The sequence below is a fragment of the Streptomyces sp. AHA2 genome (assembly GCF_036857595.1).
Lineage (GTDB): Bacteria > Actinomycetota > Actinomycetes > Streptomycetales > Streptomycetaceae > Streptomyces.
This window is the reverse complement of record NZ_JAUQWJ010000015.1, coordinates 57,672-164,876: the sequence shown is the minus strand read 5'-3', so window position 1 is coordinate 164,876 and position 107,205 is coordinate 57,672. Positions and strand designations below refer to the sequence as shown.

Here is a 107,205-nt window from a genome sequence, read left to right as displayed (position 1 = left end):
GTGCCGTCGCCCAGGTCGGTGGTGGTGACGCTGCCGTCGGGGTGTGTGGTGGTGAGCACGCCGGAGTCGGGGTCGAACGAGGTGCTGCTGCCGTCCGGGAAGCCGGTGGTGAGCTTGCCGTCGTCGAGCCGGGTGCTGCCGCCGGTCGGGGTCCGCAGGGAAGCGCCCGGGCCGTTGTTCAGTCCGTCGAGGCCGCCCAGGCTCCGGGTGACCTCGTCATCGGCCGCTGTGCCGTTCCTCCCGGCCGGGCCGCTGTTCAGCCCGCCCAGGTTGCCCAGGGACGCGGTGACGGGGGGAGTGTCGCCCGTCGCGCCCCGGTCGCCGCCGCCCGTACTGCCCAGGTCGCCCGAACTCTCCGTGACCGGGACGTTCTGGTTGAGCAGGTCGTCGAGGTTGCCGAGGTTCTGTTCGTTCAGGGCGCGCGGATCGTTGAGGCCGCCCAGGTTCTCCTCCATGGCCTTGCGCTGTTCCTCGGCCTCGCGCCTGGCCTCGTCCTGCTCGCGCTGCTGCTCCTCGCGGAGCTCGTCGGCGTACTTCTTGTCCTCGTCGCGCTGCTGGTTCTGCTCGTTGCGCAGTTCCTCCTGGTACTTCCTGGCCTCGTCCTGCTCGCGCTGCTGCTCCGCGCGCAGTTCCTCCTGGTACTTCCTGGCCTCGTCCTGCTCCCGCTTCTGTTCCGCCCGCAGTTCGTCCTGGTACTTCTTGTCCTCCTCGCGCTGCTTCTCCTGCTCCTTGCGCAGCTCCTCCTGGTACCGCCGGTCCTCCTCGCGCTGGCGCTCCTGCTCCGCGCGCAGTTCGTCCTGGTACCTGCGGTTCTCCTGGTTCTGCTCGTTGATCTCGTCCTTCTCCTCCTGCAGCTTCCTCTTCTCGTAGTCGTCGGCGGCGGTGGTGGTCGACTTCGGCTCGGGCAGGTTCTCCGAGAAGTCCTTGCCCAGGTCGAGGAAGTGGTTGTTGAGGGAGGACTGCACCTGGGCCGCGGGTTTGCCCAGGTACTCGTCGACGCCCTGGCTCCAGATCCTGACGGCCTTGTCGCCGACCTTCGCCCAGTTGGCGATGTCGGTGAGGTCGCCGTACTCCGGGTGCTCCTGCAGGAAGCCGGCCTGGGGGGAGTGGTAGGTGGAGCTGCCGTAGCGGAAGTGGGTGACCTTGATGTCGGTCTTGGCGACGTTGTTCGCGTCCACCCATTGTGCGAGGTCGTCCAGGACGTACCGCAGCACCTGGTGGGGGTCGTAGTAGGGCGACTTGGCCCAGTCCAGCCACGCCTTCAGCAGGGTGTCGGCCGCGTCCTCCAGGTACTTGCGGCCCAGCGACAGGGCGCGGGAGTAGACCGTGCCGCCGGTGCCGGTCTCGCTGCCCGAGCCGGGGTTCGCGTTGAACGTCTCGACGTAGTTGTCGTAGTTCTCGCGGATCTTCCTCAGCAGGCTGCGGAAGACCTCGGCGGCCTCACCCTTCCAGCTCGCGTCGTCGCGGCCGAAGCGGTCCTCCCACTCCTTGAGCACCACGGCGTGGTCCTTGAAGAACTTGGCGGCGTAGTCGAAGGACTCACCGGTGGTGTCGAACGAGTTGAGGTCCACCACGTCGCCGCCGCCGACGCCCAGGTTGCTGAACCGGGCGTCCTGGGTGCTGCCGCCCAGCAGGGCGAGGAGTGCCGCCCGCGGCCCGTTCATGTACCGGGCCAACGGGATCGTGCTCATCTTGTCCTTGTTGTAGTCCGTGAACTCGTTGCCCTCACGGACCTGGGCGTCGTGCACGTTGTCGGATCCGGGGGCGGCGAAGCTGATCTCGTCGCCGATCTTCACCCGGCCCTCGAAGACGATGCGGGCCTGTTTGATCTGGTTCTTCTTGCCCCGGTCGAAGAACCAGATGTCGTAGTCCTCACCGGTGTTGGTCAGGAAGCCGGAGCCCTTGACGAGGAGGCCGAGGCTGCGGTCCTTGATGTCCATCCGGAAGAGCTTGCCGCCGTGGTCGGAACGCAGGGTGTCGAAGACCGTGCTGCGGTCCGGGACGGGATAGCCGGTGATGTGGGTGACCAGGGTGGCCCAGGTGTCGGACGACGGGTCGCCGGCGTCGTCGAACTTGTCGAGGTTCGCGACGGAGTTGGGATCGTACCGATCGGCCACCGGGCGCCCTTTCTGGTCGGTGCCTGTCCTATGTGCCGGTGCACGGCGTTCTCACGCCGGTGTGCAACCGGGCGTAACCGCCGCCGGGGGGTGTGCCGGCCGGGCCGGGCCGGGCCCGGACGAGCCGCGTGACGTCAGGTGTCGTCGTTGTTCCCGCCGGAGCTTCCGGCGGTGAGGGAGTCGACCTCTTCGAAGGTCATGAGCAGCGTCTGCGCGTCGATCGCGCTGAGGTTCTTGTCCTTCGTCTTGTTCGCCTCGTCGATGGTGTCGCCGAGGGCCTCCTTGAGCTCCTTGAAGAGCTCCATCTGGTCGCCGAGCAGTTTGTCGATCGACTCGGCCGCGGCGCGGACGTCCTCGATCAGCTTCGGACCCGACACCAGCGGTTCGGTCACCATCTTGCCGATGCGCAGGAGCTGTTTGTCCTGGGCGAGGTTGTCCGGGGTGGTGTGCCCGTCGATGAGCTGGCCGAGCGGGCGGATGTGTGACCCGTCGCCCTCCTCGCGGTGCTTCTTGGCGGCGGTGTACACCGGCTGCACCTCGTTGTCCCGGAAGTTCTCCATCTGCTTCAGATCGAAGTGCTTGACGTCGGCCTTCTCACCGGCCATGAGACGTCCTCCTGCGGCTTGGCTTGGTACCGGACGGGGTGTTGAGCGGCACCGGCCGGCCCGCCGGCGCCGCCGCACCGACCGCCGTACGGACGCGCGGCCGACGAGGCGGGGCCGACCGCACCGACGCGCGGCGGGGACGCGGTGCCGACCGCACGGACGCGCCGCTGGGATGCGGGGCCGACCGGACCGGCGCGCGGCTGGGCGCGCGGCGGCCGTACCGATGGCTGGCCGGGGCGCACGACGGCCGTACCGATGCGCGACCCCGACCGATCGGCCGGCGTACCGGTGCGTGACCGGGCCGGTTCTACCGGGCCCGGACGTTGCCCCAGTTGTCGGCGCTGCGGCGCTCGTCGCGGGAGTGGTTGTCGTGGATGCTCTGGATCAGCTGACCGCTGTCGCCGAGCAGCATGGCCATGTTCTTGGTGGCCTGGTCCCACTCCGCCTGGACCTGGACGTACATCTGCTGGTCGGAACCCTCCCAGGAGCTGACGAGCGGCTTCAGCTCGTCCTCCAGGGTGTTGAGGGTGTTGATGATCTGCTGGGTCTGGTCCTTCAGGTCCTCGATGGCCCGCTGGACCACGGGGTACTGCACGTCGATGATGCCGTCGGCCATGACGTCTCCTCTCGGGGGGCCGGGCGCCAGGCCCGGAAGGCTCGCGGGGTCCGGCCGCGCCACTGGGGACGGTTCCGGAAAAGGGGGTGGGAGGTCAGCGCAGCGCTTCGAAGACGCCCTGGGTGGTCTTGCTGTTGAGGACCTCGGTCAGGTCCTGGTTCTCCTGCGCCAGGCGGTTGGCGGAGGTCACGTTCTCCTGGAGCGCGTCGATCATCTTGCTGATCTGCACGACGACCTTCTGGGCCTCGGCGTTCCAGCTGCGGAAGAGCTTGAGGAGGGCCTGGCCCTCGTCGCCGCCGACGCCCGAACGCGCGGCCAGCTCGGCCACGTTGTTCTGGATCTTCTCGACCTGGCTCCGGGCCGACTCCAGGGACGAGACGCCCCCCAGGCCCTTGGCGTAATCCGCTTTCCTCGCGGCACTGTCCGCCATGTCGCGTTCCCTTCGTTCGAGCAAGTCCTGTCGCCTTGTTGCTCGCTGAGGCTAGAGAGAACCCCGCGTTCCGCGCAACGCGTGCAGGAATGGTTTTGAGCTTCGATCCGTTCACCAAGAACCCTACATACGAGCTGAGTTGCCGGGAGGTTTCGGCAGGGTGAAGGAAGCCGTCTCACCGGTCGACCACCACCCGGCGCTCCTTTCGCGCAAGCGGCTCGCGGTCCGGGCACGAAGCGGGCACGGCGGGACGGCAAACGGTCATGCCCCACTGCCCTTTCCCCGAAATGTCCGCGTGAGCCGCGGTCAATTCAGGCAACGTCCGCCCGGAATTCTTGAGCATTGTCTGAGGTTGCATCCCGGCCGGGCGCATTCGTCCGTGCCGGCCTCCGGTGGCCGCGGGGCCGGACACCGGTGATTCCCGGGTCCGGCCCCGGCCGCCGGCCGTGCCGACCGTGCGCCTGTCCGGATTCAATTCGGCTGGAATTCGCCCCTGCTGTCGACCCATTTCGCTTTGTTCGGTGCGTACGGGTTCCTTGTCCGACTCACTGCGCGGTGCCGACTGTGCCGGGCTTGTCCGCCCCGCCGTCCGCGGTGTCCTTCCGCTCCGGTGCGGCGGAGCCGCAGTCGGGGGCCGTCACCCTCACTTTCGCGGCGCCCGACGCGGCGGCCGGGTCCAGGTCCGCTCCCGTGGGGAACGAGGCGAGCAGGGGGGCCGGCACCGAGTCGATGTCCCCGGCCTCGTAGCCGAGTGCGGACAGTGCCTCCTCGTTGGTGAGCCGGTACTTCACTCCGTTGTCCGCCACCAGGTAGGTGGTGCCCGCGTGGGCCGCGCCGCTGGCGTGCAGCGCCCTGACCAGCGCGCCGTGCCCGGGCCGGACGACCGCGGCGTCCGGCGGTGAGCAGGCCGGCTCCAGCGGCTCGCCGGTGCCCTCCGGCACCGCCACGGGGGCCAGCCCCGTCAGGGGGGCCAGCACCGAGCTGATCCGGGCGCCGCCGTCGCCGCCGTCCACCTTCGCGCACAGGGCCGTTCCCCGCGGTGTGGCCTGCGCGGCCGGCGGCGCGTCCGGCAACTGGGCCGAGCCGGCCGGATCCGCGTCCTTCGCCCGGTGCTCGCGCAGGGTGTCGGCGCCCACCGTGCGCACCTCGGGCGACTTCCCCTGGTACGCCTCCTTCTGGGTGGCCGGGTCGCCCAGCACCAGGGCGGCACCCAGCCGCGTCAGCGGCACCAGCCCGTCCTTCCGCAGCAGGTGGTACGTGCTGCCGCCGCCGGGCACGCTCACCTTGAACAACTGCCCGACACGGCTGGCCGCACCGCCCAGCTCAGGACCCTCCTCGCCCCGGCCGGGCACCTCGGGCGGGCTCAGGGTGGGGCCGGGGGCCAGCGCGTCCAGGAAGGCCGCGGAGACCGGCATGGGCCGTTCGGAGCCGTACCCGAGGGCGTTGCGGGCGTCGGACGCACGGTCCAGCGGCAGCCTGCTGCCCCGCCACACCAGGTACTCGGTGCCGTCCGGGCCGCGTACCAGCACCGCGCGGTCACTGTCCACACCCTGGGAATCCACGGGCGCGCCGGCGACCACCGTGGTGGCGCCCGGCTTGTTCACGCCGGTGTCGGCCGTGGCGCCGGAGGTGCTGGGCGATGCCCCCTGCGGACCCGTGACGCACATGTGCCAGGCGCCGCCGTCGAGTTGCCCGGGGTCGGGCACGGTGTCCGGGGCGCCGGGGATGCCGACCGGCACGCCCACCGGGGTGTCCCGCAGCGACGCGGTGCCCACGTCGTCCGTCGGAAGGTCGGAGCCGCCGATCAGCCGCGCCGAGGCGTAGTTGCGCACCGGGTGCAGCACCCCGTCGGTGCCGGTCCACAGGTAGCGGGCGCCGGTGTCACGGTTGACCACCAGGTGCTCGCCGTCGCGCCAGCCGTCGTTGCCGCCGGGGCGCAGCAGACCGTAGACGGTGGCGCCCGCGCCGACCAGGACGGTGACCAGCACGCCGAAGACCACACCCCGCGTGGTGCGTCCCAGCGGGCTCTCCGGGGCGTCCGGGTCGGCCGTCAGCAGGCCCGAACTGAGCCTGCCCATCATGAAGCCGTGGGCCTGTACCTGGTCGCGTTTGGACTGCACAGCCTCTCCTCAACTCGTCCTCGATGTACCGGCGCGCGGACCTCAGCCGAACAGGCCGCGCAGCCAGCCGAACAGGCCCGCCACCCACAGGCCGAGCGGCAGCAACGCCACCGCGAACCCGGTGTGCGCGAGTTCCGCCGCCCGCCCCCAGTACGGCAGGACGCGGCGGCCGGGCACGACCCAGGCGGCCACCACCAGGCCCGCCGCAGCGGCGAGCAGGACCGCGCAGACCACGGTGCGCCCGCCGCTGCCGCTGTCGACCGCCCAGGCACGGGCCAGCAGCAGCAGACCCCACACGCCGGGCACGGCCAGCGTCAGCCGCTGCGCGATGTGCACCAGGCCCCGGCAGTGCAGGAGCAGCAGCAGGCTCAGCGCGAGGGAGGTCAGCACCTCGGGCAGGTTCGGATGCTCGGCGAGCACGGCCAGGGCGGCCGCACAGACGACGCCGGTCGCGGCGAACAGCGCGGTCACCCAGCGTCCGGCCAGTTCCGTGCGCTCGGCCACCTCGCTGCCCGCGTAGGGCTCGATGCCCTCCTGGAGCTGGCTCGCGGACGACGGCAGCGCCGGCATCCGCATCCCGGCCAGCTTGAACGCGAAAGGCGCCACCGCACCGGCTCCCAGCGCGACCACCGTCGCCACCAACGCCGCCGTGGCCGGCACGTCCAGGCCGCTGTAGCCGATCAACGCCCCGGCGATCGCGGCGGCCACCGACACCACCGCCGTGGCCACCAGCGCCGGAGCACCGACCGCGGTGGCGGCCAGCGCCAGCACGGCCCCGCCCGCGCCGGCGGCGCCCGCCGCGAGCAGCCGTGCCCCGACGACCCGCGCGGCGTCCGGGCCGGTCAGGTCGCCGCCGGGCAGCACCCAGCCGGCCAGCGCCAGGCAGGGAGCGACCAGCAGGCCGAGCGCACTGGCCGAGAGCCGGTCCCCGACCGCGCGGCTGGCCGTGCCCGCGCCCGCGAGCAGCAGCAGTCCCGTCACACCCGCGTACGCGGGCCCGGACGAGGAACCGACCCCGGGCCAGAACACCAGCAGCAGGGCGGTCAGGACGGTGGCCACCGCGGTGCCCACCAGCAGGCCGCGCGCCGCCCCCGGGTGCCAGTTGTGCAGCCGCCGGCCCGCCGTGTCGGCTATGCCGTCGACCAGGTCGTCGAGCCGGGCCTCCGGCAGCGCCTCGGTGTGAGGACGCAGGTAGAGCACGTCACCGTCGGTGAGTCCCGAGCCGGCGAGAGTGGTCTCCTCGTCGAGCGGGGCGTCACCGAGCCGCTGGAGCACCCAGCCGGCGTGATCGAGACCGGCCTCCTCGGCCTCCTCGCCGACGTAGCGCAACAGGGTGGGCAGCAGATCGGCGACCGGCACGTCGGCGGGCACGGCCAGATCGACGGAGACGCTCGGCGCGCGTACGGTCAGGCGGCACAGTTCGGCCACCGCACTGTCGGTCATCAGCTGAACTTTCGTCTTCCGTGGGGGATGTGGCAGGGAAACGTGGGAAACGTGCCCCCCGGGAAAGGGGAACGGGTGAAGAGTACGTAAGGTATATGCGGCCACCAACGACAGGCCAGAGCAGTGGAATTGCACCCCGGCGTCCGGTAACCACCCGTCCCGCGTGGACAGGTGGCGTTCGGTGAATGCAGACTACTGCCGACGCCCGCCGGATTGTGCTGCGAGCGTACGCGTCCACCCGGTGGGGCGCTTTCCCGCTGCCACGCGCGGCGGGTATTCGGTGCGGGCCGGAAAGCCCAGCGAACCCGGAGGTTCTGTCCCTTGAGCGTGGTGCTGTTTCGCCGGCCTGCCCGCAGACGCGGACCGGAGATGCCCGAAGGGCAATTGACCCTCCAGGAACCCCCGGTCCTCGCCGAGACCGTTCCGGACACATCGGCGATATGGACCTATCTGCCGATGGCGCTGATGTCGGTGTCGATGATGCTGATGTTCCTGCGCCCCGGCGGCGGCAACGGCGTCTTCATCTACCTGGCGCTGGGCGTCATGGCGCTCTCCGCCGGAGCCATGCTCCTGGGCCAGCTGATGCGCCGCTCCAGCGAACGCAAGCAACGCCTCAGGGGCGAGCGCCGCGACTACCTCCGCTACCTGGCGCAGATCCGCAAGCGCGTCCGCGCCACCATCGTCGAACAGCAGCGGGCCCTGGCCTGGCGCCACCCGGACCCGGCCTCGCTGCGCTCCCTCGCCCGCACCTCCCGCCTGTGGGAACGCCGCCCCGCCGACGAGGACTTCGGCGAGGTGCGGCTCGCGGTCGGCGAACAGCAGCTCGCACTCACCCTGCAGCCGGTCTCCACCCGGCCCGTGGAAGACCTCGAACCCCTCTGCGCGCACGCCCTGCGCCGCTTCATCCGCGCCTACTCCACCGTTCCCGACCAGCCCCTCGGCCTGTACCTGCGCTCCTCCGCCCGGATCCTGCTGCGCCCCGAGGAGACCCGCGGTGACCCGTCCGCCCGGCCGGGCGCGACCGGCGCCCCCGAGGGGGACGCCGCAAGCGACGCCGTCCGTTCCCTGGTACGCGCCGCACTCGGTCAGCTCGCGGTGTTCCACGCCCCCGAGGAACTGTGGCTCGCGGTCTGCGTCAGCGACGAGCGCCGGCCCGACTGGGAGTGGGTCAAGTGGCTGCCCCACGCCCTGCACCCGTACGAGGAGGACGGCGCAGGCCAGGTCCGCCGGATCACCGCCGACCTCACCGAACTGGACGACCTGCTCGGCGCCGAGTTCGCCGAACGCCCCGGCTTCGACCCGGACGCCCGCCCCGGACGCGACGAGCCCTACACCGTCGTCGTCCTGGACGGCGTCACCGTCCCCGAAGGACACCGCTGGGAAGGTCACGGCTACCGCAACGCGGTGGTCCTGGACGTCTCCGGGGCCCTGCGCTGGCGTCCCGGCCGCAACACACTGCGGCTGACCGTCGGACCCGAACAGGTGAACCTGGTGCGCACCGACCGCAGCCGCAAGGAACGCTCCGTGCCGCTCGGCCGCCCCGACCGGCTCGGGCCGCTCGGCGCGGAGTCCCTGGCCCGCCTGCTCACCGCCCGCCGCATCAGCCTCGGCACCGACATCGCACAACCCCTGGACACCGACGTCGAACTGACCACCCTGCTCGGCATCCCCGACCTGCACCGCCACGACCCGCAGACCCTGTTCGCCCGGCACACCGGCTCCGCCCGGCTCCGGGTGCCCGTCGCCGTCGGCGTGGACGGCCGCCCCGTGGAACTCGACATCAAGGAGTCCGCGCAGGGCGGCATGGGCCCGCACGGCATGCTCATCGGCGCCACCGGCTCCGGCAAGAGCGAACTGCTGCGCACCCTCGTCCTCGGCCTGGCCCTGACCAACTCGTCCGAGACGCTCAACTTCGTCCTCGTCGACTTCAAGGGCGGCGCCACCTTCCTCGGCCTGGAGGAACTCCCGCACACCTCCGCCGTCATCACCAACCTCGCCGACGAAGTCGCCCTCGTCGAGCGCATGCAGGACGCCCTGCACGGAGAACTCATGCGCCGCCAGGAGCTGCTGCGCGCCGCCGGCAACTACACCTCCGCCCTGGAGTACGAGCGCGCCCGCGCCGCCGGCGCCGGCCTGACCCCACTGCCCAGCCTGTTCGTCGTGGTCGACGAGTTCAGCGAACTGCTCTCCGCCCACCGCGAGTTCATGGACCTGTTCGTCATGATCGGCCGCCTCGGCCGCTCCCTCGGCGTGCACCTGCTGCTCGCCTCGCAGCGCCTGGACGAGGGCCGCATGCACCAGCTGGAGAGCCATCTCTCCTACCGCATCGGCCTGCGCACCTTCTCCGCCATGGAGAGCCGCGGCGTGCTCGGCGTCCCCGACGCCTACCAACTGCCCGCGCAGCCCGGCAGCGGCTACCTGAAGTCCGGCGTGGAGGCGCTGACCCGCTTCCGCGCCGCCTACTCCTCCGGCACCTACCACCGTCGCACCGGCGCGGTGGTGCAGGCCCGGGTGGCCAGCCAGGTCGTGCCCTGGACCAGCGGCTGGGTCGTGCCGCGCACCCTGGAGCCGGCACCCGAACCGGAGCCCGAGACCGAGGAGACCGGCGACGAGGAGACCCTCCTCGACGTCGCCCTCGACCGGCTGCGCGACTCCGGCCCGGCCGCCCACCAGGTGTGGCTGCCCCCGCTGGACGAGCCGTCCCCGCTGGACGCCCTCCTGCCCGGCATCGCCCCCGACCCCGCACGCGGCCTCACCGCCACCGGCTGGCCCGGCACCGGGAAGCTGCGCGTCCCCGTCGGCCTGGTCGACAAGCCCTTCGAGCAACGACGCGACCCGCTGATCGTCGACCTGTCCGGGGCAGGCGGCCACGTCGCCGTCGCCGGCGGCTCGCAGAGCGGCAAGTCCACCCTCACCCGTACCCTGATCAGCGCCCTCGCCCTCACCCACACGCCCGCCGAGGTCCAGTTCTACTGCCTCGACTTCGGCGGCGGCGGCCTCTCCCAGCTCGCCGGCCTGCCGCACGTCGGCGGTGTCGCGGCGCGGCTCAACCCCGAGCGGGTGCACCGGGCCGTCGCCGAGGTGATGACGCTGCTCGCCCGCCGCGAGCAGTTCTTCGTCGACCACACCCTCGACTCGATGCAGTCCTACCGGCGCCGCCGGGCGGCCGGGGAGTTCCCCGACGAACCCTTCGGCGACGTCTTCATGGTGGTCGACGGCTGGTCCACCGTCCGCCAGGACTACGACGACCTGATCCCGAAGTTCAACGAACTCGCCGCCCGCGGCCTCAACTACGGCATCCACCTGCTGGTCACCACCACCCGCTGGGTGGAACTGTCCGCCCAGGTCCGCGACCAGGCCGCCACCCGCCTCGAACTGCGCATGGGCGACCCGATGGACTCCGAGGTCGACACCCGCAAGGCCCGCTCGGTGCCGCGCAGCGGCGGCCGCGGCATCACGGCCGACACCAAGATGCACTTCCTGGCAGGCCTGCCCCGCCTCGACGGCAGCGGCTCCCTCGACGACCTCGGTGACGGCGTCGCCCACCTGGTGTCCGAGGTGTCGCGGCACTGGCCGGGCCCGTCCGCCCCGCAGGTGCGGATGCTGCCGCACCGGCTCCCGCTCGCGGAACTGCCCGCGCCCGAGGCCACCGAGGGCGGCGGCATGCGCCTCCCGCTCGGCATCGACCAGGACGCCCTGGAGCCGGTCTGGCACGACTTCAGCCGCACTCCGCACCTGATCGTGGTCGGTGACACCGAGAGCGGCAAGACCAACCTGCTGCGCCGCGTCGCCGAGGGCATCACCAGCCGCTACGCGCCCGGCGAGGCGAAGATCATCGTGGTCGACTACCGGCGCACGCTGGTGGACACCGTCCCCGAGGAGTACCGCATCGGTCACGTGATCTCCCTGGACAACCTCAAGGAGACCGTCGAGGGAGCGGCCCGCGCCATGAAGACCCGCGTCCCCGGCGCGGACATCGCCCCGGCCCGCATGCGCCGGTGCGACTGGTGGACCGGTCCGCGTCTGTTCATCCTGGTGGACGACTACGACATGGTCTCCACCAACTCCTTCCAGAGCCCCTTCGAGCCGCTCTTCGAGCACCTCACACTCGGCTTCGAAATGGGTCTGCACCTGGTGGTCGCCCGCAGCGCCATGGGTGCGGGCCGGGGCCTCGGCGACGGCCTGCTGCGCCGCCTGGACGAGGCCAACAACCCCGCCGTCCTCCTCTCCTGCCCGCCCACGGAAGGCCGCCTGTTCGGCAACGCCAAGCCGCGCAACCTCCCCCCGGGCCGCGCGCTGCACATCGCCCGCCGCCGCGAACGGCTGATGCAGACGGCGCTGGTGGAGGTAGGTCAGGGTCAGGACGCCTGACGGGAAACGGAGAAGCGGGGGCCACCTGGGTGGCCCCCGCTCCTGTTCCGCGGCGGGAGGACTGCGGACCCCACGGGGGGCCTGAGCCCCGCGGCTCAGTGTCGCCGGCTCCTGCTGCGTGTTTCCGCCGGGCGCCAGCCCCTGGCGCGGGCCCGCGGATAGGCGAAGGCCGCCCACAGGACGCACAGGACGCCGGCGGTGCCCAGGACGACGAAGAGGGTGGCGCGGTGGGTGACACGGTCCGCCGCCGAGGTGTCGCGCACGGCCACGGGGCCGGAGCCGCCGTCGGCACGTGCCGTCCGCGGGGAGTCCCCGAGGACGGTGGTGACGGCGGCGTAGGGATCCAGCTGCGGGATGTCCGCCGGATAGGCGGTGGCGGTCAGGCGGCGGGTGACGGTGGCGGGGGAGGCGCCGGGGTGGGTGGCGCGGACCACCGCGGCTGCCCCGGCGGCGTAGGCCGTGGCCACCGCGGCACCGCCCCCGAGGTAGTGGCCGTCGCCGCGCGGCCCGCCCGACACCACGCCCGCACCGGGAGCGGCCAGGTCGATGCCGCCGGTGCGCAGGGAACCGTCCGGGCGGGCCCCGCTGGGCAGCATGTCGGCGACGGACAGGACACCCGGCTCACCGGCCGGGTAGTACGTGCGCGGCGGGATCTCGTCGCTGTCGCCGCGGGAGGTCGGGTCGGGGGTGGCGGCCGCGACCACCACCGCACCGGCGCGCCGGGCGTCGGCGACCGCGCGGGTCAGCTCGGGGTCGCGGCGCGGCAGGGCGACCGTGACAGCGATCACGTCGGCCCGGGCCGAGGTCGCCCGGCGCAGCGCCTCCACCACCAGTCCCGCCTCCGGCCGGCCGTACGCGTCGGTGCCCCGCAGGGCGAGGATCCTCGCGTCGGGCGCGACCCCGGCGAGGCTCGGCGTCCTCCCGCCGGTGCCGGCGACGAGCCCGGCGAGGAAGGTGCCGTGTCCCACGCAGTCGTCACCGGCCGCGCCCTGGGCTGTGACCCGTCCGCCGAGCCCTGCCGCGTCGGTGTCGACGCCGGTGTCGATCAAGGCGACGGTCACGCCCGCACCCGTACTGTGCCGGTGCACGCGTGCGAGGTCCAGCCGCTGGCGTGACCAGTCCTGCTTCTTCGCCGTCGCCTCGGAGGCGGGCGTGCAGGCCTCCTGCCCGGCGTCCGGATCGAGCGCGGACGGCATGCCGGGCAGTTGCTGGCCCTTCCCGTCCGCCGCGGCGAGCAGGGGAGGCCGCAGGGCGTGCGCGGTGCCGGCCGGACTCAGCAGCAGGGCGGCGGCGAGACCGGCACCGGACAGCAGGCGGGCGGTCCCGCCGGTGGGCGACTTCATCGGGGTGCCGCCTTCGCGGTCGCGGCGGTGACGTCCTCGGGCAGGAGGATGCGCAGGTCGTCCAGGGTGGGGGCGGCCAGCGAGCTGAGCCGCCCGGCCTGCCGGGTGACCATCGACTCCACCACCTGGCGGGCCAGCCGTGCGTTGCCGAAGGACCGGTCCCGGGGCAGTGCGTCGAAGTACTCCTTGAGCAGCGGACCGGTGCCGGGACCGCACTCGTAGCCCATGCTCGCGGCCTGCGTGCGGACGATGGTGACCAGTTCCTCGGAGGAGTAGTCGGCGAAGGCCACCCGCCGCGGGAAACGTGAGGACAGTCCGGGGTTGGAGGCCAGGAAGCGTTCCATCTCGTCGGTGTATCCCGCGACGATGACGACCACCTCGTCACGGTGGTCCTCCATCAGCTTCAGCAGGGTGTCCACCGCCTCCTGGCCGAAGTCGGCGCTCTCGCCGCGCGGGGTGAGGGTGTAGGCCTCGTCGATGAACAGCACACCGCCGCGGGCCCGTTCGAAGACCTCACGGGTGAGCTGCGCGGTGTGGCCGATGTACCGTCCGACGAGGTCGGCGCGGGCCGCCTCGACCAGCTGGCCCCGCTCGAGGATGCCGAGCTGGGAGAGGATCTCGCCGTAGAGCCGGGCCACCGTGGTCTTGCCGGTGCCGGGCGGACCGGTGAAGACGAGGTGGTGGCTGAGCGAGGGCACCGGCAGCCCGGCGGCCGCGCGGTGGCGGGCGGTCGTGATGAGATTGACCAGGTCCGCGACGCCCCGCTTCACCTCGGCCAGGCCGATCATGTCGCCGAGGCGGGTCAGCGGGTCGTCCTCGGCCGCGGCGGTCCCGGTCGCCTTCGCGGCGGCCGTGGCGGAGACGTCCTCCGGCAGCAGCAGCCGCAGATCGTGCTCACCGACCTGCTGCTGGGAGGCGAGGCGGACCGCCTGGCGGTCCACCATCTCCTCGAACACCCCGCGCGCCGCACGTCCGTTGCCGAAACCGGCGTCCCGCGGCATCGCCTCGAAGTGGGCGGCCAGTGCCTGCGCGGTGCCCTCGCCGAGTTCGTACTGGTGCTGGGCGCACATGTTCTCCATGATCGCGACCAGTTCGGGCACCGAGTAGTTCTCGAACTCGACCGTGCGCGAGAAGCGGGAGGCCAGTCCGGGGTTGAAGGTGAGGAAGGACTCCATCTCACGGGAGTATCCGGCGGCCACGACCACCACGTCGTCGCGGTGGTCCTCCATCAGCTTCAGCAGCGTGTCCACCGCCTCACGGCCGAAGTCGGCACCGCCGTTGCCGCTGTCCGAGGTGAGCGTGTACGCCTCGTCGATGAACAGCACACCGCCCAGCGCCCGCTGGAAGGTCTCGGTGGTCTTGATCGCGGTCCCGCCGACGACCTGGGCGACCAGGTCCGCACGGGACACCTCCACCAGGTGCCCGCTGCGCAGTGACCCCAGTTCGGCCAGGATCGACCCGTAGAGCCGGGCGACGGTCGTCTTGCCGGTGCCGGGCGGCCCGGCGAAGACGAGGTGGCGGCTCATCGGCGGGGCGGGCATGCCCAGCTTCTCCCGGCGCTGCGCGAGTTGCGTCAGGTTGACCAGGGTACGCACCTGCTGCTTGACGTTCTCCAGCCCGATCAGCGCGTTGAGGGCGCCGAGCGGGCCGTCGGCGCGGTCGGGCGGGGGCGCGTCCGCCGCCCCGGACCCCGCCGGATCGGTGTTCTCGGCGCTGCCGGTGCCCCAGGCGTCCCGCTTGCCGTTCCCGGTGCTGTTCAGGCCCTCCACGGCGAGCCGTTCACCGGGGGACGTCTGCACCAGGCCACCCCCCGTGTTCTCCCGGGCGAGGCAGTTGACCAGCGAGACCGGTGCCGTGGACTCCACCCGGAAGCCGTCCTGCGCCCCACCGGTCGCCTCGCAGGCGCTCAGGGAGGCGAGCGCCCCCTCACGGAGCAGGAAGCCGTGCCCCTGAGCGGCGTGCACGACCGTGCGGTTGGCGGTCAGCTCACCGCCGGCGGCCACCACCACGCCGTCCTCGCCGGAGATCTCGATGCGGAAGTCCCGGACGGTGACGTTCCCGCCGTCCTCGACGACCAGACCGCCGGTGGCGGCGTCCGACACGCCACCCCCGGCTAGATACAGCGTGCTGCCCGACGCGGCACGCACGCCCGCGCCCTTCGGCCGGAGTATCTCGCAGTCCTCGGCACGCCCGCGGGCGTCCTTCACGGCCGTCATGCCGTCACCGGACGGCTCCACCAGGCGGGCCCGGCGCAGCAGCGGGTTGGCCCCGCCGCGCACCAGGACCGCCGGTGCGCCGCCGATCACTTCCAGGCGGTCCAGTTCCGGCGCCGAGTCCTCCTCCAGCAGCAGGCCCGTCTCCTCGCAGTCGCGGACGGTGAAGCCGGTGAGGGCAGGAGAGGCGGCTCCGGCGACCCGCAGGGCCGCTGCCCGGGCGCCGTCCACCCAGCAGTCCTCGAAGGTGCCCCGGGCCCGGTCGGTGACCAGCACCCCGTGGCCGCGGGTGCGGGAGACCCGGCAGCGCCGCAGCACCGGGTCGGTGCCCGCGGCCAGCGTGATCCCGTTGCCGGACGCCCCCGTGACGCGTACGTCCTCCAGCGTCGTACGGCCCGCGCTGCTCACGTGGACGCCGGTGCTGGTGTCGTGCACGACGGTGCGGGCCACCGACAGGGAGCAGTTCTGCTCCAGAGCCAGGGAGGGCTTGTCGGTGGAGGAGATGTCGCAGTCCTCGACGGTCCCCCGGGACTCGCCGTTGGCGAGCAGGCCGTTGCCGCGTGCGTCGCGCACGGTGCAGCCCCGCACGCGCGCCTCGCCCTGCTCGGCGAGGACCAGACCGCTGGTCCCCAAGTGCTCGAAGGTGCAGGACTCCACCGTGGTGGGCGTGGTCGAGGTGACCACGATGCCCGCGCCCTGCCCGTTGCTCACCCGGCAGTCCCGCAACGCGAGCGAGCCGGTTCCCCCGGCCAGCAGCGCGGTCCAGGCGGCGCCGACGATCTCACAGCCGTCCAGCGCGGCCTGCCCGCGCCGCACGTCCACGGCCGGTTCCTCCGCGTCGCCGCCGCGCAGGGTCAGCTCGGAGAGCATCACCGCGTCGGCGCGCAATGCGAGCACGCTGCCCGAGCGCGGTCTGATCTCCACGGTGCCCCGCCCCTCGGCAGCGGTGAGGGTGACCCGGGTGTGGATCACGAGGTTCTCCGGGTAGGTCCCGGGCCGGACGCTGATGATCGCGCCGGTCCGGGCCGCCGAGAGTGCCTCACCGATCGTCCGGTAGCGGTCCCCGTCTCCCGGGCCGACCGTCAGTACCTGGCGCGACACGCACCAACCTCCTTGCTGCGGTGTGGTCTTCAGCGTGCGCCCCGCTGGACCGGGGCGCGTGTCGGCGGGCCGACGGATCATCATGTCCTGTCCCGCGCGGACGAGTCACGGCAGCGGTACGCCCGCTCCCGTGGCCGTCCGGTCAGACGCTCCACTTCTGGTTGTCGGTACCGGCGCAGGTCCACAGCTGGAGTCCGGCCCCGTTGCCCCGGTTGTTGTCCTTGATGTCGACGCACTTGCCGACCACGGTGTTGACCAGGTCGTGGCTGCCGTTCAGCGTGAACTGCTGCGCGGCGTTGCCGTTGCACCAGGCGATCTGGATCGGGGTGCCGTCGTCGTAGTCGGCCCCGGCCACGTCCAGGCACTTGCCGCCGATGCGCACGGTGCCGTCCGAGGCGAACCGCCACTTCTGCGCGGGGCCGTCGTTGCAGTCCCACACCCACAGCTGCTTGCCGTCGCTGAAGTCGCCGTCGGGTACGTCGACGCAGCGGCCGGACAGATGACTGTGCAGCGAGACGGGGGAGCCGAGACCGGCACCCGAACCGGTGTCGGCGGGCCGGTCCCCGTCGCCGCCGGACCCGCCTGCGCCGTCCCGCTCGCCCCGTGCCGGTGCCTCGGGCCGGTCCTTCGCCCGGGCAGACACCTTCGGCGCATCCCCGTTCTCGTCCGTGCCGGTGTCCGGCGCGGGGGTGTCACGGGCCGCCGGCTTCTCGGGCTCGCCGGTCGCCTTCCCCGGTTCGGCGGAGGGGCTGGTGGTGGGCGAGGTCGCCACGAAGTCGCCGGGTGCCTCCTGGCCGTCGTCGCCGAGCACGGTTCCGGCACCCGCGGCCTGCTTGCGGCCGCCGCCGTCGTCGTTGCCGCCGAGCACCAGGAAGGGCACCGACACCAGCAGAGCGCCGACGAGGGCCGCTCCGGCCAGCACCGCGGTGCCGGGCCGCCCGACCGGAGCGGCCCGCTGTTGCGGCCGGTCGATCGCGGTCCGGGTGACGGTACGGACGAGTGCGGGCAGCCGGCTCTCGGCCGCTGCGGCGGAACCGGGATCGGCCTCGCCCTCGGTCCGGCCGGCGGGAAGCGTCCCCGTCACGTCGCGGGTGGTGTCGCCCTCGGGCCCGGCCGCGCTGACGGTCGCGGAGGGTCCGGGCCGTGCGGCCTCCTCGGACTCGGAGGTCTCCTCGGCGGTCCCCGAGCCGGTCTCCGTCGTCGCCGCGCCCGGCTCGGTCACCGTCCGCTCCGGGGCGGATCCGGCGGCGGAGGGCGTCCCGCTCCCGGAATCGGCCGCCGCGAGGGCGCCCGGGGCGGTGGAGGGGTGCTGGGCCGATCGCGTCACGGGGTCCTCCCTGTGGTGTGGGGCCGGGGTTCGTGCGGGCCGCCGCTCCGGGAGCGCGCAGCGACCGCGGCATCGGCAGTGGGGGTGCCGTCCGGGAGGGGCGAACCGGCAACGGCGGGCCCGGCGTCCTGCGCGGTGGCGGCTCCGGAGACGGGGACGCGGTCCGCCGGGACCAACAGGGGAGCCGCCGCCCCGGGGTTGACCAGCAGCACGGTGCCGGAACCGCGCAGCGAACGGGCCAGCTCCTCCACGGCCAGGGTGTCGTGGTGAAGTGCCGGGGACATGAACGCGTGCGGCGCCGAGGTGAACAACAGCATCACGGGCGCCCCGTCCCGTCCGGCGGCGGTGAGCGGCCCTCCGCCCGGGCCGCGCACGACCGTGACCTCCGCCTCGGCGAGAGCCGCCAGAGCCTCGTCGACCGAGCCGTAACCGGTGGCGGCCCGCTGCGCCGCGGCGTCCACGGCATCCGTGGGCTCGGGCCAGCCGAGCATCCGCGCCGAGGGGCGGTAGGCGGGATTGGCGCGGTACTCGGCCACGTCCCCGCTGTCGTCCGCCCGCCATTCACCGACCACCGCCCAGTCGGGCGGCGTCCGCTGCTGCGTCCACTCCGGGTCCACCACGCCGACCCAGTGCCCCGGGGCCCGGCGGGCGGCCTCGCGCACGGCGTCGGGTATCTCGGGTACCCCGGGTGTCTCGGATGTGTCGCCGGTGTCCCCGGCCCCCGCGACGGGTGGTCCGGTGGGGGCGGGGCCGGCGGCGTCAGGTGTCACCGGCAGGGCGCCCTGCAGGGCCGCTCGCCGTTCTCGGGGCCGCATCTCCACCTGAACTCTTGGGTCCCTACGCATACTTGGGTGCCGAACGGCATGGATACACGCCGACACTGATCGGCCGGGCCAACAGGATGCCACACCGCCCTGGTCCGTAGGTGTCCGAGCGAGCTCCGTATGGACCCGTGGTGTGCCCGTTTGCTGCCCGGGTGGGGAACGTTCCGGGAGCAGCGAGGCGCCGACGGACAAAGCGGCACCGGCTGTCGGGACGGCAGCGCGGACGTCACACCGCGGACGGGTTAAGTTGGCCTCGTCGTCGGACTCGTCGACGTACAGTGCGGCCCGGCCGTACGGCAGGCCGGAGTCCTGCCGCGTGCCGGGCTGCTCGCAGCGCGTCGGAGCTGCGTCCGGGGGCCACGGTGCCGGGACGCTCGACGACGCGCACGAGCCGAAGGCTCACCCGGGCGTGGCACTGCCCGACGCCCGCCGGACGCACGGGCGTTCACCCTGCCCGCCCCCTGTGCGGGCCCCCTGCCCACCACCGACAGCTCCGCCACCGAGGAGGAGTAACCGCATGTCCCCCCAGCACCGCACCCCCGGCGCGAAAGCGGAGAAGGCCGCCGACCCCGGCGAGGAGGAGAACGGCTCCCCGTCCGGCGCCTCGGCGTCGACGGCTCCGGAACCGGGCCGGGCCACCACGCCCACGGGGGAGCCGGGCACCGCCTCGGCGGGAGGGCCCTCCGCCTCCGCGGCCGCCGCCGAGCGGGAGCCGGGCAGCACCGAGCCGGGCCCCACCCCGGCCGCAAGTCCCGGCACCCCTGAGGCGGGGCCCGGTGGTACGTCGGCCCACGCCCCGGCAGCGGCCCCCGACACCGCCGCCCCCGCACCGGAAGCCGCCACGACGGCACAGGCGGCCGCAGCCCCCGAGCGCCCGGCCGCGCGCATCGGCGTGGCCGCCGCTGCGGCGGTTCCCCCGCCCCCCGGCTCCGGCACGGACGTTCAGACCGGGCGACCCCGCAAACCGGTCCTGGCGGGAGCCGCGGTCCTCGGCGCCGTCCTGGTCGCGGTGCCGCTGCTGCTGACCGGCGGCGGACGCGACGACGACGGCCGCGACGCCTCCCGGACCGTGACGGCGGGTGACGCTGACACCGTCCTGAAACCGGAATCGGCCCCCGCCGCCCTCGACGACTACGTGGCCGAGAAACCCAGTGCGTCGCCCCGGAAGAAGAAGCCGGAGAAGAGCGCGGCGCCGGTGGCCGCCGCGCCGCAGCCCGTCGCGGTCCCGCCGGAGCCCAGCCCGAGCAGCTCGCCCACGAAGAAGCCCAAGCCCAAGCCGAAACCGAAGCCGAAGGCCGCCCCCGAACCGGACTGGGGCACCGCGACCATCTCGGCGACCAGCGTCCTGGAGGTCAACCAGGCCTGGACCACCAACCGCATCCGCATGATCATGCAGACCGACGGCAACCTCGTCGTCTACAACGAGAAGGGCAAGCCGATCTGGGCGTCCATGACCTTCGGCGAGAACCACCGGGCGATCTTCCAGCAGGACGGCAACCTCGTCATCCACAACGGTGCCGACCGGCCCATATGGGCCGCGCGCACCCACGGCCACGACGGTGCGCAACTGGTTCTGCGGGCGGACGCCAAGGTGGTCATCGTGCACAACGGCGGAGTCATCTGGTCGACCTGACATCTGCCGCAGGATGCGACGACGCGGCGGGCTGCGCCCGGGGCACCTTCGCCCCGGGCAGCGCGCACGCCGCCGTCCCTCCCGGCAGCCGCATGCGGTTCTCGGCCACGAGACGATAGACGGCGTGGGCGATCCACCGCACGGGCGGAAGAGTGAGGACGGCTCCCACGACGGCCCACAGCCCACCGGCGCCGAGCAGGATCTTCGCCACCGCCTGGGCGCCGCCGTACACCCGCCCGGTCGGCGTCACCCACAGGGCCTCGTACCGGGCGCGGTCCGCGGTGACGCCGAGGGCGTCGAGATCAGCCTGCTGCCAGGCCACGACCTCGCACCGCGGCCGCACCATGCGCCGGACGACGTCCACCGACGTGGTGCAGAAACCGCAGTCGCCGTCGAAGATCAGTGCTGGTCGGCTTCGCACCCCTCCATCGTCCCTCACCCGCGCAGGGGGCGTCGTCCGGCCCGCGAAACGGACGGCGGCCGGTGACCGGTGACCGGCAGGAGACCGGACGGGGGCCTGGCGGCCGCCGCCACCAGCCCCCCGTCCGCACACTCCGCGGACGCCCGTCAGTGGCGGCACACCGCGGAGGGCTGCGCAGGACGCACTACAGGGGGCGCACCTGGACGTTGCGGAAACGCACCTTGTTGCCGTGATCCTGCAGGCGTATCGCTCCCGCAGCGGACGTCTCGGCCCGGCCGGACGCGGTGGGCCCGTCGAGGACGAGGTCGTCGTGGACCTTCTTGCCGTTCCACACCACCGTCACCCGGGCATCGGCGGTCTTCCTGCCCTGCTCGTCGAAACGGGCCGCACGGAACACGACGTCGTACGTCTGCCATGTCTCCGGTCTCGTCGCCATGTTGGCGTCGGGTGCCTTCTTCCGGTAGATGGCCCCGGCCTCGTCGGTGTCCAGGGAGGTGTCGCCGTAGGAGTCGAGGATCTGCAGCTCGTAGCGGTCCTGGAGGAAGATGCCGCTGTTTCCCCGGTCCTGGCCGGTGACGTCCGGCGGGAGCAACGGCACACGGAACTCCACGTGCAGGGCGAAGTCCTGGTAGGCGTCCTTGGTGCGGATGTCGCCGCAGCACACCTCCATCGACTTCTCCCCGGTCAGCGGCCAGGCCACCGTGCGCCCGTCCGTGTGCTGCCACTGGGACTGCGACCCGGCGGTGCCGTCGAAGAGCGTCACCCGCGCACCGTGCGGACGCACGGTGATCAGGTCGAGATTGACGTGGCCGGTGTCACCGGCCTCGAACCGGTAGGAGAGGGAATTGTGACCGGCGCGCAGTCTCAACCGCTCGGTGCGGGTGGACCAGGAGTCCCAGTCACCGGTGGAGGGCAGCAGGGTCTGCCGGACCTTCTCGCCGTTGGCGTACAGGGAGAGGGACTTGGTGCCGGCGAACGGGTTCGGTCCGTTGGAGTAGCGCAGGTTCACGTCGTACGTGCCGCTCCTGGGGACGGTCACGTCGAAGGTCGTGGCGACCTCGCCCTCGGTGGCGTACCGGTCGACGAAACCGCTGCCGGAGTATCCGGAGTGGTCGGTGTTGATCCCGGCCGCACCGGTCAGCCGGGCTTCCTCCGCCTCGTACAGGGTGGCGGCCGGCGGCTGCTTCCCGGGCAGGGCGTTGAGCGTGTACCAGGCCTCGGTGCTCCACAGCGCCTCGCCGGAGGCCGAGGTGAAGGGACGCGGGGAACGCAGGTGCACCACGTACCCCGGCTTGAGGCCGTCGGTGCGCAGCCGGACGGTCCGGCCGTCGCCGGAGAGCGTCGCCGAGCGCACGGCGAGCTTCTCCTCCCCGATCTTCGGGCCGCCGTAGTCCTTGGTCGGCGTGTAGCGCCACTGCTCGATCCGGTAGCGCGCGGCGAGCTGTGCGGCGGTCTGCTCGGACACCGGCTGGGTGTACGTCAGGTCGAAGCCGCCCGGGACGGCACGCATGGTCTTGATGTCGAAGGTGTTGCCGCCGTTGGGGGTCAACTTCTGCAGACCGAAGCGGAGTTTGCCCTCCTGGCCCCAGTTGCCGTCCGCGCCGAGCCCGCCGGCGTAGACGGCGCCGTCGGGGCCGAGGGTGAGGCGGTTGACGCCGGCCTCCAGGCCCTGGGTGTAACGGAAGACGGCACCCTGGTACTGGCCCTTGACCTTCTCCAGGTAGGCGCGCTGGAGACCGCCGTAGGTGACGTCACCGATGAGCATCTGGCCCGCGAACTGCCCCTTCTTCAAGTACAGCGGAGTCGAGGGCGAGTTGGCGATCTCGTTCTGCGGCAGCCAGAGCACCGGCGAGGTGACGGGGGAGGACTCGAAGGGTCCGGCGGGCTCGGTGTAGTGGTTGAAGAAGCGGCCCTGTTTGATCTGCACCAGCTTCGACGAGGGGAGCCAGCCGCCCTGGTTGTCGGTGGTGAACAGGCCGCCCTCCGGGCCCCATCCGATCCCGTTGGGCGTACGCAGCCCACCGGCGACCGGGCTGATCCGGCCCGTCTTCTTGCTGATCCTGTAGGTGGTTCCGCGGTCGGGAGCAGGCTGCGGGGTGGTGGTCGCGCCGCCGTAGTCGATGGCGACGGACAGGTTCACGTAGAAGTAGCCGTCGCGGTAGAGCAGGCCGAACGCGAACTCGTGGAAGTTGCCCCCGTAGGGCCAGGTGGCCACCGTGCGGTACGTGTCGGTGACGTCGTCACCGTCGTCGTCCACCAGCCGGGTCAGTTCGTGTTTCTGCGAGACGTACAGGGACCCGTCGACGTACTTGATCCCCATCGGCTCGCGCAGCCCCTCGGCCACCTTCTCGACGGTGACCTTGTCGCGGCTGGTCCGGCCGGTGACGTTGCCGAGCAGGTACACCTCGCCGGCAACGTTGTCAGTGCCGCCCCAGGTGCTGATCGCCAGTCGTCCGTCGGGCAGCCAGTCCATGCCGGTGACCTGCGGTTCGAATCCCTCGGGCCGCAGGTCGGTGAGGTCGAGGTCGGGACGTACGGAGGTGAGGGGCAGCCCGTCGCCGGGGGAGTCGCCACCCGCCTCGCACTCCTTGCGGCCCGGCGCCGTCACCCGGACCACGCCGGCGTCGGTGCTCAGTGCCTCGCGCGGCACGACGGTGAACTCGTCCTCGCCCGGCGGTTTCCAGGCCAACTGCACCTGCTGCCCGCCGTCGCGTTCGAAGTGGTCGACGCGCAGGGGGTGCGGTCCGGCGGTGAGGTGGACGGTGGCGTCCTTCGGTTCGGCGCCGTGCAGACCGTCGTGGTCGATCACCGTGGAGCCGTCGAGCGACAGGCGTGAACCGTCGTCGCTGGTGAGGCGGAACACGTACGACCCGTCGCGCGGGGCGATCAGATGGCCGGTCGCCTCGGAGACGAACCGGTCCTCGAACCCGCCGAAGTCGGCCGCCGTGGACCAGTCGACGGTGGGCATGAGCTTGTCGTGATTGGGGGTCTGCCCCGGCTTGAGGGTGCACAGCTTGCTGAGCGGAGTCTGGACGTCGTAGACGCGCAGCGTGATGCCGGGCTCCTGCGGCGGGATGTCGGCGGCAGCGGCCGGAGAGGGCTCGGTGACCGTCGGGGCGGGGTCGGCCGCGACCGCCGGCGTGGCGAGGGCACCGCCGGCCAGGACGGTGGACGTGAGCAGTGCGAGGAAGTGTCTTCGGGCTCGGGGGAAGGGTCGTTGGCGCAAGGGGTCCTCCTGTGCTGGGGACCGGACCGTGCCGGATCGTTCCGGTCGTTCACGGGGTGGAGCGCGGTTGCGCCGCAAAGGTAGGAGACTTTCGCTTGTCATGTCCAGACTTTGTCATCGATGTGTTCAAAGTCGGTCCGCAGGTCCTGACGGACCGTCACGGACCCCGTTCGCCGGCCGCGGTGAGGTGCTCGAGTGTTCAGAATCCCGCGAGGGTGGAACTGATCATGAGAGGGTGCACGTGGGCCCGGGAGGCGTTCCGGGAGTGGGCCCGGGGGAGAGGCGGTGACGGCCGTGACCGAAGAAGGTGGGCGCGACTGGGTGTGCATGACCCCGGACGACTTCGACCGCGAGGCGGCGCCGCGCCCTGAGGTGGACACCCGCATCCCGGCCGAGCTGGACGAGTGCGGTACGGCGCCCCTCTTCGGTGAGGAGCCGGCGCATGCTCCGGCGGGGGCGCGCCGGCCGGCTGAGCGGCCCGCTCGACAAGTCATGCAGGGGCGGCTGTTCTGACGTCCGCTCCCCGGCCCGGCCGCGCGTCCGTCAACCGGGCTCGACGGGCAGCCACAGCTCGCAGGTGGCGGTGGTGAAGTCGTCCGCGTGGTCGAGGATCGAGACGGCCGACGGACCCGGTCGCAGCCGCCAGGGGTTGGAGGGGAACCACTCGGTCGCTGTCGCCGCCCAGGCCGTCTGCAGGGCCTGCGGATGCGGTCCGCTGGTGCGGAAGACCGCCCACCTGCCTGCTGCCACCTCGATGGCGTCGAGCCCGTCCGGGACCTGTGTGTCCCGGTCGACGGCGACTCCGTGCAGGTAGGTCAGTTCGGTACCCTCCCGGCCGTCGGGATCGACATCGTCGCTGACCTGCAACAAGCCGCTCGGTTCGGTGTTGCTGAGGGTCTTCAGCCGCTGATGCTCCTCCACCGGCAGTGCGGCGATGTGCTCCTGGATGCGGGGGTTGACGCCGTGGTGGATGAGCGGCACACGGACGGCGTGCCCGACCAGCCGGAATGCGGGCCGGTCGACGAGGCGGGTCTCCATGGGAGTACTCCCTTCGACGGTCAGGCGGAACCTGAGCTGCGGTTGGGTACGCAGGGGACCTCCGTCGCGGCGCACCTCACCGGGTCCGGCGCCGTGCACCGCCCGGAACGCGCGTCCGAACGCCTCACTCGAGCCGTATCCGTACCGGACGGCGATACCCAGCAGGTCCCCCTCGCCGCGGACCACATCGGCGGCGGCAAGCGTCATGCGCCGCCTGCGCACGTACTCCGACAGCGGCATGCCGGCGAGGGACGAGAACATCCGGCGCAGGTGGTACTCGGTCGTGCCGAGCGATCCGGCCAGCCGGCCGACGTCGAGCTCCTCGGTGAGGTGCTCCTCGACGAGGTCGACGAGCTGGTTGAGTGCCGAGATCATGAGGCCTCCTTTCGGCTCCAACCCTGGCACCGGGCGGGGTCACCGCGCCTGATCGCCGAGGACCGGTTCGATCGGTGGCCCGGACCGAGACGCTCGGGCTCCGCGTCAGGACCGCTCCGGGGCGTGTCGGCTCTCCCGGGCGCGCAGCGGCTCGCCGACGCTCCCGAGATGCCGCAGTGCCATGCGGTACGACTCGACCAGCCCGGCCTGGTGGTAGGGGACGCCCAGTTCGGCGCAGTACCGCTCGGTGATGTTCTGTGCCGTGGCCAGGGCCGGTGTCGGCATGCTGGGGAAGAGGTGATGCTCGATCTGGTGGTTGAGCCCGCCCATGAAGACGTCGATCAGTACGCCGCCCCTGACGTTGCGCGAGGTGAGCACCTGGCGGCGCAGGAAGTCCAGCCGGGTGCCCTCCTCGATCATCGGCATGCCCTTGTGGTTGGGGGCGAACACCGAACCGAGGTAGATGCCGAAAAGAACCTGGTGAACGGCGATGAAGAGGAGAGCCTTGCCGGGGGAGAGGACCGCGAGGATGCCGCCGAGATAGACAGCGAAATGTGCCACGAGAAGGGATCCCTCGAGTACCGGCCTCTTCACCGAAGGGCTCCTGAGGGACCGGAAGCTGTTGAAACTGAGATTGAGCCCTTCGAGGGTCAGCAACGGGAAGAAGAGCGCGGCCTGGTACCTCCCCACGAAGCGCGGCAGGCCTTTCGCCTTGCGTGCCTGCCGGCGCGACCACACCAGGATGTCCGGCGAGACGTCCGGATCCTTCCCTTCGTGGTTCGGGTTCGCGTGGTGGCGGGTGTGCTTGTTCATCCACCAGCCGTAGCTCATGCCCAGCAGGAGGTCGGCCACCAGCAGCCCGCCCGCCTCGCTGGGCCGGCGGCGTGAGAAGACCTGCCGGTGGGCGAGGTCGTGGGCGGCCAGCCCGAGCTGGCCGAAGACGACCGCGAGGGCAACGGCGACGAACAGCTGAGCCCAGCTGTCTCCCAGAGCCACGAACGCTCCGACGCATCCCGCGAGAGCGGCGGCGACCACCCCGAATCGCACCGAGTAGTACAGCGGACGTCGCCGAAGAAGCCCGGCCTCGGTGATCCGCCGCGACAGTTCCGAGAAATCACTCCCGCCCCGGTGCGCGTTTCGGCCGGACGCCGCCGACGGATCGACCGGAAGAACCATGGAATTCGTCATGTGATCAGTGTCGGAGCGATTCCCCGCCGACAGAATGGCGCGCACCCCCTGACGAAGGTGCAGGTAGCACCACCCCGGCCCGGGGGAGGGCCGCAGCCGGCCACCGCAACGCGGGCGCGGGCGTCGGAGATCGTCGATAGGCTGCGGCGGTGCGCACCGTCGAGTTGTTGCCGGATGAGGCTGCGGAGCGAGTCGTCCGGGAGGCCTGGCGACGGCTCGCGGACGCGGGACTGCCCAGTCAGGCACGCCACCGTTCACCGACGAACAGTCCGCACATCACCCTGGCCGCCTGCCCGGAGCTGACCGCGTCGATCCGCTGGGAGCTGACCGAGGCGGCTGCCACGCTGCCGCTGCGCGCGCGGTGCACCGGTGTCGTCCGCTTCGAGCGGCCCACGTCGGTGCTCGCCTGGGCGCTGGAACTCGATCCCGCCCTGGCCGCACTGCAGCGCCGTGTGTGGGAGGCGGTGGCCGCGGACAGTCCCGCCGACGCGCTCAACCCCTTGCACGAGCCCGGGCGATGGGCCCCGCACATCACCCTCGGACGCACGAGGCGCGCCGGTGCCTTCGCCGACCGGCGGATCCCAGGCCTGCTGCCCGCCCCACCCGCGTCGTTCGGACTCACGATCCTGCGCAGTTACGACACCGAGACCGGCACCCTGGAGGTGCTGGAACCCCGCGGGTGAGCCGATCTCCTGTGCACGGGGACGGAGGCGTCAGTGAGCACGGAGCGGACGGGCCTCCGGCCCATGAGCGGGGTGCTGGTATGCATGGGGCGTGGAGAGCGCTGAAGAAGTCCTCGATCTGCCCTTCGACGCCGTCCTGTGCGACCTCGACGGGGTGCTCCGCTTCTACGACACCGCTGAGGTGGCGCGCCTCGAGACGGCTGCGGGGCTGCCGGCGGGCACCACGGAGGCCATCGGCTTCGCCCCCGAGAACGACGTGCCGCTGTTGCTCGGGCGGATCACCAGGGAGCAGTGGGCGCGGTCGATCGCGGAGAACCTCGCGCCCCGGGTGTCAGCGAGCGAGGCCCGTGCGTTGGCCAAGGCCTTCACGGAAGCGGGCTTCTGGGCGGACCAGGCGGTCGTGCGTCTGCTGCGTCGGGTGCGCAGGTTCTGCCCCGTCCTGCTCGTCACGAACGCGACGGTGTGGCTCGACGAGGACCTGGCGCTGCTGGGACTCGCCGACCTCGCAGACGGGGTGATCAACAGCTCGCTCGTCGGTGTCGCCAAGCCGGACCGGCGGATCTACGAGATGGCGGCGGAGAAGGCCCGCGCTCGCCCCGACCGCTGCCTCTTCGTCGACGACCGGGAGGAGAACGTGGAGGCGGCGCGTGAGCTGGGAATGACAGCCGTGCTGTACCGCACGGTGAACGACCTCGAGAAGGCCCTCGCCGGGCTGCTCGGTGGGTAGGCGGTTCCACCTGGTCCGCGCGGCCTCCCGGCGGCACGGGCGGCTGGGTACGACCCCGCGGGGAACGCGCGCCTGGCTGCAGTGCCAACGGTACGTCCGGGACGAGACTCGCGTGCCGGCCGAGCCGGCCCCCGCCGGACCACGAACCCGTTCACCCCAGGACGACCGCCACCGCCAACGCGCCCACCAGCGAGTCGATCCGGTCCAGCAGTCCTCCCGCTCCCGCCAGCCACCGACCCGAGTCCTTGACCCCCGCACCGCGCTTGACGAGGGACTCCACCAAGTCGCCCGCCGGTCCGCCCACGGCCACCGCGACCGCCGCCTGCCAGCTCCACGCCGACAACAGCGCGAGTACGGCGAGACCCGCGGCCGCACCGCACAGCGTGCCACTCCACCGCTTGGCCGGGGACAGCCGCGACAAGCGGGGCCCGCCCAGCCGCTGCCCGGCGAAGTACGCGACCACGTCGGCGATCGACACCGCGGCGAAGAGGGCCAGCCCGAGCGCTCCCAGCGGCGCCAAGGCGGCCAGCACCCCCAGCCAGAGCAGGCCGAGCAGGCCCGTGCCGAGCCGCCGCAGCCCGTCGTCCGCATCGCCACTCACCAGGAGCACGGCGACGAGGGCCAGGGCCCCGGCACCGGCCACCCGGCCCACCTCGTCCGGTGCCCACGCGGCGGTGACGATCAACGCCGTCACCGCCGAGGCCAGCACCGCCCGATCGGGACGGGGGAGTCGGGCCAGCGACCCGAACTCCAGCACCGCCACCAGCGCGACGACGGCGGCGAGCAGCGCGATGCCGGGCCGCCCCCACCAGAACGCGGCGGTCACCACCGGCACCCCCACCGCCCAGGCACACCACCGGGTGACCAACTCCCGTCGCCGCGACGCCCCCACCGCCACACCGCTCACCAGCAGGGCACCACCGAGCCACGGCGCCAGCGCGGCCACCGAGGTCACCGTGCCGCCCCGGCGGTCGCCACCTTGCGTGCGCCCGCGTGCAGGTGCCCGAGTGCCGCCCGGTAGGCGTCCACGATGCGGGCGTTCTCGCCGGTGCCGCGGACCGCGACACGCACCGTGCGGCCCTCGTACGCCGGCGACAGCGGTGACAGGTCGCGCAGGTACACACCGTGCAACCGGACGTCCGCGACCAGGGAGGCGGCACCCGGTCCACCGGGCGGCAGAGTGAGCGTGAGGAAGTTGGCCACCGACTCCTCGACCGTGACGGAGGCGTCCACGGCGGCCAGGTCCCCGGCGAGCCGTGCGCGCAGCTCGTGCGTGCGCTGCAGCCGGCCGGCGTAGTAGCCCGGATCGCGCAGTGCCGCCACCGCCGCGAGCTGGGCGGGCAGGCTCACCGCCCACGGTGGCGTCCACCGGCGCAGCTCCGCCGCCGTGCCCGGCTCGGCCACCAGGTACGCGGCCCGCACCCCGGACAGGGCGTACGTCTTCGACATCGAGGTGCAGACCACCACACGCGGATCCCGCGCGGCGAACGAGGCGAGTGACTCGGCGGGATCGACGTATCCGAGGTAGGCCTCGTCGATCCACCAGCGCGTCCGGGCGGGCGCCGCGGCGATCACCGCGGCCAGCTCGGCGGCCGGCGCGTGGCGGCCGGTCGGGTTGTTGGGGTTCACCACGACCACCAGGTCGTACGAGCCGTCCGCGACGACCGCCGACAGCCGCACCGGATCGATGCGCCAGCCCTCCTCGCGCCGCAGCCGGAACCGGTCCACGCGGCAGCCGATCACCCGCTCCGTGACATGGGCGTACTCGCCGTACCCGGGGTCCATCAGCAGGACCCGGCTCGCCCGCGTCAGCCACCTGCCGAAGGCCCGGAAGATCAGGTCGGAGGACCCGGAGCCGACGGCAAGCGTCTCAGGGGGCAGGTCACGCACTGCCGCGAGCTCCGCGAGCAAGCCCTGCGCGCCGGTCGGGGGAGAGGTGCGGGCGACCCATCCGGCGTCCTCCGTGAGCACGGCGCGCGCCCCCGGGGCCGGGGGGAACCACGCGTCGAGCACATCGGCGGTGATCACCTCCTGACGCCGTTCGAGCGTGCGGAAGTCCGCGCCGATCGCGGTGAACGAGGCACCCCCGTGCTCGCAGCCGTCGGGCCCGGGTGCGAACGCAGCGTCCAGCCGCCAGTCCACGCCTCCCGCCAGGCGCGCGAGGGCAGACGCATGCCGTTCCGCCGCACACCGGGACAGCTCCGTCACCTCCGCGGTCAGCACCTCGAAGTCGACCGCGCCGCTGCGCACGGTACGTCCGGCGGAACGCAGGCCCGCCGCACGATACATGCCGATCAGGTCGGAACGGCCCATGGCCACCACGCGCCGCCCGCCGCGGGAGGCGATCCAGCGCAGCGCCGCGTACATCAGCAAGGCGCCCGCCGCCCCGGACCGGGCGTCCGGCTCGACGGTGAGCAGCCGCACCTCGAAGACGTCGTCCGCGTCCAGGAGCGGAAGTTCCTCCCGGGTCAGGTACTTGTCCAGCCCGTACCGTCCCACCCACGGCGGTGTCACGCTCACGAAACCGACACGGTCCGTGTCCCGGGCCGCGACCAGGTAGACGTTCGCACCGTCCAGCCCGTCGGCCAGCCGCCCCTCACTGTTGAGAGGGTGCTGGCCGAGCTCCTCCGCGTAGACGCGGTGCCGGAGTTCGTGGATCCACGTCAGGTCGTCGACGTCGGCGGAGCGCAGGGTGAGTGGACGGCTCATCGAAACCTCTTCGTACGAGGGAGGAAAGGCGGTCCAGTGTGACGGCGGCCGATCTCCGAGAAGCAGGGGAGAACAGCTCGGACGCTCTGAGTACGCGTACTCAAGCGCTCACGCCCGACGGTGGTGTGCCATGTGGACGGGATGCCGATCCTCCCGAAGAGGCGCACCGGCGTGTGCGGGACGCCCGGGCAGCGCCGCACGGCCTGCCTGTCGCAGGCCCTGGCCGGGCCGAGTCACCCGTCTCCGGGGGCCGGGCACGGCGGCCGGGCGTCCGCCTTCACCGAGCCGATCCACGCTGGGACGCCGTGCCCGGCTCCGCGACCGTGGCCGGCTTGGTGCGCGGTGTGCCGTCCGGTCCGCCGCGCAGACGCTCCGCCCGGTCGATGGCGGCCATGCCACGGCCGTCGACCGGACGCGGCACCCTGCGGCGGGCCAGTCGCGAGAACGACTTCGCCGGATGGGCGGGCTCCGCAAGGACGTCCGCGGCGGCGTCGGCGAGCAGGCTGCTCACCGTTTCGGCGGCACACGCCCGGTTGGCGCCGATGCCGCCCGACGAACCGCGTTTGATCCATCCCACGACGTACGTCCCAGGCAGTCCGGCGACCCGGCCCGCGTCGTGCGGAACGGTTCCGGTGACCTCGTCGAACGGCAGCCCCGGTACCGGCGTACCCCGGTAGCCGATCGCCCGCAGCACGGACCCGGCGGACACCGGGGTGTCCCCGCTGCCGCCGGTGACGCGCACGCCGCGCACGATCGCCTCGTCCCTGCCCACGATCTCCGTCGGCGCGGAACGGAAACGCAGCACGATACGGCGGGCCGCGCCCGGCGCCCGTGACCAGTCCACCTTCTCCCGCCGCACCCGCCTCAGCACCGCGCCGATCTCGTGCGGCTCGGCCGCCTCGATCGCGCTGCCGATGCGTGGATCGTGGTCGTCGACGACCAGGTCCACCCCGGGCAGGTCCGTCAGGGCGAGCAGTTCCGGCCGCGTGCAGGCGGCGTTCTCCGGGCCGCGGCGGCCCAGGACGACCACCTCCCGGACGGAGGCGTTGCGCAGAGCCCGCAGTGCGTGGTCGGCGATGTCGGTGCCGGCGAGCCGCTCGGGGTCGGTGACCAGGATGCGGGCCACGTCGAGGGCGACATTGCCGTTGCCCACCACGACCACGCGCTCGGCGGACAGGTCGACCGCGTCGGGGGCGACGTCAGGACGGGCGTTGTACCAGGCGACGAACGTCGTGGCGGACACACTGCCCGCCAGGTCCTCCCCGGGGATACCGAGCCGACGATCGGCGGACGCACCCACCGCGTACACCACCGCGTCGTGATGGGCGGCGAGTTCCTGCGCCGACACGTGTTCCCCGACGTCCAGCCCCAGCAGCGTCCGCACCCGCGGGTGGGTGTGGAAGCGTGCGAAGGTGTCACCGATCTTCTTGGTGGCGGGGTGGTCGGGGGCGACGCCGAACCGCACCAGACCACCCGCGACCGGCAGCCTGTCGATGAGGGTGACCTCGGCGGCGGTGTGCAGCAGCAGATCCTGGACGGTGTACATCCCGGCGGGGCCCGTGCCGACGACGGCGACGCGCAGCGGCCGGAAGTCGGCCGGGAGGATCCGGTCGAAGGTGGGCCTGTCCCAGACGTGGAAGTTCGGGCTGCCCTCGGGCGGTTCGGGTGCCGGGGCTCCGGCGAAGTAGGCGGCGTTGATGTCCGCGTAGGCCCGCTGGGGGCCGGTCAGCTGATCCACGGGGAAGACGGCGTCCACCGGGCACGCGTCGGCGCACGCGCCGCAGTCGATGCACGCCCTCGGGTCCACGTACAGCATCTCCGTGCTGCCGAACTCCCGTTCCTGGGGTGTGGGGTGGATGCAGTTGACCGGGCAGACGGCGACGCAGGTGGCATCGGCGCAGCAGGTCTGGGTGATGGCGTAGGTCATGGCGTCCTGGGGTCCGCTCTGCTCGGCAGCGCTGCCGGTGGGTCGGTCAGATCAGGTGGGCACGCTGGTAGAACACCAGGGCCGGCTTGGTCAGCAGCCGCGCCGAGGCGAGGAACTCCATGAGGCCGGCGCAACTGGAACGCATCATCGCCTTGTGGTGCTCGTTGCCGCGCGCCTCGGCGAGTGCCCGCTCGGGGTCGAGCCCGGCGTTGGCGTAGACGGACTCGTTCACCATGCTCGTGACGATGACGTAGGCCGCCACGGCGATCACGAACGCGTGGATGTGCCGGCGGACCGGCCCCGCCTTCGCCAGGTGCCGCCGCGTCTCGTCGCGGGCGAACTTCATGTGGCGGGACTCCTCCACCACGTGGATGTTGTTGATGGTCCTGACGAACGGCACGACCCGCTCGTCCCGCATCCAGTCACGCTGCATGACGTCGAGGACCTCCTCGGCGACGAGGATGGCCGCGTAGGCGGCTTCGCCGAACGCCAACGTCTTGAAGGCCCTGCCGAGTTCGACCGCAAGGCGGCGGGGCCGGTAGGCCGGCGCCTCCAGCTTCCCGGCGCCACGGGCGAACATGATCGAGTGCCGGCACTCGTCCGCGATCTCGGTGAGCGCCCACTGGACCGCGTCGTCGGTGGGGTCCTTGGCATAGACGTCCCGGAGGATCAGCTGCTGGAGGATCATCTCGAACCAGATGCCGGTGCTGGCCACGGAGGCGGCTTCCTGCCGGGTGAGCTCCTTGCGCTGTGCCTCGGAGAGCTCCTCCCAGTACGAAGTCCCGTACAGGGTGCTCCACTCCGGGCTGGCGCCGTGGAAGTCCTTGTCGAGCGGCGTCTCCCAGTCCACCTCGGTCACGGGGTCGTAGGAGAGTTTCGCGGCCGAGTCCAGCAGTCGGCCGGCGACTCCACCGGCCTGAGTGCCGCGCTCGACTCGCGGCCGGGCCGTGCTGCTTGCCATGCTCTCAACTCCTCGGTCTCGAGTGACGGGCCGTATCCGTCTGTGGCGCGTGTGATCGGGGGACCTTCCAGGGGCGTCCCGGGTGCCGGAGGCTGCCCACGGGTCTGCGGATCCGCCACCGGTGTGAGGCGGCCATGAGGCGGCGTGCGGTACGGGTGACCGCTCGACCCCCTTGTTAGACGGAATGTATAACAAGGGGCCGGGGCGAGCCTACCCCTCGGTAAGAAGAGGTTCCTCCGGATGGGCCGCCGCCGCTCCCGGGCGTCGCGGCGTGCAACCGTGCCGAAGCTCTGGACTTGCTCAAGAGGCGCTTCGGGTCACCCCGGCGCCGGGCATACTGCGGGCAATCCGGGCGCAGCCCGGCGTAAGGGGGACGTTGTGTTGATCGCATTCCTTTTGGTGGGCGGGTTCGCCCTGGTGCTCGTCACGGTGGTGACCTGGGTGGTGCGCCGGGCATGGCGCCGCGCCTGGGCCGATCTGGGCGCGCGGGCCGCCGCGCACGGCTCGAGCGCCGCGGCAGGGCGTGGGGGGTGGCCGACCGGCAGCCCGTACGGCGCCGCCGGCAGTGCCTCCAGCGCGTCGACGGTGCACGACCACGGCAGCCGCGGCGACGACTCGTCCTGGTGGGCGGCAGGCGGCGGCGACAGCTCCTCCGGCGGCTGTTCCGGCGGCGGTTCCTCGTCCTGTGGCTCCGGCTCGTCCTGCGGGAGCAGCTCCTCGTCCTGCGGGAGCAGCTCGTCCTCGTGCGGCAGCAGCTCCTCGTCCTGCAGCAGCTCCTGCTGAACGGAGTCGTCCCGCACTGGCCGGCTGGGGTGCCCGGCTTCCGCCACCGGCTCCTCGACGCCCAGCCCCGGCCATGGGATTCGCACCCTCGCCGGGAGGAGGCGCACGGTGGTGACGCGCCAGGCCGATCCGGGCCGGCGTCACCGCACCGGCGGGTACCGATGGGTGGCCCAGTACTCGGAGGCGGTGATGCCCATGAGGACGACATCGTGGTAGCCGCCGGCGAAGAACTCGTGCTGGCGAAGCCGTCCCTCCTCGACGAACCCCAGCTCGCGATAGAGGGCGAGGGAGGCATCGTTGAAGGCGTAGATCTCCACCTCGCACTTGTTGCAACGCTGCTCGGCGAACATGTAGGTGAGGACCAGTTCCATGGCCTCGGCCGCATATCCCTTCCGGCGACTGCGGGGGGCGATCTCGACGCCCGTCTTGAAGCGTCCCGCGCGGCGGTCGGTTTCACCGACGGTCACGGATCCCGCGAAGGTGCGCTCGTCCAGCGTCTCGATGACCAACCGGAACGCATCCCCGCCCGGAGGTCGGCCGGCGCGCTCAGCGGTCCAGATACGGAAGCTCTCCTCGGAGCGGGGAGGCTCCACGACGTCGGCGTTGCGTACATCGACCGTGTGCCGGGCGAGATCACGGAAGCCTTCCCAGTCCTCCGGCTCGACGCCCCGAAGGCGTACCTTGTCACCCGTCCACATGTCACTCATGGCGCCCGTCGCTTCCATCGGTTGCGGGCGCCGGCGGCCCTGCACGTCAAGCGCCAGATGTTAGCGCCGACGAGCGAGCGTGCCACCGTTTCTGCCCGCCGTGGGCTTCGGTCGGCCTCCGTCGCTGACGCGATGGTCGCGGGTGCCGGCGGGGTCCGGGCGGTTGCCGGTGATCTCGTGGATCGCACCGGCAACCGACGCGTCCGGTCCGCACCGGGTAGGCGGGAGAGAAGCACTCAATGCTCGCAGAGGGAGAACTCCCGCTCGTAGAGCCGCTCGTTGTGCTCGTCGACGAAGAACTTGCGTTCCTGCATCAGTTCTTCGCGGTACCTCCTGGCCTCGTCGAGTGTCATGGTCGACGTGGCGGACCACGGTTGCTGCGGCGGGACGTCGGACGTCGACACGATCCGGTGCGACGGATCGACCAAGAAGAACGCGAGGATCTTGCGATGACCCGGCCGTGCGGGGTCCTCCAGGCGGAACGAGCCCACGCGGTGCTGCAGGATGTTCGGGAACGCCAGGCAGCGGCCCGCGGGAGTCGATGCCGATCCGAGCACCTGGTTCAGCGCGTCCTCGTCCTCCAGGCCGTAGACCTCACGCAGACCGTTGTCGTCGTTCTGCTCGTAGTCGGGGTCGTCGAGTGCCGTACGGAAACTCAGCCTGCTCTCGGTGATGTTGTCGCTGTCCCAGTAGTAGATACCGGTCGACACGATCCGCTCGTTCAGCATTCCCTCGACATGCCAGGAACCACCGGGATACTCGGGCTTCTCCGGGGTGAGACGAATCGTGGCGAGCTTGACGATGACCTGGAGGCTCCGGCCGCGCAGGTCGACTCGGACGGACGCATCGGGTGTTTCGGGGGCAGTGAAATCAGGGGCGTCCGGGATGACCGGACGGCGGTCCTCCCACCATTCGTCGAAGGATTGCTCCCATGCGCGGCAGGCCTCCGAATAGGCCGCTTCGTCGTTGAAGTCGTCCCTGTTCGGATGCTCCGGCTCCGAGTCGTACCATCCGTGCGGATCGGCCTCGATCCGCAGGGGACGCGGGTGGCGCAGATCGGTGAGCACGTTCTCCCAGAGGGGGCGCATGCGCGCGAACAAGTCCGGCAACACCGAGGCCAGTTGCCCGTGCTTCTCGGGATGGACGTTGTTGACGTACGAGCGGAAGGTGACGTCGCCGTCGCCACTGACGTCGACGTCCGTGGGCAGCCATTGGAAGCGTTCCGAGAACTCGTGCTGGGAGTAGCGGTCCGTCGGATTCCGCCAAGCCTCCTCGGGCGCGCCGCTCACGTTCTTCACCAAGCAGAACAGCGAAGGATGGACGAGATCCAGAACCTGCCCGCCGGATCCCGGATGCCAGTCCAGCTCTTCCTCGGGAACCTGTTCCAGGGTCTTGACCGCGGTCCGCAACCGCGACCTGAGGGCGTCGTCGACGAGTGAGTCCGACTGCCACACTCCGTCGACGGCGGACACTTCGATGCCGGTTCGCTCGTCTCGCAGCGCTGCGTAATGCGCGAGCTCGGCGATGACGAAGCGGGCTTGCGCATCGGTGAGACCCTGGGCGACCGCTTCTCGCGTCCACTTCGCCACGATGTCGGGATCGTTCATCTTGTCGAACCACCCGGGCTTCGCCCGGATGTGTGCGCTGCACTCCATCATGCGAAGTTCCCCCAGTGTCCGCGGCCGTGCGAACGGCAGGGAACGGGCGGCATGAAAAGGCAACGGAAACGCGGACAAGCTGGTCAAAGTTTGTCGATCCTCCGAGACGGTGTGCGGTGGCGGGAAGAATACTTCAGGGCACTGACACCGTCTGCCGATGACGTGCCTCGACGAGGAGACCCCGCCCACCTCCTTGTGGGTGGGGCAGCCTGTTGCCCCTCCCCGGTCCGCCACCCAGTTGAACGCGTTCAAATACTCTGTAAGTATGAGCCCCGCCCGGTGCGCCGCACCTGGCGGGGAGGAACGAGTGCCATGACCAGTTCGCTGCTGACACCGAGGAGACGCGTCCTCTTCGACGCCGCACCGGACGCCACCGGCAGTGCGGCGCCGACGGCCATACTCGACTGGACCGATGACCGTGTGGCGACACTGATCCGCAGCATCGGCAGGGCGACGGTGCGCGAAGATCGCGGAGTCGGCTCGCGAGCCGGTGGACGGCTGGACACGCTGCGGCGAGCCCACACGGCGATCACGGGCGCGGTGCGCCCCGTCTACTCCGTGCAGGACGAGCGACCGGTGTCCGAGGTGCTTCGCCGGGGCCGTGGCTCGTGCAGCCAGCGGCTCGCTGTCCTCGAGGCGGTCGCCAGGGGGAGTGGTACCGCGACCAGGGTGCGGGGCCTGCTGGTGGACGGAGCGTTCTGGTACCCGCGCTTCCCGCGCATGCGGCAGGTCGTACCCGACTGTGTCGTACTGGCCTGGCCGGAGTTCCTCGTCGAGGCGGAGCCCGAGGCGGCTACGGACGGTGGACGCGAGGGCGCGAAGGTGCGTGAGCGCTGGCTGACGGCGTCCGAGATCTTCGGTGACCTGGGCCGGTTGCGTCGGGGGGCGGGCGGCGGCTTCACCAACAGTGGATCGGAGACGCTGTTCGAGGCGCTGTCCCGGACGGCGGTCGACTGGGACGGAGTCATCGTCTGCCCGACCGAGGCGACCGCCGACGGCCCCGCCGGTGCGGGCACCGGTTCGGGAACCGGTGAGGACGCCAACGCGAGGACCTGCGACCTGTCGTCCTACGTCGTCGCGGACCTCGGTCGTTTCGACTCCCGCGACGAGCTCTTCGCGCAGTACGGCCAGACCCTCTGCCCTGTGGCCAGGCTGCTGGCCGAGCCGGTCCTCGGGCGCTGGGCCGCGGGGGCTCGGGGCTGAGCGCCGGGCCTGCCGGCGGCAGTGCGCCGGGCACCTGGGCGGTGGGCGACCGCCCCGCCGGTGCACCGGGGAAGAAGCAGGACCCCCTCTCATCCGCACGGAGCCTGCGGATGAAGTCTCAGGACCCCGTCCACCATCCTGCCCGTGCGTGCCTCTCGGGCGAGTACGGCCAGCCGCTGCAACAGGCTGTGCCCCTCGCACAGAACGGTCTCGTGCCCGCCGTAGGACTGCAGATTGATCACTGCGGCTTCGACGTGGCCGATCTCGCGGACGAGCATCGGCACCCCCTCGGCGCCGGAGGCGAGCGCGGCACCGGCTCGGGCGTAGAGGACGGGGAGTAACTCCGCCCCACTGGCGTTGCGGATCGTCTGCGCGTCCGCGTCGCTCTCCGTCTCCAAGCGCTGCCTGGCGTGCTCGATCACCCGAGTCAGCGTCTGGAAGTCGGCGTGGGCCAGGTCGAATGCCCGCTCGTCCGTCTCTTCTCGTGGTGCGGGTGCAGACTCTCTTCGTCGCCGCCCCCAAGGCATAGCTGGCCCCCATCCGATCGACCAAGGCGGTGCGTTGCGTCCGGCAGCGTGGTGGCGACCACCACCACTGCCCCGTGGAACCTCTCGATCGCAGGCCGCACTCCCCGAGCAGTGCCCCAACCGGTCATTCCGCGAAGGTCTTGCGAAACCTGAGCGACAGGAACGATCGTGAGTAACCACCCACACCCTACTGTGCCTTGAGGGAAATCGCTTGTCGTACGACACCTTTTCCCACGACTGGAGAAAAGTGCGAGCCGGCCCTCGTCAGAGGGCGGAAGCCTCCACGCCGCCTGACCCTGATGCCCGGTCCGGTGTCAGGTCACACAAGCCGCTACGGTCGACCCCATGATGATCGACTTCGGACAGCAGCGCACGCTCGGTGTTCCGGTCGCCGAGGCGCGGTTGCGGTTCGAGACGGAGAAGCGGGAAAACGGCGCCGGCCCGGGACGCCGGCTGCTGATGGTCGACGGTGACCCCGCCTTCGAGCTGAGCGCCTGGTGCGGAACGTGCCCGTTGCTGTTCCGCCGCCTGGAAACCGCACAGCGGACGATGTCGTCGGAGCGCCTGCGCCGGCGGCTCGCCGGGACGGTGACCGATCCGGGCGACAGTGGTGTGATCGAGGCGTTCGCGGCCTTGCTGCCCCAGGGGGAGTACCTCCCGATGTCCCTGCGCACGCAACCCCGTCTCGTCGTCCCCGGACAGGAAGGCGACTACTTCAGCGGCGAGCAGGTGAGCACGTGGGGGGTGGACCGGTTCTGGGGGTTGCCCGAGTATCCGCACACGCCGTACTACCGGACCTTCGAGACGGCAGTCGACGCCTGCGCGCACCTCTACGAGTTCGTCGTACCCATGGTCCCCCCGACCTGGAACGGCAGGGAGCGCGTCGAGGAGTACGTCGGGCTCATGGGGCGAGGGGGAGTACCGACCGCTGTGGCGGTCTCGACACTGGACGTGTGCGAACCCGCCGCCGGCACGCCGGACGACCACTACCGGCACTGGGGACTGACGCACTTCCTCCTCGACGGTCACCACAAACTGGAGGCCGCGGCCAGGACCGGCCGTCCTGTGCAACTCCTCTCGCTGCTGGCTCTGGACGAAAGTCTGGCCGGAGCCGAGGAGCGCGCGTGCCTGCCTGCCCTTCGGGCTCAGGAGCGCTCGGTCAGAACGGCGGTGCCCCATCGACCCGTCGCGGAGGCCGAACCATCGTGACCGTCGAGCGGGCCGGGTGGCCGGGTGACGGGCTCAGGGGTTCTTTCCCGGGTCGCGGGCAGGAACCGGTTCGCACGGTGTTCGGCCATGGATCCACCGCATGCCGACGGCGGAGAGCAGTTCCACACGGCGTGGGTCGTTCCGCCCCGGCCGCCGGTTCGACACCCAGGACGTGTTCACACATCCACTGCTGGACGGTGGTCAGCTCGTCCCAGCCCAGTCGGACCGAGCGGACCCACCGGCCAAGGTCTTCCCCCTGCCGCACGACGGCGCCGGGTTCTGCCGGAGGCTCGCCTCGCGGTGCCGGGTCTGCGACGATGGCGCCGTGGACGAGGACGTCATTCCCATTCTCCGCGTCGAGGACGCCGCGACGGCGGTCGCCTGGTACGAGCGACTGGGGTTCGCCGAGCAGTGGGAACACCGCTTCGAGCCGGAACTCCCCGCGTTCGTCGAGGTGGTGCGGGGCGGGGTGCGGTTGTTCCTCTCGGAGCACCGGGGCGACGCCCGTCCCGACACGCTGGTCTACCTCCGCGTTCGCGATGTCGACGCCGTCGCTCGCGAGTTCGGCGTACCGGTGAACGACGCCCCGTGGGCGCGTGAGATCGAGCTGCGGGACCCCGACGGCAATCGGCTGCGGATCGGCACGCCCGTCGTCTGAGCGCCGCTGCCGGCTGAGGGGCGGGGGCCGAGCGCACTCGACCATGATCAGCCGTCAGGGACGACCCGTAGGGTACGCAGCATGACGCTGCAACTTGTTCAGGTGAACTTCAAGGCCGGGGACGAAGCGGCGCTCGGCCGGTTCTGGGCCGAGGTGCTCGGCTGGGGTCTGTCCAGTGAAGGAGTCGGAGTCGTCGACCTGGAACCTGCCGGCTTCGACTGGCCGGACCCGTCCGCCGTCTGCGTCGACCTCGTCCGCGTGCCGGACCCGGAGACGGTCGGGTACCGCGTGCACCTGGAGCTCGCCACCACCTCCGACGCCCATCGGACCGAGTTGATCGAGCGTCTCGAGAGCCTCGGGGCGACACCCGCCGGCGTGGGTCACGGCGACCCGCCTCGGACGATGATGGCCGACCCGGAAGGCAACGTGTTCGCCGTCCTGGAGCCCCGTGAGCTGTACATGGACACCGGGCCCGTAGCCGCCGTGGTCGTCGACTGCGCCGATCCGCGGGCCATGGTCCGGTTCTGGGGCGAAGCGATCGACTGGACCGTCCACGAGCTGACCGGCGACCGGGCCCTGCTGCGTTCGGTGAAGGGCGTCGGGCCCTTCCTGGAGTTCCGGCGGACACCGGACGACGGGGGCGTACGGAGCCGCATCCACCTCGATGTCATGTCCGACCCCGTCCAGGATCAGCTGAAGGAGGTCGCCCGGCTCGAACGTCTCGGCGCGAGCCGGGCCGACGTGGGTCAGGGCGACGTCTCCTGGATCGTCATGGCCGACCCGGAGGGCAACGAGTTCTGCGTCCTCGGCCGGGGCTGACCAGGAGTTCCGCCCGTGCGGCAGCGCCGGTCCCCGGCGCCTTCGCGAGGTCCGGTCCGTTCCCCTGCGGACGGCCCCGGACGCGCCGAACGGCCCCGTTCGGGGCCGTTCGGCAGGACGGTGCGCCGGGCTCAGGGGTGGTCGGGCTGCTGCGCCGGAGGCACTCCGCCGCCCTCTCCGCCACCCTTGTCGCCCTTGTCCGTGCCGTGCGGGGTGCCGCCTTGGCTGCCGCCCGGCTGGGCCGCCTTCAACTGGCGGCTGTCCTCGGGGGTGGCGGCTCCCTTGTCGTTGCGCCGTAGCTCCGGCTGCTGCGGATTGGGCATGCCACGAACCTCCTCCTGGTGGTGCGAACTCCGGGCTTCCGAGTGCCCAGGGAGCCGAGGGTGACGCACGGCGTCGGTGGATACGTCACGACAGCGGGACGGCCGATGGGTCGCGACGGTGCCGACGGCCGCCGGGCGGCGGCGCCCTCCGCCCGGACGCGGCTGCGTTCGCGCGGGCCGCCGGTCGTCGACCGGCCCCTTCCCGGACCGGACCAGGTGGTCAGTTCTCGCGTGACCGCGCGTGGTGCCGTGACGCCTTGGCGCGGTTGCCGCACACGGCCATCGAGCACCAGCGGCGCGTCCCGTTGCGCGACGTGTCGAAGAAGTGCAGCACGCAGGAGGGGTGCGCGCAGGCGCGGATCCGGTCCGGGGCGCGCAGCAGCCGCAGGTAGGAGTAGGCGGCGGTCCAGGCCGGCCCCCACGCCGGGTCGTCGAACTTGGTGATCTCGCCGGGCCCGTCGGCGGTCAGGGTCGGCCGTACGCAGCCGAACTCGAGGACCGCGTCCACACCGGACGCTGCCTCCGCGTCGCCGGGTCGGTCCACGGCCGACGCGATCGCGGCGCGCGCCGTCAGGACGTGCTCGAGAGCCGCCTCGTCCGCGACGAAGCGCGACTCGAGTCCGTTGCTCGCCAGCCAGACGGCGAGTCCCCGGGTGTCGGTGAGGAGGTCGTGGCCCACTCCGTCCTGCACCCAACGCGTGTTGAGCAGATCCAGGGCGGTCGGTTCGCCGACCAAGGGGCGCGGATCGCTCGCGGTGGACGTGCTCACTGACTCACCTTCTCGCTTCGCCTAACCCCTCAATGCTACTTCAACGGTTGCACGCTCGTCGTCTAACCCCTAAAGTCCATTTGAAGGGTTAGTCACGCCGGGTGGCTGCCGCGACTGAGGGGTGTGCGTCCATGACGGTCGTCGAGCAACTTCGTACAGGTCATGTGGGCATCAACGTGACGGATCTCGATCGGTCCCTGCGCTTCTACCGGGACGTACTGGGTTTCGACGTCGTGAGGGAGAGCACGGAGGCGCACGGCGACAAGCGCTTCGCCTTCCTCGCGCGCGGCGGCCGGCTGGTTCTCACGCTCTGGCAGCAGGCCGGGGACGGCTACGAGCCCGGTCGCGCCGGTCTGCATCACCTGTCGTTCGAGGTCGACCACGTCGACGACGTCCGGTCGCTGGAGTCCGCACTGCGCCGGCAGGGGACCCGCTTCGCCCACGACGGCGTGGTCGCCCATGACGAAGGCGCCTCCTCCGGCGGGATCTTCTTCCACGACCCCGACGGCGTCCGTCTGGAGATCTATGCGCCGACCGGCGTGGACGACACCTCCGCGCCCAGCGCCGAGGCGCCGACCTGCGGCTTCTTCTGACCTTCCGGTCACACGTCCCGGCCACGACCGACACACGGAAGGAGACCCGTGGACACCTACCGCCCGGGCTCGCGTCAGGTGCAGCAACGGCTCGGCCTGACCGAAGTCGCGGACCATGTCGGCCGGTCGATCGGGTCCGGCATCAAACCGGTCGCCGCGGCCTTCCTCGAGTCGCAGCCGATGCTCATCGTCGCAGCGGCCGACGGGACGGGCCGGGTCTGGTCCTCGCTGCTGACCGGCCCGGCCGGGTTCGTCCGTGCCACCGGGCCCGCGTCGGTCTCGGTGCTGGGAGGGCCTCCCGCCGGTGATCCGCTCGCCGAGGTCCTGGCGCGGGAGGGTACCGCCGTCGGGACCCTCGCCCTCGATCCGCGCACGCGCCGCCGCATGCGACTGAACGGAACCGCTCGCCCCACCCCCCGCGGAATCACCGTCGAAGCCCGCCGGGTGTTCGCGAACTGCCCCAAGTACATCCGCCGTCGCGACCTGGTGAACCCGGCCACCTGCCGGGAGGAGGCCCCGTCCGGAGCGCGGCGGAGCGCCACGCTCACGCGGGATCAGCAGACGTTCGTCTCCGCCGCGGACACGTTCTTCGTCGCCACGGTCTCGACGGACGGGGCGGAGGTCAGCCACCGAGGCGGTGACGCCGGCTTCGTGCGCGCGGAATCGCCCCGTGAGATCGTCTGGCCCGACTACGCGGGCAACGCCATGTTCCTGACGCTCGGGAACCTCGTCACCGACTCCCGGGCCGGCCTGCTCTTCCTGGACTGGACGACCGGCAGGACACTCCAGGTCACCGGGACGGCCCGGGTCGACTTCACCGAGGACGGCGCCCGTTCCGTCCGCTTCACCGTCGGCGCCGTGCTGGATTCGCCCCGGGCCACCGGCTTGCGCTGGGAGGAAGCGTGACCGCTTCACGCTCCGGCAGGGCGACCGGTGGCTGCGGGCGCCCGACGGGTCGCCGTCCCTGTCCCTGGACCGAAGGGGTTCAGGGGCGCGTCACCTGAGAAGCTCGGTGCTCCTGTCCGCCGTGATGGCGGGCAGCAGCGGGAGCGCGAGGAGCAGCGCGGCCGCGACGAGCACTCCGCTCGCCCACAGCGGCCCCAGCTCGCCGGCTTCCGTGCGGAGCGCGGCCGCAGCGGCGACGGGCCCGATCGCCGCGCCGACGTTGAGTGCCGCGGTCGCGTAGGAGCCGGCCATGGTGGGAGCAGCCGCGGCCTCGTAGAGGACCCGCGTGATGAGGGTGCTGCCCAGGGCGAACGACAGGGCGCCCAGTACGAACAGGAGGATGAACACCGCGACCGGACGGTGGGCCAGCATCGCCAGTGCCGGCCAGCCGATCAGCAGCAGCGGACCGCCCACCGCGATGACCGGACCTGGTCGCCGGTCGGACAACCGGCCGGCGACGGTGACGCCGACGAAGGAACCGGCGCCGAACAGCACCAGAGCGACGGAGATCCACAACTCGCCCAGCCCGGCGCTGTCGGTCACCACCGGCGCGAGGAAGGTGAGACTTCCGAAGGTCGCCGCGTTCACCAGCGCGCCGAGCAGCATCACCAGGATCAGCGGCGGCCTGGTGAGCTGGGCCAGCTCCACTCGCAACGCCGGCCTGCCCGTCGCCTCGGCCGCGTCACGTCCTGCCGGGACACCCCTCAGGATGCCCAGAGCGGCGGGCAGGCAGGCGACGGCCACGGCCCAGAACGTCGCACGCCAGCCGAGCACGGCGCCGATCACCGAGCCACCGGGGACACCGGCGACCGTGGCCACCGTCGTGCCCGCCAGCAGCACCGCCAGTGCTCGTCCCTTCCTGTCGGCCGGGACGAGCGTGACGGCAGCCGTCAGGGCGACGGCGAGGAACCCGGCGTTCGCGACCGCGGCGACGACACGGGTGACGAACAGGACGGGGAAGTCGGTGGTGACGGCCCCCACGGCGTGGGCCGCCGTGAAGACCAGCAGGAATCCCAGAAGGCTCGCCCGCCTGGGCCAGTCGCGGGCGAGCACGGCCACGAGCGGGGCGCCGACGATCATGCCGATCGCGAAGGCCGACGTCAGGGTGCCCGCTGTCCCCACGGTGACGTCGAGATCCGAGGCGATGTCCGGCAGGAGACCGGCGAGCATGAACTCCGAGGTGCCCATGGCGAAGACCGCCACGGCGAGCAGGTAGAGAGGAAGAGGCATCGAGTGGCTCCGAGGTGAGGAGAAGCACGAGGAAGTCATCTCGTCACCGCGGCCGGCCCCGGACGGCCGCACACCCGTCCCGCCGCGCACAGCGGCTGCGGCAGGACTACGCGCTCAGTGGTTCAGGGGGCCGGCGGCGTGACCGCAAGCCCCCACCCTGTCCGACTCAGGACTCGACATGTCCCGCACGCTACCGGATCGGGGCCCGGCGAAGCATCCCGCTCGGGACGCAGCCGGCACGCGGCAGGAGGTTCAGGCGGTGGCGGGCAGGCGCACCTCGAAACGGCACCCGCCCGGCACGTTGTGCACCGCGGCGTGGCCTCGGTGGGCCTCGACGATGCCGCGCACGATGGCCAGGCCGAGTCCCGCCCCGGCCGGCGGCGTACGGGCGTCGGTTCCCCGCCAGCCGGTGTCGAAGACCCGCGGCAGGTCCTCCGGCGCGATGCCGCCACAGGCATCGGTCACCGCGAGCACGACGTCGCCGGCCTCCCTCCTGGCGGAGACGGCGACCGTGCCGTCGGCGGGGGTGCGGCGGACGGCGTTCACCAGGAGGTTGGTCAGCACCCGGGTCATCTCGCGGCCGTCCACCTCCACGGGAACGGGCTCCACGCCGTCGCCGACCAGCCGCACGCCGTGCTCCTTGGCCAGGGCGTCCACTCCGGCCAGCGCGTCGTCGACGAGGTCGTACACCGACATGCGGGTCGTGCTCAGCGTCAGGACCCCGGCCTGGATGCGGGAGAGCTCGAAGAGGTCGCCGACCATCTCGCTGAGGCGTCCCACCTCCGCGCGCATCCGGGCGTGGTACACGTGCGGCTCCGCGACCATGCCGTCCTCCAGCGCCTCCGTCATCGCCTGGAGACCCGCCAGCGGGGTGCGCAGATCGTGCGAGATCCAGGCGACCAGTTCCCGGCGGGACTCCTCCAGCGCGCGCTCCCGGGCGCGGGAGGCGGCCAGCTTCGCGCTGGTCTCGGCCAGTTCCCGGCCCAGTTCGGCCAGTTCCGCGGTGGGTGCGGCGGCCGGCGGGGTGAAGACGCCCTCCTCGCCGAGCGTGCGGGTGGCCCGGGCCAGCGCCCGGCTTCCGCGTACGACGCTTCTGCCCAGGACGAGGGCGACGGCCAGCGAGACGACCGCGGCGATCGAGCAGACCATCGCCACGACCCGCAGATCGTGGTCGGACAGCAGCATCGCCCAGGCCACGAGCATCGTCCCGGCGAGCATCGCGACGACCGCGACACCGGCTACGACGGCGAGCGACGCCGTCAGGGAACGGTTGCGCAGCAGCCTCAGCACCGCTGTGCCCAGCAGCCCGGCGGCCACCGCGCCGACCGTCGCGTACAGGACGATCAGCACGGTGTCACGCCACATCGTGCCCTCCCTGCGCCGGTCCCGCCTCGAAGCGGTATCCCACGCCCCACACGGTGCTGATCAGCCGCGGCCGTGCCGGATCGTCCTCGATCTTCGCCCGCAGCCGGCGCACATGGACGGTGACCGTGGACAGATCGCCGAACTCCCATCCCCACACCCGGTGCATCAGGTCCTCACGGCTCGTGGCCTGACCGGGATGACGCAGGAAGTACTCCAGCAGGTCGAACTCGCGCAGTGTCAGGGCCAGTTCGCGCCCGTGGTGGAAGGCGCGGCGGGCTGAGGGGTCCAGGACGAGCGAACCGGCCCCCATCCGCCGGGAGGCGCCGTCGTCGCGGCCCGCGGTGTGCGCGGCCGCGGCCCTGCGCAGCACGGACTGCACGCGCAGAACCAGTTCCCGGGGGCTGAAGGGCTTGGTGACGTAGTCGTCCGCCCCGATCTCCAGGCCGAGGATGCGGTCCTCCTCGTCGCCGCGTGCCGTCAGCATGACGACGGGCACCGGGCCCTGCCCGCGGATCCGGCGGCACACCTCGAAGCCGTCCATGCCGGGCAGCATCAGATCGAGCACGACCAGGTCCGGCAGGTCGGCGGTGACGGACGCGACGGCGGCAGGGCCGTCCGCGGCCACCGTGACGGCCAGGCCGGCCTGGGTCAGGTACGAGGCGACGACTTCCACGATGGTCGGGTCGTCGTCGACGACCAGTACGCGTTTCACGCTACGAGTCTGACACCGGGGCGGCCACACGCAGCGAGCACCCGGCGCGGACGTCAGCGAACCGTAAGCAGCAGCGGACGTCGGCGACAGGTTCCGCGTGCGACCGCCGCCCGGCGCATCGGACCGGTCCGGGTCTCACCCCGGCACGGCCCTCGCCGTCCGGGGCGCACCAGCGGAGGGGTGGACGTTCGCCTTGGACAGGTCGCCGGCGTAGTGCCGGTGCAGCCGTGGGTCCATGATGCGCCGCCACAGCGGCGGGCACCATGCCACGACGATCATCGTCGCGTAGCCGGACGGCAGTTGGGGCGCCTCCTCGAAGTGCCGGAGCGTCTGGTACCGCCGCAGGGGATTGGCGTGGTGGTCGGAGTGGCGCTGCAACTGGAACAGGAACAGGTTGCTGACCGTGTTGTTGCTGTTCCAGCTGTGGCGGGGCGAGACCCGCTCGTAGCGGCCGTCCGGGCGGCGCTGCCGCAACAACCCGTAGTGCTCCAGGTAGTTGACCGTCTCCAGCAGGCAGAAGCCCAGGACGGCCTGCAGAAGCAGGTACGGCAGGACGACCCACCCGAAGGACGCGCCCAGCGCGGTGAACAGCACCAGCGTCAGCGCCCAGGAGGTGAGCACGTCGTTGTGGAGGCTGAGGACCCGCCGGTCGCGGCGCCGCAGGCGGCGGCTCTCCAGACTCCAGGCCGAACGCACGCTGCCCACCACCGCCCGGGGCAGGAAGCGCCAGAAGCTCTCGCCCATCCTCGAACTCGCCGGGTCCTCCGGTGTGGCGACCCGGACGTGATGGCCGTGGTTGTGCTCCACGGAGAAGTGGCCGTAACCGCTCTGCGCCAGCGCCATGCGGCTCAGCCGCCGCTCCAGCCGCTCCTTCTTGTGTCCCAGTTCGTGTGCGGTGTTGATCGCCACCCCGCCCACGACGCCGGTCGTCGCGGCCAGCCCGAGGCACCCCGCGACCGACAGCTCACCGCCGGCCCACCGCTCGCAGGCCCAGACGAGGGCACCGAACTGCAGCGGCAGGTAGAGATACGTGCACCAGCGGTAGTACCGGTCCGCCTCCAGTGCCTTCATGACCTCCTCGGGCGGATTGGCGCTGTCCTTGCCCGTGACGTGGTCGATGAGCGGCAGCAGGACGAAGGCGAAGACCGGCCCCCACCACCACAGCGCTCCGGCGTCGGTCAGGGCGACGAGACCGCCCGCCTGGAACGGCAGCGTGGGCACGGCGAGGGCGAGCAGCCACAGATACCGCTTCGGATCACGCCACCGGCGGACCCCTTGTTCCCGATGATGCGGCACGACACCTCCTGGTGAGCTCGATGCGCCCCCGCCGTCCCGCCGGGGCCGGCGGAAGCGCACCTCGAGGGGAGCCCCGAGCGTGCCAAGAGGGCAGAGCGCTGACAAGACGGTTCACCGTGTCAACGTTCTGATGGTGTGTCAGATGGAGGCGTGATCGCCGCGATCTCCGTCGGTCCTGCCAGACTTGGGTCATGGCGGCACCCAGACACGCGACGACGTCCACCGACTCCGAATCGGTCGTCCCCGATCCGCCGCGGCTCGCCTGGCGCAAGCAGATGAGGCAACGGGTGCTGGCCGCCGCACGTGAGCTGACCTGCGCATCGGGCTGGGACCAGGTCAGCCTGTCGGCCGTGGCCGCCGCGGCCGACGTGTCCCGCCCGTCGGTCTACAAGGAGTTCGGCAACCGGGCCGGTCTCGGCCGGGCCCTGGTGGTCAGTGAGACCGAGGTGTTCCTGGGCAGCGTGGCGGAGGTCCTCGATCCGGGGCTCCCGGACACCCGTGCCGCGCTGGAGGAGGCGGTCCACTTCGTCCTCACCGAGGCGCACCGCAACCCCCTGGTACGGGCCGTCGTCCTGGCCGCGCGGGAAGGGTCCGACAGCCTGCTGCCGTACCTCACCGCGCGCGCCGATCCCGTCTTCGACGCGGCGCAGAACCTGCTGCGCACCTGGCTCACGGAGCGCTTCCCCGACCAAGACCAGGTTCTCGTCGACGTGGCGGCGGACGTCGCGGTGCGGATGACCCTCAGCCACCTGGTCCTCCCCGGCGCAGACCCCAGGGCCACCGCGGAGCGCATCTCCCTGGCCGTGCTGAAGGTGCTGCGCTAGACGGACGACGGGGCCCGCCGTCGTGTGCGGGCCCCGCCGGGTGCGGCGTCGTCGGTTCCGGTCAGGCGGGTGCCGGCCGGGACCGGTCGCCCGTGGGCTCGAGGCGGACGACGATGCCCTTCGACGTGGGCTGGTTGCTCACGTCGGCGACGCTGTCGAGCGGCACCAGGACGTTCGTCTCCGGGTAGTAGGCGGCGGCCGAGCCCTTGGCCGCCGGGTAGGGCACGACCTCGAAGTTCTCGGCCCGGCGCTCGGAGCCGTCCTCCCAGACGCTCACCAGGTCCACGCGGTCGCCCTGGGCGAGCCCGAGTTCCGACAGGTCCGCCGGGTTGACGAGGACGACGTGACGGCTGCCGTGGATGCCGCGGTAGCGGTCGTTGTCGGTGTACGGCACGGTGTTCCACTGGTCGTGCGAGCGCAGGGTCTGCAGCAGCAGGTGCCCCTCCGGGGCCCGGGGGACCACCCGCTCGTTGCAGGTGAACCGGGCCTTGTTCGTCTCGGTCCGGAACACGCCCTCGTTGACCGGGTTGGGCAGCTGGAAGCCTCCCGGGCGGGTCACCCGGGCGTTGAAGTCGTGGAACCCCGGCACGATCCGGGAGATGCTGTCGCGGATGGTGTTGTAGTCACCCTCGAACCCGGCCCAGGGGATGTCCCCCTTGCCGCCGAGGGTCAGCCGGGCGAGCCGGCACAGGATGGCGACCTCGCTCAGCAGCATGCGCGAGGCCGGTTCCAGCCGTCCCTGGGAGGTGTGCACCTCGCTCATGGAGTTCTCGACGGTGACGAACTGCTCGCCGTCGGCCTGGACATCACGCTCGGTGCGCCCCAGCGTCGGCAGGATCAGCGCGGTGTCGCCGCAGACGGTGTGCGAGCGGTTGAGCTTGGTGGAGATGTGGGCGGTCAGCCGGCACGAACGCATCGCCTTCTCGGTGACCTCGCTGTCGGGTGCGGCGCGCACGAAGTTACCGGCCAGGGCGAGGAAGACCTTGACGCGGCCCTCCAGCATCGCCTTGATCGAGTTCACCGAGTCCAGGCCGTGCGGGCGCGGCGGGTCGAAGCCGAACTCCTTCTGCAGGGCGTCCAGGAAGGTGTCCGGCATCTGCTCCCAGATGCCCATGGTGCGGTCGCCCTGGACGTTGCTGTGACCGCGCACCGGGCAGGCGCCCGTGCCGGCCCGCCCCACGTTGCCGCGCAGCAGGAGGAAGTTGACGATCTCCCGGATGGTGGGCACACCGTGCTTGTGCTGGGTGATGCCCATCGCCCAGCAGACGATGACGCGGTCGCTCCTCAGGACCTCGTCGCGGACCTTCTCGATCTCCTCGCGGGTCAGTCCCGTCGCCGCCCGCACGTCGTCCCAGTCGACGGCGCGGGCGTGCCGGGCGAACTCCTCGAAGCCGGAGGTGTGGGCGTCGATGAAGTCGTGGTCCAGGACGGTGCCGGGACGGGCGTCCTCCGCCTCCAGCAGCAGCCGGTTGAGTGCCTGGAACAGGGCGAGGTCCCCACCCGGCTTGATGTGCAGGAAGCGGTCGGCGATCTGGGTGCCCCGCCCCACGATCCCGCGCGGCTTCTGCGGGTTCTTGAAGCGTCGCAGCCCCGCCTCCGGCAACGGGTTCACCGCCACGATGCGGCCGCCGTTGCGCTTGGCCTCCTCCAGGGCCGACAACTGCCGCGGGTGATTGCTGCCCGGGTTCTGCCCGACCAGGAAGATCAGGTCGGCGTGGTGGAGGTCGTCGAGACTCACGGTGCCCTTGCCGACGCCCAGCGTCTCGTTCAGGGCGAAGCCGCTGGACTCGTGGCACATGTTGCTGCAGTCGGGCAGGTTGTTGGTGCCGTAGGCGCGGGCGAAGAGCTGGAAGACGAAGGCGGCCTCGTTGCTCGCCCGGCCGGAGGTGTAGAAGACCGCCTCGTCGGGCGTGTCCAGCCCTCGGAGTTCCTGTGCGAGGACGCCCAGGGCGTCGTTCCAGCCGATGGGCTCGTAGTGGTCCGAGCCGGGCCGCTTGATCATCGGCTCGGTGAGCCGGCCCTGCTGGTTCAGCCACATGTCGGAACGGGCGGCCAGATCGGTCACGCTGTGCTCGCGGAAGAACCCGGCGGTGATCCGGCGCGTCGTGGCGTCGTCGTTGATGTGCTTGGCGCCGTTCTCGCAGTACTCGTTGCGATGGCGCCGGCCCGGGGCGGGGTCCGCCCACGCGCAGCCGGGGCAGTCGATCCCGCCCACCTGGTTCATGGTCAGCAGGTCGACCCCGGTCCTGCGCGGGGAGGTCTGCTCCAGGGAGTACTCCAGCGCGTGCACGACGGCGGGGACCCCGGCCGCCCACTTCTTCGGTGGTGTCACGGAGAGGGAGGTCTCCGGCTCCTCACCGGGCGGGTTCTGCATCGCTTCGCCTTTCTCTTGCCGTGTGCGGTACGCGGGTCAGCCGACGGGCCACTGGGCGACACGGCTCCTGGGCGGTTCCGGGGTGTCGTGCTGGACGCGGCCGTTGCGGATGGTGCCGCGCCAGGCACCGCCCTCCTGGCCGAGTCCTTCGATGAAGTGCTTGAAGTTCACCAGTTCCCCGCGCACCAGCCGGGCGGTCAGCCCGGCGACCCCGGACGAACGGGTGAGGATCTTCGCGGCCCCCTGCGGCTCCAGGAGCATCCGGACCGTGATCGCGGTGCCACCGGACTCCGTCGGCCTGAACTCCACCTCGCCCTGGTGGGTGGGGTGCTGCTCCAGGCCGCGCCAGGCCAGGTAGGCGTCGGGGTCCTGTTCCAGGATCTCGACCGCGAAACGGTGGCGCAGGGGGCCGTAGCCGAGGGTCCACGCGGTGACGGTGGGCCTGACCTGCTCGACGTCGCGCACCACCGCGGAGAACCGCGGGAACGTCTTGAACTGCGTCCACTGGTTGTACGCCGTGCGGACGGGCACCGCGACCTCGACCGTCTCCTCGACGTGCTGGTCGCGCAGCGGACGGCGGCGTGTGACGCCGTCGCCGTCGGTGCGCATGCCCGGCGTGTTCGGCACGGCCTGCCCGCCGTCGTCTTCGTGCGCCATCATGGTCCTTCTTCCGGTGAGGGAGCCGGGCGTCCGGGCGCCGGGCCTCCCCTCGTGGGTCAGGGCACCTCTTCCGGTTCCCCGATCGCGCGTTTCGAGTCACCCCACCGCGTCGGCGTCCCGGGCGGGCCCGGGACGCCAGCGGGACGCCCGGCACGGGACCGGGGGAGGGGCGCTGGTCACGGGCCGGTCCGGGAAGTGGCCGGCGGACACGTCCAGCTTCACCCCGTGCACGGTCACCCGCCACTCACCGTGCCCCCGGCAGGGGGCAGCCGACCACGCCCCGGGTTGCCGCCCCCTCCGCGCCGGCGCCGGCCGGCCGGAGGACCGCCGTGCGGGTCCTCGACGGTCTCCGGCCTCCCTGTGGCCGACGGCGTCCATGGCTTCCCGGACGGCGTCCACGGCTTCCCGGACGGGAGGGTCCCATCGGTGCGGGGCCGGCCCCGGGCGATGTGCGAGTCGCCGTTCCAGGTGACGCGCCGACGGTGGACAGAGCGCGGCAAGCGCTGCCCTGCGCGGTCGACAGAGGCGCCCGGGTCGGCCCCGTGCCGCCTGGATCAGGGGAGAAGCGGTCTCGCGGCACTGTCCGTCGCCCGGCCTCAGCGCTGCGACCACGTCCGGAGCAGGTCGGCGAGCGCCTCGGCCGTCTCGTGGGCGTCCGGGCCGTCGTCGCGGGCGTCGGGGGAGAGTTCCACGTGCAGGAAGGGGGCGTGGCGGCGTTCGGCCGAGCGGCCCTGGACGTTCCGCGTGCCCTCCAGCGGGCAGCGCGCCGACCAGCCCCGGCAGACGCGCAGACCCTGCGACTCCAGCCGGTCCGCCAGGGCCGAGGCCTCGTCGGACGCCGTCTGGGCCGCGCCACCGGAGACGATCGCCTCGTACGGGCGGTCGGACGTCTGCGTGAAGCCGTGCAACTGGAGGCCCGGCACCCCGCGCTTCTGCAGCTCCTCGACGACCGTGTGGAAGGCGCTGTCCTCGCTGTGTGCGACATCCGCCTCGCCCGCGTCCCCGGCCCGGCGGTGCGCACCGGCCAGGACCAGCGCGCCGGACGGGTTCTCCTCCAGCAGCCGGACGCCCAGCTCCTCGGTGGCCCGGTCGGAGACCGGGTGCGGCACCTGCACGTTCCAGCGCAGCGCGGAATCGGCGGTCAGGTACAGGCGGCCCCAGTCGACGGCATCGGCGTCGGACCGGGTGGCGGCGATCTCGTCGTAGCGGCGCCCGGAATCGGTGTCGGTGAGGCGGGTGACGCCCAGGCCGAGGGGGGCGAGCAGGCGTTGAGCCGCCGCCGCGTCGCCGTCCAGCAGCCGTCCCACCCCCTGCGCCAGCCGCTCGCGCTCGTCGCCACCGGGTGGTGTGTAGGCGGCATCGGCTTCGAAGCCGGCGGTGTAGTCCAGGATGCGGCTCCGCAGATCGACGAGTTCCCGCGCCCGCGGAGCCGTAGGTTCCGCACCGTCGGGGGACGTGGGGTCGCAGGCGGCCATCGCCAGGATCAAAACCGTTGGGGCGAAAATGCGAGCGAAACGTGATGCTCTCGTGATGGTAGAGATCGATTGAGGTGTGTGTGACGTGTGAGTATGTCGCGGTGACATTCCGTAAGTCTCTCCGTATAGGTCGCTCGGTGGCGATTCTGGGTGCTTTGGCGGGCCTCGTGGCCTCCTGCACCTCCGAGCCGTCCGGGGCCAGGGCGAAGCCGGGCGGCCGCTCGTTCACCGTCGCCGCGGCGGGCGATGTGCTCATCCACCCCGAGCTGGTCGAACAGGCGGCCGAGGACGCCGAGAAGACCGGCAAGGGACAGGCGGGGCTGGACTTCGGACCGCTGATGGCCGGGGTGAAGCCGGTCGTCAGCAAGGCCGATCTGGCCATCTGTCACATGGAGACGCCGGTCGGCACTCCCAAGGGCCCCTTCGAGGGGTACCCCGAGTTCCTCGTTCCGCCGCAGATCCTCACGACCCTCAAGGACGTGGGGTACGACACCTGCTCGACGGCCTCCAATCACACCTACGACCACGGCCTCAAAGCCGTGAAGCGCACTCTGGACGCGATGGACGACGTGGGTCTGGGTCACACCGGGTCGGCGCGCACGCCCGAGGAAGCGAAGCAGATCAACATCCGCGACGTCAACGGCGTCAAGGTCGCCCACCTCGCCTTCTCGTGGGAGTCCTTCCTCAACCCCACGCCGGAGAAGGAACGCTGGGCCTTCAACCGGCTGAGCACCGACGCCATCGAGAAGGCCGAGACCCGGGCCCGCCACAAGGGCGCCGAGGTCGTGATCCTGACCGTGCACTGGGGCCTGGAGCACTACAACGAGCCGAGCGTGCCGCAGCTGGAGCTGGCCGAGCGGATCACCAAGGAGACCGGCGTCGACCTGGTCATCGGCCACCACTCCCACGTGGTGCAGCCCATCCAGAAGGTCAACGGCACCTGGATCGCCTACAGCCTCGGCAACCAGGTGGCCCGGCACTCCTCGCCGACCGGCCTGACCGAAGAGGGCGCGATCGGCTGGTTCGAGTTCGAGGAGACGGCCGACGGCTGGAACGTCCGAGCCCGCTACCGGACCACGCTGGTCGACATCCCGCCGGAGCTGGAGGCGGGGGAGAAGGCGCCCGCGGGCGCGGTCGCCGACCACCGGGTGGTGGACGTGCAGGAGGCGCTGGACGACCCGGGCGACCTGTCCGAGGAGAGGCTCGCCCGCTACCGGCTGGCCGCCGACCGCACCCGCGGTTTCCTCTACAACCGGGGCGCCCCCGGCGGCGACGGCCTCGAGCGGCTCTCCCTGGGGACGTGACGAGCGACACAGGCAGTTGTCGCGCGAGGAGCCCAACCCTCGCGCGTGTCGAAGGTCATTTATAGCGACGGCGTATCGTCCCCGCGTCAGCGGTGGTTCCCGCGAGCGCCCGAGCGATGAAGAGGCGAAGGAAACCACCGGTGAGTTCAACCCAAGGCGCGCCGCGCTCCGGACGGGGCGGCCGGCGGCGCTTGCGCAGGCGCGCGGACATGCCGCTGCTGGGCGGCGTGCGTCCGCCCATCGCGCTGCTGTGCCTGCTGATCGTCGCCCTGGCCGGGCTGACCGCGAAGGTGCTCGGCCCGGCCGGCGAGCCCGCCGTGCCCAAGGCGGTGCTGGGCTCCCAGCAGCACTTCGCGGAGGACGGCGCGATCGCCCTGCGCGCGTCGATCGACGAGCGGGTCACGGACCTGAACCGCACCGCGGCCGTGCTGAACGACGGCGAAGCCGCGGACCCCGAGCGTGTGCTGTCGGACCTGAGCCGCACGTACCAGAAGTGGACCGGCACCACCGTGCTGGACCTGGAGAGCGGCAAGGTCCTGGCCGCCAGAGGCGAAACGATCCCTCTGGGCTGGCTGGACAAGGAGGTCCTCACCGGCGAGCACGCCCTGACCCCGCGCATGGTGCGGCTGGAGACCGGCGACGTACGGCTGATGACCATGGCGCTCCTGGACCGCGAGGACGGCCCGCAGCAGTTGCTGATCGCCTCCAACAGCCTGTCCGTGCCGGCCGTCACCCTCGGCCCGTTCCGCTCGATGGCGGTCGTGGCCCGCGGCGGTGAAGTCCTCGCCACGGAGGGCTTCGAGCAGGCGGAGGCCCTCAACTCGGACGCCGAGCGCAACGAACTGACCTTCCTTCAGAAGCAGATGAGCCGGCTGTCGGAACAGGCGGCAGCCAAGACCGAGCAGCACCCGGTCAGCGCCCGCGAGCCCGGCTCCCGCGGCTACCCGGGCGTCAGCGGCACCCTGCTCGGCGACTCCTACAACGGGCGTGTCGCGACCGCCGGTTACGCCTCCCTCGCCTCCGCCGACCCCGAGCAGCGCCGCAGCGTCGGCGCGGGCCTCGGGCTCACCGTCGTGGCCATGCTGCCCGTCGTGCAGGAACAGGCCGTCGGTCAGGAACGGGAACTGTACGGGCTGGTCGCGGCCGGCGTTCTCGTGGTCGTCGGTCTGCTGGCCGCCGCCCTGCTCTGGCGGGCCGTGCAGCGGCCCCTGCTGGCGCTCTTCCTGGAGTCCCGCCGCCTGGCCCGCGGCGACCTGACCCGGCCCGTCGCCGTGCCCCGCTGGGGCGAGGCCGCCCGGGTCGGCGCTGCCCTGGAACGGCTGCGCGGACAGCTGTCCGGCAGTGGCGCCGAGCCCGCCGCCGGCGGCGAGGGCCGCCGTGGCCGGTTCGGACTGCGGGTGTCGCTGGCCGTGACGGCCGTCCTGCTGCTGCTGTGGTGCGTGCCGGTGGGCCTGCTGCTCAACCGCACGGACGCCTCGGTGAGTGTGCCCACCACCATGGTCAACGACCAGCGCGATCGCACCGACCTCGTCGCCGACCGCGTCCGCCGTGCGCTGAACGAGGCGCAGGCCGACCTCGCCTCCATGACCCGGTTCATCGACCCGGACGACCCCGACGCCACCGCGGACGTGCTCGGCGACGCCCTGCGCAAGCACACGCGCTACGGCTCCCTGTACGTCGTCGACCGGGGCGGCGACGTCGTCGCGCACGCCGGAGCGGAACCGCACGGCGGCTGGGACGAGGACGCCGGGGAGAGGAAGGACGAGGACGCCCCGCTCGTCCGCGTCACGGGCGAGGGCGGCAAGAAGCCCGTCGTCCGGGCCGGAGCACCCGTACCGGAGCACAAGGGCATGACGCTCGTCGGCGAGGTCCGGGTCGAGTTCCTGAACTCGCTGCTCGCCCGACCCGGCCTCGGCGAGGTGCGGGTGGTCGACGGCCAGGCGAGGACCATCGCCGCCAGCGACGGCTTCCTCGCCTTCGAGGACCTGCCGCGCGACTCGCTCACCGACCTCGTGCGGGCCGGGGGCGTCCGGGTCGGTGCCGGTCCCGTGGAGAACGGACTGCTCATCCGCGAGGGACGCTCGGTCACCGTCGCGGCCGCCGCGCCCTTCTCCGGCGGCGGCGTGGCCGCCGACATCGGCTGGACCGTCGTCAGCTGGCAGAACGCCAAGCACTTCGAGATCACCCCGTACGAGCGCGAGGACCGCAGCGTGCTGGCCGGGATGCTCGGGCTCGCCCTGATCGTGGTCTGCCTGGGCTGGATCCACCTCGTCGTCGTCCGTCCCCTGCGCGCCCTGGCCGGCAGCGCCGAGAAACTGGCCGACGGCGACCTCAAGACCGTGCTCTACCCCCGCTATCACGACGAGGTGGGGGCCGTCGTCCGCAGCCTCGAACTGGTCCGCCAGCAGTTGCAGGCCCGCAGGCAGAACCAGGCCCGCCGCAGTGCCGAGCCCCGGCTCGGCGCCCGAGGAAGGTGACCGGCTGTGCTCTACCTCTACTTCGTCCTGCTCATCGGCGGGATCTGCCTGTTCGTCGCGGGCGTCGTCGAGCAGCGCCGGCACTACGCCGCCCTGCACACGATCCCCTCGCGGGTCCTGGTCAACGGCATCCGCGGCAAGTCCTCCATCACCCGGCTGTGCGCCGGCGCCCTGCGCGGCGGTGACCTCGTCACCGTGGCCAAGACGACGGGCACCGCTGCGCGCTTCATCCACCCGGACGCCACGGAGGAGCCGGTCTACCGCAAGTTCGGCATCGCCAACGTCGTCGAGCAGATCGGCATCGTCCGCCGGGCCGCCACCTACCGGCCCGACGCGCTCGTCATCGAGTGCATGGCCGTCATGCCCGCGCTCCAGGAGGTCAACCAGAGCAAGCTGATCCGCTCCACGATCGGCGTGCTGTGCAACGTCCGTGAGGACCACCTCGCCGAGATGGGACCCACCCTGGACGACGTCGCGCGCTCGCTGTGCCGGTCCATGCCGGAGGACGGCATCTGCGTCACGGCGGAGAAGGAGCGCTTCCACATCCTCCAGGAGGAGGCGGACGCCCGGAACTGCCAGTTGATCTACGCCGACCCGGAGACGGTCACCGACGAGGAACTGCGCGGCTTCAGCTGGTTCACCTTCAAGGAGAACGTGGCGATCGCCCTGGTCGTCGCCGACCTGCTGGGCGTCGAGCGCAAGGTCGCGCTCCAGGGCATGTACGACGCCCCGCCGGACCCGGGTGTGCTGTCGGTGGAGCGGTACGTCGCGCCCGACGGCAAGCGGCTCGCCTTCGCCAACGTGTTCGCGGCCAACGACCCCGAGTCGACGCTGATGAACATCAACCAGCTGCTCGACCTCGGCGCGATCCGCCGCCCCCTGAACGTCGTCGTCAACTGCCGCCCCGACCGGGTGGAGCGCAACGGGCAGATGGGCGAGATCATCCCCGACCTCCGGCCGGACAACGTCTTCGTCATCGGCCACCCGGCCAAGAGCGCCATCGACGCCATCCCCGCCGACTGGCGCGACCGCGCGGTCGACCTCGGCGGCGAGCGGCGCTCGGCGGACGAGTTCATGCCGACCCTGCTCGGCCGGATGTCCGACGGGTCCTCCCTGGTCGCCATCGGCAACATCCACGGGCAGGGCGAAGAGCTGCTGGAGTACCTGGCCGAACTCCCCGCGGACGAGAGCGCGGTGGAGGAGACCCCGGACGCGGTCGCCAGCGCCCCCCAGCAGGCGCAGCGCCTGGACCCGTACGCCTCGTACCCCACCGCGTACGAGGAGCGCTACCAGGCGTCGCAGACCCAGGAGATCCCGGTGATCCGCATCCCCGCGCAGCCGACGCCGTCGTACGGCTACCCGGCAGGGGAGTACGCCGGGGCGGCGGGACAGCACGGCGGCTCGGCGCAGGCGTATGCCGGGACGACCGGGCAGCAGGACCACGCGGCGCCCGCGTACGACGCCTCGTCGGGGCAGTACGGCGACGGGCGGGGTGGACCGAGCGGGGCGTACGGCACCACGCGCGGCCACGGCCCGGCGGCGTCGTACGCCCCGGAACAGGACTTCGGCCACGGCCTGCACCCCACCCCGCAGCAGCCTCACGGCGCCGGCGCGTCCCACGGCACGGGCGGAGGTGCCCACCCGGACCAGGGCCGGTCCCACGACCGAGGCGAGTCCCGTGCTCCGGCTCAGTCCTACGGGCGCGGCGCGGACCCCGCCGACGGCGGCCGGGAGCCGGCCCGGGGCGCGCAGGGCCCCGGCTGGTTCCGCGCGCCGGCCCGGCGCGGTCGCGAGGCCGACGGAACCGGCTGGCCGGGCCACGGCCCGCACCAGCCCGGCGGCCCGGCGTACGACCCCGCCGAACAGTCCTACGGCACGGGCCGGGAACCGCACCCCGACGCACACCACCACCGGGCGCCGCGCCCGCAGGACGACGACGGCGGGGGACGCCGGCCGCGCGCCTGACCCGCGGGTACGGCGGCCCCGCACGCCGCCCGCCCGCCCACGACCACCGCACCCCTTCGTCCGGAGACCCCGTTGACCACCGCCGCCCTGACCCCCGAGATGGCCGCCCTGGGCATCGCCATAGGCTTGTTCTTCTCGCTGCTGTGCTACCTCACGACCAACCTGTCGCCCGGCGGCATGATCACTCCCGGCTGGCTGGCGCTCACCCTCATCGAGGACCTCCAGCGCGCGGCGATGGTCGTGGGTGTCACCGCGCTGACCTACGGCGGCACCAAGATCATGCAGCGGCTGGTGATCCTGTACGGCAAGCGGCTGTTCGCCGCAGTGGTGCTGCTGGGCGTGCTGTTGCAGGCCACCGTCATGATCCTGCTCTCGCTGGAGTTCCCGCTGCTGTACGGCAACCAGACGCTCGGCTTCATCGTGCCCGGCCTGATCGCCTACCAGATGGTGCGCCAGCCCAAGGGGGCCACGCTGCTGGCCACCGGCGCCGTGTCCCTCATGGCCTACATCGTCGTCGCCGCCGGCCTGCTGCTCGGCGTCATGCCGACCGTCTGAGAACCGAGGAGCAAACGATGGCAGGGAAGAAGAAGTCGCGGCCCGTCCTCACCGGCGCGGTGCTGCTGGCGCTCGTCGGTACCTCCGGCTACCTCACGCTGGAACTGCGCAAGCAGGACGAGCAGGGCGTGACCGAGGTGCGCAACGTCGGTGTCCTGGAGGGCGGCCGCAGCACCGGCGCCGCCGAGGAGACCGGCAGGGCGACCTGGTCCCGGCTGGAGAATCCGGCGCGGTCGGTGCTGCGCGGCTCCGACGGCCAGATCGAGGCCGTCTTCACCGACGGCGCGCGCACGGCGACGCTGGCCGGCCCGGCCCGCACCTTCCAGGAGCCGGCCTCCACCGCGTCCAAGGTCAGCACGACGGACTGGGTGCGGCTGATGCCGGAGCCCTGGGCCAAGGGCGCCGAGGAGAAGAAGTGGTTCAAGGACTGGTACGCCGAGTACAAGGACAGCAAGGAGGACGACATCTTCGCCTTCGCCTTCCAGTACGTGGCGGGCGCACCGGAGAAGAAGGACGAGCGGGGCACCGTCTACGCCGGTGACGCCAACTTCGGTCCGCTGAACGCCGACGGGGCCGAGGGCGGCGACCTGCGGCTGGAGCAGTCCGACTTCTACGACTACCTCCAGGTGCCCTACCCCTTCCGCGACGGGGTCGTCGGACAGCCGGAGGCCGTGCGGGCCAAGTCCATCGACTGCTCCGGCTTCATCCGCATGGTGCTGGGCTACCGCGCCCGCTACCCCCTGATGTCCTCCGACACCTCAGGCAACGGCCTGCCCCGTACCGCCAACGGGATGGCCCGCTCCGAGCAGGGCGTCGACATCCTGCCGCTCACCGGCATCTCCGCCAAGGACCGGCCCGCCGCGATCGACCAGCTCCAGCCGGGCGACCTGGTCTTCTTCAAGCTGGACACCCGCACCGGCGAGCGCCTGGACCACGTCGGCATGGTCCTCGGCCACGACACCGAAGGCCACCTGATCTTCGTGTCGAGCCGCGAGGAGGTCAACGGGCCCACCATCGGCGACGTCGGCGGGGTGTCCCGGCTCGACGGCAACGGCTACTACGCCAAGACCCTGCGCAGCGCCAAGCGGCTGTGAGCCGGACCGGAGCCCACGCCCCGGACGCGCCCCGCACCGGGGCGGCGGTACCTGCTGCCGGACGGCACCGGGAGCGGCACGAGCAGGGAGGGCGATGCCGCCGAGGTCGCCGGAGCGGGGTCACGAGACCGGCTGCGGACGGGCCGGACTTCTTGCCGTGCTACCGTCGGCTGTTTGCCGCGCCGCCGTCCGGAGTTCCGCTCGGGCCCCCGGCCGGTGACCACCATCCCCGCCGCGCCTTCCCGGGTACGGTCCCCCCGAAGGAAGGTTCCCTGTGCGCGATTCGGCACGCAGCGCCGCCCGGCCGCAGGACGGCGAGTCCCCTCTGCCCGGCGCCGCCGTCACGTCTGCCGCGGTGACGTCGTTCACCGGGCTCGGCCTCCCCGCGACGATCCTGCGGGCGCTCGACGAGCAGGGCGTGACGGTGCCCTACCCCATCCAGGCTGCGGCACTGCCCGATGCGCTCGCGGGACGGGACGTCCTGGGCAGGGGACGCACGGGATCCGGCAAGACGCTCGCCTTCGGTCTCGCCCTGCTGGCCCGCACGGCCGGGCGGCGCGCGCAGCCCAAGGAGCCGCTGGCGCTCGTCCTGGTACCCACCAGGGAACTGGCGCAGCAGGTCGGCCAGGCGCTCACTCCGTACGCCGAGGCGCTGCGGCTGCGGCTCGCCACCGTGGTGGGGGGAGTTTCCATCGGACGGCAGGCCGCCGCGCTGCGGGAGGGCGCCGAGATCGTCGTCGCCACGCCCGGCCGGCTGCACGACCTCGTCGAGCGCAAGGGCTGCCGACTGGGGCGCGTGCGCATCGTGGTCCTGGACGAGGCCGACCAGATGTGCGACCTGGGCTTCCTGCCGCAGGTCGGCGAGATCCTGGACCAGGTGCGCTCCGACGGGCAGACCATGATGTTCTCCGCCACCCTCGACCGGGACGTCGACGAACTGGTGCGGCGCCGTCTGCGCGACCCCGCCGTGCACGCGGTGGACCCCTCGTCCGGCTCGGTGGCCACGATCGAGCACCACCTCTTCGTCGTGCACGGGCCCGACAGGTACGCCGTGGCCACGGAGATCGCCGCCCGGGACGGCCGTGTCCTGCTGTTCCTGGACACCAGGCACGGCGCCGACCAGCTGACGCGGCACCTGCGGGCCAGCGGCGTCGCCGCGGCCGCCCTGCACAGCGGAAAGTCCCAGCCGCAGCGCACCCGGACCCTGGCCCGGTTCAAGGAGGGCCAGGTCACCTCGCTGGTGGCGACGAACGTCGCGGCACGCGGCCTGCACATCGACGACCTCGATCTCGTCGTCAACGTCGACCCGGCCACCGACGCGAAGGACTATCTGCACCGCGCCGGTCGCACGGCGCGAGCCGGCCGCTCCGGCACCGTCGTGACGCTCGTCCTGCCGGGACAGCGCCGGGAGGCCGGTCAGGTCATGACGGACGCGGGCGTGACCCCCGAGGTCACGAAGGTGCGCTCCGGCGAGGCGGAGCTGAGCCGGATCACGGGCGCCAGGACCCCCTCCGGGCGGCCTCTCGACGGCGGGCCGGCCGCACCGCGCGCCAAGAACCACCATGTCCCGTTCCGCGGCCTGGGCAGTGCCAAGGACGCGAAGAGCGGCTCCGGCGGCAGGCCGTCCCGCAAGAGCAGCGAGGCCCGCAAGCTCGCGGAGGCCCGCAAGGCGGCCCGGGTGCGCCGCACCGGCTGAGCCGGGGCGCCGGCACTGCCGCCCGAAGGAGTCCCCCCGCCCTCGACGCCTCCGGTAGGCGGTCAGCGGATCAGGAACTGCAACTCCGGCCGGTCCCAGGGCACCGCGGGAGGGTTCGCGCCGACGGTTCCGGTGCGTTGTGCCCCGCTTCTGAGGTAGAAGCCCTCCGCCGGAGGATGGGACACCACCCGCACGCGGTCCAGCCCAGCCGCACGCGCCTGTGACGTCATGTGCTCCACGAGCAGCCGGCCGATGCCTCGACCCTGTGCCCCGTTGTCGACGAAGAGCAGATCCAGCTCGGGCGGCAGCATGACCAGCGAGTAGAAACCCAGTACCCGGCCGGTCGCGTCATCGGCGTCGACGGCCACGAACACCTGGTGCGTTTCGATGTAGTCGGCCCCCACGCGATAGTCCGCGACCATCGCCGCGTACCGGCCCTCGTAGGCGTGCGAGCCGCGCACGAGCCGGGTGAGCCGCTTGGCGTCGCGGGCGACGGCCCGACGGACGACGGGCGCGCCGTGCCTGGAGGTAAGAGCCGAGTTCACGATGGGCATCTTACGAGGGTTCGGCACCCCCGGGTTCCGGCGCCTGGACGGACGTGCGCGGTGGCCGGGGGCCGCGCCCCCGGCCACCGCACACGGTGCCGTGCGTCACGCAGTGGGCACGGCCCGCGCCGTCAGGGCAGGGTCCACTTCTGGTTGGGGCCGGTGTGGCAGGTCCACAGGTGGACGGGTGTGCCGTCGTTCCAGGTGCCGCCGGATGCGTCGAGGCATTTGCCGGACTGCGGGTTGCGGAGGGTGCCGTCGGTGTGCGGGGTCCACTTCTGGGCGCCGGTGCCGTTGCAGGTCCACAGCTGGATCTTGGTGCCGTCGGCGGTGGCGGCGCCGGAGACGTCCAGGCACTTGCCGAGGGCGCGCAGGGTGCCGTCGGTGGGCAGCGTCCACTTCTGGGCGGTGCTGGCGTTGCAGGTCCACAACTGCACCTTGGTGCCGTCGGCGGTCTGGGCGTTGTCCACGTCCAGGCACTTGCCGCCCACGCCCCGCACCTCGCCCGTGCGGGGGCCGGGCTGGGTGCCGCCGCCCTGCTTGATGCGGATGTTGCGGAACGACGCCGAGTCCCCGTCACCGTGGTTCTGCAGGCCGATGTGACCTTGCTGGAGACTGCGCGCGGGATCGGTGTTGGTGAAGTCGTTGATCTTGCGGCCGTTGAGGAAGATCTCCAGCCGCTCCCCGGTCACCCGCAGTTCGTAGGTGTTCCACTCGCCGGGCGGGTTGAGTGCCGCGTCGCGTGCCGGCAGGTCGGCGGACTTGAATCCGTAGACCGCTCCGGTGGTGCGCGCTGCCTCGTCGGTGGCGTCGATCTGGATCTCGTAGCCGTTGTCCACCGCCGACCACGGGTCGTCCGAGGCGGGGAAGCCGATGAAGACGCCGGAGTTGTCGTCGCCGTCGACGCGCCAGTCGAGTTTCAGCGAGTAGTCCCCGGTGACCTCCTTGGCGGAGTGCCACAGCATGCCGAGCCCGCCGTGCGAGGTGAGGGTGCCGTCGGCGAGCGTGAAGCCGCCGGGTCCCGCCTGCTTCCAGCCCGCGGTGCCCGAACCGTCGAACAAGGGCGTGTAACCGGTCTCGGGACGGCAGTCGGCCTCGGTCATCCCGGCGGCCCATCGGATGCCGCCGAGCAGATGGCGGCGGAACGCGGGCTCGCCGTAGGACTCGTCGGTGTGGCCGCCGCCCGTGTAGAAGGCGCGGCCGCCCTGGTAGTCCTTGCACCAGGCGATCGGGTGGTCGCCCGCCATGGTGCCGCCGGAATAGCTGGACTCGTCGAGCGAGGCGAGCACGTGGGCGGTGGTCCGCGGGTTGGTGCGGTAGTTGTACCACTCGTCGGTGCGTTGCCAGGTGCCGCCGAGGTGGGCGGTGGCGTCGTGCGCCCGGTCCTCGACCTCGACGGTGGCGGACTGGACGGCGGGGTGGGAGTGGAAGAGCGCGCCGGCCAGCCCTTCGTAGAAGGGCCAGTCGTACTCGGTGTCGGCCGCGGCGTGGATGCCGACGTATCCGCCACCGCCCTTGACGTAGCTCTCGAACGCGCTCTGCTGGGTGCCGTTGAGGACGTCGCCCGTGGTCGACAGGAAGGCGACCGCCTTGTACTGGGCGAGGTTGCCGGTGGTGAAGGCCCCGGCGTCCTCGGTGGCGTCGACGGTGAAGTTGTTGGCCGCACCGAGGGCCCGCAGCGCCGCGATGCCGTCGTCGATGGAGGAGTGCCGGAAGCCCGCCGTCTTGGAGAACACCAGGACCTTGTACGCCGGGTCGGCGGCCACCGACCCGGCCGCCGGGCGCGTGGCCGCCGCGGGCCGGGCGGTGACGCCGGGGCCGCCGGCGGGATCCGGCAGGGCGACGGACTGGGACGTCAGGCACAGCGCGGCGCCGGTGAAGAGACCGAGGAGCGGCTTGATGCGAGGGCGCATGGGGGGTCGCCTCCTTTCTACGGAAGGGTCCACTTCTGGTTGGGGCCGGTGTGGCAGGTCCACAGGTGGACGGGTGTGCCGTCGTTCCAGGTGCCGCCGGATGCGTCGAGGCATTTGCCGGACTGCGGGTTGCGGAGGGTGCCGTCGGTGTGCGGGGTCCACTTCTGGGCGCCGGTGCCGTTGCAGGTCCACAGCTGGATCTTGGTGCCGTCGGCGGTGGCGGCGCCGGAGACGTCCAGGCACTTGCCGAGGGCGCGCAGGGTGCCGTCGGTGGGCAGCGTCCACTTCTGGGCGGTGCTGGCGTTGCAGGTCCACAACTGCACCTTGGTGCCGTCGGCGGTCTGGGCGTTGTCCACGTCCAGGCACTTGCCGCCCACGCCCCGCACCTCGCCGGAGCGTTCGGAGCCGGCTGTGGTGAAGGCGAAGTCGTCCACGTCGAACAGCGAACCGCTGCCGCCCTTGAAGACCAGGTGGAGCGTGGTGGATCCGGCGGGCTGGTTGCTCAGTGCCGCCGTCACGTCCTGGAACGTCTCCCATCCGCCGGTCACCGGCACGGTCGCCGTGCCGAGCAGGGTGCCGGCCGGGGACCCCGCGCGGACCTCGATGGTGCCGCCGGAGCCGGCCGAGGAGACACGGGCGGTGAACCGCGTGGCGCCGGCGAGGACGTAGGGCTTGAAGGAGATCCAGTCGCCGTTGTCGATGTGACCGACCGTCCTGCCGCCGTGCGCCGGGGTGTGGCTGACCACCTGGACGCCCGAGGAGTCGCCGTAGTGCTCCGCCTGCCGGTGGCTGGGCTGTGTGACGTGCTGGTCGTGCGTGGTCAGCGCCGGCTGGCCGTTCGCGCCCTTGTCCGTGTACTCGGCGTCGATGACGCCGAAGATGTTGGCGTTGGGATCGTGTTCACCGTCCGCGAGGGTGTGCAGGGTGCCCGAGCAGCCGGTCGCCGAGGTCTGCGGGTGCCCGTGGCTGTCGTGACCGACGATGAACGTCACCTTGACCTTGGTGCAGTCGATCGTGCCGTCCTCGGGATCGGTGACCGTCACCTTGAACGGGATCGCGGCGCCGAAGTCGTGGATGCTTCCGTCGGCGGGAAGGTCCAGCCTCACGGTCGGGGCCGTGTTGCCCACCGTGATCTGCACCGAGGCGGTCGCGGACTTGCCGGTGGTGTCCGTCACTTTCAACGTGGCCGTGTACTGGCCGTTCGCGGCGTACGTGTGGGTGGGGTCGGCCGCGGTGGAGGTGGCGCCGTCACCGAAGGTCCATGCGTGGCTCAGGGCGTCACCGTCGGCGTCGGAACTGCCGGCGGAGGAGAACGACACCGTCAGCGGGGCCTTGCCCGAAGTCACGTCGGCCTTGGCCTGGGCCACCGGGGCGTGTCCGTCCGTGACGTGCTCGATGCGGTAGAGGGCGGAGTTCGCGTCACCGTTGAAGTAGCCGGTGCCGTAATCGAGGACGTACAGGGCGCCGTCCGGTCCGAAGGCCATGTCCATCACCTGGGTGCCGCTCCAGGGGAAGCTGTTGATGGACTGCACGGTGCCGTCGCCGCCGGCCTCGATGCGTTTGATCCAGCGGCGGCCGAACTCGCCGGCGAAGAAGTCGCCGTCGTACTCCTGGGGGAACTTGACCTGGGAGGTGGAGGCGGCGTCGTAGCGGTAGACGGGACCGCCCATGGGCGACTCGGAGCCGTTGCCGAACTCCGGTACGGAGCCGCCGTCGTAGGGGATCCAGGCGGGTTGGGCGGGCGGCAGGTCGGTGAGCCCGGTGTTGCGCGGCGAGGTGTTCTTCGGCGCGGCGCAGTCGAACCTGGCACCCGCGGTGCCGCCCGCGAAGTCGTGGTCGACATAGGCGTCGTTCCTGCCGGTGCAGTACGGCCAGCCGTAGTTGCCCGCCTTGGTGATGCGGTTGAACTCGACCTGTCCGGCCGGGCCGCGGGAGGCACTGGCGGTACCGGAATCGGGCCCGTAGTCACCGAGGTGGACGACGCCGGTGGCCTTGTCGACGCTCATCCGGAAGGGGTTGCGGAATCCCATCGCGTAGATCTCCGGCCGCGTTCTGGCCGTGCCCGGCGGGAAGAGGTTGCCCGACGGGACGGTGTAGGACCCGTCGGCGTTGACCTTGATGCGCAGCACCTTGCCCCGCAGGTCGTTGGTGTTGCCCGACGAACGCTGCGCGTCGTAGGCCGGGTTGCGCGAAGCGCGCTCGTCGATCGGGGTGAAGCCGTCGGAGGCGAAGGGATTGGTGTCGTCGCCCGTCGACAGGTAGAGGTTGCCCTGCGCGTCGAAGTCGATGTCCCCGCCGACATGGCAGCAGATGCCCCGGGACGCGGGGACGTCGAGGATCTTCCTCTCGCTCGCCAGGTCGAGGGTTCCGGCGCTGCCGAGGACGAACCGCGACAGCCGGTTGACGCCGTCGAAGGGGGCGAAGTCCGCCGCCGACCCGTCGGAGGGGGCGTCTCCGCCCGGAGTGCTCAGCTTGGGGGCGTAGTAGAGGTAGACGAACCGGTTCGACGCGAAGCCCGGGTCCACCGCGACGCCCTGCAGGCCCTCCTCGTCGTGGCTGTACACCTCCAGCTTGCCGGCCACCTTGGTGGTGCCGGCCGCGTCCGTGAGCCGGAGGGTCCCGTCCCTGGAGGTGTGCAGGACCGAGCGGTCCGGGAGAACGGCGAGCGTCATCGGCTCACCCGTCTCGGCCACGCCCTTGGCGAGTGTGACCTGCTGGAACTCCTCAGCCGCAGCGCGGGGGGCCGCCTCGGGACCTCCTGGGGCGGCCACCGCCGTCCCGGGGACCAGGCAGCCGACGGCACAGGCCATGGCCGTCACGAGCGAACGGACGAGTCCGGGTCTGACCACTTTCAAGCGCACAGAAGTCTCCCGATGGGGTGGGGTGACGGCAGCCCGGTGTCAGGACTGCCGTGGGAGCACAGGCGCGCGCCGTCGCGCCGTCGAGCCATTGCATGTGCATGACCGGTCGCAAGGAAGTTAGCGGCCCCGCCACGAAGGCGTAACCCCTTTCGCATCCGCTCTCGCCACTTTTTCCATGATCAGGACAAAGTGGATCGAGCCGGCGGGCGGGTCGACGCGGCGGCTTCCCGCGAGTCGAGCGGCGGTCACCAGCGCCGAGGCTGCGGAACAGGGCCGACGGAGGGGATGTGACGGCCGATCGCAAGTCCCGTGCCCGGCTCGCCTGCTGTGCCGACGCGCAGTCGGCCGCGAGTCCGGCTGCCGCCCGGACAGCAGGGGGGACCGAACCGGGGCGCCGGGACCCGGCGCTGCGATGCGTGCGCCGTAAGCGGGTTCGGCTCGGTGGTGGACATCTACGCCCCCGGCTCGGACATCACCTCCGCGTGGAACGACAGCGACGAAGGCGCCAGGACGATCTCGGGCACGTCCATGGCCACCCCGCACGTCGTCGGCGCCGCGGCCGTCCGCCTCGGCGGTCAGCAGGACGCGACGCCGGACCGGGTCGCCAAGGCCCTGACCGACGGCGCCGTTCCCGACAGGATCTCCAACCCCTCGCAGGGGACCGCCAACAAGCTGCTCGAGATCGTCGAGTAGCCATGGCCGGCCGGCGCCCGCCGCACTGCCCCGGCCGGGGCGCGGCGGGCGCCGTCCGTTGCCCGGGACCCGGTGTCCACCGAAGACATTGCAAGCCGAGACGTATCGTCTTGCGGTGTGATCCGGCATGGCGTACCGTCGTGCGCATGGGTTCCCTGTGAGATCGCCGGCGCCGACCGCGTAGAGCACCGCTCCGCGTCGCAGCGCTCCGCCGTGCAGCCATCCACCCCGATCCGGCCCCGGCCGAACGCCGTGCGGCCAGGAGGGACCTCACCGTGCACACCTCACAGCTCACCCTCAGCCACGTCACCAAGCGCTACCCCGGCCGTACCGTCCTCGACCAGGTCTCCTTCACGCTGAAGCCCGGCGAGAAGGCCGGGCTGATCGGGGACAACGGCGCCGGCAAGTCCACACTCCTCCGGCTGATCGCCGGTCAGGAGCACCCGGACAGCGGCGAGGTGACCGTGAACGCCTCCGGTGGCATCGGTCATCTGCCGCAGACCGTTCCGCTGCCCCCCGCCGCCACCGTCCAGGACGCCGTGGACCTGGCCCTGGCCGACCTGCGCGCCCTGGAAGCGCAGGTGCATCAGGCGGAACGGGCCCTCGAGCACGGCGAGGACCCGGAGATCATGGCCGCGTACGCCGCCCTCCTCGCGCGCTTCGAGGCACGGGGCGGCTACGACGCCGACCACCGTGTGGACATCGCACTGCACCACCTCGGCCTGCCCACGCTGTCCCGCGAGCGGCGACTCGGCACGCTCTCCGGCGGCGAACGCTCCCGTCTGGCCCTGGCGGGCGTCCTGGCCGGCCGCCCGGAACTGCTGCTGCTCGACGAACCGACGAACGACCTGGACGATCAGGCCGTGGAGTGGCTGGAGGCGCAGCTGCGGGCGCACCGGGGCACCGTGCTCGCGGTCACCCACGACCGCGTCTTCCTGGAGCGTCTGACGACCACCGTCCTGGAGGCCGAGGCGGGAAAGGTCACCCGCTACGGTGACGGCTACGCCGGCTACCGCACGGCCAAGGCGGCCGAGCGCCGCCGCAGGCTGCAGGAGTACGAGGAGTGGCGCGCGGAGGTGGACCGCAACGAACGGCTGGCCGCCGGTCACGCTGCCCGCCTCGGCGCCATCCCGCGCAAGGCGCCCCTGGCGAACTTCGGGCACGGCGGATTCCGGGCCCGCGGCCGGGCACACGGCGCGATGGCCCGCATCCGCAACGCCCGTGAGCGTCTCGAACGGCTGACCGCGAACCCGGTGCCCCCGCCGCCGGATCCGCTCGCCTTCACGGCGCGTGTCCAGACGGCGGAGCCCGTCGACCGGGACACCGGGACCGCTGCCGCGGAACCGCCCGCAGTCCGGCTGTCGGACGTACGAGTGGGGGACCGCCTGCACCTGGGCGCCGTCACCCTCGGCCGAGGGGACCGGCTCCTGGTCACCGGCCCCAACGGAGCCGGCAAGACGACGCTGCTGAAACTGCTCGCCGGTGAGCTGCGGCCGGACGAGGGCTCGGTGCAGGTGAGGGGCCGGGTGGGTCATCTGCGGCAGGACGAGACGCCGTGGCCGCCGGACCTGACGGTGGCCGGGGCCTTCGGGCTGGGCCGCGTCGGATCGGCCGGCGAGCACGCCGACGCCTTGCTGTCCCTCGGCCTCTTCCGCCCGTCGGAGCTGGGCCTGCGCATGGGAGAGCTGTCGTACGGGCAGCGCCGCCGCGTGGACCTGGCCCGACTCGTCTCGGAGCCCGCCGATCTCCTGCTGCTCGACGAACCGACGAACCACTTGTCGCCGGCCCTGGTCGAGGAACTGGAGGAGGCGCTGGCCGGCTTCGCCGGGGCGATCGTGCTGGTCACCCATGATCGCGCACTGCGGACCCGGTTCCGGGGGGAACGTCTGGAACTGCCGGAGGCCGCCCTGGCGCAGTGATCCCGCCCCGGCCGGGACGTGCGACGACGGACCGGCCGGTCAAGGTCGCCCGAGCGGGGAAGGCCCCTCGGGCGGGGCCGGAGGCTCGGGACGGGAGGAGTGCGCAGTGGCCTGGTAGGCGTCGAAGTCGGCCCGGCCGCCCGCGCCCAGGACGCCGGTCTGCCCGGCGAGCCGACTGGGGGGCTGCCGGCGCAGTTCCTGGCGGGCGAGGCGGGAGACGAGTGCCGGGAAGGCGGGGCGCAACGGCTGGCACCAGCGCAGCCACGGGGGCGCGTAGATGTGCCGTGCCCGCCGCTCGATGCCGGAGGTCAGCCAGCGGGAGACCTCGGCGGTGCTGTGCACCTTGCGTGCGAAGCGCGGCTGGTTGCGGCGCAGGGCCTGCAGGACCGGGTGATCGTCGATGCCCGTGATCATGTCGGTGCCGGTCCAGTGCAGGTAGGCGATGCCGACACGAACCCCGTCCGGCTCCACCTCGCCCCGCAGGGCCAGCGCGAACGACTCCACCCCGGCCTTGGAGGCGCAGTAGGCGCTCATCAGCGGGGAGGAGCCGAAGGCGGCGGTGGAGGCGATCTGCAGGAAGTAGCCGCGGGTGTCGGAGAGGTGAGGCAGGAAGGCGCGGGCGGTGTTGGCCGCGCCGATGAGGTTGACGTCGATGACCCGCTGCCACAGGTCGGCCGGCGTGTGCACGAAGGGCCCGCCGGTGGCGATCCCCGCGTTGGCCACGACGACGCTCGCCGGCCCGAGACGGTCGTTGATCTCACGGGCGGCGTGATCGAGCGCGTCCCGGTCGGTGACGTCGGTCTCGACGCACAGGCTCCGGCCGGGCAGGGCGTCGGCGACCTGGCGGAGGGATGCCTCCTCACGCCCTGTCAGCGCGACCAGCATGCCGGCATCCGACAAACGCCGTGCGAGGGCCGCGCCCACGCCGCGGGCGGCTCCGGTCACGACGGCGACCCGCCCCGCCAAGGGCGAGCCGGTCGCCCCTTCGCACCGTCCCGACCCGGGCACCTCACTCATAGGTCCTCGTTCCCGTCACCGCGCCGCCCCGCCGACGGCGCTCCCACACCCCTTCGGTGATACCCGCCGATACGGATGCGTTCGAGATCTCTGGCCCATTCGGCGCCCCCTGGCGGGACCACGTCCCTCAGCCGGAGGCGACCGAGCAGGTCGTGCCGGCCCCGCCCGCACGCGGGTCGTCACCCGACGCGATCCCCGGCTGCTCCCGTGCACGGTGCTGCCCCGTCGGGGCACCAGCACGGCGTCGGCCCGTCGCATGCGGGAGGTCTCGTGCACAAGCGGGGCCCACACGTACCGCCGGCGCTGGAGACGGACAGTCAGGAGAACCCCATGTCGTACGGCCGGTTCCTGGCCAAGGGGCCGGCGAGGGCACTCCCCCCTTCCGGATCGTCGCTGTCGCCCTGGCCGCCGTCGCCGCAGTGGCGTTCCTCGTCAGTGGGGTCCGCAAGAAGCAGCACCCGTCAGCAGGCCTGTGTCACCTGGTGGTCGGCAGCGGGAGGGCGTCGGTGTAGGCGTTGACCGGGCGGGGGACTTTCCGGACGCTGTGGGCGTCCAGCGCGACCGGGGCGGATCTCGTGCCCAGAGTCCCCCCGGGATGCCACGTGCCCGTGACCGACACCCACGTGTCGGCGGGCAGCTCCGCGGCCCCGTGGATCCGCACCTTGACGGTCTGGGCGTCCGCGGCGCAGCAGTTCAGCACGAGCCGGGTCAGGTACCAGTCACCGCCTCCTCCGGCAGGCGTGACGAACCCGGTCATGAGGACACTGCGTCCCTTGATGCCCAGGTCCCGGTCCTGCTGTACGCGGCTGGTGAACTCGGTGAGGGTGAGGGGGACCGGCGAGGTCGCGGGGAGGGGGTCGAAATCGTTCCGCTCCTTCACCGGCCGCGGGGCTTCACGGGCGGCGGTGTACGCGCCGAGGGCCGGAGGGGCGTAGAGGAGCAGGCTCAGGGCCGGCAGGAGCAGCAGCCAGGCGACGCGGGGCATGCCGGAGTGGTCGTGACCGTCGACGTCCCCGGGTCCGTGGTCCTCGCCGGGCTCGTCATGCCCGCCCGGCCGCCGGTACGACATCGCCTCCGCCACCCCCAGCAGGAGGAGGAGGAAACCGGAGGCGATCAGGAACGGCCGCATCCCCTCCTTGACGTATCTGAGGTAGAGGTCGGAGAGGAGCGAGGCGTGCACCAGGCCGAGGCCGCTCAGGACCAGCAGGGACACCTGGAAGAGTCGTCTCACAGGACCACGGCTCCGATCAGGACGCTGCACAGGATCGCCACCACCGTGGTGGCGGCGCAGAAGCGGACGGCGAAGGCCCGGCCGAAGGTGCCCGCCTGCAGCGCGAAGAGCTTCAGGTCGACCATGGGGCCGACCACCATGAACGTGAGGCGGGCGACGGGTGAGAAGCCGGTGAGCGAGGCCGCGACGAACGCGTCGGCCTCGGAGCACACCGAGAGCAGGACCGCGAGCCCGGCCAGGAAGAGCACCGACAGCCACGCAGAACCGGAGAACGCCTCCAGCACCGAACGCGGAACGGTCACGTTGAAGGTGGCCGCAGCCATGGCCCCGAGGACCAGGAAGCCGCCGGCGTGCAGGAAGTCGTGCTGGAAGCCGCGCCGGAACTCCGTCCAGCGGCTGTGCCCCGGCCGGTGCCCGGTGTGCCGCACGGTGGGGCGCAGCCATTTCTCCCGGCCGAACCGGAGCCACAGCCAGCCCATCACGGCGGCGGTCGCCAGCGAGGCGAGCAGCCGGGCCAGCACCATGGCGGGGTTCCCGGGGAAGGCGATGGCCGTGGCGGTCAGGACCACCGGGTTGACGGCGGGAGCGGACAGCAGGAACGCGAAGGCGGCGGCCGGGGTGACGCCACGGCCGATCAGACTGTTCGCGACCGGCACCGAGGCGCATTCGCACCCGGGCAGGACGACACCGGCGCCCGCGGCCACCGGAACGGCCAGCGCGGGCCGCTTCGGCAGCAGGCGGCTGAACACCCGTGCCGGCACGAACGCGTTGATGGCACCGGACAGGGCCGTGCCCAGCAGCAGGAACGGCATCGCCTGCACGGTGATGGCCAGGGCCACGGTCCGCCACGCCTGCACGGCGGGTGCATCAAGCCGGCCACCGCCCACGAAGAGCACCACGTTGAGCAGGACGATTGCTCCGAGCAGCAGGAGCAGCCCTGACCACAGCCGCTCCTCCAAGGCCCTGACCTCAGCTGCCTCGGTGGCCGTTGTGGCCTCCTGGGTATTTCCCTCTGTTCTGTGCACGCCGGCCCTGGGTTGTCGGATGTCGAAAGTGGGCTCGAATATAGCGGGCACGTGTTCCGGCACGGGAAAGGGTCCCGCACCACGACGTGGTGCGGGACCCCCGATGGTGCGGACGGGCGGGTGCCAGGGATCAGACGCCCGCGACCGACTGGATCCAGGAGCGGTACGCCGTCACGTTGGTGTAGGCCGTGGTCGTCTGGCGGTCGCTGGTGGAGGCCACGCCGACCTGGACGCCGTTCGCCATCATCGGTCCGCCCGAGTCGCCGCCGGCGGTGATGCCGTCACCCCGGCGGGCGCAGATGGCGGAGCCGCCGTAGGCGTCGGAGCATCCGCCGGTGACCGTGACGTTGGCGACCTTCAGGTAGCGCGACTGGCAGGTCGCCTCGGAGCCGCACTGGGACGTGGCACCCCAGCCGTAGACCTGAACGCTCTGGCCCACGCGGACGGTGCCGGGCTGGCCGAGGCGTGCGTAGGTCGCCGACACGGAGCGGTCGAGGCGCACGAGCGCCAGGTCCGAGCTGTGGGTGTAGGTCTGGACACCGTTGGCGAGGGTGCCTCCACTGTGCTGGTCCAGACTGCCGATGCGGAACGACAGTCCGCCGCCGGTCACGCAGTGCTTGGCGGTGAGGATCCACGTCGGGGCGATGATCGTCGCCGAACACGTCTCGCGGCCGTTGGAGAACAGCCGCGCGGCCCAGGGACCGCTGCTGGCGTACGAGCCACCGATGATGGGCTGGGGAGCCTTGGTGACAGGAGGCACGGGAGCCTCCGCCGCGGCGGCGTTGGGGGAGAGGAGTGCGAGGACGCTGACCGCTGCTGCGGCGAGAGCGGGCATGAGCCTTGATATGCGCAAGGTTCCTCGATTCGGGAGACACGCCGGATGGGCGTGTGCGTGTGGGGGTCGCCGGCCCCACCCCGGGGGCCGTTCCATGGTGAACTCGCCCTCATGAGGCGCCGGTTCACCATGAACACGCCCAGAATCAGGGAGGAATGTTGAACAGCGGTAGCAACACTTGGTGATAAGGCGGTGTTATGCCCACGCTCACCTGCGCATCGCGGCTCGGCGGCTCTGCGGGGATGTGCGATGCGTGCGGGACCGCCGCGGCCGGATCTCCGGTGGCCGTCGGGTGGGCACCGCATATGCCGGAGGTCCGGTCCGTCGTGCATCGGTGCGTAGTTCGGCGGTCCGTAGGCGTTACACAGAACCGGCCGACCGGTATATTTCACGATGCTCGTGCGACTGAGCGGGATCGACGTTTCCCTTGTGGGCCGGGGCCCGGGATGGTCGCTTCGCGTGTTCGAGTTCCGTCGACGACAGGGGGAGATCGGAAATGGCGGACTGCATACAGGCGCAGGTGGTGATCGCCGGCGGCGGGCCGGTGGGGATGGTGCTGGCGTGTGAGCTGGCGGGTTACGGGGTGTCCACCGTGGTCGTGGAGGCCGCCGCCGCGGTGTCGGGTCGGCCCAGGGCGACCACGTTGCACGCCCGCACGGTCCAGTGCCTCGTCCGGCGCGGGTACCTGGGCGGGCTGTCGCACGGCGGGGACGGGGCGGCGCAGGCGACCAGTGTGTTCCACTTCGCCGGAATCGCGGGGCTGGGCATCTCGGCACCGGCGGCCGAGCCGGAACCCGTACTGAAACGGACGCAGCAGGAGCTCGAGCACCACTTCGAGGAGCGTGCCCGGGCCGCCGGGGCACTCGTCCTGCGCGGCCACCGGGTGACCGGGCTGCGGCAGGGACCGGACGGGGTGCGCGTGACGGCCGACGGCCCGGACGGCGCGGTGACCTGTACGGCGCAGTACCTGGTGGGGGCGGACGGGGCCCGCAGCATCGTGCGCGAGCAGGCCGGGTTCGCCTGCAGGACGTATCCGGCGACGGTGTCCGCGCTGGCCGGGGACGTCGTGCTGGAGGAGCCCGGGCAGTTGGAGGAGGGGTGGCGGCGTACCCGGCGCGGCTGGATCGTCGCCAAGCACCTCCCCGGTGGCGGTACCCGGCTGCGGACCCTGGATTGCGCGGGTGCCCACGGTGAGCGTCATCTGCCGCCGACGTTGCAGGAGTTGCGTGGCGAGGTGGCCCGGATCGTCGCGCGGGACGTACCGATGCGGGCGCCGAGGTGGCTGAGCAGGTTCAGCGATTTCGCGCGGCTGGCCCGGTCCTACCGCAAAGGGCGGATCCTGCTGGCCGGTGACGCGGCCCACGTGCACTTCCCGATCGGCGGGCAGGGGCTCAGCACGGGTCTGCTGGACGCCGTCGACCTCGGCTGGAAGCTGGCGCTGACGGTGCGCGGCAGGGCGGGGGACGGGCTGCTGGACAGCTACGACCGGGAACGCAGACCCGCTGCGCAGCGCGTCATCGACCACACGCGGGCCCAGCTGGCCTTGATGCGTCCCGCCGCCGAACTCGACCCGCTGCGCGCTCTGTTCGGCGAGCTGCTGGGTGGGCAGGGGGCAGGCGCCCTGGCGTCGATGGTCAGTGCCCAGGACACGGTGCTGCCCGCCCGGGCCGTGGATGCCTCACCGTGGGAAGGAAGGTTTTTGCACAACGTGGGCCTGAGTACCCGGCACGGGCGGACGGACGTGATCGACCTACTGGTGCCGGGCCGGCCGCTGTTGCTGCTCCTGGGCACGGCCGGTGACACCTACGCGGGGCAGGCGCGCGGATGGGCCGGAATGCTGCGTGTGGTCCATGCCGAGCCCGCTCCGGGGCTGCCCTGTGAGGCACTGCTGGTGCGGCCCGACGGCTATATCGCCTGGGCGGCGGGCGGTGGTGCGCTGCGGGCCGCCCTCACCGCGTACTTCGGTCTGGGCAGGGGGGCGGCGGGGCGGGAGGCCGGGGCCGGTGTGCTCGCTCCGGCCTTCGGCTGACGGGCGCCGCCCGGTGCCGGGCGCGGCCCTTTCGCCCGGTCGGCGGGGGACGACGGGCGGATGCGCCGCCGCGAGTCCGACGCCCGCTCCTCGCGGGACGGGATCGAGGTGGTGCGTCGCAGGCCGTCCCGGCCGGCACGTCGGTCCGGCCGGGGAAACGGCCGACTGCGGGGGAGGGGACGGTGGGCCGGCCCCGACCCGCGGGTGACGGGCGCCGGCTCGTGCCCGACGGCTGCATCGCCCGTCCGCCGGTGGCGGACGGTGCTGCGCCGCACGGCGCCCCGGCCGCGTGTGCTCGCGCGGGAGCGGCGGGCCGGGGGCCGGTGCGCGGCCCCCGGCCTTCAGCCGACGGGTGCGGTCTCGGGCCGGGCGGCGCGGGCCAGCAGCTCGGCGTGGACCCGGGCGCCGCGATCCTCGGTGATGTCCACGGAGGCCAGGACGGAGGGGATCACCGCGCTGGGCAGGATGTGCCGCAGCAGGGAGCTGACCCGGCCGGGCAGGTCCTGGTACTCGCACACCGCCTGGGACATGGCCTGTATGCCGGCGAAGGACCCCACCAGGACGTCGGCGGTCTCGGCGGGGGTGACGTGGTCCAGCAGCTCGCCCTGGGCCTGGGCCTTCTCCAGCAGCTCGTTGCCGACCTCGCTCCAGCGCACGAAGGGGCCGCTGCGATCGAGACCCTGGGCCTGCTGGTCGAGGGTGAGACGGACCCCGGCGCGCACCATGGGATCGGTCTGGAGACGGTGCGCGTGCAGCACCACCGTGTCCACGAGCTGCTGGACCTTGAAGGGGCGGTCGGGGACGGGCAGGTTCTGGTCCTGCTCGGTCAGCACCCCTTCGGCCAGGTGCTCCTTGGAGGGGAAGTGGAAGTACAGCGCCCCCTTCGTGACCCCCGCCACGGTGATGATCTCGCTGATCGTCGCCGCCTGGTAACCGCGTTCCTCGAAGACCTTCGCCGCCGCCGACAGGATGGTCTGCCGCGTCCGGATCGCCCGGTCCTGCTTCGCCACTTCGGCCTCCTCCATTCGATGAGCCCGGAGACCCCAAAGAAAAAACCGTCCAGTATGTATATTACAGATGAAGCGGCTTCGCGCAGCCCCCTGGACGACACCAGGCGGAAAGAATCCGGTAAGCGGCCGGCGCGCGCGACGAGGGGGGACTCGCGGTGATCCTGGTGACGGGGGCCACGGGCACGGTGGGGCGGGCGTTGCTGCGCCGCCTGCCGGCCGAGGTGACGGTACGGGTCATGGCAAGGGACCCCGGGCGCGTCGCCGCCGCGGGCCCGCAGGTCGAAACGGTCGCCGGTGATTACACGGACATCCGCTCGCTGGAACGGGCGCTGGCCGGGGTGCGGACGGCTTTCCTGGTCACCACCGCGGTCGGGGGACAGGACGACGAGCGGTTCCTGCGGGCGGCGTGCGGCGCCGGGGTGCAGCGGGTGGTGAAGCTGTCTGCGGCGGCCGTTCTCGACGACCGTGCCCAGGATCTGATCACTCGGTGGCAGCGCGCCAGTGAGCAGGCGCTGCGCGGTTGCGGCCTGGAGTGGACGCTGCTGCGGCCGCGTGCCTTCATGTCCAACTGCCTGTCCTGGGCGGCTTCGGTGCGCGGTGAGGGCGTCGTGCGCGCGCTGAACGGGACGTCCGTCAGCCCGTGCGTGGATCCCCGGGACATCGCCGGCGCCGCGGCGCGCGTCCTGACCGAGGAAGGGCACGAAGGACGCGCCTATACGCTGACCGGCCCCGAGGCCATCGCCCCGGTGGAGCAGACGCGGCAGCTGGGCCGGCTGCTCGGCGTACCGCTCAGGTTCGAGGAGCTGAGCCGGCAGCAGGCCCGGGCCGGGCTGGGCCTGCGCTATCCGCAGCCGGTGGTCGAGGCGTTGCTGGCGAGCGCGGACCGGCAGCGTGCGGGCGCCAAGGCCCGGGTGGACGGGGCGCTGGCCGCGCTGCTCGGGCGCCCCGCGACGACGTTTCGCGAGTGGGCCCGGGACCACCTGGAGGCCTTCGCCCCGATTCGCGCGTGAGCCGGGGTGAAGGCTTGAGGAGGTCGTGGTGCCGGGCTCGCCGGCCCGTTACGCGGTGGTGGGGCGGCCCAGCCGGGGTGCGCGGACGCGGGGGTCAGCCGCCGGCCGGCAGGCGGACCGTGCAGCGGAACACCGGCTCGTCGCCCTGATGGGCGGTCACCAGCACGGACTCCTTGCCTCCCGAGGCGGGCAGGCGCTGCGCCCGGACGAGGCAGGGAGCGTCCAGTTCGACGTAGCGGGTGAACTCGCTGACGATGTCCGAGGGCACGGCCGTGCGGCCGAGGGTGGCGGTGGCCGCCTGGCGGGCCGCCTCCATCAGCACCATCCCGGGCACGTGGTCGACCATGTGGTCGAACAGCACGGGGTGGCGGGTGTCCACGCGAAGCTGCCAGCGGTTCGCTTCCCCGATCGGGGACAGCACGACGTCCGTGGGCGAGGTGCGCCCCACGACCTGGGGGGCCTCGGGTGCGGTGAGCTGGATGACCTGCGGCATGCCGTCCTCGCGCAGGCGGCCCGCGCGCAGCCGCTGGTAGACCCGGGGGGTGATGCAGGTGAGCGAGCCGCCTCCGGTGGCGGCGAGCCGGCCCTCGCGGCGGATCTCCACGGAGATGCGGAAGCCCAGCAGGCTGCCGCCGCGCCTCTTCACCTCCGAGCAGGTGACCTGCAGTTCGAGCGTGGCGGGGGTCCGCTCGACGCGCAGGTGCTCGGGATCGACGTGGACGCTCAGGTCGCTCACCAGGAAGTGATGGCCGAGGGGGACCCCGAACTCGGCGTGCGCCAGAAGGATACCGGCCTGCCGGATGGTTTCGGCGGCGATCAGGGGATCGTGGCAACCGTCCACGTTCATGAAGAAGCTGTGCCCGCGCGGCCACTGGGCGGCCAGGGTGTAGTGCTCGTCGTCGACGCGCGCCCAGTCGGTGAGCATGACCTCGCAGACGCTGGCGCGGTGCACCAGCTCCTTCGGGACGGTGGTGGTCAGGGACGGGAAACGCGGGACGAAGACGCATACCGGCGTCGTGCCGTCGCTCTCGCCGGATCGGACGCCGGATACCGGTTGTGCGACGCGGAACGTGCTCGCAGACATGTCTTCTCCCCGTGGGCCGCATGGATGTGACGGTGATGTGGAGGGCCGCTCAGGCCTGCGAAGATACATACCACCCGGTTTAATTTCTAGCGGTACGAGTCATTCCGGCTGAGGGGACTGCTGAACGGCTCGTTCTGCATGCTCCCTCTCGTCCGTCTCGCCGCTCGGCGAAAGGGCTGTGAACAGCGGTTATCCGACGTACGGCCAGCCGTCGGGACTGCCGGCTCGCTCGGCTGCCGCTCGTTTTCGGCCAGTGCGCGGGTACCGGGCCGGCAAAGGACTACCGGCTCTCGAGCGGATCCGGAGCCGTTGTCGAGCGCCCTCGTCCAGCCTTTCCTCGAAGCCGTGGGAGGGGGCGGTCGAGGGAGCGGGTCCAGGTGCTGCTCCGGGTGGGGCACGCGCACGCGGACGGGCGGGAACTCACCGTTTCCGCTGTGGCGTCGTGCCACGTCGCAGGGGGTGAAGGGGGGTGGAGGGGGTGTCGGCGCCTCGCCCGGCCGCCCGGTGGGCCGGACCGGCCAGTCGCGCGATCCCCCTCGCGGCCGTCACCCGCGCCGCGACCTGCCCGGAGCGCCTGCGGACGAAATGTAAACCGCGCATTCGGTTTGTTATAGTGGGCCGGGCGGGGGCCGTTCGGCCTGTCCCGGGGAGGGACCAGACATGGCGATGACAACTGCCCCCGTGCCGAGCGGGCCGGGGCCGGCCGACGCGCGCGGACGCGTGGCCGAACTGCACGAGATCCGTGCGCAGGCGGTGGCCGGGCCGAGCGAGAAGGCGACCGAGGCGCAGCACGCCAAGGGCAAGCTGACCGCGCGCGAGCGCATCGGACTTCTCCTGGACCCGGACTCCTTCCGCGAGGTCGAGCAGCTGCGCCGGCACCGGGCGACGGGCTTCGGGCTGGACACCAAGAAGCCCTACACCGACGGTGTGATCACCGGCTGGGGCACGGTGGAGGGCCGCACGGTCTTCGTCTACGCCCACGACTTCCGCATCTTCGGCGGTGCGCTGGGCGAGGCCCACGCCACGAAGATCCACAAGATCATGGACATGGCCATCGCGGCCGGGGCCCCGCTGGTGTCGCTGAACGACGGCGCGGGCGCCCGCATCCAGGAGGGCGTCTCGGCCCTGGCCGGCTACGGCGGCATCTTCCAGCGCAACACCAAGGCCTCGGGCGTCATCCCGCAGATCAGCGTGATGCTCGGCCCGTGCGCGGGCGGCGCGGCCTACAGCCCCGCCCTGACCGACTTCGTGTTCATGGTCCGCGACACCTCGCAGATGTTCATCACCGGCCCCGACGTCGTCAAGGCGGTCACCGGCGAGGAGATCACCCAGAACGGCCTGGGCGGCGCCGACGTGCACGCCGAGACCTCCGGCGTCTGCCACTTCGCCTACGACGACGAGGAGACCTGCATCGCCGAGGTCCGCTACCTGCTGTCACTGCTCCCGCAGAACAACCGGACCGCGCCGCCGCAGGCGCCCTGCTCGGATCCCGTAAACCGACGGTGCGAGGCGCTGGCGGAGCTGGTGCCGGCCGACGGTCATCAGCCCTATGACATGGGCCAGGTGATCGAGGAGATCGTCGACGACGGCGAGTACCTGGAGGTCCACGAGCGCTGGGCGCGCAACGTCGTGTGCGCGCTGGCGCGGCTGGACGGGCAGGTGGTCGGCATCGTCGCCGACCAGCCGCAGGTGCTGGCCGGAGTGCTGGACATCGAAGCGTCGCAGAAGGCCGCCCGGTTCGTGCAGTGGTGCGACTCCTTCAACGTCCCGCTGGTGACGCTGGTGGACGTCCCCGGCTTCCTGCCCGGCGTCGACCAGGAGCACGGTGGCATCATCCGTCACGGCGCGAAGCTCCTCTACGCCTACTGCAACGCGACCGTGCCGAGGATCTCCCTGATCCTGCGCAAGGCCTACGGAGGTGCGTACATCGTCATGGACAGCCAGTCCATCGGTGCCGACCTCACCTACGCCTGGCCGACGAACGAGATCGCGGTCATGGGCGCCGAGGGCGCGGCCAACGTCATCTTCCGGCGTCAGATCGCGGAGGCGGAGGACCCCGAGGCCATGCGGGCCCGCATGGTCAAGGAGTACAAGTCCGAGCTGATGCACCCCTACTACGCGGCCGAACGCGGCCTGGTCGACGACGTCATCGACCCCGCGGAGACCCGCGAGGTCCTGGTCGGTGCCCTGGCGATGCTGCGGGCCAAGCACGCCGACCTGCCCTCCCGCAAGCACGGCAACCCGCCGCAGTGAACCGACGAACCATGCGGTGCACGGCCGGCGCTCCGCCCGGGAGCGTCGGCCGTGCACCGGAGGCAGGAGACGATCGATGGTCAAGCAGGAGCGAGCGGCCCGTACCCGCCAGGCTCTGATCCGTGCCGGAGCCGAAGTGTTCGCGCGGGAGGGCTTCGCACGCGCCTCGCTGACGACGATCAGCCGGCAGGCCGGGGTGAGCAACGGCGCGCTGCACTTCCACTTCGCGACCAAACAGGCGCTGACGCAGGCCATCATGGCGCAGGCGCTGGAGGCCGTGCGCCGGATCGTGCAGGACGCCGGAGCGGGGGACGGGGGGCCGCTCCAGGCGCTGGTGGAGGCCACCCACCAGTTGATGAACCGCATCGGGCACGACGTCGTCGTGCGGGCCGGGTTCGGGTTGTCCGACGATCCGCTCGGGGGGCAGGGTCCGGTGCTGCGGCGCGAATGGCAGCACTGGGTCGAGGAGGTGCTGCGGCGGGCGGAGGAGGACGGTCACCTCGGCCGGGAGGTGTCGGCCGAGGACGCCGCCGTCGCCGTCGTGGCCGCCACGGTGGGGCTCGAGGTGCTCGGCGGCACCGACCGGACATGGCTGTCGCCGGAGAAGGTCACGCGGCTGTGGGCCCTGCTGCTGCCCCGCCTGACGGGACAAGGCGACCGCCCTTCCTGAAACCGTCTGAGCGGTCTCTCTTTTCGGATCTCTGTGCGGGGGTGCAGGTCGCCGGCGACTGCGATCCACGCCCGGAGTGTTCACCTCCTGCGTATAACCCCAGGTCAAGGCGGTGCCGAGGTCGATCTTGTGATCCTGGAGGAAAAAAACAGCACGGATGGTTTGGTATTGACAAACCATCCGCCCCGTTTTTTACTGGGAACCCGGTAGCGGGACAGGGGAGACGACATGGACATCGCAGTACTGGGCGCAATCGACGTCAGGGAGAACGGGGTCTCGGTGACCCCGACGGCACCGAAGCCACGCCAGGTGCTGGCGCTGCTCGCCCTGCACGCCGACCAGGTGGTGCCCGTCACCGCGCTGATCGAGGAGCTGTGGGGCGAGCAGCCGCCGCGCAGCGCGCGCACCACGCTGCAGACCTACGTACTGCAGCTGCGGGAACTGATCTCGGCGGCCGTCGCCCGTGATCCGGAAGGCTCCCCGGCGCGCACCGCCAAGGACGTGCTCGTCACCTCGCCGGGGGGCTACCTGCTCCACACGCGCGGCGGCGCCAGCGACGTCCGCGAGTTCGAGCGGCTGGCCGGCACCGGCTACCGGGCCATGGACGCGGGTGACTTCACCGGTGCGGCCCGGCAGTTGCGCGACGCCCTGTCGTTGTGGACGGGCTCCGCGCTCGCCGACGTGCACACCGGCGCGCAACTGGAGATGGAGACCCGGCGGCTTGAGGAGACCCGGCTGTGCGCCCTGGACCAGCGCATCGAGGCCGACCTGCGGCTGGGCCGCCACCGTGAACTCCTGGGCGAACTGACGGTCCTGGTCAGCCGCTACCGCACCCACGAGACGCTGCACGGCCAGTTCATGCTGGCGCTGCACCGCTCCGGCCGCCGGAGCGAGGCGCTCGACGTCTACGCGCGGCTGCGCACCGCCCTGGTGCGGGAGCTCGGCCTGGAGCCCTCCGCCGGGCTGCGCCGGATGCAGCGCTCGATCCTCATGGCCGGGCCCGAGTCGGCCTCCCTCACCCCGGCCGGTGGCGAGCGGCTCAGCCGGGTCGGCTGAACCCGCAGCCGGCCGCAACCAGCTCGACAGTTCAGGAGGGGGCCCGCGATGCAGGCCAGGTCACAACGGACGCGGCGCAGGCTCGTCCGGGCAGGCGCGCAGCTGTTCGACCGCAACGGCTACGCCAGCGCCACATTGGGACAGATCGCGCACGAGGCCGGACTGACCAAGGGGGCGCTGTATTTCCACTTCGCCTCCAAGGAAGGACTGGCCGATGCCGTCCAGGAGCAGGGCCGGGTCCTGCTGCGCGACTTCGTCCAGGGCCGGCACGAGGCCGGCGCGGCGCCGGTGCAGGCACTGATCGACATGACGCATTGGCTGGCCTGGGTGCTCCACGAGGACCCGGTGATCCGCGCCAGCTTCCGCATCACCAGCGAACGCAGCGGGCGGCAACCGCCCGTCACCGACTTCCACCAGGTGTGGATCACCGAGGTGCTGCAGCTCGTCGACCTCGCCCGCCAGGCCGGGCACCTGCACGAGGACCTCTGCCCGGACGGTCCCGAGACGCTGACGTCGGCGGCGGTGTGCGGCATCGGGGTGCTGTCCGGCACCGGCGTCCCGCGGCCGGAACTGCGGCGCAGGGTCGCGGCGTTGTGGGACCCGCTGCTGACGGCCCTGGTGCCGGCCGGGCACACCGACCGCTACGACGTACGGGCCTCGGCGCTGTCCGCCCAGCTCGTTCCGGTCGCCTGAGCGGAGGCCGGCGTCGCTTCTCACGGACCGGGCACGTACGCGCCGTCCACGCCGCGCGGCGACGGTCCGAGGCCCACCCACCCTTTCGCTGCTTCCGTCGTCGGCCGGCCGGGACGGACGGACCTTTGGAGTCAAGCCATGCCCCATCACAGCGCGACATCCCCCGACGAGGTGTCCGCCGACCTGATGAACGACCTCGTGGCCATGCTCGCGACCGTGCTGCGTCTGCAGAGCGAACGGATCGACGTCGCGCAGACCTTCAGGGCGCTGGGCCTGGACTCGCTGCTGACCGTCGAGTTCGTCGCCACCGTCAACGCCCGCTACGGCACGGCGGTCAAACCGGACGCGCTCTTCGACCACCCCACACCGCTGGAACTGGCCCGGCACGTGGCCCGTGAACGGGGCCTGCCCGGCGACGCCCCCTTCGACCGGCCCGTGACCCGCCCCGCCGCACCCGTCCCGGCCCTGGTGTCCCTGCCCGCCGCGGGAACGGTGCTCGACGTGCTGCGCGAGGAACTCGCCCGCATCCTGTGCTGCGACCCCTGGGACATCGACCCCGAAGCCCCCTTCTCGGTACTGGGCGTGGACTCCGTCGCCGGCGCGCAGTTCGTGTCGACGATCAACGACATCTACGGCCTGCACGAGCGCTCCGTCACCCTCTACGACCACCCGGGCCTTGCCGCCATGGCCGCCCACGTCGTCTCGGCCACCTCCGCGGGCACCGCGGCCCCCCGGCCCCACCCGGCGGCCGGGCCCGAAGCGGCCCCGCCCGGCGGGGTGATGGGTCTGGAGGCGCTCCTCGACGCGGTGCGCGAGGACCGGATCTCCGTCGACGACGCGCTCGGCCTGCTGCACCCGCGGCCCTGAACGGACAGAACGACCATGGACGAACGCGAGATACTCACCCGCTTCAAGGCCGGGACACTGGACCGTGCCCAGGCCACCCTGCTGCTGGCCGGCGCGACGGCCCGGACACCCGGGCCTGCCCCGGCACCCCCCGAGCGGCCGCACACCGCCGCGCCGGCGGCCGGCGGTCCGTCCGCCACGGACGGCCGGTACGCCGTCGTCGGCCTCGCCGGGCGCTATCCCCTGGCCGACGACCCGCACGCCCTCTTCGAGAACCTGAGCGCCGGCCGCGACACCGCCCGCTGCGCGCCCGCCGAACGGCCCGGCCCCTCCGTGCTCGCGCCGGGGCAGCGCGGCCACTTCCTGGACGGCATCGCGCAGTTCGACGCCGAGTTCTTCGGACTGACACCCCGTGAAGGCGCTCTGCTCGACCCCCAGGAACGGCTGCTGCTGGAGGCCGCCTGGCTGGCCCTGGAGGACGCCGGCTGCACCGGGGCCCGGCTGGACGCCCTGAACGGCCCCGGCGGTGCGCCGCGATCGGTCGGCTTCTTCATCGGCGTCAGCTCCTCGGACTACGCGCTGCTCGCCGCCGAGGGCCGGGAGCACGGTCTGCGCGACATGCCCCGCAGTTCGCACGGGAGCCTGCCCGGCAGGCTCGTGGCGCTGCTGCGGCTGAGCGGACCCGGGCAGGTCGTCGACACCGGTGTCTGCTCGGCCCTCACCGCCGTCCACCTCGCCGTCGCGTCCCTGGAGCGCGGCGAGTGCGCCGCGGCCGTCGCCGGCGGCGCCGAACTGCTGCTGCACCCCTCGCGAGGCGGTGACGGCGCCGGGGAGGGAGTGGGCGCGGTGGTGCTCAAGCGGCTCGACCGGGCGCTGCGCGACGGGGACCGGGTGCACGCCGTCGTCCGCGACACCTTCAGCGGCTTCGGGCACGCCGCCCCCCGGCACGGCGCGGACGTCGACATCCCGCGCGGGGCCGGTGGGTTCCGGCTGCGCGTCACCCGCGACACGCTCGCCCGGCGGGTCGGTGACGCCGGTGCCGCCCTGGGCATCGCGGGCCTGACCGCCGCGCTGCTCCAGGCGCGGCACGGGGTGCTCGCCCCGGCGGGGCGGGGAGAGGAGCCCGTGCCGTGGCAGCGGGCCCGTGACGAGCACGGGCGGGACCTGCCGCGCGCCGCCGTCGTCGAGGTGGACGACGGGCACGGGCTCACCGCCGGGGCGGTCGTCGAGGAGTTCCTGCCCAGGCCCGCCGTGGCACCGGCCGAGGCGGACGGCACGCACCAGCTCGTCTTGCTGTCCGCGCCCACCCCCGCCCACCTCGTGGCCGGCGCCACCCGGCTGGCCGACTGGCTGGAGGCACACGGGCAGGACGCCGACGCCCCGCTGCTCGCCCGGGTCGCCCGGCATCTGCGGGCCGGGCGGGCCGCCCTGCCCTGCCGGATCGCGGTCCTGGCCGCGGACGTGCCCGAACTGCTCACCGCCCTCCGCCGGTTCGCCGGCACCGGCAGACCCGGCGCGAACCTGCGCCACGCCGACCTGCGCGACGGCGCCGATCCGCTGCACCTGGGCCGGGCCCCCGAGACCCGCGACTACCTGGCGGCGCTGTGGCGCAGCGGGCGGCTCGAACAGCTCACCCGGCTGTGGCTGAGCGGCGTCGAGGCCGACTGGGCCGCGCTGGAGGGCCCGGCCGTGGCCGGGACGGTGGTGCCGCCGCCGTCGGTGTTCCTGCGGCAGACCCTGTGGCTGGACGCGGTGGGGGAGCGGACCGGATGAACGCCGCATCCACGGCGTCGCACCACTCCCCGGATCTCCCGGGTCCGGACGAGACGGTGAAGCTGTGGTTCTGCCCCAACGAGGAGCTGGCCCCGGGCATCGCCGCCACCTTGGCCACGCACTGGCTGGACGCACACGAACAGGACATCGCAGGAAGGTTTCTCTTCGAGCGCGACCGACGCCAGTACCTCGTCGCCCACACCCTCGTACGGCGGGTGCTGGCCCTGGAGAGCGGGGTGCCCGAGCCCGAGGCGGTGATCTGGCGCTCCTCACGCGGCCGGCCGTTCCTGCAGAAGCCGCCGGAGGGACTGCCCCGGGGAGGACGTGAACTGGACTTCAACCTCTCCCACTCCCGCGGCCACAACCTGCTCGGCGTGGTGCGGCGCCACCGCATCGGCGTGGACGTGGAACGGCTCGACCGCGGCGACCAGGGCCTGGACACCATCGTGGAGACCTTCGCCGAGGAAGAACGGCGCTGGGTGGCCCGGGCCGCGCCGGGCCGGCCCCGCGACCGGAGGGCGCTGCGGCTGTGGACCCTGAAGGAGGCCTACAGCAAAGCGCGCGGACTCGGCCTCGGACTGCCCTTCGACTCGTTCTCCTTCACGCTCGCCGAGGACCGCGGCGTGACCGGATTCCGGCCGCCCGACAACGACCACGAACGCTGGTGGCGGTTCGTGGAACTGGAGCCGGTGCCCGACGTGGTGGCCGCCGTCGCCGTCCTGGCCGGCCCCGAGGCACCGCGCGCCCTCCAGCTCCACCACGGCTTCCCCTGGGGCCGCGCCGCGCCACGGCTGGTGCCGCTGCCCGAGCCCGTGGCCGTACTGGTGTGAGAGGCCGCCACCGGGCGCGGAGCCCCGGTTCGAACGGGCCGGCCCCAGGTCGCAGGGCCACCTGTGGAAGGTCGCTCGAACGCGGGTGGAGATTACGGGGGGTGCCCGCCGAACAGGGCTAGCGTGCTACACGGCCGACGGCTTCCAGCCACGAGTGGAACCACCCACTCAACCGGTACGGGGAGGAAACTGTGGAGATACAGGTTCTGGGTCCATTGAGCGCCGACGTCAACGGAATCTCGATCGTTCCGACCGCGGGCAAACCGAGGCAGCTCCTCGCCCTGCTCGCCTTCTACCCGGGCAGAGTCATGACCGTGCCCACGCTCATGGAGGAGATCTGGGGCACCGACATGCCCCAGAGCGCCATGACGACCATGCAGACGTACATCCTGCAGCTGCGCCGCCGCCTCGGCACCGCCATGGGGCCCGACGCCCCCGGCACCGCCAAGGAGGTGCTCGCCACCCGGCACGGCGGGTACCTGCTGCAGGTTCCCCCGGAGAGCGTCGACGTGCACCGCTACGAGCAACTGGCCACGGCCGGGCAGAGCGCGTTCGAGGACGGCGACGACGCGCGGGCGGCCGGGCTGCTCCGGGACGCGCTGGCCATGTGGCAGGGCCCCGCACTGGTGGACGTACGCGTGGGGCCGATCCTGGAGATCGAGGTGCTGAGGCTCGAGGAGAGCCGCCTGGGCACCGTGGAGCGCCGGATCGACGCCGACCTCCGGCTCGGCCGGCACGCCGAACTCATCGCGGAGCTGACGGACCTGGTCGCCCGTCATCCGCAGCACGAGGGCCTGCACTCGCAGGCCATGGTGGCGCTGTACCGCTCGGGCCGGCAGGCGACCGCGCTGGACGTCTACCGCCGGCTGCGCGGCCGGCTGATCGAGGAACTCGGCGTGGAGCCCTCGCCGCAGCTGCAGCGGCTGCACCAGGCGATGCTCACCGTCGACCCGGCACTGGACCAGGTCTGCGGGGCGCGCCGCACCTCCACCTTCAACCTGTTCGCCGTCTGAACCCGCCGGCGGGTCCGGCACCCCGCCGTGGCCGGGAGCGCCGGATCCGCCGGCGGTGGGCGCGGGTCCGGCGCCGGGGCGAGTGGGCCGGCGGCCGTGCGGCTGTCGAACGGATCGTCGTCCGGCCCCGCTGTCCGCAGCACGGATCGAGCACTCTTCGAACCTTCCTCAAGTGCTTCGGCAGAACGTGAGTGGTGCCGAGCGGTGCACGCGCCGCGCCCCCGCCGAGCCCCGGAGGAGAACGAGCCGTGCCCGACTTCACCTGTCCCGCGCTTGCGGTGGACGGCCTGCTGCGCACGGCGGCCGAGCGTCACCCGCACCGGCTCGCCCTGCGCACGGCCGACGAGGCAGTGACCTTCGCCGAACTGGCCGCCCGGGCCGAGCGGATCGCCGCGTTCGTGACGCAGCACACCGGCGGCCGGCCCGGTGCCCGGGTCGCCGTGGCCAACGTCCTCGATCCCGTCTTCGCCGCCGCCTACTACGGCGTCGTCGGAGCGGGGGCCACGGTCGTCCTGGTCAATCCGCTGACGGGCGAGGACGGGCTGCGGCACGTGTGCGCCGCCTCCGGCGCCGAGCTGGCGCTGGTCCCGGCGGCGATCGCCGGTTCGCTGGCCAAGATGCGGCGCCTGCTGCCCTCGCTCGCCACCATCGCGGTGACGGACTCCCCGACGGCGCTGGTGCCGCCCGGCTGCGTGGGACTGCACACCGCCCTGCAGGAGGCGCCCGCCTCCGCCGCCCGCCCGCCCACCGACCTGGACGCCGTCGCCTGCGTGCAGTTCACCACGGGAACCACCGGTCGCCCCAAGGGCGTGCGGCTCACCCACCGCAACGTGGTCGCCAACGCCCGGCAGACCGCGCTCGCCCACCTGCTGGGGAGCGACTCGGTCACCGTCAACCACCTGCCGCTGTACCACGTGATGCACCTCAACTCGGCGGTGTCCGCCGGCGCCTGCCAGGTGTTGTGCACCGACCCCGACCCGCTGGTGTCCCTGGCCGTGGCCGCGGGCACCGGCGCCACCCACTACTACGGGCTCCCCGCGCGACTGCACCGCCTGGCCGCCGACGACCGGTTGCCCCGCACGCCGCCGCAGGCCCGGGGCGGCTCCCGGCTCACCGCCGTACTCTCCGGCGGCTCACGGCTGCGTCCGGACGCCGCCACCACCCTGCGCGACCTGCTGCGCGTGCCGGTGATCCAGGGCTACGGAATGGCCGAGTCGTCCCCGCTCACCCACTGCCAGCGGCCCGGCCTGGACAAGCCCGGCGCGGTCGGCGTCCCGGTGCCCGGTACCCGGTGCCGCCTGGTCGACCTGGCCACCCGCCGCCCGGTCGACGTCTGGTCCACCGGTGAGGTCCAGGTCAAGGGACCGCAGCTGATGGCCGGTTACCTCGATGAGGACACCCCCGTCCCCACCGACGCGGACGGCTGGTTCTCCACCGGGGACGTCGGCTACATCGACGGCGACGGCGCCCTGCGGCTGGTGGACCGGGTCGACGACATCTTCAAGTACGACAACGAGATCGTCTCGCCCAGCCGGATCGAGGAGATCCTCGCCACCGACCCGCGCGTCGCCGACTGCCTGGTCGCCGACTGGCCCGACGACACCCACGGCGGCCTCGTCTGGGCGGGCATCGTGCTGCGCGACACCCCCGGCTGCGACGACGCCCACGACGTGCTCGACGTCCTCGACTCGGTCACCGCCCGTGCCAACGAGCACCTCGCCCACTTCGAACGGATCCGTCTGACCGAGGCCCTCGACGCCGTGCCGCGCACCCCCACCGGCAAGCCCGCACGGCGCCTGGTGCGCCGCAGGCTCGCACAGCAGGCCACCTGCTGACACGGGCCATCGCCCACCCCCCTTCCAGAGGAGCGAACCATGGTGACCTTCGTGAACAAGCTGACCGTGCACGGTGACATCGACGCCTTCCTGGCCGTCAAGGGCCGGCTCACCTCCTACATGTCCGCCCAGCCCGGGTACGTCAGCCACCTCACGCTGCGCCACGCCGGCGAGCCCCACGTCTTCCTCGAACTCGCCGTGTGGAAGGACGCCGGAGCCCACCGCAAGGCCGTGCGCAGCGAGGAGTTCCAGTCCCTGGTCAAGGACCTGGGTCCGCTGGCCACACCCGACCCGGCCCTGTACGAGATCGTCGAGGAGAGCGCCTGATGCCCGGCCTCGACCGGCCGCGGGCCGTCGTGGTGGGCGCGGGCCCCGTCGGCCTGACCGCCGCGCACGAACTCGCCCGCAGGGGCGTGCGGGTGCGGCTGGTCGACGCCGCACCCGGGCCCGCGCCCACCAGCCGGGCCGTGGCCGTGCACCCGCGCACCCTGGAGACCTTCGCGCAGATGGGCGTCGTCGACGGCCTCCTCGCGCGCGGGCGGCGCAACCGCGCCTTCACCATGTACAGCGGCGGCCGCCGCCTGGTGCGGCTGGAGGCCGACTACGCGACGATGCCCACCTCCCACCCCTACACGCTGATCGTCCCCCAGACCGAGACCGAGGCAGTGCTACGCGAGGCGCTCACCCGCCTCGGCGTCGGCATCGAATGGGGCGTGCGGCTGACCGGGTTCGAGCAGGACCAGGACGGGGTGAGCGTTCACCTGACCCGCGCCGACGGCACCTCCGAGACCGCGCGCACCTCGTGGCTGGTCGGCTGCGACGGCGGCCACAGCACCGTGCGCAAACTGCTCGGCCTGGAACTGGCCGGCGAGTCCAGTGAGACGTGGATGCTCGCCGACGCACCCGTGGCGAGCGACCTGCCGCCCGACACCATCTACTGGGCCCACACCGGCGGGCACGCCCTGATGATGGTGCCCTACGCCCGTGACGGGCACTGGCGGCTGCTGGACACCGCGCCCGTGCCGGAGGGCGGCACGGCACGGCTCGCGGAGAAACTGTCCCAGGGCCTCGGCCGCGAGGTCCGGGTCGGCGAGCCCGAGTGGACGTCCGTGTTCACCTTCCAGCAGCGCATGGTCCAGCGGATGCACGACGGCCGTGTCTTCGTCGCGGGCGACGCCGCCCACGTGCACAGCCCCGCGTCCGGGCAGGGCATGAACACCGGCGTGCAGGAGGCGTACAACCTCGCCTGGAAACTCGCCCAGGTCGACCGCGGCCACGCCGGTCGCCGTCTGCTCGACACCTACAGCGAGGAACGGGTGCCCATCGGCCGGGCTCTGCTGGGTTCCACGCGCACCGCGACCTTCCTGGTTCAGCTGAAGAACCTGCTCGCCTCCGCCGCGCTGCCGGCCGTCTTCTGCGTCGTGCGTTCGGTGCCGGCGCTGCGCCGGGCCATCCAGCGCAAGGTCCTCGGCGGCATGTCGGGTCTGCGCATCGCGTACACCGGTTCCCCTCTGACCACCGCCGCACAGCCCCGGCACCCGACGGGCACGGGCAACGCGGCGGCGTCCGCGACCGTCCCCGCCGCCGGGCCCGCACCCGGCCGGCGCCTCACCGACGCCCGGGTCCACGACCCTTCCTCACCGGGCTGCCGCGCCCTGCACGAGGAACTGCGCGATCCGCGCTGGACGTTGCTGCACGCGGAGGGCGCCGGAATCGGCGACGCGACCGCCGTGCGCCTGGCGGCCGCCGTCCGGTACGGCGCATGGCTGTCGGTGCGGACGGTGACCGGCACCCGCACGGACGGGCCCGCCCCGCTGGCCGACCCCGACGCCCGGCTGCGGTCCGCGCTCGGCCTCGCCGACGGCTCCTGGCTGCTGGTGCGCCCGGACGGCTACGTCGCCGCGCGCGGCGAGCACCTCACCCGCGCCGCGCTGGACCGGGCGCTCGCCCCGCTCGGGCTCGGGACCGTGCTCGCCGCGCAGGCCGTACGGGAACCGGGAGCCACTCCGTCTCCCACCCCCGTGCCCGTCCCGACGGAGTACCGACCGTGACCGACGACCAGCCCTGCGCCCCGGTGACGGGCGGGACCAGCGGGATCGGCCCGGCGGTGGTCAGCCACCGGGCCGCGTGCCACCTCGCAGCCCGGCCCGCCGCCGAGCACTCGGAGAACACGAAGAGAAGAGGTACTCAAGGTGTCGGCTGAGCAGATGCACCGCACCTCGCACTCGGCCCCGGTGGACGCCCCGGCCGGTGTCGTCTACGGGCTGATCGCGGACGCGCGGCAGTGGCCGTTGTTCTTCCCCGAGAACGTGCACGTGGAGCGACTGGAGTTCGACGGGGCGGCCGAACGGCTGCGGATGTGGGCGACGGCCGACGGCCGGGTCAGGTCCTGGATCTCCGAGAGGGCCCTGGATCCCGGGACGCGGAGCGTGGAGTTCCGTCAGACCCGTCCCCAGCTCCCGCTGACGGCGATGAGCGGACTGTGGACCGTCGAGGAACGACCGGACCAGTCCAGCCTGGTGACGCTGCGCCACGACTACACCGTGCACACCCCCGGCGACGCGGCCTGGGTGGAGCGGCGCCTCGCCGCCAACGCCGAGGCGCAGATGGCGGGCATCGGTGCGCTCGCCGAGCGGTGGCGGCTCCTGGACGACCTCGTGCTGTCCTTCGAGGACGCCGTGCGCATCGAGGCGCCGGCCGAGCACGTCTACGACTTCCTCCACCGGGTCGACACCTGGCCGGCGCTGATCCCCCACGTGGCACGGCTGGAGGTGACCGAGGACGTCCCCGGGGTGCAGCTGATGGCGATGGACACGCAGACCGCGGACGGGGCCGTGCACACCACCGAGTCGGTGCGCATCTGCTTCCCGCACGCCGGGCGCATCGTCTACAAGCAGACCGTGACGCCCGCACTGATGGCAGCGCACACGGGGGAGTGGAACCTCGTTCCCGACGCGGACGGGGTGACGGCCGTCGCACAGCACAACGTCGTGCTGCGCGAGGAGGCGGTGGAACGGGTCCTGGGGCGGGGCGCGGACCTCGCGCAGGCCCGCCGCCACGTGCGCGAGGCCCTCGGACGCAACTCCACCGCGACCCTGCACCTGGCGAAGGAGCACGCCGAACTCCTGACCCGGCAGGGGTGAAACCGGCCCGGACCGACGCGGAGGCCGCCACGCCATGACCGCCGAACCGACCGACACCGCCATCTACCCCGAGCGGCGGTACGCCGCCCTGTACGCGCAGGCGCAGCACTTCTACACCCGCCACATGCGCATCCTCGACACGCACGACACCGAGCGCTGGGCGGACACGTTCACCGAGGACGCGGTTCTCGAACTGCCCGGCCGGCCCGGCCCGGGACCGGCCCGTGCCCAGCTCCACCGCTACGCCCGAGCCGGGGCGCAACGGCACCGACGCGCCGGCGGCCGCCTGGACCACTTCGTCGGCAGGCTCGACGTGTGGCCGCGACCGGACGGGTCGCTGCACACCCGGTGCTCGGCCCTGGCCTACGTCGCCACGCCGGGTGTGCGCCACGTCCTGGCCGTGTGCGTCATGGAGGACGTCCTGGTGCGCGCCGGCGGCCGCTGGCGCATCGCACACCGCCGGGTGACCAGGGACGACCTGGTCTGAGCCGCACGCACGGGAGCGACCGGGCCCGCGTCGGGACCGTGGCGTCTCCCGCCACCGCACGCACCATCCGCACCCCGGTCCCGAGACCGGGCACGTACGGGACCGAGCACAGCGGACACCGAGGAGGCAGTCATGCCGGACGCCGAAACGCACGCGGCAGCGCACCCGGGCACGGACGAGATCGCCACCCGGGCGAGGGCGGAGGCGCTGGCGATGACCGGACAGGACACCGGCCCCGGCCGTCGCCCGGCGGGCGAACTGGCGGCCGCCGCGCTGGGGGCGCACCGCACGCTGGTGCGCCGGCTCGGACGGGGCGTGCCGCTCACCGCCCTCGGGCCGGACGCCGGCGTACGCGGCCTGACCACGTTCCTGGCGGTGTACGGCGCCGAGTGCCCGGCAAGCGGGGACGGTGCCCCGGCTGATCGGTGAACCCGGCTGGTGCGCCGCTGAGTCGACACGTGTCCTCGGAGCGCGTCCCGGGTCCGAGGAGCGGCGCCCGACGAGGTCGAGCGGAGCCCCGGCGCCGTGGTCACGACACCGGGGCTCCGCTCCACGCCGCAGCCCGCCTCACGCCACCGGAGACGCTTCCTCCAGCGGCTGGCCGCGCCCCAGTTCCCGCTCCGCGCGCCGCAGGACGACCGAGTCGGCGATCTCCCCGCTGCGCACCGCGATGTTCGACAGCAGCGCCGACGACAGGCCGTGGGTGTGCTCGGTCCCGCCCTGCAGATAGACACCGCACGCCAGTGCCGAGGAGGGGACGAGGCGGTAGTCGCGCTCCACCCGGTGCCGGCCGGACGCGTCGCGCAGGAAGTGCCGGTCGAAGTCACCGAGCAGACGGGAGGGGTCCAGGCCGTCGTACCCGCTGGCGAACACCAGCGCGTCCACGGCGAGTTCCTCGGTGCGCTCGTCGAGCACCGAGCGCAGCGTCACCAGCGTCCCGTCCTCCGAACGCTTGACCTCCGAGACACGGGTGAGGTTGCGGAAGTGCAGCCGCCGCACGCCGCGCACCTCCTCGTCGTACACCCGCTGGTACAGGGCCCGGATGACGTCGGCGTCGACCACCGAGTAGTTGGTGTTGCGGTGGTAGCGCCAGAACGCGTCCCGCCCCTGCTCGGCGCCGAAGTAGTACGCGTCCACCGCGCCGGGGTCGAAGACCTGGTTGGCGAAGGGGGTGTCGTCGGCGACGGAGTAGCCGTACGAGGGGATGATCGCGCTGACCTCGGCGTGCGGCAGCGCATCGTGGAGGAACCGGGTGATCTCGGCCGCGCTCTGGCCGGCGCCGACCACGGCCACGCTCCTGAGGTCCTGCGGGTCGTGCTCGCGGAACCTGCCGAGGAACTCCGAGCTGTGCCAGACCCGGTCGTCGGAGGTCACGCCGTGCGGCAGGCGCGGCACCAGGCCCGTCGAGACGACCACGTTGCGCGCGGTGACCGTCCGCATCGCACCCTCGCCGGTGCGCACCTCGATCTCCAGCAGTTCGGGTGTCGCGGACCCGTCGGCGAGGGGCCGGATCGAGGTGACCTCGGCGCCGTAGGTGACCTGGTCGCGAAATGCGGCGGCGGCCCACTCCAGGTACTGATGGAATTCCTGGCGGGTCGGAAAGAAGTCCTGGTTGTTCACGAACTGCACGAGCCGGTTCTGGGTGTGCAGATAGGAGACGAAACTGAACCGGGACATCGGGTTCCGGAAGGTCGCCAGGTCCTTGAGGAACGAAATCTGCATCGTCGTCGACGGCAGGAGCATGTTCCGGTGCCAGCCGAATGACGGCTGGCGTTCGAAGAAATGGAACCCGACGGGTTGTTGCGGAGCGCTCGCCCCATGCTCCTCCAGGGCGATCGCGAGTGACAGGTTGGACGGGCCGAACCCGATCCCGACCAGGTCGTAAATCTCTTGGTCACGGCTACCCGTTATGCCCATAGAAAATTCTCCCGATTGCGTCTGGAAAACCCGGCCGGCGGCCCGAGGCATCGCTGTGCAGTGTGGCCCGGGCGGCAACTCGAAAGCAACCGGAAGACGGCCTGAGTCCCGCTTGAGCCGCGCGTCATTCGGAAGCGTTGTCCTGCCGGCGGGACATGGTTACGGTCGGCCCGGATTCTCGAAACCAGACGGAAGAAGCCTTTACGGAAGGGTGGCTCCGGATGTTCGTTCCCGACTTCTACCGCGAACCGGGCAGTTCATGGATGGTCGACCTGCTCCGCGGGAACCCCCTGGCACTGGCCGTGTCCAACGGCGGCACCGACGACGGCCCGTTCGCCACGCACCTGCCCGTCATCTTCGACCCCGAGACGTCGGCCGAGTGGTCCGGCGACCTGCGGGGCGCGACCCTGCTCGGCCACATGAACCGGGCCAACCCGCACTGGGCGGCGCTGGACGACGGCGGGGTGCTGCTGCTGACGTTCACCGGCCCGCATTCCTACGTCTCGCCGACGATCTACCGGAAGACCCTGGCCGCCCCGACATGGAACTTCACCGCCGTTCACGTCCGCGGCACGGTGAGGAAGATCGAGACGACCGAGGAGACGCTGGGCGTGGTGCAGTCGACCGTGCGCGCCTTCGAGGGGGCGTTCGGCGACGGCTGGGACATGACCGAGTCGCTCGGCTACTTCCGCAAGATCGTGCCCGCCGTGGGAGCCTTCCGGTTCACGGTGACCGGCGCCGAGGGCATGTTCAAGCTCAGCCAGGAGCAGCCGGGCGAGGTGCGTGCCCGGGTGCGGGAGTCGTTCGGGCAGAGCGGGTGCGCCCACAAGCGGCAGACGGCCGAGCTGATGAGCCGGCTGCCGTGACGCGCCGCGGCCGGCACCCGGGGCTCACGCGCCGACGGCCACCGGCCGGTTCCGCCCGGCGCACTCGTCGGCGGAACCGGCCGCGGCCGGCGCGCGCAGGACCTTCATCCCCGTGGGCCCGGGACGCTCCGCGCGCTCCTCGAGGGCGCCGAAATCCTCGAGAGTGCTCGCGGCGGCGCTGTCCAGCGCGGCCGTCACCCACTGCTCGAAGTCGACGCCGAGCTGCTCCGCGGCCGCGTGCCACCGCTGAAGACGGCTGCCGCGCACCTCGAGGCGGCGGATCGGCTCGGCGGACACGCCCGGCTGCTGACCGCCGCGGCGCTCGGCGCGGACCGCGGTGCGCAGCTGCCGGGTGGTCCACTGCTCCTGCTCGGCCCGGTCCAGCCACCGGTCCTGCTCCTCGACGGTCATCGAGGCCAGTTCCGCGTGGTGCTGGAAGCTGAGGGCGGACCGCCGGCGGCCGAGGTCGAAACGCCGGGAGACCCAGGCGTAGTTGCGCAAGGTCTGGTACGACAGGCCGGCGGCGCGGATGCCGCGCTGGTACCGGTCGGTGTAGTGGTCCTTGCCGTAGACGAGCCAGTCGCCCAGCCACCAGGACGACGAGTCGAGGACGTCGGCGAGCTGCCGTCCGGCCCGCTCCCACTCCTCGTAGGGCATCCGGGCCGGCATCTGCAGGCCCACCTTGGTGGTCAGCACCTGGCCCCCGCGCGGCCCGGCCGCCGCGGTACGCGGCTGCCGGGGCGGGGTGGCCGTTGCCGGGCCGCTGTGCGGCTGTGGGGCGGTCTGACCGGCCTGACGCGTCATCATGCCTCCAGGGAAAGGTGCATTCGACTGGCCAGAATTCTCGCCCGACTGGCTGGAGCGGCACTCGAACGGTTGCACATCGAATCTCTTTGTGGCATGGCGGAGGAGCCCCTGCCGCCCGCCCCCGCCGCCCGTACACATCGCTGGTCCGGCCGCGAAACGGCATCCGAGCCGGGCACGACCCCGTCGTGCGGGGTCGTGCCCGGCTCGGATGCCGTTCGGGCTGCCCTCAAGCCACGGTCAGGGACTCCTCGAGGACGTCGGACAGCCCTGCCCGGAAGCCGTCGACGAACTCGTCGACCTCACCGTCGGACACGGTCAGCGGCGGGGCGAGCCGGACGACGTCCGGCGCCACCGCGTTCACCAGCAGCCCCCGGTCCTGCGCCGCTTGCTGCACCCGCGTCGCGACCTCGCCGCCGAGCACGACGCCCAGCAGCAGGCCGGCACCGCGGACCTCGCGCACCAGCGGGTGGCCCGGCACCCGCAGACCACGTCGCAACCGCTCGCCCGCACGGGTCACGGCGTCGAGGAGGCCCGCTTCCTCGATGGTGTCCAGGACCGCCAGGGCCGCCGCGCAGACCACCGGGTTCCCGCTGAAGGTGGAACCGTGCGTGCCGGGCGTCAGCAGCGTCGCCGCCGCGCCGAAGGCGAGCGTCGCGCCGATCGGCAACCCGCCGCCCAGGCCCTTGGCGAGGGTGACGACGTCCGCCTCGACGCCCTCCGCCTCGGCCGCGAACCAGCGCCCGGTACGGCCGACACCGGTCTGGATCTCGTCCAGCACGAGCAGGGCGCCGTTCGCCTCAGTGATCCCGCGGGCGGCGCGCAGATAACCGGGCGGTGGCACGATCACACCGTTCTCGCCCTGGACGGGCTCCAGCACCACCAGCGCGGTGCGCTCGGTGACGGCGGCGCGCAGTGCCCCGGCGTCCCCGTACGGCACGTGGGTGACCTCGCCCGGCAGCGGCCGGAACGGGAGCTGCTTGGCGGGCTGGCCGGTGAGGGCCAGCGCCCCCATCGTGCGGCCGTGGAAGCCTCCGGTGGCCGCGACCATGTGCGGGCGGCCCGTCAGCCGGCCGATCTTGAGGGCCGCCTCGTTGGCCTCGGCCCCCGAGTTGGAGAAGTACACCCGCCCCTCGCGGCCGGCCAGCCGTAGCAGGCGTTCGGCCAGGCGCACGGTCGGCTCGGCGATGAACAGGTTCGAGACGTGTCCGAGCGAGGCGATCTGCTCACCGACGGCCCGGACGACCGCGGGGTGCGCGTGACCGAGTGCGTTGACCGCGATGCCGCCGACGAAGTCCAGGTACGCGACGCCCTCCGCGTCCCACACCCGGGTGCCCCGACCGCGCACCAGCGGCAGCCGGGGGGTGCCGAAGTTGTCCATCAGGGCGCCCTGCCAGCGGCGGGTCAGCCTCGCGTTGTCCCCGGCCGGGCCCGCGCCGCCGCTCATGCCCTCGCCCCCGCGGCACCGGTACGGCTGCCGGTGCCGGCACCGTCGTCGTCGGGGACCACGACCGTGCCGGTTCCCTCGGTGAACAGCTGCGTCAGCAGCGCGTGCTCGACCCGGCCGTCGACGACGCGGGCACTGCGCACCCCGTGGGTCACGGCGTGCAGGCAGCCCTCCATCTTGGGGATCATCCCGGACGCCAGCCCCGGCAGCAGCGCGGCCAGTTCACCGGCGGTCAGCCGGTCGATCACCTCGTCGCTGTGCGGCCAGTCGCGGTACAGGCCCGCGACGTCCGTGAGGATCAGCAGCATCTCGGCGCCGAGGGCGGCGGCGACGGCCGCGGCGGCGGTGTCGGCGTTGACGTTGAACACACCGCCCTCGGCGGCGTCCTTGTCGTCCTCGGGCCGGGCTATGGAGGAGATGACCGGGATACGGCCGTTGTCGATGAGGTCCCGCACGATCCCGGCGTCGACCCGGGCGACCTCGCCCACCCGGCCGATGTCGACGGGGACGCCGTCCCTGTGCGCGTAGCGCTTGACGGCGGTCATCAGGCGGGCGTCCTCGCCCGTGAGGCCCACCGCGTGCGGCCCGTGCACGTTGAGCAGTCCGACGAGTTCGCGCTGGACCTGCCCGGCGAGCACCATGCGCACCACGTCCATGGTCTCCTCGGTGGTGACCCGCAACCCGTTCTCGAACCGGGACTGCAGGCCCAGGCGGCCGAGCTGCGCGCTGATCTGCGGGCCGCCGCCGTGCACGACGACCGGGTGCAGGCCCGCGTGCAGCAGGTACAGCACGTCCATGGCGAAGGCCGTCTTCAGGTCGTCGTCGACCATGGCGTTGCCGCCGAACTTGATGACGACCGTCTTGCCGCGGTGGCGCGCCATGAAAGGCAGCGCCTCCAGGAAGGAGGGGACCGGTTGCGCCGGCGGTGAAGCGCTCATGAGGAGTACTCGCTGTTCTCGTGGACGTAGTCGGCGGTGAGGTCGTTGGTCCGGATCACGGCGCGGTCCGGGCCGGCGGCGAGGTCCACGGTGATGCGGACCGTGCGGCCGCTCATGTCGACCCGTGCGCGGTCCTCGCCGACGGCGCCGTTCTTGCACACCCACACACCGTTGATGGCGACGTTCACCCGATCCGGTTCGAAGGCGGCGGAGGTGGTGCCGACGGCGGACAGCACACGACCCCAGTTGGGATCCTCGCCGTGCACGGCGCACTTGAGGAGGTTGTTGCGGGCCACGGAGCGGCCCACCTCGACGGCGTCGTCCTCACCGGCGGCGCCCACGACCTCGACGCTGATCTCCTTGCTCGCGCCCTCGGCGTCGGCGACGAGCTGGGCGGCCAGATCGGCGCACACGCTGCGCACGGCCTGCGCGAACACCCCGTACGCGGGGGTGACGGCGCAGGCGCCGGAAGCCAGCAGCAGCACGGTGTCGTTGGTGGACATGCAGCCGTCGGAGTCGACCCGGTCGAAGGTGACCCGGGTGGCCTCCCGCAACGCCCGGTCGAGGGTCCCGGACTCCACGTCGGCGTCGGTGGTGAGGACGGCCAGCATGGTGGCCAGGCCCGGGGCGAGCATCCCGGCGCCCTTGGCCATGCCGCCCACCGTCCAGCCGTCCCGGGTGACGGCGGCCGTCTTGGGCACGGTGTCGGTGGTCATGACGGCCTGGGCCGCGTCCTCCCCGCCGGACACCGACAACCGAAGGGCGGCCTCGTCGAGGCCGGGCAGCAGCCGGTCCATGGGCAGCGGCACACCGATCAGGCCGGTGGAGCAGACCGCCACGTCCGAGGCGTCCACACCGAGCCGCCCGGCTGCCCGCTCGGCGGTGGCACACGTGTCCTGGAAGCCCCGCGGCCCCGTGCAGGCGTTGGCGCCGCCGGAGTTGAGGACGACCGCGCGCAACGAGCCGTCGGTGAGGACCTGCCGGGACCACCGGACCGGCGCGGCCTGCACGCGATTGGAGGTGAACACGCCCGCAGCCGCGCGGCGTGGCCCGGTGTTGACGACGAGCGCCACGTCCGGGGCGCCGTCGGATCTGATGCCGGCGGCGACGCCCGCCGCCGTGAAACCTCGTGCTGCGGTGACGCTCACGGTGCGACTCCGATCGTGGACAGTCCCAGGTGCTCGGGCAGGCCCAGGGCGACGTTCATGCTCTGCACGGCCCCGCCCGCGGTTCCCTTGGTGAGGTTGTCGAGGGCACTGATCGCGATGATCCGCCCGAGAGCCGGGTCGAGGGTCACCTGGACCTGCGCGGTGTTCGATCCGTACACGGCCGCGGTGCTCGGCCACCGCCCCTCGGGCAGCAGCCGCACGAACGGCTCGTCGGACAGCGCCTTGTCGTACGCGGCCCGCACGTCCCGGACGCCCACCCCGGGCCGCGCCACGGCGGAGCAGGTGGCGAGGATGCCGCGGGACATGGGCGCCAGGGTCGGGGTGAAGGAGACGGCGACCCGGTGGCCCGCCACCTCGCTGAGGCACTGCGCCATCTCCGGTGTGTGCCGGTGGCCGCCGCCCACGCCGTAGGGCCGCATGGAGCCCATGACCTCGCTGCCCATGAGGTCCGTCTTCGGCGCCTTCCCGGCACCGGACGTGCCGGACGCCGCGACGACCACCGCCTCGGGTTCGGCCAGCCCGGCCGCGAACGCGGGGAACAGCGCCAGCAGCACCGCGGTGGGGTAGCAGCCCGGCACCGCGATGCGCCGGGAGCCGGCCAGCGCGGCGCGGGCACCGGGCAGTTCGGGCAGGCCGTAGGGCCAGGTGCCCGCGTGCGGCGTGCCGTAGAACGTCTCCCAGTCGGCCGCGTCCGCCAGCCGGAAGTCCGCGGCGCAGTCGACGACCACGCTGTCGTCGCCGAGTTGCCGCGCGATCTGCGCCGACTGCCCGTGCGGCAGCGCCAGGAAGACGACGTCGTGCCCGGCGAGGGTCTCGGCGGTGGTGGGCAGCACTTCCCGCCCGGCCAGCGGGGCCAGATGCGGCTGCAGCTCGCCCAGCCGCCGGCCGGCGCCGGACCGGCCGGTCAGCGCACCGATCTCCACGCCGGGATGGGCCAGCAGCAGGCGCACGAGTTCGCCTCCCGCGTACCCGCCGGCTCCTGCCACGGCTGCTCGCACGGTCATGGGCCCTCCTGGGGGACAGGCGTGTCGTTCACACGTGGTGGGGGAGGTGTCACGGCGTCAGCCGGACGTGGTGCCGCAGAACTCGGCGTTCAGGGTGGGCAGGAGCTGGGAGACCTCCCAGTCGCCGTTGTAGTTGAACGTCAACTGGTGGCGCCCGTCCTCGGTGGTGGCGACGAACGTGAGGGAGCCGACCGTGCCGCCGTCGTGGTACCAGAGCGTCTCGCCGCAGCTCATCTCCAGCCGTTCGATGCCGAGTCCGTAGGACGAGATCGGCAGATCGGGGTTGACGACGGTCGTCTTCAGTTCCGCGAGCTGCCGCGGCGCGAGCACCTTGCCCCGCATCAGCGCGCGGAAGAAGCGGTTCAGGTCGGCGGCGCTGGAGATGACGTCCCCGTCGCCCCACACCTGGGAGCCGTGGAACTCGGTGACGTCGTCGATCCGGTCCGGCAGTGTGTCGAAGAACAGCTTGGAATAGCCGCGTCCGCTCGGCCGGGGCAGGCCGGTGCTCGCGCCGGGGTGGGAGGTCGCCTTCAGCCCCAGTGGCTCGATGATGCGCCGGCGCACCTCGTTCTCGTAGGAGGTGCCTGCGACCTTCTCGACGATCAGCGCGGCCAGGAGGTCGTTGGTGTGGGAGAAGGCGTGCCGGGCTCCGGGCGTGAACTGCGGCGGGTGGGCCAGTGCCACCTGCAGGCGCTGCCCGGCCGTCAGGGGCTCGTAGCGGTGCTTCAGGAAACCCTCGCCCAGGACGTACTTCCGGTAGTAGGCCGGCTCGGCCAGGTAGTCGAACAGACCGCTGGTGTGGTTCAGGAGCCGGCGCACGGTGACGGTGCGCCCGTCGTTGCCGTTGCCCGTGACCACGCCCGGCAGATGGCGTTCGACGGTGTCGTCCAGCGACAGCTTCTTCTCCGCCGCCATCTGCAGCAGGACCGTCGCCACGAAGGTGTTGGTGATGCTGCCGACGCGGAACCGGTCGTGGGTGCCGCGCGCCGCGCCCGTGCGCAGGTCGCCCACGCCCACCGCCGTCCGCCAGACCCCGTCGGCGTCCCGGGCCTCGGCCGTGACGCCGGGGACCCCTGCCTCGACGGCCGCCACGATGGCCTGCCGGGTCTCCTCGTGTCCGGCGGCCGGGGCTCTCGTGTCCTGGGCCGCCCGGGCCGTGCCCGTCGTGGCCGTGATCAGGACGGCCGCCAGACCGGCCAGGAGGGCTCTCGGCCTCGTCCGTGTCCTCATGTTTCCCACTCCCCGTCGTGTGCGTGGTGCGTCGTTGACTGACGTCGTACGGGTCCGGTCCGCAGGCGCCACCGCGGGCCGCCCGTACCGGGCTCCGCCGGACGTGGCTCCGGTGGCTCGCCCCGCGCCGCGCGGCTGTCGGGCCGGAGCGGCTCCACCGCCGTGACGGACCGGGGGTGCGTACGGCGCAGCGGTGGGCGGACGGCTCCGTTCCTGCGGGACCGGACCGGCACGGCGGGGCAGGCGGTCGTGCTCCTGGTGCCGGCGCGGCATCCCCGCGCCGGCCGTCCCGTGCACCGTGTGAAGGGCTCACCGGTGCGACGGCGGCGGCCGCGACTCCCGAGGCGGGAACCGCGCACCGCCGCTCGGACCGGGGCGGACCGTGCGCCCGGACCGGCCCGCAGCCGCGTGGTCCTGTCCCCGAGCCCCCCGGCGACCGCGCTTCCTCCGGCCGCAGGCCCGGGCCGCCCGTGCGGGCGACAGGGCGGAATGCTGGCACACGGCCCGGGGCGAAGTACAGGCGATCGGGCGGCGGGGGACCCGGTCGCGGCGGCCGATCGCCGACCGGCCTGTCCGCCCTTGAAGCGCCGTCGGCCGAGTCCCTACGGTGACGTGGCAACGCCGAGGCCGCCCCGATGCCCGGTGTCCCGTCGACCGGACAACGCGTGTCCCGTCGACCGGACACGCCGGCGCGGCCCCACCCGGTGCCGTCCCGCACCGGCCCGGCGACATCCCGACCCCAGTCACACCATGACGATCAAGGACGGTGCCCAGGTGAGCACGAACCCCTTCGACGACGACAACGGACGCTTCCTCGTCGTGGTCAACGACGAGGAGCAGCACTCCCTGTGGCCGGCGTTCGCCGAGGTGCCCGCCGGCTGGCGGGTGGTCTTCGGCGAGGCGGCCAGGTCCGAGTGCCTGGAGTACGTCGAGCAGAACTGGACCGACCTGCGCCCCAAGAGCCTGCGCGAGGCCATGGCGGCCGACTGAGCGCCCCGCCGCCCGCACGTTCCAGGCAAGCACTCTGAGTAGGGAGAACAAGGTGGTGAGGAGCGCTGTGAAACCCGCGAGCGCGGGGCCCGCGGCGGGCCGTGGTGAGTCCGCGCAGCGCGATGTGGTGCTGCCCTTCGTGGGGTCCCAGGCCACGGTGCGCACGACGGGGATGATTCTCCCGGAGAACCTGCCCGAGCGGTCCTGGGAGCGGATCGGCAGCAATCTGCGCGAGCTGGTGAACTCCTCGGCGTGGTGGCTCGCCGACTGGCTGATCTACGGGGAGACCACCTACGGCTGGCGGCGGTACAAGGAGGCCATCGAACGGACCGGGCTGGACTACCAGACCCTGCGCAACTACGCCTGGGTGGCCCGCCGCTTCGAGCACCACCGCAGGCGCGACGGCCTCAGCTTCGCCCACCACGCCGAGGTGACGCGCCTGTCGCCGCCGGAGCAGGACTACTGGCTGCGCAAGGCCGAACAGAACAAGTGGTCGCGCAACGAGCTGCGCCGGGCGGTCCGCGCCGGCCTCGCCGTGCAGAACGGCGCCGCCGAGGACCGCGAGAGCGGCCCCGACGAACAGCGGGAGGTGCCGCGGCTGGCCGGGGCGGCGGCCGGCAAGCGCCGCCAGAAGGTCACCACGCTCACCATCGAGCTGCCCGCGGACCGGCTCGAGCACTACGCGAAAGCGGCTGCCGCGCACGGCCTGCCCGTCGACAAGTGGGTGGCCCGGATGCTCGAGAGCGCCGACCTTCCGGCCGCCGAACGGCGCACCGCCTAGCGAGCCACCGGCCGGGGCCCCTCCGGGCCGGCGGCCCGTCCCACCGGACACCTTTCACATCGGAGCCAGTTGATGATCCTTCAGGGAAAGCGGGTCGCCCTGCCCCGCGTGCCCGTCGTCCACCGGCAGTTCGAGGCACACGCGGCCGCCACCCCCGACGCCGTCGCCGTCGTCCACGCCGGCCGGCAGCTGACGTACGCGCAGCTGGACGCGCAGGCGAACCGCTTCGCGCACTTCCTCGCCGCCCGCGGACACGGCCGCGGCGCCAAGGTCGGCGTCTGTCTCGACTACTCGCCCGACATGCTCGTCGCCATCCTCGGCACGCTCAAGGCGGGCGCCGCCTACGTGCCGTTCGACCCGGCCTATCCGGCGGCCCGCCTGCAGCTGCTGCTGGGCCAGGTCCCCGGCCTCGCCCTGATCGTCACCTCCCCGGCGACCGCGGCGATGGTCGAGTCCGCGGACGTGGCCGGCGTCGACCTCGAACAGCTCGCCGGTCACCTGGCGGACCTGCCGGCCACCGCGCCCGGCACCGACGTCACCGGCGACGACCTGTGCTACGCCGTCTTCACCTCCGGCTCCACCGGGACACCGAAGCTGACCGCTGTGCGGCACGAGGGCTGGTTCAACCTGATGAACTGGCTCAAGCTGGAGTACGGCCTGCACAACGGGTCGCACAACCTCGTCGTCAGCGCCTTCGGTTTCGACCTGTCCCAGCGCGCCCTCATGACCCCGCTGTTCTGCGGGGCCACCCAGTACCTGCCGGCCAGCCGCAACTTCGACGCCCTCATGGCCTACCGCCTGCTGAGCGAGCACGACATCCGCGTGGTGCACTGCGCCTCCAGCACGCTGTACGTGCTGGTGGACTGGGAGAAGGCCCGCGGCGGCGACGCCCTGGCCCGGCTGGACTACGTCCTGTTCGGCGGCGAGGCGCTCAAGGCCGAACGGCTCACCGACTGGGCGCGGCGCGAGGGCACCACCTGCACCCTGCTGCACCAGTACGGCGTCGCCGAGTGCACGGACGTGGCGACCTCCTACGACCTGGCCGGCCACCGCCCCGGCCGGCAGGACGTCCCGCCGGTCGGCCGGCCCGCCTACAACACCGACATCCACCTCGTGGACGACGACCTGCGCCACGTCGCGCCGGGGGAGCAGGGCGAGATCTGCATCGCCGGCGCCGGAGTCGGCGCGGGCTACCTCAACGCCGGCCCCGAGAACGCCCGGTTCACCACCGTCGAGGCCGGCGGAGAACAGGTGCGGGTCTACCGCACCGGCGACCGCGGCCACGTCACCGACACCGGCGACCTCGTCGTCCTGGGCCGGATCGACGCCCAGGTCAAGGTGCGCGGCATGCGCATCGACCCCACCGACGTCGAACGCGCCCTCGCCCGCCTGGAGGGCGTGCGCGAGGCCGCCGTCGCGGTCACCGGCACCGGCACCGGCGACGCCGAACTGACCGCTTTCCTGGTCCCGGCCGGTGACGGCCTCGACACCGACGACGTGCGCGCCCGTCTGCTGCGCACCCTGCCGCGGAACATGGTCCCCGCCCGTTTCCTGACCATCGCGCGGCTCCCCTTGAGCCCGCACGGAAAGGTCGACCGCGCGGCCCTGGCCGACAGCTGCCGCCGAACCCGTGCGGGCAGTGCCCCCGCGGCCTAGCCGCGACCGCGAC

Annotated in this window: 86 protein-coding genes and 1 pseudogene; 40 read left to right on the top strand and 47 right to left on the bottom strand. The window is 72.3% G+C overall.

Going from position 1 to position 107,205, the window contains the following annotated elements; all coding sequences use genetic code 11:
• From Q5694_RS26330 to eccD, 6 genes are all read right to left on the bottom strand, one after another.
• A partial coding sequence (locus Q5694_RS26330) for an AAWKG family protein (RefSeq protein ID WP_333935844.1) occupies positions 1-2,117 on the bottom strand: 2,117 nt, incomplete at its 3' end.
• A gap of 134 nt (positions 2,118-2,251) precedes the next feature.
• Positions 2,252-2,722 carry a type VII secretion system-associated protein gene (locus Q5694_RS26325; RefSeq protein WP_333935843.1) on the bottom strand — a complete coding sequence of 157 codons (471 nt, stop codon included), beginning with the start codon at positions 2,720-2,722 and terminating at the stop codon, positions 2,252-2,254.
• Between the two features lie 307 nt (positions 2,723-3,029).
• Complete coding sequence (locus Q5694_RS26320) at positions 3,030-3,338, bottom strand: WXG100 family type VII secretion target (protein WP_333935842.1); 309 nt, start codon at positions 3,336-3,338, stop codon at positions 3,030-3,032.
• A gap of 94 nt (positions 3,339-3,432) precedes the next feature.
• Positions 3,433-3,768 (bottom strand): hypothetical protein, encoded by a 336-nt coding sequence (locus tag Q5694_RS26315; protein WP_333935841.1) that lies wholly within the window; start codon positions 3,766-3,768, stop codon positions 3,433-3,435.
• Positions 3,769-4,313: 545 nt separating this feature from the next.
• The gene (eccB, locus tag Q5694_RS26310; protein WP_333935840.1) at positions 4,314-5,888 is read right to left on the bottom strand and encodes a type VII secretion protein EccB; all 1,575 of its coding nucleotides are present in this window, start codon (positions 5,886-5,888) and stop codon (positions 4,314-4,316) included.
• A 42-nt stretch (positions 5,889-5,930) separates the two neighbouring features.
• Positions 5,931-7,331 (bottom strand): type VII secretion integral membrane protein EccD, encoded by a 1,401-nt coding sequence (eccD, locus tag Q5694_RS26305; RefSeq protein ID WP_333935839.1) that lies wholly within the window; start codon positions 7,329-7,331, stop codon positions 5,931-5,933.
• Positions 7,332-7,700: 369 nt separating this feature from the next.
• On the opposite strand from eccD, the gene eccCa reads away from it, so the two are divergent.
• On the top strand, positions 7,701-11,702 hold the full coding sequence (eccCa, locus tag Q5694_RS26300; protein WP_333935838.1) for a type VII secretion protein EccCa: 4,002 nt from the start codon (positions 7,701-7,703) through the stop codon (positions 11,700-11,702).
• Between the two features lie 95 nt (positions 11,703-11,797).
• Here the strand turns inward: eccCa and Q5694_RS26295 are convergent, their stop codons facing one another.
• The 4 genes from Q5694_RS26295 to Q5694_RS26280 form a co-directional block, all read right to left on the bottom strand.
• Positions 11,798-13,045, bottom strand: a complete 1,248-nt coding sequence (locus Q5694_RS26295) for a S8 family serine peptidase (protein WP_333935837.1) — start codon at positions 13,043-13,045, stop codon at positions 11,798-11,800.
• On the bottom strand, positions 13,042-16,359 hold the full coding sequence (locus Q5694_RS26290; protein ID WP_333935836.1) for a right-handed parallel beta-helix repeat-containing protein: 3,318 nt from the start codon (positions 16,357-16,359) through the stop codon (positions 13,042-13,044). Before Q5694_RS26290 ends, Q5694_RS26295 begins: the two co-directional genes overlap by 4 nt.
• Before the next feature lie 142 nt (positions 16,360-16,501).
• Complete coding sequence (locus tag Q5694_RS26285; RefSeq protein WP_333935835.1) at positions 16,502-17,686, bottom strand: ricin-type beta-trefoil lectin domain protein; 1,185 nt, start codon at positions 17,684-17,686, stop codon at positions 16,502-16,504.
• Positions 17,683-18,501 carry a type VII secretion system-associated protein gene (locus Q5694_RS26280; RefSeq protein WP_333935834.1) on the bottom strand — a complete coding sequence of 273 codons (819 nt, stop codon included), beginning with the start codon at positions 18,499-18,501 and terminating at the stop codon, positions 17,683-17,685. The genes Q5694_RS26285 and Q5694_RS26280 overlap by 4 nt, the downstream gene beginning before the upstream one ends.
• A 526-nt stretch (positions 18,502-19,027) precedes the next feature.
• Between Q5694_RS26280 and Q5694_RS26275 the strand changes: the two genes are divergently transcribed.
• Positions 19,028-20,143: a mannose-binding protein gene (locus tag Q5694_RS26275; RefSeq protein ID WP_333935833.1), complete on the top strand. Its 1,116-nt coding sequence runs from the start codon at positions 19,028-19,030 to the stop codon at positions 20,141-20,143.
• Here the strand turns inward: Q5694_RS26275 and Q5694_RS26270 are convergent.
• Positions 20,127-20,564 (bottom strand): thiol-disulfide oxidoreductase DCC family protein, encoded by a 438-nt coding sequence (locus tag Q5694_RS26270; RefSeq protein WP_333935832.1) that lies wholly within the window; start codon positions 20,562-20,564, stop codon positions 20,127-20,129. The two genes, Q5694_RS26275 and Q5694_RS26270, sit on opposite strands and share 17 nt — an antisense overlap.
• Positions 20,565-20,748: 184 nt before the next feature.
• Positions 20,749-23,790, bottom strand: a complete 3,042-nt coding sequence (locus tag Q5694_RS26265; protein WP_333935831.1) for a family 16 glycoside hydrolase — start codon at positions 23,788-23,790, stop codon at positions 20,749-20,751.
• Positions 23,791-24,084: 294 nt separating this feature from the next.
• Between Q5694_RS26265 and Q5694_RS26260 the strand changes: the two genes are divergently transcribed.
• Positions 24,085-24,303: a hypothetical protein gene (locus Q5694_RS26260; RefSeq protein ID WP_333935830.1), complete on the top strand. Its 219-nt coding sequence runs from the start codon at positions 24,085-24,087 to the stop codon at positions 24,301-24,303.
• A gap of 30 nt (positions 24,304-24,333) precedes the next feature.
• Here the strand turns inward: Q5694_RS26260 and Q5694_RS26255 are convergent, their stop codons facing one another.
• The gene (locus Q5694_RS26255) at positions 24,334-25,203 is read right to left on the bottom strand and encodes an AraC family transcriptional regulator (RefSeq protein WP_333935829.1); all 870 of its coding nucleotides are present in this window, start codon (positions 25,201-25,203) and stop codon (positions 24,334-24,336) included.
• A 105-nt stretch (positions 25,204-25,308) separates the two neighbouring features.
• The gene (locus Q5694_RS26250; protein WP_333935850.1) at positions 25,309-26,379 is read right to left on the bottom strand and encodes a fatty acid desaturase family protein; all 1,071 of its coding nucleotides are present in this window, start codon (positions 26,377-26,379) and stop codon (positions 25,309-25,311) included.
• A gap of 161 nt (positions 26,380-26,540) precedes the next feature.
• Between Q5694_RS26250 and Q5694_RS26245 the strand changes: the two genes are divergently transcribed.
• Together Q5694_RS26245 and Q5694_RS26240 are read left to right on the top strand one after the other, a co-directional pair.
• Positions 26,541-27,074 carry a 2'-5' RNA ligase family protein gene (locus Q5694_RS26245; protein ID WP_333935828.1) on the top strand — a complete coding sequence of 178 codons (534 nt, stop codon included), beginning with the start codon at positions 26,541-26,543 and terminating at the stop codon, positions 27,072-27,074.
• A 91-nt stretch (positions 27,075-27,165) separates the two neighbouring features.
• The gene (locus Q5694_RS26240) at positions 27,166-27,801 is read left to right on the top strand and encodes an HAD-IA family hydrolase (RefSeq protein WP_333935827.1); all 636 of its coding nucleotides are present in this window, start codon (positions 27,166-27,168) and stop codon (positions 27,799-27,801) included.
• A gap of 151 nt (positions 27,802-27,952) precedes the next feature.
• On the opposite strand, the gene Q5694_RS26235 is transcribed toward Q5694_RS26240, so the two are convergent.
• The 7 genes from Q5694_RS26235 to Q5694_RS26205 form a co-directional block, all read right to left on the bottom strand.
• Positions 27,953-28,756 carry a phosphatidate cytidylyltransferase gene (locus Q5694_RS26235; protein ID WP_333935826.1) on the bottom strand — a complete coding sequence of 268 codons (804 nt, stop codon included), beginning with the start codon at positions 28,754-28,756 and terminating at the stop codon, positions 27,953-27,955.
• Positions 28,753-30,510, bottom strand: a complete 1,758-nt coding sequence (locus Q5694_RS26230; protein ID WP_333935825.1) for a histidinol-phosphate aminotransferase family protein — start codon at positions 30,508-30,510, stop codon at positions 28,753-28,755. Before Q5694_RS26230 ends, Q5694_RS26235 begins: the two co-directional genes overlap by 4 nt.
• Before the next feature lie 277 nt (positions 30,511-30,787).
• Positions 30,788-32,437 carry an FAD-dependent oxidoreductase gene (locus Q5694_RS26225; protein WP_333935824.1) on the bottom strand — a complete coding sequence of 550 codons (1,650 nt, stop codon included), beginning with the start codon at positions 32,435-32,437 and terminating at the stop codon, positions 30,788-30,790.
• A gap of 46 nt (positions 32,438-32,483) precedes the next feature.
• Entirely contained in the window at positions 32,484-33,398 is a 915-nt protein-coding gene (locus tag Q5694_RS26220) for an AurF N-oxygenase family protein (RefSeq protein WP_333935823.1), read from the bottom strand.
• A gap of 317 nt (positions 33,399-33,715) precedes the next feature.
• The gene (locus Q5694_RS26215) at positions 33,716-34,228 is read right to left on the bottom strand and encodes a hypothetical protein (RefSeq protein ID WP_333935822.1); all 513 of its coding nucleotides are present in this window, start codon (positions 34,226-34,228) and stop codon (positions 33,716-33,718) included.
• A gap of 93 nt (positions 34,229-34,321) precedes the next feature.
• Positions 34,322-34,888 carry a GNAT family N-acetyltransferase gene (locus tag Q5694_RS26210; RefSeq protein ID WP_333935821.1) on the bottom strand — a complete coding sequence of 189 codons (567 nt, stop codon included), beginning with the start codon at positions 34,886-34,888 and terminating at the stop codon, positions 34,322-34,324.
• 236 nt (positions 34,889-35,124) lie between these two features.
• Positions 35,125-36,735: a DUF4246 domain-containing protein gene (locus tag Q5694_RS26205; RefSeq protein ID WP_443040944.1), complete on the bottom strand. Its 1,611-nt coding sequence runs from the start codon at positions 36,733-36,735 to the stop codon at positions 35,125-35,127.
• Between the two features lie 123 nt (positions 36,736-36,858).
• Between Q5694_RS26205 and Q5694_RS26200 the strand changes: the two genes are divergently transcribed.
• Positions 36,859-37,749 (top strand): transglutaminase domain-containing protein, encoded by an 891-nt coding sequence (locus tag Q5694_RS26200; protein WP_333935819.1) that lies wholly within the window; start codon positions 36,859-36,861, stop codon positions 37,747-37,749.
• A gap of 89 nt (positions 37,750-37,838) precedes the next feature.
• Here the strand turns inward: Q5694_RS26200 and Q5694_RS26195 are convergent, their stop codons facing one another.
• Entirely contained in the window at positions 37,839-38,171 is a 333-nt protein-coding gene (locus tag Q5694_RS26195) for a hypothetical protein (protein WP_333935818.1), read from the bottom strand.
• Positions 38,172-38,621: 450 nt separating this feature from the next.
• On the opposite strand from Q5694_RS26195, the gene Q5694_RS26190 reads away from it, so the two are divergent.
• The 3 genes from Q5694_RS26190 (at position 38,622) to Q5694_RS26175 (ending at position 40,962) form a co-directional block, all read left to right on the top strand.
• Positions 38,622-39,485 carry a hypothetical protein gene (locus Q5694_RS26190; protein ID WP_333935817.1) on the top strand — a complete coding sequence of 288 codons (864 nt, stop codon included), beginning with the start codon at positions 38,622-38,624 and terminating at the stop codon, positions 39,483-39,485.
• Positions 39,486-39,810: 325 nt separating this feature from the next.
• Positions 39,811-40,143 (top strand): glyoxalase superfamily protein, encoded by a 333-nt coding sequence (locus Q5694_RS26180; RefSeq protein WP_333935816.1) that lies wholly within the window; start codon positions 39,811-39,813, stop codon positions 40,141-40,143.
• A gap of 81 nt (positions 40,144-40,224) precedes the next feature.
• Positions 40,225-40,962 carry a VOC family protein gene (locus tag Q5694_RS26175; protein WP_333935815.1) on the top strand — a complete coding sequence of 246 codons (738 nt, stop codon included), beginning with the start codon at positions 40,225-40,227 and terminating at the stop codon, positions 40,960-40,962.
• 131 nt (positions 40,963-41,093) lie between these two features.
• Here the strand turns inward: Q5694_RS26175 and Q5694_RS26170 are convergent, their stop codons facing one another.
• Both Q5694_RS26170 and Q5694_RS26165 read right to left on the bottom strand, forming a co-directional pair.
• Complete coding sequence (locus Q5694_RS26170) at positions 41,094-41,285, bottom strand: hypothetical protein (protein WP_333935814.1); 192 nt, start codon at positions 41,283-41,285, stop codon at positions 41,094-41,096.
• A 220-nt stretch (positions 41,286-41,505) separates the two neighbouring features.
• On the bottom strand, positions 41,506-42,054 hold the full coding sequence (locus tag Q5694_RS26165) for a CGNR zinc finger domain-containing protein (protein WP_333935813.1): 549 nt from the start codon (positions 42,052-42,054) through the stop codon (positions 41,506-41,508).
• Between the two features lie 131 nt (positions 42,055-42,185).
• Between Q5694_RS26165 and Q5694_RS26160 the strand changes: the two genes are divergently transcribed.
• Together Q5694_RS26160 and Q5694_RS26155 are read left to right on the top strand one after the other, a co-directional pair.
• A complete protein-coding gene (locus tag Q5694_RS26160; RefSeq protein ID WP_333935812.1) occupies positions 42,186-42,647 on the top strand; it encodes a VOC family protein in 462 nt (153 codons plus the stop codon).
• A gap of 48 nt (positions 42,648-42,695) precedes the next feature.
• Positions 42,696-43,553 carry a pyridoxamine 5'-phosphate oxidase family protein gene (locus Q5694_RS26155; RefSeq protein WP_333935811.1) on the top strand — a complete coding sequence of 286 codons (858 nt, stop codon included), beginning with the start codon at positions 42,696-42,698 and terminating at the stop codon, positions 43,551-43,553.
• Between the two features lie 90 nt (positions 43,554-43,643).
• On the opposite strand, the gene Q5694_RS26150 is transcribed toward Q5694_RS26155, so the two are convergent.
• The 4 genes from Q5694_RS26150 to Q5694_RS26135 all read right to left on the bottom strand — a co-directional run bounded on the left by Q5694_RS26150 (position 43,644) and on the right by Q5694_RS26135 (position 48,195).
• Complete coding sequence (locus tag Q5694_RS26150) at positions 43,644-44,822, bottom strand: Cmx/CmrA family chloramphenicol efflux MFS transporter (RefSeq protein ID WP_333935810.1); 1,179 nt, start codon at positions 44,820-44,822, stop codon at positions 43,644-43,646.
• Between the two features lie 252 nt (positions 44,823-45,074).
• On the bottom strand, positions 45,075-46,187 hold the full coding sequence (locus tag Q5694_RS26145; RefSeq protein ID WP_333935809.1) for a sensor histidine kinase: 1,113 nt from the start codon (positions 46,185-46,187) through the stop codon (positions 45,075-45,077).
• The gene (locus Q5694_RS26140) at positions 46,177-46,899 is read right to left on the bottom strand and encodes a response regulator transcription factor (protein WP_333935808.1); all 723 of its coding nucleotides are present in this window, start codon (positions 46,897-46,899) and stop codon (positions 46,177-46,179) included. Before Q5694_RS26140 ends, Q5694_RS26145 begins: the two co-directional genes overlap by 11 nt.
• Positions 46,900-47,034: 135 nt before the next feature.
• A complete protein-coding gene (locus Q5694_RS26135; RefSeq protein ID WP_333935807.1) occupies positions 47,035-48,195 on the bottom strand; it encodes an alkane 1-monooxygenase in 1,161 nt (386 codons plus the stop codon).
• A 191-nt stretch (positions 48,196-48,386) separates the two neighbouring features.
• Here Q5694_RS26135 and Q5694_RS26130 point away from each other — a divergent pair, with 191 nt between their 5' ends.
• Complete coding sequence (locus Q5694_RS26130) at positions 48,387-49,019, top strand: TetR family transcriptional regulator (RefSeq protein WP_333935806.1); 633 nt, start codon at positions 48,387-48,389, stop codon at positions 49,017-49,019.
• 61 nt (positions 49,020-49,080) lie between these two features.
• On the opposite strand, the gene Q5694_RS26125 is transcribed toward Q5694_RS26130, so the two are convergent.
• The 3 genes from Q5694_RS26125 to Q5694_RS26115 form a co-directional block, all read right to left on the bottom strand.
• Entirely contained in the window at positions 49,081-51,393 is a 2,313-nt protein-coding gene (locus tag Q5694_RS26125; protein ID WP_333935805.1) for an FdhF/YdeP family oxidoreductase, read from the bottom strand.
• Positions 51,394-51,429: 36 nt separating this feature from the next.
• The gene (locus tag Q5694_RS26120; RefSeq protein WP_333935849.1) at positions 51,430-52,050 is read right to left on the bottom strand and encodes an SRPBCC family protein; all 621 of its coding nucleotides are present in this window, start codon (positions 52,048-52,050) and stop codon (positions 51,430-51,432) included.
• Positions 52,051-52,649: 599 nt separating this feature from the next.
• Positions 52,650-53,528 (bottom strand): hypothetical protein, encoded by an 879-nt coding sequence (locus tag Q5694_RS26115; protein ID WP_333935804.1) that lies wholly within the window; start codon positions 53,526-53,528, stop codon positions 52,650-52,652.
• A 137-nt stretch (positions 53,529-53,665) separates the two neighbouring features.
• On the opposite strand from Q5694_RS26115, the gene Q5694_RS26110 reads away from it, so the two are divergent.
• The 6 genes from Q5694_RS26110 (at position 53,666) to Q5694_RS26085 (ending at position 62,619) form a co-directional block, all read left to right on the top strand.
• Positions 53,666-54,832 carry a CapA family protein gene (locus Q5694_RS26110; RefSeq protein ID WP_443040942.1) on the top strand — a complete coding sequence of 389 codons (1,167 nt, stop codon included), beginning with the start codon at positions 53,666-53,668 and terminating at the stop codon, positions 54,830-54,832.
• 209 nt (positions 54,833-55,041) lie between these two features.
• Positions 55,042-57,309 (top strand): HAMP domain-containing protein, encoded by a 2,268-nt coding sequence (locus Q5694_RS26105; RefSeq protein WP_333935847.1) that lies wholly within the window; start codon positions 55,042-55,044, stop codon positions 57,307-57,309.
• Between the two features lie 6 nt (positions 57,310-57,315).
• Positions 57,316-59,274, top strand: coding sequence for a poly-gamma-glutamate synthase PgsB (gene pgsB, locus Q5694_RS26100; protein WP_333935803.1), 1,959 nt, complete (start codon positions 57,316-57,318; stop codon positions 59,272-59,274).
• Between the two features lie 72 nt (positions 59,275-59,346).
• On the top strand, positions 59,347-59,829 hold the full coding sequence (locus tag Q5694_RS26095; protein ID WP_333935802.1) for a poly-gamma-glutamate biosynthesis protein PgsC/CapC: 483 nt from the start codon (positions 59,347-59,349) through the stop codon (positions 59,827-59,829).
• A 17-nt stretch (positions 59,830-59,846) separates the two neighbouring features.
• Complete coding sequence (locus Q5694_RS26090; protein ID WP_333935801.1) at positions 59,847-60,923, top strand: C40 family peptidase; 1,077 nt, start codon at positions 59,847-59,849, stop codon at positions 60,921-60,923.
• Positions 60,924-61,248: 325 nt separating this feature from the next.
• The gene (locus Q5694_RS26085) at positions 61,249-62,619 is read left to right on the top strand and encodes a DEAD/DEAH box helicase (protein ID WP_333935846.1); all 1,371 of its coding nucleotides are present in this window, start codon (positions 61,249-61,251) and stop codon (positions 62,617-62,619) included.
• Between the two features lie 62 nt (positions 62,620-62,681).
• Here Q5694_RS26085 and Q5694_RS26080 read toward each other — a convergent pair whose 3' ends face one another.
• From Q5694_RS26080 to Q5694_RS26070, 3 genes are all read right to left on the bottom strand, one after another.
• A complete protein-coding gene (locus Q5694_RS26080) occupies positions 62,682-63,173 on the bottom strand; it encodes a GNAT family N-acetyltransferase (protein WP_333935800.1) in 492 nt (163 codons plus the stop codon).
• A 122-nt stretch (positions 63,174-63,295) separates the two neighbouring features.
• On the bottom strand, positions 63,296-65,077 hold the full coding sequence (locus Q5694_RS26075) for a ThuA domain-containing protein (RefSeq protein ID WP_333935799.1): 1,782 nt from the start codon (positions 65,075-65,077) through the stop codon (positions 63,296-63,298).
• A gap of 17 nt (positions 65,078-65,094) precedes the next feature.
• Complete coding sequence (locus tag Q5694_RS26070) at positions 65,095-67,887, bottom strand: PQQ-dependent sugar dehydrogenase (protein ID WP_333935845.1); 2,793 nt, start codon at positions 67,885-67,887, stop codon at positions 65,095-65,097.
• 477 nt (positions 67,888-68,364) lie between these two features.
• Between Q5694_RS26070 and Q5694_RS26065 the strand changes: the two are divergent.
• Together Q5694_RS26065 and Q5694_RS26060 are read left to right on the top strand one after the other, a co-directional pair.
• Positions 68,365-68,631 (top strand): annotated as a pseudogene (locus Q5694_RS26065) (S8 family serine peptidase); the annotation flags it as partial.
• 275 nt (positions 68,632-68,906) lie between these two features.
• Entirely contained in the window at positions 68,907-70,550 is a 1,644-nt protein-coding gene (locus Q5694_RS26060; RefSeq protein WP_333935798.1) for a TlrC/CarA/OleB/SrmB family ABC-F type ribosomal protection protein, read from the top strand.
• A 39-nt stretch (positions 70,551-70,589) separates the two neighbouring features.
• On the opposite strand, the gene Q5694_RS26055 is transcribed toward Q5694_RS26060, so the two are convergent.
• The 4 genes from Q5694_RS26055 to Q5694_RS26040 all read right to left on the bottom strand — a co-directional run bounded on the left by Q5694_RS26055 (position 70,590) and on the right by Q5694_RS26040 (position 74,658).
• Positions 70,590-71,567: an SDR family oxidoreductase gene (locus Q5694_RS26055; protein WP_333935797.1), complete on the bottom strand. Its 978-nt coding sequence runs from the start codon at positions 71,565-71,567 to the stop codon at positions 70,590-70,592.
• Positions 71,568-72,042: 475 nt separating this feature from the next.
• Positions 72,043-72,798, bottom strand: a complete 756-nt coding sequence (locus Q5694_RS26050) for a TIGR03943 family putative permease subunit (RefSeq protein ID WP_333935796.1) — start codon at positions 72,796-72,798, stop codon at positions 72,043-72,045.
• The gene (locus Q5694_RS26045) at positions 72,795-73,757 is read right to left on the bottom strand and encodes a permease (protein ID WP_333935794.1); all 963 of its coding nucleotides are present in this window, start codon (positions 73,755-73,757) and stop codon (positions 72,795-72,797) included. Before Q5694_RS26045 ends, Q5694_RS26050 begins: the two co-directional genes overlap by 4 nt.
• A gap of 196 nt (positions 73,758-73,953) precedes the next feature.
• Positions 73,954-74,658, bottom strand: coding sequence for a S1 family peptidase (locus Q5694_RS26040; protein ID WP_443040941.1), 705 nt, complete (start codon positions 74,656-74,658; stop codon positions 73,954-73,956).
• A gap of 496 nt (positions 74,659-75,154) precedes the next feature.
• Here Q5694_RS26040 and Q5694_RS26035 point away from each other — a divergent pair, with 496 nt between their 5' ends.
• Complete coding sequence (locus Q5694_RS26035; RefSeq protein WP_333935792.1) at positions 75,155-76,687, top strand: FAD-dependent monooxygenase; 1,533 nt, start codon at positions 75,155-75,157, stop codon at positions 76,685-76,687.
• Positions 76,688-77,028: 341 nt separating this feature from the next.
• Here Q5694_RS26035 and Q5694_RS26030 read toward each other — a convergent pair whose 3' ends face one another.
• Positions 77,029-77,697, bottom strand: a complete 669-nt coding sequence (locus tag Q5694_RS26030) for a ScbR family autoregulator-binding transcription factor (RefSeq protein ID WP_333935791.1) — start codon at positions 77,695-77,697, stop codon at positions 77,029-77,031.
• A 155-nt stretch (positions 77,698-77,852) separates the two neighbouring features.
• Here Q5694_RS26030 and Q5694_RS26025 point away from each other — a divergent pair, with 155 nt between their 5' ends.
• Positions 77,853-78,707, top strand: coding sequence for an NAD(P)H-binding protein (locus Q5694_RS26025; protein ID WP_333935790.1), 855 nt, complete (start codon positions 77,853-77,855; stop codon positions 78,705-78,707).
• Positions 78,708-78,801: 94 nt separating this feature from the next.
• Here the strand turns inward: Q5694_RS26025 and Q5694_RS26020 are convergent, their stop codons facing one another.
• Complete coding sequence (locus Q5694_RS26020) at positions 78,802-79,791, bottom strand: ScbA/BarX family gamma-butyrolactone biosynthesis protein (RefSeq protein ID WP_333935789.1); 990 nt, start codon at positions 79,789-79,791, stop codon at positions 78,802-78,804.
• A gap of 660 nt (positions 79,792-80,451) precedes the next feature.
• On the opposite strand from Q5694_RS26020, the gene Q5694_RS26015 reads away from it, so the two are divergent.
• The 14 genes from Q5694_RS26015 to Q5694_RS25950 all read left to right on the top strand — a co-directional run bounded on the left by Q5694_RS26015 (position 80,452) and on the right by Q5694_RS25950 (position 94,819).
• A complete protein-coding gene (locus Q5694_RS26015; protein WP_333935788.1) occupies positions 80,452-82,044 on the top strand; it encodes an acyl-CoA carboxylase subunit beta in 1,593 nt (530 codons plus the stop codon).
• Positions 82,045-82,120: 76 nt separating this feature from the next.
• Entirely contained in the window at positions 82,121-82,714 is a 594-nt protein-coding gene (locus Q5694_RS26010) for a ScbR family autoregulator-binding transcription factor (protein ID WP_333935787.1), read from the top strand.
• 228 nt (positions 82,715-82,942) lie between these two features.
• On the top strand, positions 82,943-83,770 hold the full coding sequence (locus Q5694_RS26005) for an AfsR/SARP family transcriptional regulator (RefSeq protein ID WP_333935786.1): 828 nt from the start codon (positions 82,943-82,945) through the stop codon (positions 83,768-83,770).
• A gap of 48 nt (positions 83,771-83,818) precedes the next feature.
• Positions 83,819-84,463: a ScbR family autoregulator-binding transcription factor gene (locus tag Q5694_RS26000; protein ID WP_333935785.1), complete on the top strand. Its 645-nt coding sequence runs from the start codon at positions 83,819-83,821 to the stop codon at positions 84,461-84,463.
• A gap of 138 nt (positions 84,464-84,601) precedes the next feature.
• On the top strand, positions 84,602-85,330 hold the full coding sequence (locus Q5694_RS25995) for an acyl carrier protein (protein ID WP_333935784.1): 729 nt from the start codon (positions 84,602-84,604) through the stop codon (positions 85,328-85,330).
• Positions 85,331-85,345: 15 nt separating this feature from the next.
• Entirely contained in the window at positions 85,346-87,082 is a 1,737-nt protein-coding gene (locus Q5694_RS25990; protein ID WP_333935783.1) for a beta-ketoacyl synthase N-terminal-like domain-containing protein, read from the top strand.
• Entirely contained in the window at positions 87,079-87,912 is an 834-nt protein-coding gene (locus Q5694_RS25985; protein WP_333935782.1) for a 4'-phosphopantetheinyl transferase family protein, read from the top strand. Before Q5694_RS25990 ends, Q5694_RS25985 begins: the two co-directional genes overlap by 4 nt.
• 191 nt (positions 87,913-88,103) lie before the next feature.
• A complete protein-coding gene (locus Q5694_RS25980) occupies positions 88,104-88,925 on the top strand; it encodes an AfsR/SARP family transcriptional regulator (protein ID WP_333935781.1) in 822 nt (273 codons plus the stop codon).
• A gap of 248 nt (positions 88,926-89,173) precedes the next feature.
• Entirely contained in the window at positions 89,174-90,760 is a 1,587-nt protein-coding gene (locus Q5694_RS25975) for a class I adenylate-forming enzyme family protein (RefSeq protein ID WP_333935780.1), read from the top strand.
• 39 nt (positions 90,761-90,799) lie between these two features.
• Entirely contained in the window at positions 90,800-91,087 is a 288-nt protein-coding gene (locus Q5694_RS25970; protein WP_333935779.1) for an antibiotic biosynthesis monooxygenase family protein, read from the top strand.
• Positions 91,087-92,811, top strand: a complete 1,725-nt coding sequence (locus Q5694_RS25965; RefSeq protein WP_333935778.1) for an FAD-dependent oxidoreductase — start codon at positions 91,087-91,089, stop codon at positions 92,809-92,811. The genes Q5694_RS25970 and Q5694_RS25965 overlap by 1 nt, the downstream gene beginning before the upstream one ends.
• Positions 92,812-92,952: 141 nt before the next feature.
• Entirely contained in the window at positions 92,953-93,903 is a 951-nt protein-coding gene (locus Q5694_RS25960; protein ID WP_333935777.1) for an aromatase/cyclase, read from the top strand.
• A gap of 34 nt (positions 93,904-93,937) precedes the next feature.
• Complete coding sequence (locus tag Q5694_RS25955; RefSeq protein ID WP_333935776.1) at positions 93,938-94,390, top strand: nuclear transport factor 2 family protein; 453 nt, start codon at positions 93,938-93,940, stop codon at positions 94,388-94,390.
• Between the two features lie 132 nt (positions 94,391-94,522).
• On the top strand, positions 94,523-94,819 hold the full coding sequence (locus Q5694_RS25950; protein ID WP_333935775.1) for a hypothetical protein: 297 nt from the start codon (positions 94,523-94,525) through the stop codon (positions 94,817-94,819).
• A gap of 138 nt (positions 94,820-94,957) precedes the next feature.
• Here the strand turns inward: Q5694_RS25950 and Q5694_RS25945 are convergent, their stop codons facing one another.
• Positions 94,958-96,307 (bottom strand): lysine N(6)-hydroxylase/L-ornithine N(5)-oxygenase family protein, encoded by a 1,350-nt coding sequence (locus Q5694_RS25945; RefSeq protein ID WP_333935774.1) that lies wholly within the window; start codon positions 96,305-96,307, stop codon positions 94,958-94,960.
• Positions 96,308-96,528: 221 nt separating this feature from the next.
• Between Q5694_RS25945 and Q5694_RS25940 the strand changes: the two genes are divergently transcribed.
• Positions 96,529-97,173 (top strand): FMN-binding negative transcriptional regulator, encoded by a 645-nt coding sequence (locus Q5694_RS25940; protein WP_333935773.1) that lies wholly within the window; start codon positions 96,529-96,531, stop codon positions 97,171-97,173.
• 24 nt (positions 97,174-97,197) lie between these two features.
• Here the strand turns inward: Q5694_RS25940 and Q5694_RS25935 are convergent, their stop codons facing one another.
• The 6 genes from Q5694_RS25935 to Q5694_RS25910 form a co-directional block, all read right to left on the bottom strand.
• Complete coding sequence (locus tag Q5694_RS25935; protein WP_333935772.1) at positions 97,198-97,980, bottom strand: LmbU family transcriptional regulator; 783 nt, start codon at positions 97,978-97,980, stop codon at positions 97,198-97,200.
• Positions 97,981-98,206: 226 nt separating this feature from the next.
• Entirely contained in the window at positions 98,207-99,424 is a 1,218-nt protein-coding gene (locus Q5694_RS25930) for an acetylornithine transaminase (RefSeq protein WP_333935771.1), read from the bottom strand.
• The gene (gene argB / locus Q5694_RS25925; RefSeq protein WP_333935770.1) at positions 99,421-100,362 is read right to left on the bottom strand and encodes an acetylglutamate kinase; all 942 of its coding nucleotides are present in this window, start codon (positions 100,360-100,362) and stop codon (positions 99,421-99,423) included. The genes Q5694_RS25930 and argB overlap by 4 nt, the downstream gene beginning before the upstream one ends.
• Positions 100,359-101,510 (bottom strand): bifunctional glutamate N-acetyltransferase/amino-acid acetyltransferase ArgJ, encoded by a 1,152-nt coding sequence (gene argJ / locus Q5694_RS25920; protein ID WP_333935769.1) that lies wholly within the window; start codon positions 101,508-101,510, stop codon positions 100,359-100,361. Before argJ ends, argB begins: the two co-directional genes overlap by 4 nt.
• Complete coding sequence (gene argC, locus Q5694_RS25915; RefSeq protein ID WP_333935768.1) at positions 101,507-102,535, bottom strand: N-acetyl-gamma-glutamyl-phosphate reductase; 1,029 nt, start codon at positions 102,533-102,535, stop codon at positions 101,507-101,509. The genes argJ and argC overlap by 4 nt, the downstream gene beginning before the upstream one ends.
• 57 nt (positions 102,536-102,592) lie before the next feature.
• Positions 102,593-103,765 carry a serine hydrolase domain-containing protein gene (locus Q5694_RS25910; protein WP_333935767.1) on the bottom strand — a complete coding sequence of 391 codons (1,173 nt, stop codon included), beginning with the start codon at positions 103,763-103,765 and terminating at the stop codon, positions 102,593-102,595.
• Between the two features lie 750 nt (positions 103,766-104,515).
• On the opposite strand from Q5694_RS25910, the gene Q5694_RS25905 reads away from it, so the two are divergent.
• The 3 genes from Q5694_RS25905 (at position 104,516) to Q5694_RS25895 (ending at position 107,192) form a co-directional block, all read left to right on the top strand.
• The gene (locus Q5694_RS25905) at positions 104,516-104,755 is read left to right on the top strand and encodes an MbtH family protein (protein WP_333935766.1); all 240 of its coding nucleotides are present in this window, start codon (positions 104,516-104,518) and stop codon (positions 104,753-104,755) included.
• Between the two features lie 67 nt (positions 104,756-104,822).
• Positions 104,823-105,536: an LmbU family transcriptional regulator gene (locus Q5694_RS25900; protein ID WP_333935765.1), complete on the top strand. Its 714-nt coding sequence runs from the start codon at positions 104,823-104,825 to the stop codon at positions 105,534-105,536.
• 72 nt (positions 105,537-105,608) lie between these two features.
• Positions 105,609-107,192: an amino acid adenylation domain-containing protein gene (locus Q5694_RS25895; RefSeq protein ID WP_333935764.1), complete on the top strand. Its 1,584-nt coding sequence runs from the start codon at positions 105,609-105,611 to the stop codon at positions 107,190-107,192.
• The last annotated feature ends 13 nt before the right edge of the window (positions 107,193-107,205 follow it).

Excerpts from the sequence above, each read along its gene's own strand:
- Q5694_RS26325 (WP_333935843.1), bottom strand. The coding sequence starts at position 2,722 with ATGGCCGGTGAGAAGGCCGACGTCAAGCACTTCGATCTGAAGCAGATG.
- Q5694_RS26320 (WP_333935842.1), bottom strand. The coding sequence starts at position 3,338 with ATGGCCGACGGCATCATCGACGTGCAGTACCCCGTGGTCCAGCGGGCC.
- Q5694_RS26315 (WP_333935841.1), bottom strand. The coding sequence starts at position 3,768 with ATGGCGGACAGTGCCGCGAGGAAAGCGGATTACGCCAAGGGCCTGGGG.
- eccD (WP_333935839.1), bottom strand. The coding sequence starts at position 7,331 with ATGACCGACAGTGCGGTGGCCGAACTGTGCCGCCTGACCGTACGCGCG.
- eccCa (WP_333935838.1), top strand. The coding sequence starts at position 7,701 with ATGCCCGAAGGGCAATTGACCCTCCAGGAACCCCCGGTCCTCGCCGAG.
- Q5694_RS26295 (WP_333935837.1), bottom strand. The coding sequence starts at position 13,045 with ATGAAGTCGCCCACCGGCGGGACCGCCCGCCTGCTGTCCGGTGCCGGT.
- Q5694_RS26280 (WP_333935834.1), bottom strand. The coding sequence starts at position 18,501 with ATGCGGCCCCGAGAACGGCGAGCGGCCCTGCAGGGCGCCCTGCCGGTG.
- Q5694_RS26275 (WP_333935833.1), top strand. The coding sequence starts at position 19,028 with ATGTCCCCCCAGCACCGCACCCCCGGCGCGAAAGCGGAGAAGGCCGCC.
- Q5694_RS26255 (WP_333935829.1), bottom strand. The coding sequence starts at position 25,203 with ATGATCTCGGCACTCAACCAGCTCGTCGACCTCGTCGAGGAGCACCTC.
- Q5694_RS26250 (WP_333935850.1), bottom strand. The coding sequence starts at position 26,379 with ATGGTTCTTCCGGTCGATCCGTCGGCGGCGTCCGGCCGAAACGCGCAC.
- Q5694_RS26230 (WP_333935825.1), bottom strand. The coding sequence starts at position 30,510 with ATGAGCCGTCCACTCACCCTGCGCTCCGCCGACGTCGACGACCTGACG.
- Q5694_RS26225 (WP_333935824.1), bottom strand. The coding sequence starts at position 32,437 with ATGACCTACGCCATCACCCAGACCTGCTGCGCCGATGCCACCTGCGTC.
- Q5694_RS26220 (WP_333935823.1), bottom strand. The coding sequence starts at position 33,398 with ATGGCAAGCAGCACGGCCCGGCCGCGAGTCGAGCGCGGCACTCAGGCC.
- Q5694_RS26210 (WP_333935821.1), bottom strand. The coding sequence starts at position 34,888 with ATGAGTGACATGTGGACGGGTGACAAGGTACGCCTTCGGGGCGTCGAG.
- Q5694_RS26200 (WP_333935819.1), top strand. The coding sequence starts at position 36,859 with ATGACCAGTTCGCTGCTGACACCGAGGAGACGCGTCCTCTTCGACGCC.
- Q5694_RS26190 (WP_333935817.1), top strand. The coding sequence starts at position 38,622 with ATGATGATCGACTTCGGACAGCAGCGCACGCTCGGTGTTCCGGTCGCC.
- Q5694_RS26175 (WP_333935815.1), top strand. The coding sequence starts at position 40,225 with ATGACGCTGCAACTTGTTCAGGTGAACTTCAAGGCCGGGGACGAAGCG.
- Q5694_RS26170 (WP_333935814.1), bottom strand. The coding sequence starts at position 41,285 with ATGCCCAATCCGCAGCAGCCGGAGCTACGGCGCAACGACAAGGGAGCC.
- Q5694_RS26160 (WP_333935812.1), top strand. The coding sequence starts at position 42,186 with ATGACGGTCGTCGAGCAACTTCGTACAGGTCATGTGGGCATCAACGTG.
- Q5694_RS26150 (WP_333935810.1), bottom strand. The coding sequence starts at position 44,822 with ATGCCTCTTCCTCTCTACCTGCTCGCCGTGGCGGTCTTCGCCATGGGC.
- Q5694_RS26145 (WP_333935809.1), bottom strand. The coding sequence starts at position 46,187 with ATGTGGCGTGACACCGTGCTGATCGTCCTGTACGCGACGGTCGGCGCG.
- Q5694_RS26130 (WP_333935806.1), top strand. The coding sequence starts at position 48,387 with ATGGCGGCACCCAGACACGCGACGACGTCCACCGACTCCGAATCGGTC.
- Q5694_RS26125 (WP_333935805.1), bottom strand. The coding sequence starts at position 51,393 with ATGCAGAACCCGCCCGGTGAGGAGCCGGAGACCTCCCTCTCCGTGACA.
- Q5694_RS26120 (WP_333935849.1), bottom strand. The coding sequence starts at position 52,050 with ATGGCGCACGAAGACGACGGCGGGCAGGCCGTGCCGAACACGCCGGGC.
- Q5694_RS26115 (WP_333935804.1), bottom strand. The coding sequence starts at position 53,528 with ATGGCCGCCTGCGACCCCACGTCCCCCGACGGTGCGGAACCTACGGCT.
- Q5694_RS26105 (WP_333935847.1), top strand. The coding sequence starts at position 55,042 with ATGCCGCTGCTGGGCGGCGTGCGTCCGCCCATCGCGCTGCTGTGCCTG.
- Q5694_RS26090 (WP_333935801.1), top strand. The coding sequence starts at position 59,847 with ATGGCAGGGAAGAAGAAGTCGCGGCCCGTCCTCACCGGCGCGGTGCTG.
- Q5694_RS26080 (WP_333935800.1), bottom strand. The coding sequence starts at position 63,173 with ATGCCCATCGTGAACTCGGCTCTTACCTCCAGGCACGGCGCGCCCGTC.
- Q5694_RS26075 (WP_333935799.1), bottom strand. The coding sequence starts at position 65,077 with ATGCGCCCTCGCATCAAGCCGCTCCTCGGTCTCTTCACCGGCGCCGCG.
- Q5694_RS26070 (WP_333935845.1), bottom strand. The coding sequence starts at position 67,887 with ATGGCCTGTGCCGTCGGCTGCCTGGTCCCCGGGACGGCGGTGGCCGCC.
- Q5694_RS26055 (WP_333935797.1), bottom strand. The coding sequence starts at position 71,567 with ATGAGTGAGGTGCCCGGGTCGGGACGGTGCGAAGGGGCGACCGGCTCG.
- Q5694_RS26040 (WP_443040941.1), bottom strand. The coding sequence starts at position 74,658 with ATGCCCGCTCTCGCCGCAGCAGCGGTCAGCGTCCTCGCACTCCTCTCC.
- Q5694_RS26035 (WP_333935792.1), top strand. The coding sequence starts at position 75,155 with ATGGCGGACTGCATACAGGCGCAGGTGGTGATCGCCGGCGGCGGGCCG.
- Q5694_RS26020 (WP_333935789.1), bottom strand. The coding sequence starts at position 79,791 with ATGTCTGCGAGCACGTTCCGCGTCGCACAACCGGTATCCGGCGTCCGA.
- Q5694_RS26015 (WP_333935788.1), top strand. The coding sequence starts at position 80,452 with ATGGCGATGACAACTGCCCCCGTGCCGAGCGGGCCGGGGCCGGCCGAC.
- Q5694_RS26010 (WP_333935787.1), top strand. The coding sequence starts at position 82,121 with ATGGTCAAGCAGGAGCGAGCGGCCCGTACCCGCCAGGCTCTGATCCGT.
- Q5694_RS26005 (WP_333935786.1), top strand. The coding sequence starts at position 82,943 with ATGGACATCGCAGTACTGGGCGCAATCGACGTCAGGGAGAACGGGGTC.
- Q5694_RS26000 (WP_333935785.1), top strand. The coding sequence starts at position 83,819 with ATGCAGGCCAGGTCACAACGGACGCGGCGCAGGCTCGTCCGGGCAGGC.
- Q5694_RS25995 (WP_333935784.1), top strand. The coding sequence starts at position 84,602 with ATGCCCCATCACAGCGCGACATCCCCCGACGAGGTGTCCGCCGACCTG.
- Q5694_RS25990 (WP_333935783.1), top strand. The coding sequence starts at position 85,346 with ATGGACGAACGCGAGATACTCACCCGCTTCAAGGCCGGGACACTGGAC.
- Q5694_RS25985 (WP_333935782.1), top strand. The coding sequence starts at position 87,079 with ATGAACGCCGCATCCACGGCGTCGCACCACTCCCCGGATCTCCCGGGT.
- Q5694_RS25970 (WP_333935779.1), top strand. The coding sequence starts at position 90,800 with ATGGTGACCTTCGTGAACAAGCTGACCGTGCACGGTGACATCGACGCC.
- Q5694_RS25965 (WP_333935778.1), top strand. The coding sequence starts at position 91,087 with ATGCCCGGCCTCGACCGGCCGCGGGCCGTCGTGGTGGGCGCGGGCCCC.
- Q5694_RS25955 (WP_333935776.1), top strand. The coding sequence starts at position 93,938 with ATGACCGCCGAACCGACCGACACCGCCATCTACCCCGAGCGGCGGTAC.
- Q5694_RS25950 (WP_333935775.1), top strand. The coding sequence starts at position 94,523 with ATGCCGGACGCCGAAACGCACGCGGCAGCGCACCCGGGCACGGACGAG.
- Q5694_RS25945 (WP_333935774.1), bottom strand. The coding sequence starts at position 96,307 with ATGGGCATAACGGGTAGCCGTGACCAAGAGATTTACGACCTGGTCGGG.
- Q5694_RS25940 (WP_333935773.1), top strand. The coding sequence starts at position 96,529 with ATGTTCGTTCCCGACTTCTACCGCGAACCGGGCAGTTCATGGATGGTC.
- Q5694_RS25935 (WP_333935772.1), bottom strand. The coding sequence starts at position 97,980 with ATGATGACGCGTCAGGCCGGTCAGACCGCCCCACAGCCGCACAGCGGC.
- Q5694_RS25930 (WP_333935771.1), bottom strand. The coding sequence starts at position 99,424 with ATGAGCGGCGGCGCGGGCCCGGCCGGGGACAACGCGAGGCTGACCCGC.
- argB (WP_333935770.1), bottom strand. The coding sequence starts at position 100,362 with ATGAGCGCTTCACCGCCGGCGCAACCGGTCCCCTCCTTCCTGGAGGCG.
- argC (WP_333935768.1), bottom strand. The coding sequence starts at position 102,535 with ATGACCGTGCGAGCAGCCGTGGCAGGAGCCGGCGGGTACGCGGGAGGC.
- Q5694_RS25910 (WP_333935767.1), bottom strand. The coding sequence starts at position 103,765 with ATGAGGACACGGACGAGGCCGAGAGCCCTCCTGGCCGGTCTGGCGGCC.
- Q5694_RS25905 (WP_333935766.1), top strand. The coding sequence starts at position 104,516 with ATGACGATCAAGGACGGTGCCCAGGTGAGCACGAACCCCTTCGACGAC.
- Q5694_RS25895 (WP_333935764.1), top strand. The coding sequence starts at position 105,609 with ATGATCCTTCAGGGAAAGCGGGTCGCCCTGCCCCGCGTGCCCGTCGTC.